Source organism: Staphylococcus sp. LCT-H4 (assembly GCF_001866145.1).
GTDB classification, from domain to species: domain Bacteria; phylum Bacillota; class Bacilli; order Staphylococcales; family Staphylococcaceae; genus Staphylococcus; species Staphylococcus succinus.
Genome location: NZ_MODY01000004.1, coordinates 1 through 115,343, shown reverse-complemented (window position 1 = coordinate 115,343; position 115,343 = coordinate 1). Strand labels below are relative to the sequence as shown.

General features: G+C 32.6%; 113 protein-coding genes and 1 pseudogene. 73 read left to right on the top strand and 41 right to left on the bottom strand.

Annotated elements, in window-relative coordinates:
- Positions 1–38: 38 nt before the first annotated feature.
- The 9 genes from ilvA to ilvD form a co-directional block, all read right to left on the bottom strand.
- A complete protein-coding gene (gene ilvA, locus BK821_RS11535; RefSeq protein ID WP_046838153.1) occupies positions 39–1,307 on the bottom strand; it encodes a threonine ammonia-lyase IlvA in 1,269 nt (422 codons plus the stop codon).
- Between the two features lie 29 nt (positions 1,308–1,336).
- Positions 1,337–1,912 carry a 3-isopropylmalate dehydratase small subunit gene (leuD, locus tag BK821_RS11530; RefSeq protein ID WP_046838152.1) on the bottom strand — a complete coding sequence of 192 codons (576 nt, stop codon included), beginning with the start codon at positions 1,910–1,912 and terminating at the stop codon, positions 1,337–1,339.
- A 1-nt stretch (position 1,913) separates the two neighbouring features.
- Positions 1,914–3,284: a 3-isopropylmalate dehydratase large subunit gene (gene leuC / locus BK821_RS11525; protein ID WP_046838151.1), complete on the bottom strand. Its 1,371-nt coding sequence runs from the start codon at positions 3,282–3,284 to the stop codon at positions 1,914–1,916.
- A gap of 17 nt (positions 3,285–3,301) precedes the next feature.
- Positions 3,302–4,342, bottom strand: a complete 1,041-nt coding sequence (gene leuB, locus BK821_RS11520; RefSeq protein WP_046838150.1) for a 3-isopropylmalate dehydrogenase — start codon at positions 4,340–4,342, stop codon at positions 3,302–3,304.
- Complete coding sequence (locus BK821_RS11515; RefSeq protein ID WP_046838149.1) at positions 4,342–5,874, bottom strand: 2-isopropylmalate synthase; 1,533 nt, start codon at positions 5,872–5,874, stop codon at positions 4,342–4,344. Before BK821_RS11515 ends, leuB begins: the two co-directional genes overlap by 1 nt.
- A gap of 168 nt (positions 5,875–6,042) precedes the next feature.
- Positions 6,043–7,047, bottom strand: coding sequence for a ketol-acid reductoisomerase (gene ilvC, locus BK821_RS11510; protein WP_071331698.1), 1,005 nt, complete (start codon positions 7,045–7,047; stop codon positions 6,043–6,045).
- 55 nt (positions 7,048–7,102) lie between these two features.
- The gene (ilvN, locus tag BK821_RS11505) at positions 7,103–7,576 is read right to left on the bottom strand and encodes an acetolactate synthase small subunit (protein ID WP_046838147.1); all 474 of its coding nucleotides are present in this window, start codon (positions 7,574–7,576) and stop codon (positions 7,103–7,105) included.
- Positions 7,577–9,364: a biosynthetic-type acetolactate synthase large subunit gene (gene ilvB / locus BK821_RS11500; protein ID WP_071331697.1), complete on the bottom strand. Its 1,788-nt coding sequence runs from the start codon at positions 9,362–9,364 to the stop codon at positions 7,577–7,579.
- Between the two features lie 12 nt (positions 9,365–9,376).
- Positions 9,377–11,065: a dihydroxy-acid dehydratase gene (gene ilvD, locus BK821_RS11495; protein ID WP_046838145.1), complete on the bottom strand. Its 1,689-nt coding sequence runs from the start codon at positions 11,063–11,065 to the stop codon at positions 9,377–9,379.
- A 678-nt stretch (positions 11,066–11,743) separates the two neighbouring features.
- On the opposite strand from ilvD, the gene tsaE reads away from it, so the two are divergent.
- From tsaE to BK821_RS11470, 5 genes are all read left to right on the top strand, one after another.
- Positions 11,744–12,178, top strand: coding sequence for a tRNA (adenosine(37)-N6)-threonylcarbamoyltransferase complex ATPase subunit type 1 TsaE (tsaE, locus tag BK821_RS11490; RefSeq protein ID WP_046838119.1), 435 nt, complete (start codon positions 11,744–11,746; stop codon positions 12,176–12,178).
- On the top strand, positions 12,159–12,821 hold the full coding sequence (gene tsaB, locus BK821_RS11485; RefSeq protein WP_071331696.1) for a tRNA (adenosine(37)-N6)-threonylcarbamoyltransferase complex dimerization subunit type 1 TsaB: 663 nt from the start codon (positions 12,159–12,161) through the stop codon (positions 12,819–12,821). The genes tsaE and tsaB overlap by 20 nt, the downstream gene beginning before the upstream one ends.
- Positions 12,794–13,258, top strand: a complete 465-nt coding sequence (rimI, locus tag BK821_RS11480; protein ID WP_046838121.1) for a ribosomal protein S18-alanine N-acetyltransferase — start codon at positions 12,794–12,796, stop codon at positions 13,256–13,258. The genes tsaB and rimI overlap by 28 nt, the downstream gene beginning before the upstream one ends.
- On the top strand, positions 13,251–14,273 hold the full coding sequence (tsaD, locus tag BK821_RS11475) for a tRNA (adenosine(37)-N6)-threonylcarbamoyltransferase complex transferase subunit TsaD (protein ID WP_071331695.1): 1,023 nt from the start codon (positions 13,251–13,253) through the stop codon (positions 14,271–14,273). Before rimI ends, tsaD begins: the two co-directional genes overlap by 8 nt.
- A gap of 275 nt (positions 14,274–14,548) precedes the next feature.
- Positions 14,549–14,971, top strand: coding sequence for a VOC family protein (locus tag BK821_RS11470; RefSeq protein ID WP_071331694.1), 423 nt, complete (start codon positions 14,549–14,551; stop codon positions 14,969–14,971).
- Between the two features lie 52 nt (positions 14,972–15,023).
- On the opposite strand, the pseudogene BK821_RS11465 reads toward BK821_RS11470, so the two are convergent.
- Both BK821_RS11465 and BK821_RS11460 read right to left on the bottom strand, forming a co-directional pair.
- A pseudogene (locus BK821_RS11465) lies at positions 15,024–16,615 on the bottom strand (MutS-related protein).
- Positions 16,616–16,985: 370 nt separating this feature from the next.
- Positions 16,986–18,914, bottom strand: coding sequence for an ABC-F family ATP-binding cassette domain-containing protein (locus BK821_RS11460; protein WP_071331693.1), 1,929 nt, complete (start codon positions 18,912–18,914; stop codon positions 16,986–16,988).
- A 150-nt stretch (positions 18,915–19,064) separates the two neighbouring features.
- On the opposite strand from BK821_RS11460, the gene BK821_RS11455 reads away from it, so the two are divergent.
- The 6 genes from BK821_RS11455 to BK821_RS11430 all read left to right on the top strand — a co-directional run bounded on the left by BK821_RS11455 (position 19,065) and on the right by BK821_RS11430 (position 25,012).
- Complete coding sequence (locus tag BK821_RS11455) at positions 19,065–19,706, top strand: redox-sensing transcriptional repressor Rex (RefSeq protein WP_046838126.1); 642 nt, start codon at positions 19,065–19,067, stop codon at positions 19,704–19,706.
- Between the two features lie 307 nt (positions 19,707–20,013).
- Positions 20,014–21,108 carry a YeeE/YedE family protein gene (locus BK821_RS11450; protein ID WP_046838127.1) on the top strand — a complete coding sequence of 365 codons (1,095 nt, stop codon included), beginning with the start codon at positions 20,014–20,016 and terminating at the stop codon, positions 21,106–21,108.
- Positions 21,109–21,129: 21 nt separating this feature from the next.
- On the top strand, positions 21,130–21,357 hold the full coding sequence (locus tag BK821_RS11445; protein WP_046838128.1) for a sulfurtransferase TusA family protein: 228 nt from the start codon (positions 21,130–21,132) through the stop codon (positions 21,355–21,357).
- Positions 21,358–21,503: 146 nt separating this feature from the next.
- Complete coding sequence (locus tag BK821_RS11440; protein ID WP_046838129.1) at positions 21,504–22,466, top strand: LacI family DNA-binding transcriptional regulator; 963 nt, start codon at positions 21,504–21,506, stop codon at positions 22,464–22,466.
- Positions 22,467–22,565: 99 nt separating this feature from the next.
- A complete protein-coding gene (locus tag BK821_RS11435; protein ID WP_071331692.1) occupies positions 22,566–24,050 on the top strand; it encodes a sucrose-6-phosphate hydrolase in 1,485 nt (494 codons plus the stop codon).
- Complete coding sequence (locus BK821_RS11430) at positions 24,047–25,012, top strand: carbohydrate kinase family protein (RefSeq protein ID WP_071331691.1); 966 nt, start codon at positions 24,047–24,049, stop codon at positions 25,010–25,012. The genes BK821_RS11435 and BK821_RS11430 overlap by 4 nt, the downstream gene beginning before the upstream one ends.
- Before the next feature lie 58 nt (positions 25,013–25,070).
- Here BK821_RS11430 and agrA read toward each other — a convergent pair whose 3' ends face one another.
- From agrA to BK821_RS11400, 6 genes are all read right to left on the bottom strand, one after another.
- Entirely contained in the window at positions 25,071–25,787 is a 717-nt protein-coding gene (gene agrA / locus BK821_RS11425; RefSeq protein WP_069824785.1) for a quorum-sensing response regulator AgrA, read from the bottom strand.
- 12 nt (positions 25,788–25,799) lie between these two features.
- Positions 25,800–27,095 carry a quorum-sensing sensor histidine kinase AgrC gene (gene agrC / locus BK821_RS11420; RefSeq protein ID WP_046838133.1) on the bottom strand — a complete coding sequence of 432 codons (1,296 nt, stop codon included), beginning with the start codon at positions 27,093–27,095 and terminating at the stop codon, positions 25,800–25,802.
- A 25-nt stretch (positions 27,096–27,120) separates the two neighbouring features.
- The gene (agrD, locus tag BK821_RS11415; RefSeq protein ID WP_046838134.1) at positions 27,121–27,258 is read right to left on the bottom strand and encodes a cyclic lactone autoinducer peptide AgrD; all 138 of its coding nucleotides are present in this window, start codon (positions 27,256–27,258) and stop codon (positions 27,121–27,123) included.
- Complete coding sequence (locus tag BK821_RS11410; protein ID WP_046838135.1) at positions 27,255–27,830, bottom strand: accessory gene regulator AgrB; 576 nt, start codon at positions 27,828–27,830, stop codon at positions 27,255–27,257. Before BK821_RS11410 ends, agrD begins: the two co-directional genes overlap by 4 nt.
- 978 nt (positions 27,831–28,808) lie before the next feature.
- Positions 28,809–29,594 carry a carbon-nitrogen family hydrolase gene (locus BK821_RS11405; RefSeq protein WP_046838136.1) on the bottom strand — a complete coding sequence of 262 codons (786 nt, stop codon included), beginning with the start codon at positions 29,592–29,594 and terminating at the stop codon, positions 28,809–28,811.
- A 187-nt stretch (positions 29,595–29,781) separates the two neighbouring features.
- Positions 29,782–30,411: a nitroreductase family protein gene (locus tag BK821_RS11400; protein WP_071331690.1), complete on the bottom strand. Its 630-nt coding sequence runs from the start codon at positions 30,409–30,411 to the stop codon at positions 29,782–29,784.
- A gap of 190 nt (positions 30,412–30,601) precedes the next feature.
- Between BK821_RS11400 and BK821_RS11395 the strand changes: the two genes are divergently transcribed.
- The gene (locus tag BK821_RS11395) at positions 30,602–32,773 is read left to right on the top strand and encodes an SdrH family protein (RefSeq protein WP_071331689.1); all 2,172 of its coding nucleotides are present in this window, start codon (positions 30,602–30,604) and stop codon (positions 32,771–32,773) included.
- A gap of 97 nt (positions 32,774–32,870) precedes the next feature.
- Here the strand turns inward: BK821_RS11395 and mroQ are convergent, their stop codons facing one another.
- Positions 32,871–33,614, bottom strand: coding sequence for an intramembrane glutamic endopeptidase MroQ (mroQ, locus tag BK821_RS11390; protein ID WP_046837553.1), 744 nt, complete (start codon positions 33,612–33,614; stop codon positions 32,871–32,873).
- Positions 33,615–33,791: 177 nt separating this feature from the next.
- On the opposite strand from mroQ, the gene groES reads away from it, so the two are divergent.
- The 3 genes from groES (at position 33,792) to BK821_RS11375 (ending at position 36,491) form a co-directional block, all read left to right on the top strand.
- The gene (groES, locus tag BK821_RS11385) at positions 33,792–34,079 is read left to right on the top strand and encodes a co-chaperone GroES (RefSeq protein ID WP_046837554.1); all 288 of its coding nucleotides are present in this window, start codon (positions 33,792–33,794) and stop codon (positions 34,077–34,079) included.
- 53 nt (positions 34,080–34,132) lie between these two features.
- Positions 34,133–35,758 (top strand): chaperonin GroEL, encoded by a 1,626-nt coding sequence (gene groL / locus BK821_RS11380; RefSeq protein WP_046837555.1) that lies wholly within the window; start codon positions 34,133–34,135, stop codon positions 35,756–35,758.
- Between the two features lie 265 nt (positions 35,759–36,023).
- A complete protein-coding gene (locus tag BK821_RS11375; RefSeq protein ID WP_046837556.1) occupies positions 36,024–36,491 on the top strand; it encodes a DinB family protein in 468 nt (155 codons plus the stop codon).
- A gap of 76 nt (positions 36,492–36,567) precedes the next feature.
- Here BK821_RS11375 and BK821_RS11370 read toward each other — a convergent pair whose 3' ends face one another.
- Positions 36,568–37,857, bottom strand: coding sequence for an aminotransferase class I/II-fold pyridoxal phosphate-dependent enzyme (locus BK821_RS11370; RefSeq protein ID WP_046837557.1), 1,290 nt, complete (start codon positions 37,855–37,857; stop codon positions 36,568–36,570).
- A gap of 193 nt (positions 37,858–38,050) precedes the next feature.
- On the opposite strand from BK821_RS11370, the gene BK821_RS13735 reads away from it, so the two are divergent.
- The 7 genes from BK821_RS13735 to pmtD all read left to right on the top strand — a co-directional run bounded on the left by BK821_RS13735 (position 38,051) and on the right by pmtD (position 42,316).
- Positions 38,051–38,149 (top strand): Trp-rich small protein, encoded by a 99-nt coding sequence (locus tag BK821_RS13735; protein ID WP_226956541.1) that lies wholly within the window; start codon positions 38,051–38,053, stop codon positions 38,147–38,149.
- A 216-nt stretch (positions 38,150–38,365) separates the two neighbouring features.
- On the top strand, positions 38,366–38,554 hold the full coding sequence (locus tag BK821_RS11365; RefSeq protein ID WP_046837558.1) for an SE1626 family protein: 189 nt from the start codon (positions 38,366–38,368) through the stop codon (positions 38,552–38,554).
- A 199-nt stretch (positions 38,555–38,753) separates the two neighbouring features.
- Positions 38,754–39,134, top strand: coding sequence for a PSM export ABC transporter transcriptional regulator PmtR (gene pmtR, locus BK821_RS11360; protein WP_071331688.1), 381 nt, complete (start codon positions 38,754–38,756; stop codon positions 39,132–39,134).
- Positions 39,131–40,015, top strand: a complete 885-nt coding sequence (gene pmtA / locus BK821_RS11355) for a phenol-soluble modulin export ABC transporter ATP-binding protein PmtA (protein ID WP_046837560.1) — start codon at positions 39,131–39,133, stop codon at positions 40,013–40,015. Before pmtR ends, pmtA begins: the two co-directional genes overlap by 4 nt.
- 17 nt (positions 40,016–40,032) lie before the next feature.
- Positions 40,033–40,701 (top strand): phenol-soluble modulin export ABC transporter permease subunit PmtB, encoded by a 669-nt coding sequence (gene pmtB / locus BK821_RS11350; protein WP_046837561.1) that lies wholly within the window; start codon positions 40,033–40,035, stop codon positions 40,699–40,701.
- A gap of 14 nt (positions 40,702–40,715) precedes the next feature.
- Positions 40,716–41,588, top strand: coding sequence for a phenol-soluble modulin export ABC transporter ATP-binding protein PmtC (gene pmtC, locus BK821_RS11345; protein WP_046837562.1), 873 nt, complete (start codon positions 40,716–40,718; stop codon positions 41,586–41,588).
- Positions 41,588–42,316: a phenol-soluble modulin export ABC transporter permease subunit PmtD gene (gene pmtD / locus BK821_RS11340; RefSeq protein ID WP_071331687.1), complete on the top strand. Its 729-nt coding sequence runs from the start codon at positions 41,588–41,590 to the stop codon at positions 42,314–42,316. Before pmtC ends, pmtD begins: the two co-directional genes overlap by 1 nt.
- 50 nt (positions 42,317–42,366) lie before the next feature.
- On the opposite strand, the gene BK821_RS11335 is transcribed toward pmtD, so the two are convergent.
- Positions 42,367–42,927, bottom strand: a complete 561-nt coding sequence (locus BK821_RS11335; protein ID WP_046837564.1) for a thioredoxin family protein — start codon at positions 42,925–42,927, stop codon at positions 42,367–42,369.
- A gap of 207 nt (positions 42,928–43,134) precedes the next feature.
- On the opposite strand from BK821_RS11335, the gene BK821_RS11330 reads away from it, so the two are divergent.
- The 3 genes from BK821_RS11330 to BK821_RS11320 all read left to right on the top strand — a co-directional run bounded on the left by BK821_RS11330 (position 43,135) and on the right by BK821_RS11320 (position 45,088).
- Positions 43,135–43,587 carry a hypothetical protein gene (locus BK821_RS11330; RefSeq protein ID WP_141768369.1) on the top strand — a complete coding sequence of 151 codons (453 nt, stop codon included), beginning with the start codon at positions 43,135–43,137 and terminating at the stop codon, positions 43,585–43,587.
- A gap of 92 nt (positions 43,588–43,679) precedes the next feature.
- On the top strand, positions 43,680–44,240 hold the full coding sequence (locus tag BK821_RS11325) for an HAAS signaling domain-containing protein (RefSeq protein WP_046837566.1): 561 nt from the start codon (positions 43,680–43,682) through the stop codon (positions 44,238–44,240).
- On the top strand, positions 44,237–45,088 hold the full coding sequence (locus tag BK821_RS11320) for a DUF4097 family beta strand repeat-containing protein (RefSeq protein WP_046837567.1): 852 nt from the start codon (positions 44,237–44,239) through the stop codon (positions 45,086–45,088). Before BK821_RS11325 ends, BK821_RS11320 begins: the two co-directional genes overlap by 4 nt.
- A gap of 79 nt (positions 45,089–45,167) precedes the next feature.
- Here BK821_RS11320 and BK821_RS11315 read toward each other — a convergent pair whose 3' ends face one another.
- Entirely contained in the window at positions 45,168–46,208 is a 1,041-nt protein-coding gene (locus BK821_RS11315; protein ID WP_071331686.1) for a C45 family autoproteolytic acyltransferase/hydrolase, read from the bottom strand.
- Positions 46,209–46,720: 512 nt separating this feature from the next.
- On the opposite strand from BK821_RS11315, the gene BK821_RS13380 reads away from it, so the two are divergent.
- Positions 46,721–46,891 (top strand): hypothetical protein, encoded by a 171-nt coding sequence (locus tag BK821_RS13380; RefSeq protein ID WP_101118286.1) that lies wholly within the window; start codon positions 46,721–46,723, stop codon positions 46,889–46,891.
- Positions 46,892–47,114: 223 nt separating this feature from the next.
- On the opposite strand, the gene BK821_RS11310 is transcribed toward BK821_RS13380, so the two are convergent.
- Entirely contained in the window at positions 47,115–47,543 is a 429-nt protein-coding gene (locus BK821_RS11310) for a YolD-like family protein (protein ID WP_046837569.1), read from the bottom strand.
- A gap of 146 nt (positions 47,544–47,689) precedes the next feature.
- On the opposite strand from BK821_RS11310, the gene BK821_RS13650 reads away from it, so the two are divergent.
- The 3 genes from BK821_RS13650 to BK821_RS11300 all read left to right on the top strand — a co-directional run bounded on the left by BK821_RS13650 (position 47,690) and on the right by BK821_RS11300 (position 50,980).
- The gene (locus BK821_RS13650; protein ID WP_256201633.1) at positions 47,690–47,821 is read left to right on the top strand and encodes a hypothetical protein; all 132 of its coding nucleotides are present in this window, start codon (positions 47,690–47,692) and stop codon (positions 47,819–47,821) included.
- 306 nt (positions 47,822–48,127) lie between these two features.
- Complete coding sequence (locus BK821_RS11305; RefSeq protein ID WP_071331685.1) at positions 48,128–48,442, top strand: ArsR/SmtB family transcription factor; 315 nt, start codon at positions 48,128–48,130, stop codon at positions 48,440–48,442.
- Positions 48,443–48,460: 18 nt separating this feature from the next.
- Positions 48,461–50,980, top strand: coding sequence for a heavy metal translocating P-type ATPase (locus tag BK821_RS11300; protein WP_071331684.1), 2,520 nt, complete (start codon positions 48,461–48,463; stop codon positions 50,978–50,980).
- A gap of 313 nt (positions 50,981–51,293) precedes the next feature.
- Here BK821_RS11300 and arsC read toward each other — a convergent pair whose 3' ends face one another.
- From arsC to BK821_RS11285, 3 genes are read right to left on the bottom strand one after another with little or no spacing between them, the layout of a single operon-like run.
- Entirely contained in the window at positions 51,294–51,689 is a 396-nt protein-coding gene (gene arsC / locus BK821_RS11295; protein ID WP_046837572.1) for an arsenate reductase (thioredoxin), read from the bottom strand.
- Between the two features lie 17 nt (positions 51,690–51,706).
- Positions 51,707–52,996, bottom strand: coding sequence for an arsenite efflux transporter membrane subunit ArsB (gene arsB / locus BK821_RS11290; protein ID WP_071331683.1), 1,290 nt, complete (start codon positions 52,994–52,996; stop codon positions 51,707–51,709).
- Entirely contained in the window at positions 52,996–53,313 is a 318-nt protein-coding gene (locus BK821_RS11285; RefSeq protein ID WP_046837574.1) for an ArsR/SmtB family transcription factor, read from the bottom strand. The genes arsB and BK821_RS11285 overlap by 1 nt, the downstream gene beginning before the upstream one ends.
- Positions 53,314–53,512: 199 nt before the next feature.
- On the opposite strand from BK821_RS11285, the gene pglS reads away from it, so the two are divergent.
- On the top strand, positions 53,513–54,550 hold the full coding sequence (gene pglS, locus BK821_RS11280; protein ID WP_046837575.1) for a 6-phosphogluconolactonase: 1,038 nt from the start codon (positions 53,513–53,515) through the stop codon (positions 54,548–54,550).
- Between the two features lie 60 nt (positions 54,551–54,610).
- Here pglS and BK821_RS11275 read toward each other — a convergent pair whose 3' ends face one another.
- From BK821_RS11275 to BK821_RS11265, 3 genes are all read right to left on the bottom strand, one after another.
- On the bottom strand, positions 54,611–55,990 hold the full coding sequence (locus BK821_RS11275) for an aldehyde dehydrogenase (RefSeq protein WP_071331682.1): 1,380 nt from the start codon (positions 55,988–55,990) through the stop codon (positions 54,611–54,613).
- A gap of 129 nt (positions 55,991–56,119) precedes the next feature.
- Positions 56,120–57,046: a manganese-dependent inorganic pyrophosphatase gene (locus BK821_RS11270; RefSeq protein WP_046837577.1), complete on the bottom strand. Its 927-nt coding sequence runs from the start codon at positions 57,044–57,046 to the stop codon at positions 56,120–56,122.
- A 55-nt stretch (positions 57,047–57,101) separates the two neighbouring features.
- Positions 57,102–57,653: a cysteine hydrolase family protein gene (locus tag BK821_RS11265; protein ID WP_046837578.1), complete on the bottom strand. Its 552-nt coding sequence runs from the start codon at positions 57,651–57,653 to the stop codon at positions 57,102–57,104.
- A 140-nt stretch (positions 57,654–57,793) separates the two neighbouring features.
- On the opposite strand from BK821_RS11265, the gene BK821_RS11260 reads away from it, so the two are divergent.
- A complete protein-coding gene (locus BK821_RS11260; protein ID WP_046837579.1) occupies positions 57,794–58,876 on the top strand; it encodes a glycosyl hydrolase family 28-related protein in 1,083 nt (360 codons plus the stop codon).
- A gap of 135 nt (positions 58,877–59,011) precedes the next feature.
- On the top strand, positions 59,012–60,571 hold the full coding sequence (locus BK821_RS11255; RefSeq protein WP_071331681.1) for an SLC13 family permease: 1,560 nt from the start codon (positions 59,012–59,014) through the stop codon (positions 60,569–60,571).
- A 66-nt stretch (positions 60,572–60,637) separates the two neighbouring features.
- Here the strand turns inward: BK821_RS11255 and BK821_RS11250 are convergent, their stop codons facing one another.
- Entirely contained in the window at positions 60,638–61,441 is an 804-nt protein-coding gene (locus tag BK821_RS11250) for a prephenate dehydratase (protein ID WP_046837910.1), read from the bottom strand.
- A gap of 40 nt (positions 61,442–61,481) precedes the next feature.
- Complete coding sequence (locus tag BK821_RS11245; RefSeq protein WP_046837909.1) at positions 61,482–62,546, bottom strand: nitric oxide synthase oxygenase; 1,065 nt, start codon at positions 62,544–62,546, stop codon at positions 61,482–61,484.
- 233 nt (positions 62,547–62,779) lie between these two features.
- Here BK821_RS11245 and BK821_RS11240 point away from each other — a divergent pair, with 233 nt between their 5' ends.
- The 11 genes from BK821_RS11240 to BK821_RS11190 all read left to right on the top strand — a co-directional run bounded on the left by BK821_RS11240 (position 62,780) and on the right by BK821_RS11190 (position 75,003).
- Complete coding sequence (locus tag BK821_RS11240; protein WP_046837908.1) at positions 62,780–64,249, top strand: nicotinate phosphoribosyltransferase; 1,470 nt, start codon at positions 62,780–62,782, stop codon at positions 64,247–64,249.
- The gene (nadE, locus tag BK821_RS11235) at positions 64,242–65,063 is read left to right on the top strand and encodes an ammonia-dependent NAD(+) synthetase (RefSeq protein ID WP_046837907.1); all 822 of its coding nucleotides are present in this window, start codon (positions 64,242–64,244) and stop codon (positions 65,061–65,063) included. Before BK821_RS11240 ends, nadE begins: the two co-directional genes overlap by 8 nt.
- Positions 65,064–65,149: 86 nt before the next feature.
- On the top strand, positions 65,150–65,728 hold the full coding sequence (locus BK821_RS11230; RefSeq protein ID WP_046837913.1) for a DUF2179 domain-containing protein: 579 nt from the start codon (positions 65,150–65,152) through the stop codon (positions 65,726–65,728).
- The gene (locus tag BK821_RS11225; RefSeq protein ID WP_063410329.1) at positions 65,725–65,913 is read left to right on the top strand and encodes an NETI motif-containing protein; all 189 of its coding nucleotides are present in this window, start codon (positions 65,725–65,727) and stop codon (positions 65,911–65,913) included. The genes BK821_RS11230 and BK821_RS11225 overlap by 4 nt, the downstream gene beginning before the upstream one ends.
- Positions 65,914–66,127: 214 nt before the next feature.
- Complete coding sequence (purB, locus tag BK821_RS11220; RefSeq protein WP_071331680.1) at positions 66,128–67,423, top strand: adenylosuccinate lyase; 1,296 nt, start codon at positions 66,128–66,130, stop codon at positions 67,421–67,423.
- A gap of 96 nt (positions 67,424–67,519) precedes the next feature.
- Positions 67,520–67,822: a YerC/YecD family TrpR-related protein gene (locus BK821_RS11215; protein WP_046837904.1), complete on the top strand. Its 303-nt coding sequence runs from the start codon at positions 67,520–67,522 to the stop codon at positions 67,820–67,822.
- Positions 67,823–68,053: 231 nt separating this feature from the next.
- Positions 68,054–68,749 carry a M15 family metallopeptidase gene (locus tag BK821_RS11210; RefSeq protein ID WP_046837903.1) on the top strand — a complete coding sequence of 232 codons (696 nt, stop codon included), beginning with the start codon at positions 68,054–68,056 and terminating at the stop codon, positions 68,747–68,749.
- 129 nt (positions 68,750–68,878) lie between these two features.
- Positions 68,879–69,571: a heptaprenylglyceryl phosphate synthase gene (gene pcrB / locus BK821_RS11205; RefSeq protein WP_046837902.1), complete on the top strand. Its 693-nt coding sequence runs from the start codon at positions 68,879–68,881 to the stop codon at positions 69,569–69,571.
- Positions 69,571–71,775, top strand: a complete 2,205-nt coding sequence (gene pcrA, locus BK821_RS11200; RefSeq protein WP_046837901.1) for a DNA helicase PcrA — start codon at positions 69,571–69,573, stop codon at positions 71,773–71,775. The genes pcrB and pcrA overlap by 1 nt, the downstream gene beginning before the upstream one ends.
- Before the next feature lie 3 nt (positions 71,776–71,778).
- Positions 71,779–73,782: an NAD-dependent DNA ligase LigA gene (gene ligA / locus BK821_RS11195; protein ID WP_071331679.1), complete on the top strand. Its 2,004-nt coding sequence runs from the start codon at positions 71,779–71,781 to the stop codon at positions 73,780–73,782.
- A 12-nt stretch (positions 73,783–73,794) separates the two neighbouring features.
- Positions 73,795–75,003 (top strand): CamS family sex pheromone protein, encoded by a 1,209-nt coding sequence (locus BK821_RS11190; RefSeq protein ID WP_071331678.1) that lies wholly within the window; start codon positions 73,795–73,797, stop codon positions 75,001–75,003.
- Between the two features lie 105 nt (positions 75,004–75,108).
- Here the strand turns inward: BK821_RS11190 and putP are convergent, their stop codons facing one another.
- Positions 75,109–76,644, bottom strand: coding sequence for a sodium/proline symporter PutP (gene putP / locus BK821_RS11185; protein ID WP_046837898.1), 1,536 nt, complete (start codon positions 76,642–76,644; stop codon positions 75,109–75,111).
- Between the two features lie 370 nt (positions 76,645–77,014).
- On the opposite strand from putP, the gene gatC reads away from it, so the two are divergent.
- From gatC to dinB, 7 genes are all read left to right on the top strand, one after another.
- Entirely contained in the window at positions 77,015–77,317 is a 303-nt protein-coding gene (gatC, locus tag BK821_RS11180) for an Asp-tRNA(Asn)/Glu-tRNA(Gln) amidotransferase subunit GatC (protein ID WP_046837897.1), read from the top strand.
- Position 77,318: 1 nt separating this feature from the next.
- Positions 77,319–78,776, top strand: a complete 1,458-nt coding sequence (gene gatA, locus BK821_RS11175) for an Asp-tRNA(Asn)/Glu-tRNA(Gln) amidotransferase subunit GatA (protein ID WP_046837896.1) — start codon at positions 77,319–77,321, stop codon at positions 78,774–78,776.
- 12 nt (positions 78,777–78,788) lie between these two features.
- Complete coding sequence (gene gatB / locus BK821_RS11170; RefSeq protein ID WP_046837895.1) at positions 78,789–80,216, top strand: Asp-tRNA(Asn)/Glu-tRNA(Gln) amidotransferase subunit GatB; 1,428 nt, start codon at positions 78,789–78,791, stop codon at positions 80,214–80,216.
- Positions 80,217–80,410: 194 nt separating this feature from the next.
- Positions 80,411–81,328 (top strand): diacylglycerol kinase, encoded by a 918-nt coding sequence (locus BK821_RS11165; protein WP_046837894.1) that lies wholly within the window; start codon positions 80,411–80,413, stop codon positions 81,326–81,328.
- A 130-nt stretch (positions 81,329–81,458) separates the two neighbouring features.
- Positions 81,459–82,820, top strand: a complete 1,362-nt coding sequence (rlmD, locus tag BK821_RS11160) for a 23S rRNA (uracil(1939)-C(5))-methyltransferase RlmD (RefSeq protein WP_071331677.1) — start codon at positions 81,459–81,461, stop codon at positions 82,818–82,820.
- 194 nt (positions 82,821–83,014) lie between these two features.
- Positions 83,015–83,563, top strand: a complete 549-nt coding sequence (locus tag BK821_RS11155) for a DUF3267 domain-containing protein (RefSeq protein WP_046837892.1) — start codon at positions 83,015–83,017, stop codon at positions 83,561–83,563.
- Between the two features lie 215 nt (positions 83,564–83,778).
- Positions 83,779–84,849: a DNA polymerase IV gene (dinB, locus tag BK821_RS11150; RefSeq protein ID WP_046837891.1), complete on the top strand. Its 1,071-nt coding sequence runs from the start codon at positions 83,779–83,781 to the stop codon at positions 84,847–84,849.
- 62 nt (positions 84,850–84,911) lie between these two features.
- On the opposite strand, the gene BK821_RS11145 is transcribed toward dinB, so the two are convergent.
- Both BK821_RS11145 and ftnA read right to left on the bottom strand, forming a co-directional pair.
- Positions 84,912–85,469 carry a 3'-5' exonuclease gene (locus BK821_RS11145; protein ID WP_046837890.1) on the bottom strand — a complete coding sequence of 186 codons (558 nt, stop codon included), beginning with the start codon at positions 85,467–85,469 and terminating at the stop codon, positions 84,912–84,914.
- A gap of 292 nt (positions 85,470–85,761) precedes the next feature.
- On the bottom strand, positions 85,762–86,262 hold the full coding sequence (gene ftnA / locus BK821_RS11140; protein WP_046837889.1) for an H-type ferritin FtnA: 501 nt from the start codon (positions 86,260–86,262) through the stop codon (positions 85,762–85,764).
- 169 nt (positions 86,263–86,431) lie between these two features.
- Here ftnA and murT point away from each other — a divergent pair, with 169 nt between their 5' ends.
- Positions 86,432–87,751 carry a lipid II isoglutaminyl synthase subunit MurT gene (murT, locus tag BK821_RS11135; RefSeq protein ID WP_071331676.1) on the top strand — a complete coding sequence of 440 codons (1,320 nt, stop codon included), beginning with the start codon at positions 86,432–86,434 and terminating at the stop codon, positions 87,749–87,751.
- Positions 87,748–88,467, top strand: a complete 720-nt coding sequence (gene gatD / locus BK821_RS11130) for a lipid II isoglutaminyl synthase subunit GatD (RefSeq protein ID WP_046837887.1) — start codon at positions 87,748–87,750, stop codon at positions 88,465–88,467. Before murT ends, gatD begins: the two co-directional genes overlap by 4 nt.
- A gap of 93 nt (positions 88,468–88,560) precedes the next feature.
- Here gatD and BK821_RS11125 read toward each other — a convergent pair whose 3' ends face one another.
- Complete coding sequence (locus BK821_RS11125) at positions 88,561–89,547, bottom strand: FUSC family protein (protein ID WP_046837886.1); 987 nt, start codon at positions 89,545–89,547, stop codon at positions 88,561–88,563.
- Positions 89,548–89,721: 174 nt separating this feature from the next.
- Here BK821_RS11125 and map point away from each other — a divergent pair, with 174 nt between their 5' ends.
- The 5 genes from map to vraR all read left to right on the top strand — a co-directional run bounded on the left by map (position 89,722) and on the right by vraR (position 93,342).
- Complete coding sequence (map, locus tag BK821_RS11120) at positions 89,722–90,474, top strand: type I methionyl aminopeptidase (protein ID WP_046837885.1); 753 nt, start codon at positions 89,722–89,724, stop codon at positions 90,472–90,474.
- 104 nt (positions 90,475–90,578) lie between these two features.
- Positions 90,579–90,965, top strand: a complete 387-nt coding sequence (locus tag BK821_RS11115; protein WP_046837884.1) for a hypothetical protein — start codon at positions 90,579–90,581, stop codon at positions 90,963–90,965.
- A gap of 16 nt (positions 90,966–90,981) precedes the next feature.
- The gene (gene vraT, locus BK821_RS11110; RefSeq protein ID WP_046837883.1) at positions 90,982–91,683 is read left to right on the top strand and encodes a cell wall-active antibiotics response protein VraT; all 702 of its coding nucleotides are present in this window, start codon (positions 90,982–90,984) and stop codon (positions 91,681–91,683) included.
- Positions 91,680–92,723 (top strand): sensor histidine kinase VraS, encoded by a 1,044-nt coding sequence (gene vraS / locus BK821_RS11105; protein ID WP_046837882.1) that lies wholly within the window; start codon positions 91,680–91,682, stop codon positions 92,721–92,723. Before vraT ends, vraS begins: the two co-directional genes overlap by 4 nt.
- Positions 92,713–93,342: a response regulator transcription factor VraR gene (gene vraR, locus BK821_RS11100; protein ID WP_046837881.1), complete on the top strand. Its 630-nt coding sequence runs from the start codon at positions 92,713–92,715 to the stop codon at positions 93,340–93,342. Before vraS ends, vraR begins: the two co-directional genes overlap by 11 nt.
- A 195-nt stretch (positions 93,343–93,537) precedes the next feature.
- Here the strand turns inward: vraR and BK821_RS11095 are convergent, their stop codons facing one another.
- The 3 genes from BK821_RS11095 to BK821_RS11085 all read right to left on the bottom strand — a co-directional run bounded on the left by BK821_RS11095 (position 93,538) and on the right by BK821_RS11085 (position 95,653).
- The gene (locus tag BK821_RS11095) at positions 93,538–94,683 is read right to left on the bottom strand and encodes a YihY/virulence factor BrkB family protein (protein ID WP_046837880.1); all 1,146 of its coding nucleotides are present in this window, start codon (positions 94,681–94,683) and stop codon (positions 93,538–93,540) included.
- A 215-nt stretch (positions 94,684–94,898) separates the two neighbouring features.
- On the bottom strand, positions 94,899–95,183 hold the full coding sequence (locus BK821_RS11090; protein ID WP_046837879.1) for a hypothetical protein: 285 nt from the start codon (positions 95,181–95,183) through the stop codon (positions 94,899–94,901).
- Entirely contained in the window at positions 95,183–95,653 is a 471-nt protein-coding gene (locus tag BK821_RS11085; RefSeq protein ID WP_071331675.1) for a low molecular weight protein-tyrosine-phosphatase, read from the bottom strand. Before BK821_RS11085 ends, BK821_RS11090 begins: the two co-directional genes overlap by 1 nt.
- A 133-nt stretch (positions 95,654–95,786) precedes the next feature.
- On the opposite strand from BK821_RS11085, the gene BK821_RS11080 reads away from it, so the two are divergent.
- From BK821_RS11080 to BK821_RS11070, 3 genes are all read left to right on the top strand, one after another.
- Positions 95,787–95,993, top strand: coding sequence for a DUF1128 family protein (locus BK821_RS11080; RefSeq protein ID WP_082104728.1), 207 nt, complete (start codon positions 95,787–95,789; stop codon positions 95,991–95,993).
- A 15-nt stretch (positions 95,994–96,008) separates the two neighbouring features.
- A complete protein-coding gene (locus BK821_RS11075; RefSeq protein ID WP_046837877.1) occupies positions 96,009–97,250 on the top strand; it encodes an aminopeptidase in 1,242 nt (413 codons plus the stop codon).
- 173 nt (positions 97,251–97,423) lie between these two features.
- On the top strand, positions 97,424–97,945 hold the full coding sequence (locus BK821_RS11070) for an acyl-CoA thioesterase (protein WP_046837876.1): 522 nt from the start codon (positions 97,424–97,426) through the stop codon (positions 97,943–97,945).
- Between the two features lie 43 nt (positions 97,946–97,988).
- Here the strand turns inward: BK821_RS11070 and yfkAB are convergent, their stop codons facing one another.
- Entirely contained in the window at positions 97,989–99,143 is a 1,155-nt protein-coding gene (gene yfkAB, locus BK821_RS11065) for a radical SAM/CxCxxxxC motif protein YfkAB (protein ID WP_046837875.1), read from the bottom strand.
- A 274-nt stretch (positions 99,144–99,417) separates the two neighbouring features.
- On the opposite strand from yfkAB, the gene BK821_RS13375 reads away from it, so the two are divergent.
- From BK821_RS13375 to BK821_RS11035, 7 genes are all read left to right on the top strand, one after another.
- Complete coding sequence (locus BK821_RS13375) at positions 99,418–99,588, top strand: SE1561 family protein (RefSeq protein ID WP_101118258.1); 171 nt, start codon at positions 99,418–99,420, stop codon at positions 99,586–99,588.
- A 100-nt stretch (positions 99,589–99,688) separates the two neighbouring features.
- Positions 99,689–100,207, top strand: coding sequence for a type 1 glutamine amidotransferase domain-containing protein (locus BK821_RS11060; protein ID WP_046837874.1), 519 nt, complete (start codon positions 99,689–99,691; stop codon positions 100,205–100,207).
- Between the two features lie 350 nt (positions 100,208–100,557).
- Entirely contained in the window at positions 100,558–101,370 is an 813-nt protein-coding gene (gene sgtB, locus BK821_RS11055; protein WP_046837873.1) for a monofunctional peptidoglycan glycosyltransferase SgtB, read from the top strand.
- Between the two features lie 303 nt (positions 101,371–101,673).
- Positions 101,674–102,492: a recombination regulator RecX gene (gene recX / locus BK821_RS11050; protein WP_046837872.1), complete on the top strand. Its 819-nt coding sequence runs from the start codon at positions 101,674–101,676 to the stop codon at positions 102,490–102,492.
- On the top strand, positions 102,470–102,784 hold the full coding sequence (locus tag BK821_RS11045; protein ID WP_046837871.1) for a YfhH family protein: 315 nt from the start codon (positions 102,470–102,472) through the stop codon (positions 102,782–102,784). Before recX ends, BK821_RS11045 begins: the two co-directional genes overlap by 23 nt.
- 15 nt (positions 102,785–102,799) lie before the next feature.
- Positions 102,800–104,332 (top strand): ATP-binding cassette domain-containing protein, encoded by a 1,533-nt coding sequence (locus tag BK821_RS11040; RefSeq protein WP_046837870.1) that lies wholly within the window; start codon positions 102,800–102,802, stop codon positions 104,330–104,332.
- A 9-nt stretch (positions 104,333–104,341) separates the two neighbouring features.
- Positions 104,342–105,202, top strand: coding sequence for a sugar ABC transporter permease (locus BK821_RS11035; protein WP_071331674.1), 861 nt, complete (start codon positions 104,342–104,344; stop codon positions 105,200–105,202).
- 126 nt (positions 105,203–105,328) lie between these two features.
- Here BK821_RS11035 and BK821_RS11030 read toward each other — a convergent pair whose 3' ends face one another.
- Positions 105,329–106,306, bottom strand: a complete 978-nt coding sequence (locus BK821_RS11030; protein WP_046837868.1) for a metal-dependent hydrolase — start codon at positions 106,304–106,306, stop codon at positions 105,329–105,331.
- A gap of 128 nt (positions 106,307–106,434) precedes the next feature.
- On the opposite strand from BK821_RS11030, the gene mutY reads away from it, so the two are divergent.
- From mutY to BK821_RS11015, 3 genes are all read left to right on the top strand, one after another.
- Entirely contained in the window at positions 106,435–107,481 is a 1,047-nt protein-coding gene (mutY, locus tag BK821_RS11025) for an A/G-specific adenine glycosylase (protein ID WP_046837867.1), read from the top strand.
- 67 nt (positions 107,482–107,548) lie between these two features.
- Positions 107,549–108,091 carry a nucleoside tri-diphosphate phosphatase gene (ntdP, locus tag BK821_RS11020; protein ID WP_046837866.1) on the top strand — a complete coding sequence of 181 codons (543 nt, stop codon included), beginning with the start codon at positions 107,549–107,551 and terminating at the stop codon, positions 108,089–108,091.
- Between the two features lie 210 nt (positions 108,092–108,301).
- Positions 108,302–110,038, top strand: a complete 1,737-nt coding sequence (locus BK821_RS11015; protein WP_071331673.1) for an ABC transporter ATP-binding protein — start codon at positions 108,302–108,304, stop codon at positions 110,036–110,038.
- Positions 110,039–110,195: 157 nt separating this feature from the next.
- On the opposite strand, the gene BK821_RS11010 is transcribed toward BK821_RS11015, so the two are convergent.
- Positions 110,196–111,290 carry an FUSC family protein gene (locus tag BK821_RS11010; RefSeq protein WP_046837864.1) on the bottom strand — a complete coding sequence of 365 codons (1,095 nt, stop codon included), beginning with the start codon at positions 111,288–111,290 and terminating at the stop codon, positions 110,196–110,198.
- A 71-nt stretch (positions 111,291–111,361) separates the two neighbouring features.
- A complete protein-coding gene (locus BK821_RS11005; RefSeq protein ID WP_046837863.1) occupies positions 111,362–112,651 on the bottom strand; it encodes a glutamate-1-semialdehyde 2,1-aminomutase in 1,290 nt (429 codons plus the stop codon).
- Between the two features lie 82 nt (positions 112,652–112,733).
- On the opposite strand from BK821_RS11005, the gene BK821_RS11000 reads away from it, so the two are divergent.
- The 3 genes from BK821_RS11000 to perR all read left to right on the top strand — a co-directional run bounded on the left by BK821_RS11000 (position 112,734) and on the right by perR (position 114,697).
- Positions 112,734–113,189 carry a peroxiredoxin gene (locus tag BK821_RS11000; RefSeq protein ID WP_046837862.1) on the top strand — a complete coding sequence of 152 codons (456 nt, stop codon included), beginning with the start codon at positions 112,734–112,736 and terminating at the stop codon, positions 113,187–113,189.
- Between the two features lie 6 nt (positions 113,190–113,195).
- Positions 113,196–114,146, top strand: coding sequence for a phosphoglycerate dehydrogenase (locus BK821_RS10995; protein WP_046837861.1), 951 nt, complete (start codon positions 113,196–113,198; stop codon positions 114,144–114,146).
- A gap of 95 nt (positions 114,147–114,241) precedes the next feature.
- Positions 114,242–114,697, top strand: coding sequence for a peroxide-responsive transcriptional repressor PerR (perR, locus tag BK821_RS10990; protein WP_046837860.1), 456 nt, complete (start codon positions 114,242–114,244; stop codon positions 114,695–114,697).
- Positions 114,698–115,343: the final 646 nt, after the last annotated feature.

The following is a 115,343-nucleotide window of genomic DNA, read 5'->3' as shown; positions in this document are numbered from 1 at the left end:
GTTCTATAAAAAAAAGGCTTAGCATGATTGCTAAGCTTTTAAATAAGAAGTGAGTAAAGCATTTTATTTTCATTGATATAAATATTTGAGGAATCAAATTCATCAACATTGGCTTTTAAATTATCTAAACCTGCATGGTTATATAATTGTATGCCTATGATTACTGTACCTGTATTTTGTGATGATTTTTTCAAATATTCAAATTTAGTAATGTCGTCTTTTGGACCAAGTACATCGTTAACAAACTCTCTTAAAGCACCAGGACGTTGAGGGAAGTTTAATATAAAATAGTGTTTCATTTCTTCAAATAACAATGAACGTTCTTCTATTTCCTTCATGCGGTTAATATCATTATTACCACCACTAACTACGCATACAACTGTTTTACCTTTAATTTGTGATTTATATTGATCAAGCGCAGCTACGCTTAAAGCGCCAGCAGGTTCTGCTATAATTGCTTGTTTTGAATACATATCCAAGATTGTTGTGCATACTGCTCCTTCATGGACTTGAACATAATCATCAACTACATCTTTAGCAATATCATAAGTGATTTGACCTACTCTAGCTACTGAAGCGCCATCTACAAACTTATCAATATTAGGTAATGTTACGATTTGATTTTCAACAACTACGGATTGATACATACTACTGGCTCCAGCAGGTTCTACGCCTACTATTGAGGTTTGAGGTGAATGATTTTTAAAGTAAGTACCAACACCGGAAATGAGTCCACCGCCACCAATAGCAGCAAATAAATAATCAAATTGTACATTGTCTTCTTTAGATTGTTCAATAATTTCTTTAGCAAGTGTACCTTGTCCTGCAATTGTATAAATATTATTAAAGGGATCAATAAAATTCATTTTATTATCTTCTGTATACAGGAGTGCTTCTTTTAAGCAATCATCAAAAGTATCACCTGTAAGAATGACTTCAGTGTTTTCACCACCAAAGAATTTAACTTGATTTATCTTTTGAAGTGGAGTAGTTACAGGCATAAAGATAACTGCATTCAAATTTAATTTACTCGCAGTATATGCTACACCTTGCGCATGGTTGCCTGCACTTGCACACGTAATACCACTTTGTCTTTCACTTTCAGTTAGGGTTACAATCGCATTGTAAGCACCTCTAAGTTTGAAAGATCTTACCCATTGTAAATCTTCTCTTTTTAGGTATACATTACATTCATATTTATGAGATAAATAATGATCTTTTTGTAATGGTGTCTCTTTAACAATATCTTTTAATTGTAAGAAAGCTTCATCGATATCTTTTGAAGAAACAGTTGTTTTTACAGTCATAAATTTCACACCTTTATATATTTATATTACTAGAACGTTTTAGCAGTTTCATAGGCTTTTATTTCATTTTCGTATTCCAAAGTTAATGCGACATCGTCTAGGCCATTAACAAGTTTGTTTTTCCACGTTTCATCTATATCGAAGCTAAAAGTTTTATCAGAAGTTGATACAGTTTGATTTGGTAAATTTACTGTAATTTCCTTAGCCTCAGCTAGATATCTTCTTATATCTTCATTTAAAATAATTGGTAGCATTGCGTTTTTAGTACAGTTCATATAAAAGATATCACTGTAACTACCGGCAATGATAATATCAAAGCCATAGTCTTTTAGGGCCCAAGCAGCATGCTCACGACTTGAGCCACAGCCGAAGTTATCTCCAGTAATTAAAATCGTGGCATCTCGATATTCAGGCTTGTTTGGGTTAAAATCAGGATTATCTGTTCCATCATCTAAATAACGCCATTCATCGAAAGCAAAAGGGCCGAACCCGGTTTTGGAAATTCTTTTCAAATGGGCTTTAGGTATAATTTGGTCTGTATCAATATTGTCATGAAAAAGTGGAACTACTTTTCCAGTATAGGTTGTGATTGGTTTAATCTCCATTTTATACAACCACCTTTCTAACATCTACGAATTTACCTTTGATTGCTGCAGCTGCTGCCATTGCTGGGGATACAAGGTGTGTTCTTGCACCTTTACCTTGTCGGCCTTCAAAATTACGATTACTTGTTGAGGCACAATGTACACCATTTGGCACTTGGTCAGGGTTCATACCTAAACACATTGAACATCCAGGTTCTCTCCATTCAAAACCTGCCTCTTTAAAAATTTTGTCTAAACCGAGCTTTTCTGCTTCAATCTTAACAGTACGTGAACCAGGTACAACTATTGCAGTGATATTAGGATGTACGGTATGACCATTAACGATATGACTTGCTTCTACTAAATCAGATAGGCGAGCATTCGTACAGGAACCTAAAAATACATAACCCAAATCAATATCTTCAGCTTTTTGGCCAGGTTCTAGCCCCATATATTTATAAGCACGTTCATCATTTACATTTTGTATTTCAGGGAAGGGTGTGCTAAAGCTTACGCCCATTTCTGGGCTTGTTCCCCAAGTGACTTGAGGCTCTAAGTCTGTTACATCCATTTCGATGACTTTATCAAATACGGCATCATCATCACTATACAGCTCACGCCATTCATCTACTGAATATTCAAAATTAGTTGCATAAGGACGACCTTTTACATATTCAAAAGTAGTTTCGTCTGGTTGCATCATGCCGTATTTTGCACCGGCTTCAATAGCCATATTACAAATGGTCATTCTTGCGTCCATAGATAAATTTCGAATTGTTTCACCAGAGAATTCTAAAGCATAGCCTGTGCCGAAATCTACACCATATTGACTAATTAAGTGCAGAATAATATCCTTCGCGTAAACGCCATTTGGTAATTTGCCGTTAACATCAATTTTGAGATTTTTTGGCTTAGTTTGCCAAAGTGATTGTGTGGCAAATACATGTTCAACTTCACTTGTACCAATACCAAAAGCAATAGCTCCAAAAGCACCATGTGTTGCTGTATGTGAATCGCCACATACAATTGTTTTACCTGGTTGTGTTAAGCCAGTTTCTGGTCCAACCATATGCACAATACCTTGTTCATCGGATCCCATATCAAAAATATGAACGCCAAATGCTTTAGCATTGTCTTGCAATGTAGTGATTTGTTTATTTGCTATTTCGTCTTTAATGTTATAAATATCTACTGTTGGTACATTGTGGTCTAGTGTTGCAAAAGTTAAATCTGGGCGACGTAATTGTCTGTTTTGAATTCTAAGTCCTTCAAATGCTTGAGGAGATGTAACTTCATGTATAAGGTGCAAATCTATATATAATAACTGTGGGTCACCTTCTTTACCAGTTAAGACATGCTTATTCCAAACTTTATCAAATAGTGTTTTACCCATATGACATCTCCTCCTTTTTATATTTTACCTTTAACAAAATTAAAAATTTCTGACGTTTTATATTTACCGTTCAAATCACTAGTAGTTTTACCATCTTTTATTAATTCATATATAATCGTTTCTAATTTTTCAGCAGCTTCTAATTCATTTAGACTCTCTCTCAGACACATTACCACTGACAGTAACATACCAAATGGATTAGCTTTATCTTGATTAGCAATATCAGGTGCTGAACCATGAATTGGTTCATAAAGTCTTGGACCGCGTTCACTAAAGCTTGCTGATGGTGACAAACCTAAGGAACCAGGAATCACTGAAGCTTCATCACTTAAAATATCACCAAATAAATTTTCAGTAACAATAACATCAAATTGAGATGGGTTTGTAATTAAATGCATGGCACAAGCGTCAACAAGTAAATGATTAACTTCCACTTCTGGATAATCTTGTGCAACATCATTAATTACTTTACGCCATAATTTACTGGATGAAAGGACGTTTTCTTTGTCGACTGAAGTTAGTTTTTTATCACGTTTTTGAGCTAAATCAAAAGCTACTCTAGCAATTCTATCTATCTCAGTACGTGAATAAGTGAGTGAATCAAGCGCATTGTTGTCATCCCATTTTTTAGGTTCTCCGAAATAAATACCACCTGTGAGTTCTCTTACGAGAATGAAATCTGTACCTGCAACGCGTTCTTCTTTAATAGGGGATAAATGACTCGTGCCATTCGTTACTGTAGTGGGGCGTATATTTGCAAATAGACCTAAGGCTTTGCGTATGCCTAATAAACCTTGTTCCGGTCTATTATTTGGGTCTGTCCAATTAGGTCCCCCCACAGCACCTAAAAGGATTGCATTTGCATTTTTACATGCGGTTAATGTTGAATCTGGAAGTGGTATGCCATGGTTATCTATAGCGATACCGCCGAAATCATGTTTCTCTAATTCATAATTAAAATTGAATGATTGACTTAGAAGTTCTAAAATTTCTAACGACCCATTTAAAATTTCTGGGCCAATGCCATCACCTGGAAGTGCTACAATCTTATAACTCATTAATGTATACCTTCTTTCTTTGCAGCGTTGGTTACATATTTAGCATGAGCTTCGACATATGCCTTACAAGAAGCAAGTAGTATATCGTGATCAATACCTACACCTGTAACAATTTGCTCGTCAATTTTAAGCTGTACATGTACTTCACCTTGAGCATCAGTACCCTCAGTTACCGAATCAATGCGATAATCTAAAAGTTCAGTTTCACGATTAAAGATGCGATCCACTGCGTTATAAATAGATACGATAGAACCTGTACCAATACTTGAATCTTGATAGGTATGTCCATCTTTATCTTTAATCACCACGACAGCACTTTGTAAACCGTTTGATACAAATTGTAATTGTAGATTTTCAACTTGATAGATTGCATTTTGCTCGTGCTCAGTACCTTGTATTAAAGCGTGTATGTCACGGTCTGTAACAGCTTTCTTCTTATCAGCAATTGTTTTAAATTGTTTGAAGAGAGATTTTTGTTCTTCAGTTCCAATTTCATAACCTAGAGCTGTTAGCTTTTCAGCAAAAGCATGTTTACCTGAAAGTTTACCAAGCGGCAACGCTGTTGTATTTACTCCAACAAGTTGAGGTGTCATAATCTCATAAGTTTCAGGATTCTTAAGTACACCGTCTTGATGGATGCCTGATTCGTGGCTAAATGCATTTTGGCCAACAATCGCCTTATTTCTAGGGACTCGAATACCTGCAAATCTAGCAATTAAATCAGATGTTTGTTTCGTTTCTTCTAAATTAATTTGAGTTTGATTGTTGTAATGATCTTGTCGAACGTAAAGGCCAAGAGCAACTTCTTCAAGCGCTGTATTACCTGCACGTTCCCCAATACCATTTAGAGTGCCTTCAATACGTTTTGCGCCATTTTCAATTGCTGCCATACTATTTGCTACTGCTAGTCCAAGGTCATCATGACAATGTGCGCTATAAATCACATCATGATTTGCAGTTATTGATTCTTGAAGTGTTTTGAAAATTTGACCATATTCTGATGGATAACTAAATCCAACAGTATCAGGTATATTGATAACACTAGCACCGGCATTAACAGCTGTTTGAACACATTCTATTAAGAAGGGCAATTCCGTTCTTGTAGCATCTTCTGGTGAAAATTGAACAATATCGAAATATTGCTTAGCATATGATACGTGTTCAGTGATAGATGCTAATACTTCTTCTTTAGACATCATAAGTTTAGAGTCTCGATGTATAGGACTTGTCGCAATAAATACATGAATTCTTGGTTTTGCTGCTTCTTTAGTTGATTCATAAACTGCATCTATATCTTTTTTTACACAACGTGCTAATCCACAAACAGCTGTTGTAGTTAATGCTTTAGAAATGGCTTCTATAGATTTAAAACTACCTGTGCTTGATGCAGGGAATCCTGCTTCAATAATATCGACGCCCCATTTTTCAAGTTGCTTTGCAATTTTCAACCGTTCATCGAATGAAAAGTTAACACCTGGTGTTTGTTCGCCGTCTCTTAGTGTTGTATCAAATATTTGAATATGGCTACTCATTTTCAACATCTCCTCACAATAATTAGTAACTAGTAACTTAATAAAAGCATGAAATTGTAATAAGTGAAGAGTTATAAGTGGAAAAGTGATATCACGCTATCATTGATAGGGAATTCACTTCATCCAATTAATAACTCTTTAGTTATCATAACTTTTTAGTGCTAAATTTTATTTTTCAATACTTTTAGATTTAATGAATGGCATCATTTCACGTAGGTCTTTACCAACTGCTTCGATTTGATGACCATGTTGTTCTTCACGTAATCTATGGAATTCTTCAAAGTTATTTTCGTTATCTTTGATGAAACGATCACTGAAGTTACCTTTTTGGATATCTTCTAATACTGCTTTCATATTATCTTTAACGTCTGGTGTAATAACACGAGGACCAGAAACGTAGTCACCAAATTCAGCTGTATTTGAAATTGAATAACGCATGTTTTCCATACCGCCTTCATACATTAAATCAACGATAAGTTTCATTTCGTGTAATACTTCGAAATATGCAATTTCAGGTTGGTAACCAGCTTCTACTAATGTTTCAAAACCAGATTGGATTAATTTAGTTACGCCGCCACAAAGTACAGCCTGTTCACCAAATAAATCTGTTTCAGTTTCTTCTTTGAATGAAGTTTCAAGTACACCAGCACGTGTTGCGCCAATGCCTTTAGCATAACTTAATGCTAAGTCTCTAGCATGACCACTAGCATCTTGTTCTACTGCGAATAGGGCAGGTACTGCACTACCTTCAGCGAATGTACGACGAACTAAATGTCCAGGCCCTTTAGGTGCTACTAAGAATACGTCTACATTTTCAGGTTCTTGGATAACATCGAAATGGACATTAAATCCATGAGCAAAAACTAATGCATTATTGGCTTCTAAATTAGGTTCGATTTCTTCTTTATATACTTGCCCTTGAATTTCATCTGGTAAAAGAACCATGATGACATCAGCTTGTTTTGCTGCTTCATTTACAGGATATACTTCGAAACCATCGTCTTTAGCTTTATCAAAAGAACGTCCAGGTCTGATACCGATAATTACATCATAACCATTGTCTTTTAAATTTTGAGCATGGGCATGTCCTTGAGAACCATACCCTACGATAGCTACTTTTTTACCTTGTAAAGCGTCATTTGTTACTGATTGGTCATAATAAACTGTTGTCATAATTAAATCCTCCATGTTTTTTATTTAAGTATTTGCAATTTTCTAAAAAATTTAGCTAGATAATACCAGCTGAACCTGTTCTAGAAACTTGTTCAATTTGATATGATGATAGGTCATCTAATAGATTATCCATCGTATATTGTGGACCTGATGCCTGAAGATACGTAAAAGGCTCTTCATTTTTCAGAATAGATACTAGCGCATCATACGGTTTAATAACTTTTTGTAATTCATTTTGATCTTTTGGTGTTTTCAATTTAACAAGTACGAGTTCTCTGTTATAAGTATTTGTATCTGTAATGTCTTCTACATGTATAATATTAATTTGTTTCTCTAATTGTTGTATTAGATTACGTAATACATCTGTATCAGGCACTTCAGCTACAAAAGTGATATCAGAGGTTCCTTCTTCTAGTGTAGGCGTGGCAGATAACGTAACAATATTAAACTGTCTACGAACAAAGATACTTGTTAATCTGTTTAAAGTACCTGCCTTGTCTCTTACTTTAGTTCTAAAAGTTCTTCTCATTTATAGTCCCTCCATCTCATGGTTAGCTTTACCACTTGGTACCATAGGAGATACTGTTTCAACTGGTGAAATGCGAACCTCAATTAAAGCTGGACCGTCGTACTGGAAAGCTTCGTCAATTTGTTGTTCTAATTGTGTTGGATCATCTATTAGATAACCTTTTACATTATAAGCCTCAGATAATTTTATAAAATCTGGTTGATCATTAAATACTGAGTGAGAAAAACGTTTATTAAAGAATTTATCTTGCCATTGCTTAACCATGCCTAGCGTACCATTATTGATTAATACGATTTTAATATTAATACCGTATTCGTCTAAAATAGCCATTTCCTGATTGGTCATTTGGAAGCCACCATCACCAACAAAGGCAATAACTGTTTTGTCAGGTTGAGCTAACTTAGCACCAATCGCTGATGGTATACCGAATCCCATAGTACCTAAACCACCACTTGTAACAAGTTGACCGTGATTTTTAAATGGGTAGAATTGTGCAACCCACATTTGATGCTGTCCTACGTCAGTGGTTACAATTGCATCACCATTTGTGATATCTCCAATATATTCAATCGTACGTTGTGGTTTAGAGAAAGTACCATCTTCATCATCTTTATAAGTAAAAGGATGTTGTGCCTTATTCGAATTACACGTTTCTAACCAATTTTCATGTTTAATAGAATAACTTTCAAAATCTAATAAAGCTTCCAAAGTTGCTTTACAATCGGCAACAATACCTAAATCTACTTTAATCACTTTATTTATTTCAGAAGGATCAATGTCAACGTGGACTATTTTGGCATTTGGTGCAAATTCGTCAGGGTTACTTGCTAATCTATCATCAAACCTACTGCCAAAGTTAATGAGTAAGTCACATTCTGTTAATGCCATGTTACTAGCATATGATCCATGCATACCTCCCATTCCTAAGAATAGGGGGTGTTCATAAGGAATTGCTCCTAAGCCAAGAAGGGTGCTTACTACAGGTAATTGATGTCTATTTACAAATTCTGTGAATACTTTATTTGCTTTTGCATGATTAATACCAGCGCCAGAAAGTACAATTGGTTTTTTTGCACTTTTCAAGTAGTCACGTAATTTTTGAATATCATCTTTCTTAGGTTTATCAGGAATAGAATAACCCGGAAGTTCTAATTCATCAGTTACCGGTGTATTCGTTGAGAGCACACCCATATCTTTAGGGAAATCTATAACTACTGGTCCTTTTCTACCTGTATTAGCGATATGGAAAGCTTCATGAATAATTTTAGGAATATCACTTACATTTTTTACTTGATAATTATGTTTTGTGATAGGCGTCGTCATTGACAATAAATCTGCTTCTTGGAAGGCGTCTTTACCGATACCTGGTGTTGCAACTTGTCCTGTTATAACTACCAAGGGTAATGAGTCACTGTAAGCATCAGCAATACCAGTAATCGCATTTGTAGCTCCTGGGCCACTCGTCACGACTACAACACCGGTATTTCCAGATACACGTGCGTATCCTTCAGCAGCATGTGTAGCACCTTGCTCATGTCTTGCTAAGATATGTTTGATCTTAGCATCATAAAATGTATCGTATAATGGGAGCACAGCGCCTCCTGGATAACCAAAGATAAAGTCAACATCTTCATTTACTAGTGATTCGACTAATAACTCTGAACCAGATCTCATTTTATCTACTGTCTCTTGTTCTAATTCAACTTCTGGTTCTATGGATTCAGCAGCTTCTAAATAATCGAAATTTTCTGACATTTCATAATCAAGCGTTTTTGTTTGTTTAGACATTGTTCTCACTCCTTAAATAAGGTTTTCGGGTACTTGCATAACGCCGCCTGTATTTGCACTTGTAACTAACGCCGTGTAACGCGCAAGGTAACCAGTTTTTACTTTGGCTTTAAAAGGTTTCAAGTCTTGCTTTCTAGAATCTAAAGTTTCTGTCGAAACATCTACATCTAAAGTACGGTTTGTTAAATCAATGATAATTTCATCGTCATCTCTAATTAACCCAATTGGACCACCAAATGCTGCTTCAGGAGATACATGTCCTACTGCAATACCTCTAGTTGCTCCTGAAAAACGACCATCTGTAATTAATGCTACATCTTTTCCTAAGCCTCTACCGACAATTGAAGAAGTAGGTGCTAACATTTCAGGCATTCCTGGACCACCTTTAGGCCCTTCGTATCGAATAACAACGACGTGTCCTTCTCGAACAACATGGTTATCAATTGCTTCTACAGCTTCATCATGTGAATCGAAACAAATTGCTTTACCTTTAAATACTTTAATTGAAGGATCAACACCACCGACTTTAATAACTGCACCGTTTGGAGCTAAATTACCATAGAGTATTGAAAGACCACCTTGTTTATCATAGGGATTGTCTAAGTGTCTGATAACATCACTGTTTAAAATTTCTTTGTTTTCGTTATTTTCTCTAAGCGTTTTGCCTGTTGCTGTAACACGGTCAGGGTGTAATGTACCTTCTTTTTTAAATAATTCATTTATAATTGCTGGTACGCCGCCTGCTTCATGAACATCGTGCATTGAGTATGAAGAACTTGGAGCAATTTTTGAAAGATACGGTGTCTTCTTAGCAATTTCATTGATTTTAGATAAATCATAATCAATGCCCGCTTCATTTGCGATAGCTAATGTGTGTAATACAGTGTTTGTAGAACCACCCATTGCCATGTCTAATGCGAAAGCATCGTCAATTGCGTCTTCAGTAATGATATCTCTAGGTTTTAAATCATTTTTAATATTATCTACTAATTTGAATGCAGCTTCTCTTATCATTTCTCTACGTTGGTCGCTGACTGCTAATGCTGTACCATTGTATGGTAATGCTAAGCCTAAGACCTCCATCAAACAGTTCATCGAGTTAGCTGTAAACATTCCTGAGCAAGAACCACAGGTAGGGCAAGCATTTTGTTCCATGTCTAAAAATTCATCTTTTGAAATAGAACCATCTTTAAATGCACCAACTGCTTCAAACATTGAAGATAATGTTAATGCTTTACCTTCAGAAGATAAGCCAGCTTTCATTGGACCACCTGAACAAAATATAGCTGGTACATTTGTTCTTACTGATGCAAGTAACATACCTGGAGTAATCTTGTCACAGTTAGGGATGTAAAATACACCGTCGAACCAATGTGCATTAATTACTGTTTCAGCAGCATCTGCAATGATTTCTCTCGAAGGTAGAGAGTACCTCATTCCAATATGTCCCATTGCGATACCATCATCTACGCCAATAGTATTGAATTCAAAAGGAATAGCACCAGCTTCACGAATTGCTTCTTTAGCTATATCTCCTAATTCTCTTAAGTGAACATGTCCTGGAACAATATCGATGTATGAATTACAAACAGCTACGAAAGGTTTATTCATATCAGTTGGTTTCTCTAATGCACCTGTAGCGTGTAAAAGACTTCTTGCTGGAGCTTGTTGATCTCCTTTTTTGATCATATCGCTTCTCATGTATAATTCCCCCATAAAATTGAAAATAAAAAAGCGTCCCAATAAATAATTGGGACGCTTTTAAGTCCCATTCAACTAGAAATAGGACTTAAACGTTTAGTAGTTGCTTTACTAAAGTTCCAGTCCTACGAGCATAATAAAATGACTAAAATATTTGAAGTTGTTGGTTTGTAGTGCATTGAATTTTGGGTCATTTTATTATACTCCTCTCGATAGAATGGTTTATTATTTTTGATTTGTTTGAAATATCTAAAAATTTGATAAATTAAATTTACTACAATGTAGGGGGTGTGTCAACAATTATTTGCAATTTTCTTTCAATTCTAACTATTTTAAGTTTAACTAAGAAGTTGTATCGCTGTGACGTAAAATGCTTAAAAATTTGTTAAACTATAAGAGTTAATTTAATAGAAGCATCAATAATTTCTTTCAATTCACTTATAATCTTTTACATTGTAGATAGAAACTATTGGTATATTCATTACAGAAATTCATGTTAGCGAAGATATTACTTATATTGAGCAAACTCATGCATAACCACCAGTAATCTCAATAAATTGAGAACTGTTTAAGAAGTATACATGAGCAAACTCATGCATAACCGCCAGTAATCTCAATAAATTGAGAACTGGCGATAAAAAGGAGAGGGACGTCATTAATATCAAGGGTTTAGATGATATGGCTATGTTTGGTGAAACGTTAGCGAAGCACTTATCTCAAGGTGATTTGATTTTACTCAATGGTGACTTAGGTGCAGGGAAAACTACACTGAGTCAAATGATTGGTAAAGCTTTGGGTGTGAAGCGTAATATTAATTCGCCAACATTTAATATTATTAAGTCATATCAAGGTACAAATTTGAAATTACATCATATGGATTGTTATAGATTAGAAAATTCGGAAGAAGATTTAGGATTTGATGAGTATTTTGAAGATGAGGCGGTCATTTTGATTGAGTGGAGCCAATTTATAGAAGAATTTTTACCTTCAACTCATTTAACAATAAATATTACAACAATAGGTAACACAGAACGGAGTATTGAAATGATAGCTGAAGGCAATCATTATTCAACAATAAAGGAGGCAGTTGAAAGTGAATTATCTAATGATTGATACATCGAATCAACCGATGTCAGTTGCAGTGATGCAAGATGATAATGTGCTAAGTGAAATTAATTCGAATTTAAAAAAGAATCATTCTGTACAGTTAATGCCTGCGATAGAGCAAGTTATTGCTGAAAGTCAATTAGATAAAACAGATATTAATGCAATTGTTGTGGCAGAGGGACCTGGCTCATATACTGGCTTGAGAATAGGGGTTACAGTTTCCAAAACATTGGCTTATGCTTTAAATACAGAATTATATGGCGTATCATCACTTAAAGCTTTAGCAGCTACTGCTGAAGAAGATGGACGCTTGATTGTTCCAATCTTTGATGCTAGACGTGAAGCAGTATATACCGGGATATATCAATATCAAGCTGGACAAATAGTAGAAGTTGAAGCAGATCAATACTTACCTATAAAGGAATTACTATCATTGTTACACGAAAAAGGGCAAGCATATAAATTTATAGGCATAGATACCGAACATTTAAATCATTTACTTGATAGTTCTTGTGAACCTAACATACCACAAGCCAAACTAATGAAAACACTTATAAATACGCCTGCAAATGTCCATCAATTTAAACCAAACTATATTAAATTATCTGAGGCTGAACGTAATTGGTTAAACCAGAAGAACAAGAACTAAATATTCGCTTAATGGCTAAAAGTGATGTGCCGCAAGTATTTGATATTGAACGAAATAGTTTTAATGATAGTAGTTGGACGATTGATGCGTTTTATCATGAAATAGAACAAAATGAATTTGCGCATTATTTCATTGTAGAGTTTAAGGACAAAATAATAGGATATATTGGCGTATGGATAGTAATTGATCAAGCACAAGTAACGACGGTTGCCATTGATGAAGCATATAGAGGCTATGGTCTAGGGCAATTGTTATTAAAATATGCAATGAATTATGTACAAACAAAATGTGACGTAATGAGTTTAGAAGTACGTGTAGATAATGATGTTGCACAACATGTCTATACAAACTTAGGTTTTCAATTTGGAGGAAAACGAAAAAATTATTATGGTCAAGGTGAGGATGCGTTAGTAATGTGGGTGAATTTAAATGAGTAAAGAAACATTAATATTAGCAATAGAGTCGAGTTGTGATGAAACAAGTGTAAGTATTATTAAAAATGGTACTGAAATATTAACAAATATCGTATTAAGTCAAATAGAGAGCCATAAGCGTTTTGGTGGTGTAGTTCCAGAAGTTGCAAGTCGCCATCATGTTGAAGGAATTACAACAACTGTTGATGAGGCGCTTATTGAGGCTGAGATTACAATGAACGATGTTGATGCAATTGCAGTGACACAAGGTCCAGGATTAATTGGTGCGTTACTCGTAGGTATTAATGCAGCCAAAGCTTTAGCTTTTGCCTATGATAAGCCTTTAGTACCTGTACATCATATTGCTGGGCATATTTATGCAAATAATTTAGAGGAGCCCTTACAGTTCCCATTAATGGCATTGATTGTTTCAGGTGGTCATACAGAACTCGTATATATGAAAGACCATTTGAGTTTTGAAGTGATTGGTGAAACGAGAGATGATGCTGTAGGTGAAGCATATGATAAAGTGGCAAGAACGATTGGTCTTAATTATCCAGGTGGGCCTCAAGTTGATCGTCTAGCAAGTGAAGGGCAGGATAGTTATCATTTTCCGAGAGTTTGGCTCGATAAAGATAGCTATGATTTTAGCTTTAGTGGATTGAAAAGCGCAGTAATCAATAAACTGCATAATTTACGTCAAAAAGGTGAAAAGATTAATCATGCGGACGTGGCTACAAGTTTTCAAAACAGTGTGGTAGAAGTATTAGTAGGGAAATCAATTTCGGCTTGTAAACATTATAATGTGAAACAACTTCTTGTTGCTGGAGGCGTAGCTAGTAATAAAGGATTACGTTCAAATCTAGTAGAAGCGTGTGCTTCACAAAATATTGCATTGTCTATACCAAGCCCAGCATTGTGTACAGATAACGCTGCAATGATTGGAGCAGCAGGGTATTATTTATATCAAGCAGGCTTAACAGCTGATATGACATTAAATGGATTTAACAGCATGGATATTGAATCCTTTTCAATATAGTTATGATTAACCTCGTGTTGTAACGATTAAATAGACACTAACGAACAGTGTAAATAAACCCAAGTGTTTGAGGTTTAAAATGAAAGGCCATGTTACGTAAATAGTAACGTGGCCTTTTACTTTGGATATTTTTTAAAGGACAATGGGATAATTTATTGAAACGTTTTTATACGAACTGTAAAAGGGTATAGCTATAAGTAGAATTAAAAAATGTAATTTGTAATTATAGATAGTAAAACTGCGCAAATAAATGAAATTTAAAGGAGGAATTATAGATGAAATCAATTCAATATTTTAACTTTCAAAATAGCTTGTCAGCTTTGAACTTTTATGAAAAACACTTAGGTGCAACGAATATTCAACGGCTCGGTGGAGATGATGAGATGTTTGACGATATGCCTAAGGAATACCAAGTTGATGATGATTTTACGATGCATGCATCTTTTGAAATATTAGGTGAAACGTTTTATTGTAGTGATACAATGGACAATAAAAAGATAGATAATAGTGGTGCAATTGCAGTTTTTACATTTGATTATACGAATGAAGCGGATAAGGATAAAGCGGTGGCATTTTTTAATAAAGCCATCGAAGGTGGATGTAAAGCGACAATGCCATTAGGTAAAACGGAATGGTCTAAACTATATGGTATGTTTAATGATCCATTTGGTGTAACTTGGATGATTAATGCTGAATAAATCAATATAAAGAAGGCCCTTTTATCAAAATAAAAGGGCCTTCTTTATATAATCAGTCTACTTTTGACTTGGCGCGATTATAGATTTGATGTGGGAAGTCCATGATTCTTAGCAGTTCAATCGCATTACGTGTGTTTGCTTTACCCGCTTTGATTTTATAGTCAAAGACAATGTTATCATCAGCTATGGATTCATTAAAATGAAAATTCTCATAGGTTTTTTCTAATAATGAGGATAGTTCAATATCATGTGTAGCTGCGATAACGTGATAGCCAGAAAGTTGGTCTAAATAACTCAATACCGATTCTGAAGCGGCAATACGTTCGGTTGTATTAGTACCTTTAAAAATTTCATCAATAAAACAATATACTTTACTTTGGGAATGAAGCTCAAATAAACGTCTTATCGATTTGATTTCTGTCATAAAATAGCTATCACCTGATAATATATCATCTTGATTGACCATTGAAGTATAGACTAAACCTGGCTTATAAGTGAAGCGAGATGCTGTAACAGTGTCTACAGTTTGTGCTAAGACAAGGTTTAACGCAACTGCTTTCATAAAAGTAGATTTACCCGATGCATTTGATCCTGTGAGTAAGATAGGATGTTTTATTTTTAAATCATTTGAGATAGCTTCAGAAATAAGGGGATGAGTTAGCTCATCAAAATCAAGAACATCAGCTTGTGTGCGCTCAGGAACAGTGTGATTATTTAACGTTTCTCTCCATAATGCGACGGAATAATGATTATCGATACTAGAGATGTACTCATAACAAGCCATAACTTCTTCATCATAAGTTTTGAAACTCTTTTGAATTAAATGGAATATTTGATAATCCAACATAAACATTAATTTAAATAGCATAGCAATAACAAAAGCTTCATCATTAGAATTAATGCGACCTAACAATCCACTAAATTTGCGTGCCGTTTTAAAATGATTGAAGTTAACATTTAATTTAGGTGCTTGTTCTAAATTATGTATATCATAAGCCTTTTTAATAACGGTTGACGTATAAAACATGGAATTTAAATCTTGATCAAATGTTTTTTTAACGAACCACTTAAAATCATGTTAAAAATTAACGAAAAAATGGTTAATATTATCCCGACACTTGGGGCAAAAAATGTCGCGATTAAAAAAATCAAAGGTAAGTATGTACATAGCATGAAAAAATTATTGCGTTTTACATACAATAATTGGTTAGGAAACATAGGGTAAATCGCTTTGCCTATTTGTGCTAAATGGAAAGAAACCTGCTGTCTAAAAGAAACATCTGTTTTGAAATGTCTAATCAGTTTACTATCTTTAACTTCGAACATACGTCTTAATGCAGCATATAATCTCATTTCACCAATTGCAGTGAAATTAAAATTCATCTTATCAAATACAGCATCCATATTTAAATCAGACCATGTTTTATCATCTAAAAGAATGTGCGCATCATATTGATGCTTGAAAGAATCATATTGATAACTATATCTGTGATAAGGGCGTATAAAATTTTCTAAAGGTTTTCGTCTATCCCATAAAGATTGAATATTGTGTTTTAGTTTTTTATTACCTATGATTTTTGATGCTAATGTGATTAAAATAGCAGCTATAACAAAGGCGATAAAAAACCATAATAGTGTGGGCATAAATAAGGTCATTCCTTTCTTAATATTGCGAAACAATACACTTTAATTATGACATGGTTGTTTGATTTGAACAAATGACAGTTTGTACAAAGACATGTTGCGTTTGTTTAAAAGTCAATAGGGAACATGCGTACTTATCAACAAAAAGTGTATAACGTGTGGATAAGTGGTGGTTATCTATGTGGATATGCTCCGATTTCTGAAAATTAAAAACAAGAAAAGTTTCGAATTCTCCTGTGGATAACTAGGATAACTCTGTGGATAGCCATAACAAAGGGAAATTCATTGTGAATAGAATGAAGGTAGAATTATATAATAAAAAAAGTGAAAGTAGAATAGTCTACTTTCACTTTGATACACTTAATGTGTGTTATAACAACATTTCTTGTAATTCTGCCCATTCAGCCATAACTTCTTCTAAATGCTGTTCGGCTGTTGCTTTTTTAATTGCTATGTCATTTGCTTTGTCTGGGTTTGAATAAATATCAGGTAAGGTGAGTTGTTCGTTGAGGTCACTAATTTCTTGTTCATAACTTTCAATTTGTACTTCACATTGCTCTATTTTTCGCTCAATTTGTCTTTGCTCACGTTTTTGCTGTTTCTGATCAATATAAGTATTACTTTGTTGAGCTACAATATCCGACTGTGAAGGATTATCTAATTCTTTTTTCGCCTGAATAGCTGCTTTTTCTTCTAATTTCTCAATATAATATTGATAGTCACCTAAATAAATTGTGCCGCCATCATGGTCTAAATCTAAAATTTTATTTGCTAATTGATTTATAAAGTAACGATCATGCGAGACGAATAATATTGTACCTTCAAAATGGTCTAAAGCTTGCTCTAACATTTCTTTTGAATCAATGTCTAAGTGGTTGGTAGGTTCATCTAAGATGAGTACATTATTGCGTTCTAACATAAGTAATGCTAATTGTAATCTAGCTTTTTCGCCACCAGATAAGTCATTAATTATTTTTTTTACATCTTCTTGAACGAATAAAAATCGTCCTAAAACAGCACGAATATCCTTTTCGTTCATTGTAGGATATTGATCCCAAAGGTAATCGAGAATTGTTTTATTTGATTTAAATTCAGCTTGCTTTTGATCGTAATAGCCTATTTTTAAATTAGCACCTTTGGTAATTTCACCATTTAACTTCTCTTGTATACCGGCGATAGTTTTGATTAAGGTTGATTTACCTATACCATTGGGTCCAATAATAGCTACGTGATCGCCCTTAGTGATTTCCATATTAATGCCTTTAGTTATTGGAGTTTCATAACCGATTTCTAAATTTTTTATATGGAAGACATCGTTACCTGTGTTTCGATCGAAATCGAATTGAATGTTCGCACTTTTAGCATCAATCATAGGTTTGCTCACACGTTCAATTTTTTCTAGCATTTTACGTCGACTTTTGGCCATACCAGTAGTCGAAGCACGAGCAATATTTTTTTCGACAAACGTTTCAAGACGTTTAATCTCAGCTTGCTGATTTTCATATTCTTGCATACGTTTCTCATAGTATTTATCTCTTTGCTCTATAAATTGACCATAATTACCTACATAATGTTGCACATCTCCAAGCGCTACATCATATACTTGATTGACAATTTTATCTAAGAAGTATCTGTCATGACTTATAATGACGATAGCACCTTTAAAGTAATTAAGGTAACCTTCAAGCCATTGCGTTGTTTCCATATCTAAATGGTTAGTAGGCTCATCCAATAGTAATAAATCAGGTTCACTTAGTAGCATTTGTGCTAGTGATAAACGTGTTTTTTGTCCTCCGCTAAAATCATTAATAGGACGATTAAAATCCGCTTCTGTAAAGTTTAAACCATGTAGTACAGTTTTAATTTTACTTTCATATTGGTAACCTTCTTGTTGCTCAAATTGATTAGATAATGATTCATAACGATCGATATGATATTTATAATCTTCGGTATCATATTCATTTGCATGCTGTGCTAACCAATCTGTTTCTTTCTTCATTTCCATTTCCATTTGCTTCATATGTTCAAATGGCTTTGACATTTCTTCAAAAACAGTTTGTTTCGTATCTAAAGTCATTTGTTGGGTCAAATAACCTAATTTAAGATTTTTAATTTTAGAAATTTGTCCAGTATCATAATCTTCGACGCCAGCAATAATTTTCATTAAAGTAGATTTTCCGGCACCGTTTCGACCTACAATGCCTATACGTTCGCCAGTTTTAACTTCGAAATTTACATTATTAAAAATGTCTTCTCCATCGAATGATTTTGATATGTCGTTAAGTTGTAATAGTATCATCTGATTTGCACCTCTCTATTCATTATCATTCTACAGTATTCAAGGCTTGGATAAAACTATCAGTGTTTATTTTTATTAGTCATTAATGTATAATGTTGTAGTGATTATAAGATTATTCAGTATTAGATAATGAAATAGGGGGACAACATCTTGGCTAATCAAAGCGAAAAGATTCCTCGTGCCACATTGAAACGTTTACCGTTGTATTATAGATTCGTCAATACATTGAAATCTAAAGGCATTGATAGAGTTAATTCAAAAGCTATTAGTGAAGGATTAAATATTGATTCTGCAACTATCCGTCGTGATTTTTCATACTTTGGTGAGCTTGGCAAAAAAGGCTATGGCTATAACATAGATAGTTTATTACATTTTTTTAAAAATGAAATAAGTGAAAATGACGAAATTAAGATTGCAATCGTAGGTGTAGGGAATTTAGGGAAAGCATTATTAACTTATAATTTCTCTATACATGATGAGATGACGATAACGGAAGCTTTTGATATACGAGATGAAGTAATAGGGACAGAAATAGGTAATGTCAGTGTAAGTGCATATAATGAAATTACTGACATACTTACACGAGAAGATATAGATATTGTCATATTGACCACACCTGAAGATGTAGCACAACAAGTGGCAGACACTTTAGTAGCAGCAGGTGTGAAAGGTATATTAAACTTTACTCCGAGTCGTGTAATAACGCCATCTGATGTTCAAGTACATCATATTGATTTAGGGATTGAATTACAGTCGTTATTATTCTTTATGAAAAATTATAGCAATAAATAATATAGGTAAAGTAAAGCTAGCTTATGATCAATACTAGACGTGATACAATGCGTTGTGTATTGAGTAAGCTAGCTTTTTTATAAGTGTTTTGCATTGGATTACAAGATGAGGGTTAAGTTAAATTGACAATTGAATGCATTATCTCGTATTACAAAGCTTCATTAATTGTAATTAATTTTCGCGCTTGATTTGTAATAATATTTAGAAACAACTTTTTCTGATGAAGTATATGAGTATAGAGGTTGAAATTTTATACAATTTCTAATATCATTAATCTTATTGATTTTATCGGGAAAGAGGTTATGGAATGACTTGGTTAATAATTAGTGGTCTTGTTGTGGGAGCACTTTTGGGCTTTGTTATGCAAAGGACAAGGTTTTGTTTAGCAGGTGGATTTAGAGATATGTATGTGCAAAAAAACAATAAAATGTTTTATGCCTTATTGATTGCAATAACTGTTCAAAGTATTGGGTTACTGATACTGACATCTACTGGAATGGTTCAAATTCCAGAATCAACGTATCCAATTATTGGTACGGTTATCGGTTCATTTATTTTTGGTATAGGTATTATTTTATCAGGTGGCTGTGCAACAGGTACTTGGTATAGAGCAGGAGAGGGATTAATCGGAAGTTGGTTAGCACTGATAGCTTACGCATTTACTTCAGCTGCAACTAAATTTGGTATTCTGTTACCATTAATGAATGGTTTGAATAAACCGACAACAGTAAATACAAGTATGTCACAAACGACAGGTATTCCTACTTGGGTATGGGTAGCGTTATTAACAATCATTACAGTGATTTTTGTAACTAAAACGTTACGTAAACCAAAACCTAAATTTGCAGTACCAAAATTAAAACAAAAATTTACAGGTGTACGCCATTATTTATTTGAAAAAAAATACCACCCATTTGTTGCAGCCATTGCGGTAGGATTAATTGCGTTACTTGCATGGCCTGTAAGTGAAACGACAGGTAGAATGTATGGATTAGGTATAACGACGCCATCAGCGAATATAATTCAATTTTTAGTGACAGGTGATACAAAACTAATAGACTGGGGCGTATTCCTTGTGCTTGGGATATTCTTAGGATCTTATATTGCAGCTAGAGGCTCAAGAGAATTTAAATGGAGATTGCCAGATAAGAAAACGATACGTAATAGTGTCATTGGTGGTATTTGCATGGGATTTGGTGCTTCAGTAGCAGGCGGATGTTCAATTGGCAACGGCTTAGTTGAAACAGCAACGATGTCTTGGAAAGGTTGGATTGCACTCGTATCTATGATATTAGGCGCATGGTTCATGAGTTATTTTATTTTTATTAGACCAATGAAGAAAGCGCAAAGTGCATCACAAACAGAAAAAAATACAGTATCTTCTCATACGCAAACAACTTAATTTTGAAGGAGGAAATGCATAATGGTATATGAATTAGGAACAGTCGGTATGGTTTGTCCATTCCCTTTAATTGAAGCTCAGAAGAAAATGAACACGTTAGATAACGGTGATGAATTAAAAATAGATTTTGACTGCACGCAAGCTACAGAGGCATTACCAAACTGGGCAGCAGAACAAGGTTATCCTATAACGAACTACGAACAACTAGACGATGCTTCATGGACGATTACGATTCAAAAATCTGAATAAAACAAAGCATAAACCAACTTGCAATAATTAGGAGTTATATACTTAATTATCTAAGTTGGTTTTTGTTTTAAATAGTATTTAAAGCGGTTGCAATATGATAGAATGAATACTGTTTACAATAGCTAATTAATGAGAGTGAGAAGACTATGAAAAATATTGCTGATATTGCAAAAATTGCTGGCGTATCAAAGAGTACTGTTTCTAGATATCTAAATAACGGGTCGGTAAGTGTAAAAACAAAGCAAAAATTGGATAAAATCATTCAAGAAAATGACTATCAACCTAATCAATTTGCCCAAAGTTTAAGAGCGCATAGAACAAATATGATTGGTGCAATTATACCTAGAATGAATTCTTATGCAGTAGATGAAACGATAAAAGGCGTAAAATCAGTGTGTAATGATTTAAACTATAGGTTATTGCTAAATTATACCAATTTAGATGTTGAATTGGAGATAGATGCCTTAGAAACTTTTTACAGAAGTAAAGTCGACGGTATTATATTGATGGCTACAGAAATTACACAAAGACATTTAGAAGTCATTAATAAAATTAATGTACCGGTTATTATCGTGGGTCAAGAACATAAAGACTTACATTGTATTATTCATGATGATTTTCATGCTGGATACCTTGTGGGTGACACTATAGGAACAAAAGGATATAAAGATGTCCAATTCTTTGGTGTAACAGAAAGTGATATTGCAGTTGGTATACATAGAAAAGAAGGCTTGATTGCGGGTTTGAGAACACACGGTATTACACCTCATATTTCGCATACTTCCTTTAATTATAAAGAAGCGATGATAGATGTTGCCAGTGAATTGGAAACCCATACGCATTATGACGCAGTTGTAGGTGCTACAGATTCGATTGCATTAGCAGTTCATAAATTCACCTCGGAGCATAAAAATCAATTAAAAAATCAACTTATTGTTGGATTTGGCGGAGATCCCGTTACCGAAATTGTATCTCCATCTATTAGTACAGTAATTTATCATTTTGAACAAGCAGGAGAAGTATCGATGAATAAATTAAATCAAATGATTCAACAACAACATATTGAAACGCGAATAACGATAGATGTGACGCTATCATTTAAAAGGTAGACGAAACATAATATATATAATAGAATTATATGGAACCGGTACCAAAAACAGAAAATAAACATACTAAAGTTAAAATGTTGATAGTAGGAGGAAATTGTAATGACTGAATGGACGAGAGAAAAACGCTATCAAAGATATGAGGAGGTCGATCAACAAACGATTGATATATTAACTGATCAAGTTGAAAAATCTAAATATAGACAAACATTTCATATTCAACCTAAGACTGGATTACTGAATGATCCCAATGGATTGATATATTTTAATGGGGTTTATTATGTATCGCATCAATGGTTTCCTTTAGGTCCAGTGCATGGTTTAAAATATTGGTATACATATACAAGTAAAGATTTGATACATTTTAATGCGGAAGGGCCATCGTTGAAGCCAGATACGAGAGATGATAGTCATGGGGTATATAGCGGTAGCGCCTTTGAATATAATGGCAATTTATATTACATGTATACAGCAAATCACCGTGATGATGACTGGAATAGAATTTCCACACAACACATAGCAAAAGTAAATCATGATGGGAGTGTAGAAAAGTTTCCCAAAGCAGTCATTAGTGCACCACCAGAAGGATATACCCAACACTTCAGAGATCCTAAAGTATTTACTAAAGATGGTGTTTTCTATGCAATAATAGCTGCTCAAAATGATTTAGAGCAAGGTAGAATTCTACAATATTATTCTACAGATATTGTGAATTGGGAATTACAAGGTGAGATTCAAACCAATTTAGAAGCGTTTGGTTATATGTGGGAATGTCCAGATTATTTTGATTTAGATGGTCATGATTTAATGCTATTCTGTCCACAAGGTATTGAACCATCTGGTGAGCAATTTCGAAATATTTATCAATCTGGTTATATTATGGGACAATATGATCTCAATCAGTTGAAAATGAATCACGCAGATTTTCATGAATTAGATTATGGGTTTGATTTTTATGCGCCTCAAACATTTTTAGACGAAAATGGTCAACGTATCTTAATAGGTTGGATGGGGTTGCCAGAAATAAATTATCCTTCTGATAAAGATGGATGGGCGCATTGTTTAACCATACCTCGTGTGCTCTCGGTTGAAGAAGGCAACTTAAAGCAACGACCTATTAAAGCCCTCGAACAATTAAGAACAAATAAAGAAACGGCTTTAGGTTATGCCAATAAATTCACCAGACAATTACATCCTTATGATGGTAAACAGTATGAACTAATTATTGATATATTGGAAAATGAAGCTACAGAAATATATTTCGAAGTACGAACGTCTAAATCTCAAACAACTTTGATTACTTATAATACTAGAGCAAAGAAAGTAACATTAGACCGAAGTGAAAGTGGCAAACTACCAGAACACGTTGATGGTACTACACGTAGTACCTATTTAGATACGCCATTATCAAATTTACAAATATTTATTGATACTTCAAGTATTGAAATCTTTTGTAATAACGGTGAACGTGTAATGACCTCAAGAATATTTACAGATGATGATGCTACTGGTATAAAAGCTTCCACAGAATCAGGACAAGTATACCTTAGATTTACAAAATATGATTTGAAGGATGATGAAGGATGAAACGACTATTAGCGATTGGCGAAGCTTTAATTGATTTTATACCTAATACGACAGACTCTAAATTAAAAGATGTCGAAGGATTTTCGAGACAAGTAGGAGGCGCACCTTGCAATGTAGCGAGTGCTACTACTAAATTAGGTGGTAAAGCTGAAATGATTACCCAATTAGGTAATGATGCATTTGGTGATTTAATTGTAGAAACAATAGAGGATATAGGTGTCAATACCAACTATATTAAACGTACAAACGAAGCCAATACTGCATTAGCTTTTGTCAGTTTGACAAAAGAAGGAGAACGAGATTTTTCTTTTTATCGGAAGCCTTCCGCTGATATGCTCTATCAACCAGAGTATATTCAGGATATTGATGTAACACAAGATGATGTATTGCATTTTTGTTCTGTTGATTTAGTGGAGAGTCCAATGAAGCAAGCACATAAAGCTTTAATTAAAAAAGTGAGCATTGCAGGAGGCACAATAGTTTTTGATCCTAATGTACGATTGCCACTATGGGAAAACGAAGCGGATTGTAAACATGCAATTCAAGAATTCATACCACTTGCCAATATAGTTAAAATTTCGGATGAAGAGTTAACTTTTGTCACTGGTCAGAATGAAGAACTACAAGCTATTCAATGGTTATTTCAAGGTGAAGTTGAAGCGGTAGTTTATACGAAAGGTCCAGACGGGGCTGTGATTTATTTGAAAGATGGCACGGTAATTGAACAACCAGGATTTAAAGTGACGGCCGTTGATACTACTGGAGCAGGTGATGCCTTTATTGGTGCGTTAATAAGTAAATTATTGACTTCCGAATGTAATGAGCCAATTCAATTATTAAAAAATAATGGTCATGCCATACTTGAATTCAGTAATTATGTAGCAGCCATGGTTACAACTCAATATGGAGCAATTGGAAGTATTCCTACTATAGACGAAGTAAACAAAGCTTTGATTAAATAACAATAAAAAGAAGACTTAACATGGTGGATAATCACATGTTAAGTCTTCTTTTTATGTATTATATTTTCTTGACATTTCTCACTGAAGCATAGCAATGTTCGTTGTTTTTAAAGTAAACAATACGTGATTTAGAATCTATAGACTCTATGTTATGTCGATTTATAACAAAACTATTATGACATCGGAAGAATCTATCATCAAGTTGATCCAGCTCTTTAAGATTGCCGTAAAATTCGATTTGACGATTATCTAAATGAGCAATTAATCTATGTGATTTAGTAGAGGATTCGAAAAACATAACATCATCATATTGAACATAGACTGAATTACTGCCACGTTTTAATTCTATCGTTTCCACATTAGATTCTTTGGAAAGTAGTTTCAATCTAGATTCAGAGGTATTAAGACAATCAATAATTCTTGATTTTAATTCATCAGGGTCATCTTTGAAGATGAAGTCCATAGCAGCAACTTTATACACGAAAGTAAGATAGGTAAGTTCACTATGACTTGTAACAAAAATAATATTACCGACAGGATCATATTTACGAATTTCACTTGCGAGTTTAATACCATTAATATCAGAGTTTAATTGAATATCTAAGAAGTAACATCCAATGTCGCTCGTGTTTTTTGAACGTTCTAGTATTTCATAAGGATCATCAGTTGCAACTTCAATTTGCATGGGTTTCTCTTCAATCATGATGTAGTTGTTGATGATTGATATCATATTTTCACGTTGTCTTGCATCATCTTCACATATGAATATTTTCATGTTTTCACATCCTTATGAGTCAGAATTTAAAATTTCTACTTTTTGAATAAAGTAGTCATTATCAATGGTTGTATCTAATAAAACATTAGATGTGGCATCAGTCAACTCTTTTAAAGTAGATAACCCTAGACCACGATTTTTACCTTTTGTAGAGAAATTCTCTTGAAAGAGTGTGTGGATACGTGGCATATTCGGTTCACATTTATTCATCACAATAAACATTACTGAATCATCATTGTCTTTAATGAAAGCAATACGAATAAGTGGATCGTCTTCTATTTTTTCTGAAGCTTCTATTGCATTATCAAGTACGATGCCAATGACTCTGCTTAAATTAATAATAGGCATATCAATTCTCTCTATAGGTTCTGGCACTTCTATACTAATTCTAATACTTTTTTCTTGCGCTTGTAATATCTTTGTTGTTAATAGACCCTTGATTTCACGGACTTTTAGGTTTTCAATACCGTTAATTTTTATAGTGTTCATTTGCATACTATCTTGCATAGGTAAAATTTCTTCGTTGAAATATTTTTTTAAACCGTCCATATCACTTTCCCTAATGAATTCAGACATAGTAGATAGTATGTTCACATAATCATGACGGAATTTACGCATCTCATTATTAATATTTTCTATTTGTAGAGTATATTTATAATAATTTTCAATTTCCTGCATATTACGCTTGTACTGAATTTGTCGAATAATACTAAAAGAGATAGTAATAATGAGTATAGCAATCGTAATTATGAAAACAGCATACATTACAACTACAAATTTAATATCAGCAAAGGACATTATTTTATTAGGAACATAAGAATAAAGTAATAACAAGGCTATCAAAAGTAAAGTACCAACAATACTTAAATAAATTTTATTTAATGATAAATCAGATCTTAATAGCTGATTCATGAAAAATCTGGCTATAAATGAAAAAAATAAAGTTATTATAGCAAAAATAATTAAATATAATATATTAAAAATCAAACTAGTTTCTATATAATCATAAATCATTGCAGCTAACCAGATTGATAAAAAATTTGCTATATATAAAATGAAGAAAATAATTAAAATAGAAACAAGACCAATAACTTTGTTCTTAAAATATATAAATATTGCTGAACCTATCAATAAAACGATCATAGCTTTAGTATTGAAAAAGTAAAAAACAATAGTAGAAGGGATTATAATCCCTAAAATAGAAATATAATCCCTGAAATTGTAGTTAATATTATTTAATATTTTTATGATGACAAATAAAATTATTGCTTGAAATAACGTTAAAATTATTGAGTTTAAGATTGCCATTTTCCACACACTTTCTAAAGAAACATTATTCGTACAATTTAGTTATTTCTGATGGTACTTCAGGCTCATCAAAAAAACCACCGCAAGGTTTTGCTCCTGCAATCACACCTAGTACTGAGAAAAATTTAGCAAATAAGTTTAAAATAGATTCAAAAATATTCATGATTTAACATCCTCCTTAGGGAAAAATATAGGTAGTTGAGTTCCTGCAATTAATACAATACCCAAAAGTATTAATTGTTGGTAAGAATCTTTGAAAAAAACTGAAATAATTAATAATAATAAAGTTACGACAATTGTTTTGGATTTTTTTCTTTTTTTCAATCTTATTGGAATTGGTTGTTTTTTTGTTTCTGCTGGTGCATAAATTACTAAAACAACAAAGCCAATGATTGCTAATGAATACATAAACAGACTAGACACGTTCATATACCCTAAAAGCCAAGGTAATAAAACAAAAAATAATAAATTTTGCATATGACATAGTAATGAAGATTTTGCATGAGCTCCATGTGCATATAGTCTAATGAAAAAATATGATAAATGTACAGTCAGTGTATAAAGAAAGAGATGGCATAGGATTGAAACGCCATATGTTACTAATGCTTTAAAAAAGTTACTGACAACTACTTGCATTCCCAAACGCATCTTTAAATATTCAATGTGTTCTAAGTTATTGCGCTGTTGTAAGTATTTTGAAAACTTATCAATTTTATTATCAATTAACTTTGACATTGCGTTTCTCTCCTTATGCGTATTATACAATTTTAATTAAGTTTTAGGCGTCTTATTGCGTAACTGTATATTTTGTGTTCCTAACTGTTGAAAATCTATATCTGTTCAATTTTAACATATATTTTTGTACAGTTAAGAATAAAATATTACAAGTTAAGGAATTTTTAACGAAGTACGTAAAATACATGGTTTAATGTACTTGTATCACAAAGAAGTGATAAACATTTTACAAATCATCTAATAACTTTTGTTTGAATGATGATGTTAATTAGGCTTAAGAGCAGGGGCCTAATTAATTAACTAATATTGTAGCTCTACTTTTTTCGTATAGTTGTTATAGTTACAAATTAGTTCTCGTTTTTCAATTCTTTGAATACAAACAGAGGAGGCTGATGTAGTGACAAATGACATTCCAGCAGCAATTAGTGGTTTTGTAAAATAGTACTAACAAGTACATAAGTGCTTAATTTATTAAGCAAACTTGTTTGATTTGTAGAATATTCCCAATTCTCCTATCGACTTGTATTTATTTCAGATTTGTAGACCTTCCCAGTCTCTAATCGAGAATCATTTTAATTATTCAGATTTGCAGACCTTTCCCAGTCTCTAATCGAGTTTCATTTAATTACTTGGATTTGTAGACCTTTCCCAGTCTCGAATCAAGAATCATTTTAATTATTCGCATTTGAAGAACATCCCCAATCTCAAAGCGGATTCTATTTAGATTTGTAGACCCTTCCCAGTCTCAAGTCAAATAACATTTTAACATTGTCTATAACAGAGACAATTTAAAGGATTAACATGTAAGCTATCGTAAACATCATTCAATTTATCATTATAATCGGTAAATTCACTAAATTTTTTTCATAATTAATAACATCCCCAAAAATAGATAGAGAAATAACTGTAAAACATTCCCTTAATAATAAGTTACAAAAACCGTGAGCCCCTCCCAAGCTCACGGTTTTTATTATGCTATTATTTATATAAATGTGGTCTTAAGTTTTTAAAGACAGGTATTGCTTCACGTTGTGCTGTGACTTCATCTAAATCTAATGAACATGATAAATGGTCAGGTTTATCTTTTAATTGTGCAATAATTTCACCATTTGGATTAATTACAAGAGAATGTCCTGCATATTGAGTCTTTCCATCATCGCCACAACCATTACAAGCTACAACATATATATCATTTTCAATTGCACGTGCTTTTAAAAGGGCGATCCAATGATCTACTCTTACTTCAGGCCATTGAGCAACGTAAAACACAATTTGTGCTTCCTTTCTAGCGGGATAGCGTAGTAATTCGGGAAAGCGGAGATCGTAACATATAATTTGTGTTACTTTTGCTCCATTAGATAAGGTGAATGCTTCGGGCACAGCATTTCCAGCAGATAAATAACTAGGTTCATTGAGCATTGGTACAAGGTGGACTTTATTATAGCTATTGATCAAATAACCATTTCTTGATACTGCAAAAGCAGTGTTATAAATATCGCCTTTTAAATTATTTGATACAGATCCTGCAATGACATCGACTTTATATTGGATAGCGAGTTTGGAAATAAATTCAAAACTTCTTGATAATTGATTATCTGATAATTCTTTTAATTGGGGTAGGGCATAACCATTGTTCCACATTTCTGGTAAGACTACGATATCTGTTTCTGACGTGACATATTCTGCAAACCAATTTGTAATTGTTTCTTCATTTAAAGAAACATTGGCTGGTTCAACTTTAAATTGAAATATTTCTATATTCATCTCTATCGCCCCTTAGCTTAGTGTTAGGACAAATATACTAGATATAAATGTATAATTCAAAATTAATATAAGATTTTTTAAATAGTTCAATTCAATCATAAGTAACAAATAATAAAACTGTCGATAATGAAAGGGTCATTATCGACAGTTTTATTTTGATTTATAAATGATTATTTAGCTATATTAATTATTTTCTAACTAAAAAGCGTTTGCTTACATCATGAAATTCTTTATCGCCAGCTTCTTCACGAATATTCCCGAAAGGCATTTGTGCTACTAATTTCCATGTGTTAGGAATTTCGAAAGTTTCAGTTACAGCTGCGTCAACTAATGGATTATAGTGTTGTAATGATGCCCCTACGCCTTCAGTACTCAAAGCAGTCCAAATTGCAAATTGGTGCATTGCATTTGTTTGGCTTGACCAAATAGCAAAATTCTCAGCATAATTAGGCATTTGATTCTGTAAACCTTCAATTACTTCTTGATCTTCAAAGTAGAGGACTGTGCCGTGTGAATGTTTGAAGTTATCAATTTTATCAGAAGTAGGTTGGAAATCACGGTCATCGCCCATAACTTTTTTCAGTTCATCTTTAGCAATGTTCCAAAATTTATTATGGTTATCATTTAATAACAATACAATTCTTGTTGATTGAGAGTTAAATGAAGACGGTACGTGTTTGATTGCATGCTCTATAATGCTTTCTACCTCATTGTCAGAAATTGAAATATCTTGATCTAAGCTATAGATTGTACGTCTTGATTCTATTGCATTTTGAAAAGTAGTTAAGCTACTTGTATTTTTACTAAAAAGTCCCATTGTGAAAACTCCTTCTTAATCTAATTTATATATTAAGTATAATAATTATATTCGAGTTTGTAAATAGGGTTTTACATAAAATTTCAAAAAGGTTAATATTATCTTTCAAAACCTTACTTTTAATGAAAAAAACTACGATTTCTAATATACTAAGTTATGATAGTGAAAAATTCTTTTAGGAGGTGAGTGTATGAAAAATTATATTTCACATAAATTGATAGTTTCCAGCTTTGCATTTGCTTTAAGTGCAACCTTAGTATCCAAACCAACACATGCTGCAGGTGAGCAATTGGATAATCAGCTGCAAAATAATTCAAGGACTAATAGCGAAATAAATGATAATCAAGAGACTTCAAATATATTGAATGATGATACTAACCAAGATATGCAACAAAAAGTGAATAGCTCAGGGATGAATCATCCAAGATTGGTTGAAGATCCAGCTCAAGTGGTATCTGCAGTGAGTGGTAGTGATAAAACGAAAAATATAACAGATACCTCACAATCTAATGATACGGATCAAGATAACAGCGATGGAACCGAGGAACCAACGCAACCAGATAATCGAAGCGATGATGGAGCAGGAGACACTTCACAACCCGATGACACGGATCAAGATAATAGCGATGGAACCGAGGAACCAACGCAACCAGATAATCGAAGCGATGATGGAGCAGGAGACACTTCACAACCCGATGATACGGATCAAGACAATAGCGATGGAACCGAGGAGCCAACGCAACCAGATAATCGAAGCGATGATGGAGCAGGAGACACTTCACAACCCGATGATACGGATCAAGACAACAGTGATGGAACCGAGAAACCAACAGAACCAGATAAACCAAGTGATGGCGGAACCGAGGAGCCAACAGAACCAGATAATCCGAGTGATGATGGAACAGGAGACACTTCAAAGCCCGACGATACGGATCAAGACAATAGCGACGGAACTGAGAAACCAACAGAACCAGATAATCCGAGTGATGGCGGAACAGGAGACACTTCAAAGCCCGATGACACGAATCAAGATAATAGCGATGGAGCCGAGGAACCAACGGAGCCAGATAACCCGAGTGATGATGGAGCAGGAGACACTTCAAAGCCCGATGATACGGATCAAGATAACAGTGATGGAACCGAGGAACCAACACAACCAGATAAACCGAGCGATGATGGAGCAGGAGACACTTCAAAGCCCGATGATACGGATCAAAACAACAGTGATGGAACCGAGGAACCAACGGAGCCAGATAAACCGAGCGATGATGGAACAGGAGACACTTCACAACCCGATGATACGGGTCAAGACAACAGTGATGGAACCGAGAAACCAACAGAACCAGATAAACCAAGTGATGGCGGAACAGGAGAGCCAACGCAACCAGATAACCCGAGCGATGATGGGGTAGGAGACACTTCACAACCCGATGATTCAAATAAAACTACATCATCAGGTAGTACAAATCAAAACAATAGCGCCCCAAATAATCCGACAGAGCTAAATCAATCAGATGATAGTAAAAGTAATACAGGAGGGCATGCTACCGAACCTACCAACACAAGCAGTAGTATACTAGCCAATCCAATAGAATCATCCAAGTCTAATAAGTCAATGGGGTCTTCAAATTCATTAACAACTATTAAACCAAGTGAAAGTGCTACTCATGAGTCAAACACTACAGAAAAGACAAAATCGTCTCAAACTATTGATAACAATGAGAATGACCAAAATCTTAGTAGCAATGAACATAGTAATGCATCCACGCAATATGTTTCAGGGAATAATGAGGATAATATCACTTATAGTGATTTAGCTGTAAATGATGAAGAAAAGAACGAGGACTCAGATGATGGACAATTGATTAGTAGATTTAATCAAATGTCAGTAGGGTCTTTTAAATATAATCCATTTGTATTAAATCAAGTAAGGCAGTTAAATAATAATGTAGACAAAGTATCAGATAAAGATATTTCAGCGATTTTAAGAAAACAAGATTTTGCTGATAATTCTTATTTAAATAAGTTACAAAAAGATACGAATTATTTTAAGTTCCAATATTTTAATCCTTTAAAGTCTAGTGACTATTATAAGAACTTAGATAAACAAGTTTTAGCATTAATTACAGGAGATATTGGAACGATGCCGGATTTGAAAAAACCAGAAGGTAAAGCTTTAACTGGTAAATACGAATATCATTCTAGTAGCGATGAAGAGATGACCCATACAAAAGAAAAAGAAGCCTCAGATACCATTGATATAAAATTTGAGAGAACCTTATTTGCGCTAATGACAGCAATGATTATGATATTTATAGGTATGGTTGTTGGTTATTTTGTACATCGTAAAAATAAAAAGTAGTAATACTAAATTTGGATTGAAGAATCATCTAAAATAATAAAAAGGCAGTGCTCATTTACTAATGAGCACTGCCTTTTATAGTCTATCCATATCCATATTAATAAAGGAAATGAAGAATAAAAGAAGCTGATTCTTGTAGCTCTTTTATTTTTTCAGGTCCAAGGAAGACTTGTATAATAACTACAAACCCATTTTGCATTATATGTACAAGGATTGGAACCCAGATTCGCTTAGTATAGGTATATAAAGCAGCAAAGATGAAGCCCATACCAAAGTAAATCATGAAGAATGAAGGATCACCATGAGCAGCGCTAAAGATAATTGAACTTACAATTGCAGCTACAAGGAAACGTAAAGTTTTATTCCCCTTCATAATATTATATAATTCTCCGAAGATTACCTTCCTAAAGACAAATTCCTCTAAAATAGGTCCAACAATTGAAATTAAAATAATAAATATAGGTATTTCATTTGCTACCTTCATTAATCTTTCAGTGTTAGGACTTTTATTAGGCGCACCAAATACGTACATGTTGATTACGCCAGCAACAACTTGGTAAATCATTACGATAACATAACCTATAATTGCCCAAAGAATAACATACCGTTTTTTCTCTTTGGGTTGTTGTTCTAAACGTGTAGGATTAGCTATGAAATTATTTATAATAATAATGATAACTGCTGCAATAATAAATAATGCTACTTGCGCGTAAATATTAGCAAAGAGAAGCTCTTTGCCAGTAAAATTGTTAAATAAACCTGCCATTTGTATGAAAGCAACACCAAATTGTGCAAGTCCGTAAATAATTAATGTCAAAATGGACACCCATATACGAGACATAATGAACCTCCAAAAATTAGATTATAATTTATTTTATCGTAAAACTGCTCGGTACACAAAATTTAGTTCAATAGTTTTAACTTGAAATATTGACCAAATTTGATTATTATAGAAAGTAGATTAGCACTCACAATCTTTAAGTGCTAAAAGATTTACTATTTTAAGGAGGAACATTCAATGTTAAAGCCATTAGGTAGTCGAGTAGTTATTCAGAAAACAGAACAAGAGCAAACAACAAAAAGTGGTATCGTTTTAACGGATAGCGCTAAAGAAAAATCTAACGAAGGTACTATAATTGCAGTAGGTGCAGGTCGTACTCTAGAAGATGGTTCTCGAATTGCTCCTGAAGTAAAAGAAGGCGACAAAGTAGTATTCCAACAGTTTGCTGGTACAGAAGTTAAACGTGGAGACGAAACATACTTAATCGTTAATGATGACGATATATTAGCAGTTATTGAAGCATAATAAAATTTAAAATAAACATATAATAATACGAACATGATGGAGGTAAAAATAATATGGCAAAAGATTTAAAATTTTCCGAAGACGCACGTCAATCCATGTTAAGAGGTGTTGATAAATTAGCTAACGCCGTGAAGGTAACAATTGGACCAAAAGGACGTAATGTTGTATTAGATAAAGAGTATACGTCACCACTTATTACAAACGATGGTGTTACTATTGCAAAAGAAATCGAATTAGAAGACCCTTATGAAAATATGGGTGCCAAACTAGTTCAAGAAGTTGCAAATAAAACAAATGAAATTGCTGGCGATGGTACTACAACAGCTACCGTTCTTGCTCAAGCTATGATTCAAGAAGGCTTGAAAAACGTAACGAGTGGCGCAAACCCAGTAGGATTACGTCAAGGTATTGATAAAGCTGTAGACGTAGCAATCGATGCATTACATGAAATTTCTCAAAAAGTTGATAATAAAAATGAAATCGCACAAGTTGGCGCAATTTCTGCAGCGGATGAAGAAATTGGTAAATACATTTCAGAAGCGATGGAAAAAGTTGGCAACGATGGTGTCATTACAATTGAAGAATCTAGTGGATTTAATACTGAATTAGAAGTCGTTGAAGGTATGCAATTTGATCGTGGTTATCAGTCACCATACATGGTCACAGATTCAGATAAAATGGTAGCTGAACTTGAAAGACCATATATTTTAATTACTGATAAGAAAATTTCTTCTTTCCAAGACATTCTTCCATTATTAGAACAAGTTGTTCAAGCAAGTAGACCGATCTTAATTGTTGCAGATGATGTAGAAGGAGATGCACTTACTAACATCGTGCTTAACCGTATGCGTGGTACATTTACAGCAGTTGCTGTTAAGGCACCTGGATTTGGAGATCGTCGTAAGGCAATGTTAGAAGATTTAGCCATCTTAACTGGTGCACAAGTTATTACTGATGACTTAGGATTAGAGTTAAAAGATGCAACAATTGATATGTTAGGTACTTCAAATAAAGCTGAAATTACTAAAGATAATACAACAATTGTAGATGGTAATGGTGACCAAAATAGTATTGATGCACGTGTGAGTCAAATCAAATCACAAATTGAAGAGACTGATTCTGAATTCGATAAAGAAAAATTACAAGAACGTTTAGCGAAACTCGCTGGTGGTGTTGCAGTAATTAAAGTTGGTGCAGCGAGCGAAACAGAATTGAAAGAACGTAAATTACGTATTGAAGATGCTTTGAATTCTACTAGAGCAGCAGTTGAAGAAGGTATTGTTGCCGGCGGTGGTACAGCACTTATGAATATTTACGACAAGGTTGCACAAATCGATGCTGAAGGCGATGTTGCTACAGGTATTAATATCGTATTAAAAGCATTAGAAGCACCTGTTCGCCAAATTGCTGAAAATGCTGGTCTGGAAGGATCTATCATTGTTGAAAGACTTAAAAATGCAGAAGTTAACGTTGGTTTCAATGCCGCTACAAATGAGTGGGGCAATATGTTAGAAGCAGGAATTGTTGATCCTACTAAAGTTACGCGTTCTTCATTACAACATGCAGCAAGCGTTGCCGCAATGTTCTTAACAACTGAAGCAGTTGTAGCTCGCATTCCAGAAGAAACTAACAACGAGGCACAAGCAGGTGGCATGGGCGGTATGCCAGGGATGATGTAATTTTACGTCACAAACCAAACATAGAACAATTATTAATATTTCATTATGGTAAGCTCCTCGCTATATTAAATATAGTGAGGAGCTTACTTGATGGTTTTATAACGTTTTCATATTCAAAAGAAATTTATATCTAATTTATTAAAAAATAAGTATATCAATAAGTGAATAATAAATATTAATATAGGGTAGAGATGGAATAGTCTTTGCTACATAGATGCTGTGATGTGAATCGTTTTAAACTTTGAAAACGAAAGGGAGCTAAATTATGACAAATAAATCAGTTTATGAGGTTATCGATTCAGGTATAAATTATATTATTACGGGATACGACAACTGGAATAATGAACAAGTACTTGATGATAAAATAGACGCTTTTCCAAATACGATCCATTGGCAATATGGTCACGTTTTAACAATATTTGAAACAGTTCTATCATTATGCGAACAAAATGAAGTGGATGTAGCAAAATATACAAAACTATTTGGTTATGGTTCGTCTCCAGATAAGTGGGGAGATGCAGATATTCCGAGTGTTGACGAAATATTTACTCACCTTAAAACATTAGGTGAACGTGCAAGAAAATTAACTGATCAGCAGTTAGAAGCAGAACTTACAGAAACTATAGCTGGTTGTAGTACATTAGATGAACTATTGGTTTTAAATGCCATTCATATTCCTATACATGCTGGTAAAATAGAAGAAATGTCACGTTTGTTAAGACAACAACAATAATAAAAATAAAAGAGATGGGTCACCTGAATTTAGGCGATCCATCTCTTTTATTTGTGCATAAAGTAAAATATAGTAATTAATTTTGTAAATCTGCAATAGCTTTGGCAATAGTATCAAAGACATGTGGAATATCGTCTTTTTCTACACAACTAAAGGCAATACGTATATCTGTAGCATTGAGTGCGATAATCCCAATAGAGTATTGATCAATGAGGTGTTTACGTAATTGTTCTGGATCTACATCTTTAACTTGTAAAGCCATGAAATAACCTGAATTGAAGTCATAGGGCTGCCAAAACTGTGCATATTTATCATCATAAACGACAGCTTTTGTTACTTCATATCTTGCTTGTAATGTGTCTATATTTTGTTGGATTTCTTTATTAAATGTTTCACTATGTTCTAATACATATTTTACTGCGCTTTGAGAAGGCATAGGCCCGCTTGAAATATTACTACGAATCATACCTTTGACTTTGGCTTCTAGCACTTGTTTTGTTATTTCATTGTTTACGCCGAAAGTGATGAAACCTACGCGTAATCCCCAAGCAAAAAATTCTTTAGTTGCACCATCTAAACGGATAGGCAAGATATTGTCTAAGTGTAAGTTTGTTAAAGCCGTAAATAAAGATTGTGTATATACATCTTCATAGAATAAGCCATAATAAGCATCATCGACTAATGCAATTACGTTTGTACCACGTTCTGCAAGTGATTTAATAGCATTAACAATTGTTGTAACTTCATCTTGAGTAGGTGTATAACCCGTAGGATTATTTGGATAGTTTAATATTAAGATAACTTTATCTTTTTTATAATTTTCTAAAGTATTGACTAATGCTTCAGTCGTAAAGTGACCTTCTTCATCAAAAATATCGTATGTTTCGATTTCAGCATTATGTCTAGTACTATAAACAAGTTTGTAATTACCCCAGTTATGAGTAGGTAATAATAATGTATCACCACTATCAACGAACATATCGCCAACTAATGATAAACCATGAGTTAAAGCATTTGTAAGAATAGGTCTAGTCATATCTTTTTTATCTAAATCTGGATTTTCTTTTAGCATTTTTTGTTGCCATAAATCGCGCAGGGGTTCAATACCTTGTGGTGGTGCATAAGGGAAGATATCGTCAGGCTCTAAATGGTTAAACATATCATTTAAAGTATTGGCATACATCTTACTATCACTGTAAGTTGCCATACCAATTGTTGCATTATATTGTGTAGATTTTGCTTCTGCAGATTGAGATAATATACCTTTTGGATAGTACATTAATTTGCCAAGATCTGATAGCATATCTGCAACCTCTGGATTTGATTTAGATAACTGTTCATTTAAATCTAAAGCTAATGGATTCATAGTTGGTCAGCCTCTCTTTACTTATTGATATACTTATATTATCTCTAAATTGATTAAATTTAAAGTCTTGGCTGTATTTTAAAGTGAATTTGTAAAAATTAATATTTTTACCGAACATACGTTCTGTTTTATGTTAGAATATAAACAGGCCATCCAATCCCTACATGGTACTTTTTTCTGTGGGAGGTGTAGTATGAATACGTGGTGGCAAGAAATGATTACAACTTTGGTGACAGGTAGCTTACTTGTGGTATTCCGTGTTTGGTTAGAAATAAAATGGAAAGACAAATAGGTGGCCTTACACAAAAAAACCCCAAGTCTGATGACGCAGACTTGGGGTTGTGTAGTATAATCCGTGGATACATAAATAATTTTATCATCAAAAATAAAAGTCTGCAAACATAATATTTTATTGTATTAAATAGAAATTGAGAGGAGATAGTCATACCATCACTTTTAGAAATTGAAGTCGAAGTTTGATACAATGATATTGTTCGAGGTGAAGGAAATGAAACATTTAACAAAAATATTTGTGATCATAGCATTGATATCGTTTGTCGTTGGTTATTATTTACAGGCTACTGGTCATGAAAGTTCTGGCATAAAATTGTTGATTGCAGCAATTATGTTTATGATTTGTGCGTTTATAAATAGAAATAATAATAGACGTCAAAGAAATAATCAGCAAAAAAAATAAAATTTTAAAACAATGCTCTAAGTGAGGTAGCTAAATATTATACCTTAATTAGAGCATTGTTTTTTATTATGAATCATAATTATAGTAGTGAAATGCATTAAAAAATGATTTTTAACTGTGGACTATAATGTTACATGGGGTTTACAAGACTGTATATATTGTATATATTGTATATATACAGATGTGAAGGAGGACGTCCATGAAAATACTTCTGAAAAATAGTAGCGAAAGCCCTATTTATGAACAGATAAAACAACAAATTAAAGAGAATATTTTAAAAGGTTATGTGACGCCAGGTGAAGATTTACCATCAATGAGAGAACTCGCTCAAGACCTAAGTGTAAGTGTGATTACTACTAAACGGGCGTATGAAGATTTAGAAAAAGACGGATTTGTTTATACAATTAGAGGTAAAGGTACTTATGTAAAAGAACAAGATAGTGCAATATTGAAAGAAAAACAATTTATAGTGATTGAATCATTAGCTAAGTCAATGAGTAACGAAGCTAAGTCAATAGATATGCCACTATGTGAGTTGCAAGAAATTTTAGCAATAATCTATGAGGAGGACACTGAATGAATGCAATAGAATTAAATGCTATAACATATCGGCGTAAAGCATTCGAACTGAATGATATCAGTTTTCGTGTTCCTCAAGGATTTGTAACAGGGTTTATTGGTTCCAATGGAGTTGGTAAAACAACGATAATTAGAATGATAATGGATTTAATTGAACCAGAAAATGGTGAAATTCTAATTTTTAATGAAACAATGAAAGATAATGCAGTTGATATAAAAAATAAGATAGGATTTATCTATTCTGATTTATATTTGAATGATAAATGGACAATTAAAAAGGCTGAGTCATATATTGCTCCTTTTTATAGTCATTGGAATCATGCGCTGTTTTTAGATTATCTTGAAAAGTTTAATTTACCTTATAAAAGAAAGATAAAAACATTTTCTACAGGTATGAAAATGAAGTTATCTATTGCTATTGCTTTTAGTCATAACGCTAAATTATTCATATTAGATGAGCCAACATCAGGTTTAGACCCAATTGTCAGAAATGAAGTATTAGATATAATCCAAAAAGAGCTTATCGATGAAAATAAATCCGTATTCATTTCAACACATATTATTTCTGATTTAGAAAAGATTGCAGATTACTTAGTTTATATTAAAAATGGTGAAATTGTATTAAATGAATTTTTAGATGATATCCTTAATAAATTTAAAGTCGTTAAAGGTGATCCACAGCATTTGGATGATGAATTAAAGCAATTAACGTATTATTTAGAAGAACATAAAACAGGATATATTGCTCTAACAGAACATGCGAATGTATTTAGTGAGATTTTTGGTGGCAGCGTTACAATAACTAAACCAACCATTGAGGATTTAATGGTTTATCTTGAAAAAGGTACGCACAAGTACAATCACCAAATCGATGAATCTTAACAACAGGAGGATATTAGATGAAAAATTTACTTATTAGAAATTTTAAATTACGTAAGTGGACCATTATTTTATATGCAATTTTGTTAATTATTTCTCCATTACAATTAGTGATAGACAATAATAATACTTTCACACAAACACTGTATGCTTCTGTTGCTATGATTTTACTTTTTGTATCGTTATTAGATTCTGGTCATGTATTTCGCTTTTACAGCAAATTAGGGCATAAGCATACGTATGATTTTTTTGGAAGTCTTCCGGTCTCTAAAAAAGCATTGTTAAATGCAAACTATTTAACGATACTCATTTTTACTATAGTAGGTGCAAGTATTTTATCTTTATATAATATGCCAAATTCTGATATAGCAAAGAACACGATTAATATTAGTTTTACTTTACCTTTTTCTTATATAACTTTAAATTTTCTAGCAGTGCCTATTGCATTTAAACGGTACACGGAACAAAAATCTGAGTATATCTCTTTTTTAACTTATTTACTTGTTATGCTTATACTTATACCCTTTGCTATAGTGCTGATATTGATTGGTATATCGGAACTATATGATTATCATTTTGTAAATTCAAATTACTTTGAGAACAGTCTTAATTACGGATTTTTAGCAGTGAGTATTATCTTTTTTGTATCTAATTATTTTATTCAATATAACAAACTCAATAAATACTAAAAGGAGGCGCATTTATGCAATTACAAGATATTACGAAAACGTTTGGTAATAATAATGTTTTAAATCATATCGATTTTGATTTTGGAAAAAGCCGTATCGTAGGATTAATTGGAAAAAATGGTGTCGGAAAAACAACTTTAATGAAAGTAATGAATGGAAATATCGTCAATTATAAAGGTGAAGTGAAATTAGGAAACAAAGAAAATGTAGGTTATCTCATTGAACATCCTAAACTTTACGATAATAAATCCGGTTTATATAATTTAAAATTGTTTTCTCATGTTTTAGGTAAAGGGTTTGATAAAAAGTATACAGATTATATTATTGATGCTTTTGGTATGAGACCTTATATTAAAAAGAAAGTTAAGAAATACTCAATGGGGATGAAACAGAAATTGGCAATTGCTGTTTCTTTAATGAATAAACCTAAATACTTAATACTAGATGAGCCTACAAATGGAATGGATCCGGATGGTTCAATAGATGTATTGAAAACAATTGAGACTTTAGTAAAAGATTTGGATATGAAAATTTTAATTTCTAGTCACAAACTTGAGGATATTGAATTAATTTGTGATAGAGCAGTGTTTTTAAGTGATGGTAATTTTGTTCAAGATGTTGATATGCGTGAAGGGACGCCAACGGATTCTACAATTTTAATTGTCGCAAAGAAAGACTTTGAAAAGTCATTAGAGTATTTAAGTCAAGCGTTTGAGGTTATTCAATCTGAACAAGCGAGTGGAGAAATTATTTTGACAGCACAAAAGAATTATCAAAAGATACTAAAAGGTTTAGCAAATATAGAAGTATTTCCTGAATTTATTGAGACGCGTAAAAGTTCATTACGTGATACGTATTTCAATATTAATAAGAAAGGTGGCCAATAATGAATAGTTTACAGCTTGTTAAATATGATATGTATAGCATTATAAAAAGTCCGTTAACTTATTTAGCGTTACTTTTAACGATTGCGCCGTTAATTGGTTTTACAGTATTATTTGTTCAACAATCAGATGAAATGAATGGTAATATTTTGCTTTCTGCAGGAAGTTGGTTCTTTTCACTTATGGGCTTACTTTTTGTAATTAAAACTATTACACGTGACATTTCACAAGGTACGCTTCAACTATATATGAATAAAAAATCTAATCGTGTAGGTTATATTATCGCAAAAGTTATCTCAATCATATTAATCGCCCTAATAGTCACTGCTATACTTACAGCTTTTGTACTTATCGTACAAGGCATCGTTGATGGTGAAAATGTAAAAACTGAAAAGTTCTTTGATTTACTATGGTTCTTCATACTTTTCCATCTGTTTTATGGGCTATTATTGTATTTATTTGCATTAATTGTTCCTAAAACAGCGCTTATATTTACATTGGGAATTTTCTTAGTATTAATCGTGCCTTTTGCTGAACCATTCTTGCCGATGATTCCTAAAATTGGTGACAACATTCAAGATTCATTGAAGTATGTGCCATTTAGCTATTTAACATCGAAAACGACATCCAGTGATTATACATTTACACATTGGCAATGGTTCATAACTGTAGCTTCGATTGTAGTATTATTCATCATTAATTTATTCTATGTTACGAAGAAAGATATATAAATTAAAAACGTATGAATTGTCGGTTAATCACCGAAATTCATACGTTTTTCTTATTTTACAATTAGTTTATCTAAAATTGAATCATATACATATTTCCACATTTGAGAATCTGTTTGGTAACGATTGCTGATAATTGTATGAGCCTCGGCAGCTTTATCTTCATAAGCAGGATCATCTTTTTGAGGCAAATCAGAGCGCGTTTCTTCTACAAAATGTTGCACTTGTCTTGCACGTGGACCCCAAACCGTTTCTTGTTCAAAATCATCATTTAGAAAAACAAAAATCGGTATTGATCTAGCAGTGCCATTTGTTAAATATTGATCTATTAAATCAGTGTTCTCATCACGATGGAAGACACGAACTTCTAAATTTAAACTCTCTGAAATATGCTTTAAAATAGGGACGTTCATCATGGCATCCCCACACCAATCTTCTGTGATAACAAGCACTTTACTGTAATTTAATGATTTTATTTTTTCAAGACGGTCATCATCTTGTGGTAAAGAGAAAGAATGATATATCGCTTCTAAATTCTCTTTATTTTCAGTCATAGCTGCAATATATTGATCAAGCGGTTGACTGTTTTTGAAATAAGTTTCTAGACTTGTCATAGTGTTTCCCCCTTTAATGTATTAGATATTATTATATCAATAAATTAATATGAAAGAAAATTATTAATACTTATAAAAGTAATATGTTTTTAAGTTCATAGTTTAGAGATGAAAGTGGATTTACCCTATGCTATATTTAGTTATGAATAATGGAGAGTGATGACAACATTGAAAATACATAAGATAATTTTAATCATAGGATTGAGTATGGTGGTGTTGATAGGTCTAGGCGCATGGGTTAGTATCCATTATGCTATATCTGATCGTTCGACTAACTTATCTTCATTGACAGTCAATCGCCAAAAAATTGGGGATAAACTAGATAAAGATGAATATATAGTGGATGAAGCTATGATTACAAAAAAGTACAGAGCGTATTATAGAAAAGAATATCCTGATTTAATTTTTATTGTTAAGAAGAAAAATTCGGAAATTGTGGGTATTACATTAATTCATGACAGAGGTATTCGTACTAATTTTAATGCTACGATAGAAGGACCTATCGAAAATGTAATCGATAAATTAGGTCGTGATTATAAGGAAAAACAACTGCATAATGGTTTTAAATCTATAAATTTTCTGGATAAAGATAATAAAATAAAGTTATCTATCATTTGCAAACATGATAAAATAAAGAGAATTGAATTATATAAGAAATAAAAATTTAAAAATGACATTCCCATGAGGCGTGTCATTTTTAAATTTACATAAATGTTCAAAAACGAATTAAATTGTGAATGGCGGTAGATATTTTGGATAAAATCACTTTTTTAAATGAACTAGAACAGGAACTAGACAATTTACCAAGAAGTGAACGAGATAAAGTGATGTATGAATATGAAGAATATTTTTTTGATCAAGAAAGTGAAGGGAAAAATGAGTATCAAATCATAGGCGCACTTGAATCTCCTAAAAAAATTGGAAAAGAAATTACGGCCAAAAATGCTATTGCTTCTGCAGAATATCGACCTAATGTTAGAACAATTGTTAGAGCTATAATGGCTTCTTTAGGCATGGGGATATTGTCATTACTTATCATTTTAATACCTATGATATTTGTGGGAATATTTATGTTTATTTTATTATTATTTTCTTTGTTTTTAACACTTAGCCCTGTTTTATTGATTATTAATGGCTTTTTTAATAATAATTTTAGTTTTGCTATTAGTAACTACTTATTCGCAATTTCTTATACTGGTTTAGGTATTGTCCTGTTTGTTTTCATTGCCAAGCTAGCGAAATTCGTCTACAGATTGATATTAAAATATTTACGTTGGAATATCAAAACGATTAGAGGGAGTGCAGTCGAATGAAGAAATTATTCATAGGTGGTTTAGTATTATTTATCACATGCTTTCTTTTAGGATGCCTGACTTGGTTTAGTTTTGAAAAACAAAATAATCAACTTAACTACGTAAATAAAACATTTGATAATGACAATATTAGTAATTTGAAAATAGATAGTCAAAATAGTGTTATTGAAGTTAAAAAAGGCGATAAATTTTCAGTTCACTATACTGGAAAAAAGAATGTAGATGTTACTAAGGAAAAAAAGAGTTTAATAATCCAGCAAAATAGTAATACTAAAGATCACTATGGTTTGAATTTTAATCCATTTAGAAGAGCTAATAGTAAAATGATAGTGACGGTGCCTGAAAAGAAAATTAATGAATTAGTTTTATCTAGTCAAATCAATTCTATCTCTGTAGATGATGTAGATATGAAATCAGCTAAATTTTTAATGACTGATTCGGGTGGAGCGAGCGTTAAAATCGACAATAGTAACATAGATCAATTCTATTATAGAGGCGTAAATTCTCCAGTTCATTTGACGAATGATAAAATACAAAATGCTAATATTAAAATAAAAAATGAAGACATAACTGTAAATGATTCACTTATTGAAAAATCTGTGTTATTAGCAAATAAAGGTGACATTAATTTGAGTAAGATGAATATCGAGTCTGATTTCAAAGCTTCTACGCAAGATGGTGATATACAAATGACGTACAACAAAGCCCCTCAAAATACGTTGTTGAAATTAAATCCTGAAAAAGGGAAAGCCGTGATTAATAATAAGCATTTTGAAGATGACAAAGTAGGTAATGGTGATAATGATTTGGAGTTTTATACAAGTCATGGTGATATTCATATTGATTAAAGTGAAATTTCTACTGATATTTAGAACCTAAGATGACAGCTACAATGTTATCTTAGGTTCTTTTGGTATGTGTGTAGTATTAATGAGTAGCAAATGTTAAGTCTGTATCAATTTGACCTTCTAGAGATGTGATATTTAAAGGTTGGCCTTCTAACCATTTGCCAAAATTAATTTGAGTCGGTGTTTTATTTTCACCTAATGCGATATGTGTAGTTAATGATTGCGGTTCGTACATACTAGTATGAATTGTTCCAGACCAACTTTTAAATAATTTACTGTATATTTCAAATTCTGGATTATTGAATAATTCAAAGGCACTCATTTTGTCTATTGAAGTAGGTGTTTTTTTTAATAGTCTTCTCAAACGCTCTTTAGATTCTTTAGTATAATTTCTATTTTCATGTGTTAATAATTTAAAGTGATTTGTACATGTACGATCGTAACGCACATCAATCGTACGGGGAGACACCTCAATGATTGCATGGTTCAAATGTTTATCCATGACAATATAGCTAAAAGAACTTCTATGAGGGATTTCTTTTAGTAGTTGAATGACTTCTGGCACGTCTTTACAATATTGTAAAATAAGCCTGCCAATCATATAACATACAAATCCATCACCAGGATGCTTTCTATGCATAAAATTATATCCCATTGATAGACCCGCTTCATTCATTCCATCCATTCTACCAGTAACTCGAGAAGTAGGGCCAATTTGTGCTAATCCACCATCATTGGGCTGAAATAATAAATAGCGGCCATCATATGTTGCAGGATGATAGTCATAATTACGTATCATATAATCTTGTCCTAAAAAAACGGTGCAACCACTATTTTTTAATGGTGTGAAACGATAGTGAGCAAAGTTAAGAATCATTTGACTGGTTGGTAAATTAAGAACTTCTTGCATACCTTGAAGTTCTTCCCAAATTTGTGGGGCGTATGCTTGAAAAATATCGTAAGTCTCTTTGATATGAATATCAAAACGTGGCATACGCTTCTTCCATTCTTTTTCTCTATTTTTGAGTAAAGGTGTTTGTTGTAACCATTCGCCTGTTTTTACTCCCAAATCAAAATGAGAACCTCGATGTGTTAAGATATCTGAATTAACTGTTTGCATATTTAAAATCTCCTGTTTTTCTGAATCTTACATAAATGTAACTTTATTGTAACTCTATGTTAATTGTAATGTACATGGTAAGTCGTTATTATAAGGATAACATCAGCGAGTAACTAATAAAATTACTTTATTGAGGTGATTATTATGTCAAATTATTATAGTTCTTTTAAAGACGCAGTATCTTCTTGGTGGGGTAAATGATATATAATATGTGAAGCGGCTAATACTTAATTATATTAGTCGCTTTTTTATATGACTATATATAACTACAACTGGAGATTTTTAATAGTTTTGTGATATCAATAAATATGTATATTTGTCTATTGATTAGTATTAAGCTGATACTTATAGAGTGAATTTCAAAATTATATGTATTTGTACAATTATGACATAAAATTACTTTTGTATTATTTAAGAATAAAATGATGAAAAGTGGGTATATATTTATTGATGCTTTTAAATATGCTATCATTAATATAGATATTGTTAATAATTTATTGAGGTGAAACAGAATGTGGAATTTTATTAAAGGTTTAGTTAAATTTGTATTCGGTACAATCCTTACTGTGTCATTAGTAGCAGGAATTGGTGCAGTAGCATTTGCTTATATTTTCAAAAAAGATTTTGAAGATATTGAAAGCAAAACAAAAGAGATTGTCTCAGATATCGAAACAAATAATTAATTGATTGATAGAACACTTAAAAGTGTTCTATTTTTTTTAGTCGCCGTTCAACGAAGTTGTTACGGCGACTTATGCAGTCGAAGAGACTGCGACCCGAAAAGGGTGCAACGAAGTTGTTACGGCGACTTATGCAGTCGAAGAGACAGCGACCCGAAAAAAGTGCAACGAAGTTGTTACGGCGACTAAAAATTAAATCGTTAATAAATAACCCAAGCTAATATTTTTACTGAATATTGTCTTGAGTTATTTTAGTGATATCTAACAAAGACAATTGAATAGATGAGTTATCACTAATATTGCGGCCCTTTAGAATCATATGAGTCATATCGATGTGTTTGACTTGAACCAACATGGTTTCTAACCAACCAGATTGATAATATTCAATATGAACATATTGCTCAGTATGTAAAGCTTGGTGAAGTTGGAAGTTGAGCTCGTTTAATTGATCATCAGACAAAGTTGGACGGCCAATTTTATTTTGATCTATTATAAATTGTTGAATCGTCTCAAATTGTTCTGGTAACGTCGCAAAGGGAGCCCATTTGATTTTTCCACGTCCTTTAGGAATTCTAGGATTTAAATACTCGCTAGGAATCTTTCTATAATCTGTTTCATACTTATATTCATCTGGAGCATTAGGATTTGGCATCATAAAAATCACCTCACTCTCAATATAGAACATACGTTCCCATTTTTCAAGTGATAATAAAAAAAGACTATCTAGTTGAATAATACACCCCTCTAAAATTAGACACTTTAAATATAAAAAGTGAACTATAATCAGAGGAGTGTATTTTTATGACTAGAAATAAAATGCCTGTAGAAAAATGCATGAAAATAGTTGAAGATATTATTAATGAAAATATATCTATATATATAATGCAGCAAAAAATAATGAAGTTTCTAGTGTTACATGACAAGAGTGGGTAAGAATAGATAAAGTTTATAGTGTAGAAGGATTAAAACTGTTTAGCAAAAGAACTAAATATTCTTCTGAGCTTAAAGCAATTGCAATAGAAAATGTTTTAGAGCGAATATTCCACCGTATAAACTTGTGAAAAAGTATAAAATTAGCTCTATATCAGTTTTGAAGTTGTGTTAAAGAATTATAATAAAATAAAATCTAAAAAGCGCACTGAAAAAGGACTTTCTACTGTGAAAAAAGTGATTGAATAACATATTAATAAATGTTAATATGTTATTCATATTAGATATAGATAATATGAGGTGGATTAAATGCATAACATTGAGTTAAAAGCACATTTTATACATGGTCTTTCTAATAAAGCACGTTTGACCATATTAGAGTTGCTTAAATCGAATGAAATGACTGTCAATGAGATTGTTAAACAATCTCAAATAAGTCAATCTAGTATTTCTCAACATTTAGCTTGTCTCAAAGGGTGCGGTTTGGTTAATTCTAGACAAGAAGGTAAATACGTTTATTACCAAATAAAAAACAATCAAATTTTAGAACTGCTTAAACTTATTGATTCTGTAGTTGAAAATACTGAAGATGATATTCAAAGTTGCCAGCATCATACTATATAACGAAAGAAGATGACTTAAATGAGTACTAATTGCTGTAATAATAAAGCTGAATCCAATACTTGTTGCACAAGTAACTCAGTTAACGAAAACAAGTGTTGTGGTAATGAGCCTAAGGTAGCAAATCAAAATGACAAATGCTGTACAAATAACGGTGAAAGCATCGATTCAACTCATAACATTTCATGTAATGCTATGAGTAATAGTTCTGAAGAAGACGATGAAGTAGCCACCCCATTTTCAAATTATAATTTTAAAGTAACAGGTATGGATTGTAGTTCATGTGCAATAACCATTGAAAAAGCATTAAGACCTTTAGACGATGTAACTAACCCTAAAGTTAATTTTTCTACAAGTAAATTAAGTGTTGGACTAAAATCTCAAAGTAGTATTAATCAAGTGACTCAAATACTAAAAAAATTGGGTTATGGTATCGAAGAAAATGATAGCAATCAAAACTATACAACATTTTCAATAGAAGGTATGGATTGTGGTAGTTGTGCTAAAAGTATTGAAAAACATTTGAACAATTTACCCTATGTAAATGACACACAAGTTAGTTTTTCAACTGGAAAAATGCAGATTGATTTTGAAGGCAATCAAACTAAAAATATTGAAAAAGAAGTTTCTAAAATCGGTTATTCTGCTACATTACAATCCAGTAATAAAAATAATAATACGAAGTGGCATTTGTTTAGTAAGCCTATTATATCAACACTATTTCTTATTCTCGGTATTGTTTCATCTATGGTATCATTACCCATCTGGCTAACTAATTTGATGTATATCATTGCTATTGTAGTCAGTGGTATAAAACCCTTAAAAAGTGCCTATTATGCTATTAAATCTAAGAGTTTAGATATGAATGTTTTAATGTCTGTAGCTGTTATTGGTGCCATATTAATTGGTGAGTTTTTTGAAGGCGCAATCGTCGTTTTACTATTTACTATTGGCACTTTATTACAAACTATTTCTATAGATAAAACAAGAAATTCTATTCAATCGTTAATGGATATTACACCAACAGAAGCAAACGTTGTAACAGAAAGAGGAATCATTTCAAAAAACTTAAAAAACATTAGTGTTGGAGAAATTTTACTTGTAAAACCAGGCGATCGAATACCATTAGACGGTACGATTATAGAAGGATATTCAAGTTTAAATCAGGCACCTATAACTGGTGAATCTATTCCTGTAGACAAAACGATAAATGAAGAAACTTATGCAGGTTCTATTAATGAAAACGGCACTTTAAAAATACGTGTTTCAAGATTAGTTAAAGATACCACGCTATCTAAAATCATTCATATGGTTGAAGAAGCACAAGAAAATAAAGCACCTACACAAGCTTTTATTGACCGATTTTCTGAAATTTATACACCTATTGTATTCATTTTAGCATTATTAGTAATGGTAGTCCCTCCTATTTTTTCTTTAGGAACATGGGGAGAATGGTTTTATAAAGGTCTTGAACTGCTTGTTATAGCATGTCCATGTGCACTAGTTATTTCTACTCCTGTAGCTATTGTTACGGGTATTGGCAGCGCAGCAAAAAAAGGTGTACTTATCAAAGGTGGCAATCATTTGGAAACTTTAGGTACACTATCAGCTTTAGCATTTGATAAAACTGGAACGCTGACTGAAGGACGCCCAAAAGTTTCAGACATTAAAACAATCGAATCTGACAAAGAAATGTTTTTGGATATTGCGCTAAGTTTAGAAGCATACTCAACGCATCCAATTAGCAATGCAATTGTCGACTATGTCTCTCAATTTAAATCCATAACATACGATGTTACTGATTTTGAAAATATTGTTGGACGAGGTGTTAAAGGTAAAATAGACCATAATAATATTTATGCTGGAAACATAAAGTTAATCGAATCTATTAATGAAAATATTGAGAATTATAAAGATGAAATATATTCATACGAGCAACAAGGATACACAATTATTATTATTATTGCATCATCAGATAAAATCTATGGTTTTATTACTGTTGAAGATCCATTACGATCGGATATCAATCAAACAATACAACAATTAAATGGAGCTAATATTAAAAACACTATAATGCTTACAGGTGATAATAAAGGAACTGCTCATAAAATAGCACAACTTTCAGGTATCAAAGAGGTTTATGCTGAGTTAATGCCTGAAGATAAATTATCAGCTATCAGAGACTTACAAAACAAAGGCTATCGTGTAGGTATGATTGGAGATGGTATCAATGATGCTCCTGCTTTAGCACAAAGCGAAGTAGGTATTGCAATGGGTGGTATTGGATCAGATACTGCAATGGAAACAGCAGATGTAGTATTAATGTCAGATAATATAAATCAGCTAACAGATACTATCTCTATTAGTAAGAAAGTTAAGAATATAATTAAACAAAATATATATTTTTCAATTATTATTAAAATAATTGCCTTTATCTTAGTATTTCCTGGATTATTAACACTTTGGTTAGCCGTATTAAGCGATACAGGTGCAGCAATATTAGTTATATTAAATTCATTGCGCTTATTAAAAACTAAGTAAAAAACTTATAATGAAAAAGTTTTGTATATATAGTTATAAAGTAGTTTGAATATAGTAAAATTAACTATAACAAAAGCTAGAACAGTGAGGATTGTTCTAGCTTTTATATTTTCTTATGTATTAAGTGAAATTATTTTCAATATAGCAATTTAATGACAGTTAATAGTAAATACATGGATTATTATATAAAGAAAAGATACGTTCTGTAGTTTAACAGATTATTGCCAAACTCTAGAACGTATCTAAATAATTAATTTTATATTTAAGGTGTCTACCTTGACGATAGTGGTTTAAAAGATAGTCTTTTTTGTTACTATGCTTGATTAAATTGTTTTATTCTTTGTCCGATTTCATCTCTAACACGTTGGAATTCTGACCACTCTTTACCTGCTGGGTCATCAAAACCCCAGTGCTCTTTTTTGACGTTTGGTGGTAAGATAGGGCAATTATCGTCTGCATCACTACATAACGTTACGACCAAATCTGATTGTTTTAAGATATCACTATTAATCAAGTCTGATGTATGGTTTGATATGTCAATATCTACTTCTTTCATAGCTTCTATTGCTTTAGGATTAACGCCATGTGTTTCAATACCAGCAGAATAGACATTCCAATCTTCACCTAATATTTTCTTCCCCCAACCCTCAGCCATCTGGCTACGACAAGAGTTTCCAGTACATATAAAATAAATTGTTTTTTTATCCATAATTAATTCCTCTTTTCTTAAAATATAATGAGTGTAAGATATAAACCTAACAGTGTTACCAATAGCACAGGAATGGTAATAATGATTCCTGTTTTAAAGTAAACACCCCAAGAAATTTTTACGCCTTTTTGTGTTAACACATGCAACCAAAGTAATGTTGCTAAAGAACCGATAGGTGTTATTTTAGGACCTAAATCTGAGCCGATAACATTCGCATAAATCATACCTTCTTTTAATATACCTGTGGCATTAGATTGTCCAATTGCAATAGCATCAATCAAAACAGTAGGCATATTATTCATAATTGAAGAAAGAAAGGCAGCTATCAGGCCTGTGCCCATAATACTGCTGAATAAACCATAGTTTGAAATATTAGTTAAAATGTCAGCTAGAATAGTAGTGATTCCTACATTTTTCAAACCAAATACTACGAGATACATGCCAATTGAAAATATTACAATATTCCAAGGCGCGCCTTTAACGACTTGTCGCGTATTCACAGCAGGTGATTTGCGTGCTAATAAAAGGAATATAATCGCAATCGTTCCCGCGATGAAGGACACCGGAATATGGATAAATTCACTTATAAGGTAGCCTATAAGTAAGATAGCTAAGACAAACCAAGATAAATGAAAAAGTTTCTTATCTTTAATTGCTTCCTGTGGAATTTTAAGATTGTTATCATCAAATGTCTTGGGTATTGACTTGTTGAAGTATACCCATAGTATTAAAATACTAGCAATGAGTGAAAAAATATTTGGGATAATCATTCGACTAAAATATTCAATGAACCCAATGTCAAAGTAATCTGCAGAAACGATATTAACCAAGTTACTAACAATTAAAGGTAGCGAGGTTGTATCTGCGATAAAACCACTAGCTATAATAAAAGGGAAAATAATTTTTTGATTAAATCCTAAATTACGGACCATAGCTAAAACAATAGGTGTTAAAATCAATGCAGCTCCGTCATTAGCAAAGAAAGCTGCTACAACTGATCCGAGTAAAGAAATATAGATAAACATCGTTAATCCATTGCCTTTTGAAGCTTTGACCATATGACGGGCAGACCATTCGAAGAAACCAATTTCATCCAATATTAACGATATAATAATAACGGCTATGAAGGTTAAGGTAGCATTCCAAACAATTCCTGTAACTTCTACGACATCATTTAATGATACAACGCCTGTAATGATAGCTAATATGGATCCAATGGCGGCTGTGATTCCTATATCTAGGCCTTTAGGCTGCCATATTACAAAAAGGAGCGTTAAGACAAAAATAAAAATAGCTAATGCTACCATTAGTTACACTCACCTTTCGTTATAACGTCACATATACATGGCATATTATTGGTATTCAATAGAGTGAGACGTTTTGTAATGTCAGCTAATACATCATGATTCAACTTGTATAAATTTTTGTTACCTTCTTTTCTATAGGTAACAAGGTTATTATCTTTAAGTACTTTCATATGGTGACTCAAAGTAGGTTGGGAAAAAGAAAAATGTTCTAATAAGTCACAAGCACATTGTTCACCACAAGACAGTAAATCTAAAATTTCGAGGCGATTACTATCAGCAATCACTTTTAAATATTGAGAAGTTTCTTTATAATTCATTTTTCTTCCTTTCATTGTGGAGAGTTTAAAATAAATGTAATTCACCTACATAGATTAACATCTATATAGTTTTAAGTCTATGTAGTTTATAAAAAAATAAAATAACTATCAAAATAGCTATATGCATAAAACAACCAATTGATTGTTAATTGATTGAATATTTATTAAAATGGAACTATATCAAAATGGAGGGGTTTATATGACGACGATAGGTTATATAGGTACATACACGAAAAAAGAGGGGAAAGGAATTTATCGCTTTCAATTAGATGAACAAACTGGGAAAGTGACAGAAGTTGAAACAGGATATGAACTTGAAGCATCAACCTACGTCAATCAGCACAAATCATTTTTATATGCTATTACACGTGAAGGTGATTATTGCGGCATTGCTAGCCTTAAAATTGGTGAAGAGGGTAAGCTCACTTTAATCAATAAATGTCTAGCATCTACAGCTGGTACTGGTTGTTACATTGATGTATCACCAGATGGAAAATATGTCTTTGAATCAGTTTATGGTGCGGGTTTAGCACGCTTATATGAAGCTAATCCATCAACAGGCGAAGTTGTTCGCTTAATTCAGGAATTAGAACATACGTATCCAACAGGACCAAACGAAAGACAAGACAATCCACATGTACATTATCTTAGTACAACACCAGATGACAAATACGTTGTCGCAATGGATTTAGGTACGGATAAAGTGGTTACTTATGAATTCAGTGATAATGGATTAAAGCCATACGCGGAGACTGATGTTGAACCAGGAGATGGCCCAAGACATATCGCTTTCCATGAAAATGGAGAATACGGATATATTGTGCATGAAATATCAAACAACGTAAGTGTTGTGAAATATGAAGATGGTCGGTTTACTGAAATTGAGCGTTATTCAACAATTCCAGAAAATTTTGAAGACGAAACAAAACTCGCAGGTGTAAGACTATCTCATGATCAAAAATTCTTGTATATAAGTAATAGAGGACACGATAGCATAGCTATTTTCAAAGTAGGAGAAGATGGCGCATCAATTTCATTTGTAGATATAGTACCTAGTGGTGGAGCATTCCCACGTGATTTTAATATCACTCAATCAGATGATTATTTAGTTTGTGCACACCAAGAAGGAGATTATGCGTTAACCGTTTTTAAACGTGATAAAGTAACAGGTGAATTAGAAAAAGTAGATCATCAACAAGCTGCTCCAGAAGGCGTGTGTGTACAGTTTTTACAATAAGTAGAATGAGAAGCTAAAAAATATACCTGGTATGCGTAACGAACGCATACCAGGTATATTTTATTTATTAAAAAAAGTTTTAATATATTTAAATTTGCCTTTGTAAGGAGGGAAGAAAAGACTAGATTCAAGGCGAGTAGATTTGAAAATATAAGATTTGGCGTGACTAAACGTGTCAAAGCTATATTTTCCATGATATTGACCAATTCCAGAAGCGCCGACGCCCCCGAAAGGTAAATTTGAATTTGCTAAGTGCATAATCGTATCGTTGATTGCACCACCACCAAATGAAATTTCATTAAGCACACGTTCTGTAGCATTTTCATCTTCACTAAATAAATATAAGCTAAGTGGTTTAGGTTTGGTACGAATTAAGTCAATAGCTTCATCAAAGTCGTCATAAGTAATGATTGGTAATATTGGACCAAAAATTTCATCTTCCATAATTTTTGAATCAAAGGTAATATTGTCTAAAATTGTTGGTGCAATATATTTATCATTTTCAGATGTTTGGCCACCAAATACAATATTTGAGTAATGTGTTTTTAATAAATTATCCAAACGATGGAAGTGTTGTTGATTAACAATTCTTCCAAAATCAGGACTATCTTGAATAGACTTGCCATAAAACTCAGTTATGGTTTGTTTCAATGAGGTAATCAACGCGTCTTTAACTTTACTATTGACTAAAATATAATCTGGAGCAACACAAGTTTGCCCAGCATTTATAAATTTACCAAAGCTGATACGTTCACTAGCCACTTTGATATTTGCAGTTTCATCTACAATCACTGGTGATTTACCGCCTAATTCAAGCGTAACAGGAGTTAAATGTTCACTTGCTGCTTGATAAACAATTCTGCCTACTTGTTCACTACCAGTAAAGAAGACGTAATCGAACGGCAAATGAATTAGTGATTGCGTTGTTTCCGCAACTCCTGGACATACGCTAATGTATTCAGGAGCAAAGACATCTTCGATAAGCTGCTGTATAACAGCTGAAACATGAGGTGTGAATTCTGACGGTTTAAGTATAACTGTATTACCTGCCGCTATGGCACCAATTAATGGTTCAATCAGTAATTGGAAAGGATAGTTGAAAGGACCGATAATTAAAACAGTCCCATAAGGTTCTTTCATAATATAACTTTTAGTAGGGAACATAAAAATAGGTGTGTTAACCTGTTTTTGCTTCGACCAGTTTTTCAACTCTTTACGTGCTGTTTTAAGGCTTTTTAAAGTGAAACCAATCTCTGTTGCATAACTTTCTACTTTATTTTTACCTAAATCTTTTTGGAAAGCATCAAGTAAATCATTTTCATGGTTTTTGATACTTTTAGTTAAGAGTTTAAGTTGTTTTTTTCTAAACTTAATATCTTTTGTTTCATGAGTGCTAAAGTATTGTTTACTATTATGGAAAGTTTGTTCTATCGAATTCAAATCATATCCTCCTATTCTGACCGGTGTTAGAGTTACATAATTTTGATAAAAAACTGGAACATATTAACTATGCTCCAGTATAATTTAAATTCTATATAAAATCATTGTTTACAACTCACGATAAACAACTTAGTTTAATGCTTCAGTAATTTGAGGAACGACTTGTTTTTTACGTGATACAACACCAGGTAAGAATGCAGTGCCATTATTAAGTTCTACATTAAAGGCAGTACCTACTTTGTCTTTTTCAGGTCCTACAACTAAAATTTTAGAATTACTATTAATAATATCAGTAACGACTAATACAAATAAGTCATATTTTTCATTTGCACTTGTTTCTAACATTTCTTTTTCTAATTCTTCTTGGCGCTCAAATACTTCATCGATATCAACTGCATTTACTTGACCGATACGTGTTGTGTAATCCCCCATGTTAAATGATTTCGCATCCATAGTTAATAAATCTGTAGCTGATTTATTAGAAGTAGAAGCACCTGCTTTTAACATCTCTAAACCATAAGATTCTAAATCTACATCGGCAATTGCTTTTAATGCTTCAGCAGCTTGTACGTCTTCTTCAGTACAAGTTGGAGATTTGAATAATAAGCTATCTGAGATGATTGCAGAAATCATTAATCCAGCAATCTTAGGACTAATTTCAAACCCACGTTCTTTATACATTTTGTATAAGATGGTAGCTGTACAACCTACAGGTTCAGCACGATAATATAATGGAGCTGCAGTTTCAAAATTAGAAATACGATGGTGATCTACAACGTGTTGGATTGTAGCATCGGCGATTGAATCAGCACTTTGTTGGAATTCATTATGGTCAACTAAAATAACGTTTTGATCTGCTAAATTATCGTTGAGTAGTTCTGGAGCATCTACTTTGAATTGATCTAAAGCAAATTGTGTTTCAGGACCTACTTCACCTAAACGATAGGGTGTAGCCTCTGTATTACCAGTTTGTTGTTCAAAGTCTGCCATGATGATTGCAGATGAAATTGCGTCTGTATCTGGGTTTTTATGCCCGAAAATATAAGTTTTTGCCATGTTTAAATTCTCCTTATTTTTATATTTAATATTATATTATCATGATTTTACATTGTTATTCTACTTCTGCACCTAATGAATTTTTAAAATGTCCTAAAGCCCACTCGTGACCAGATGGATTAAATGAGGCAACACCCTTTGGAGATATTGTTATAGCATAGCCTAAATTGTAAGCCGAAATAGCTGTATGTAAGACACAAATATCAGTACACACACCAACAATTTCTAAGTGCTTAATATTTCTCTCTCTTAACATACTATCTAATGGCGTACCATAAAATGAGTCATAACGTGTTTTATCTAAAAAGTGTACGAAATCATTAAATAAAATATTTTGATAAATATCATATACTTTTCCGTAAAGTTCTCTGCCCAGTGTCCCAATAATATTATGAGGAGGGAACAGTTTGTTTTCAGGATGATAGCTATTTTCTTCAAAATGTAAATCCATCATAAAAAAGATTTCTTGCTTTTCTCGATTATAAGCTTCTATTCTTTCAACAATATATTTTTCGATTTGTTGTCCTGCTTTGCCACAAGTTAATTGACCGTTGTCAGCAACAAAGTCATTTGAATAATCTACAACAATCAGTGCACTTTTTTTCATAATTATAGAAACACTCCCAACTTTTAAAGATTATAGCTATTATATACTAAGTAGGGAAATGGATAAAGGTATAGTAAAAGCGTTTAAATATACGTGTTTATGTTTAATATATAATTAAGATGGAAGAAAGGAATTCAATTATGATTATAAATGCAAACGAATTTGGCTTGAAAGGTAACAATAAAAGAGCAGATACACGTGCAATGCAGCGCGCATTAAATTATGCAAGAAAGCATGCGCCGATAACAATATATGTACCAAAAGGTGAATATCATATAAAAAAAGCGCTTGTGATTTATGATTCGACTACTTTGTTATTGCATGATGAAGCGGTACTTAAAAGATGTGGAAAAGATGCACTGCTCAAAAATGGAAGGAAGTTAAAGCCTTATTATGGTTATAAAGGGAATAGTCATATTCATATTGCAGGTGGCACATTTGATATGAATGGTTATGAGTATCCATATAACAATACTGTGATGAGTATAGGTCATGCCCAAGATATCCAAATTATAAACGTAACCTTTAAAGATGTTGTTGGAGGCCATGCACTAGATGCTTGTGGTTTGAATGGGTTATATATGAAGGAATGTCAGTTTTTAGGATTTAATGATAGTGAAGGTAAACGTAGTTTTTCAGAGGCTATCCAAATAGATATTCAAGTAAAAGGTGCCTTTCCTAAATTTGGGAAGGCTGATGGTACAATTACGAAAAATGTCATTATTGAGCACTGTTATTTTGGTAGTTCTGATACACCGAATATGAATGCTTGGAATCGTGCAATTGGTTCACACGCTAGCCGTTATAACCAATTTTATAATAATATCCATATTCGCTTTAATACGTTCGAAGGTATGAATCAATATGCATTAACACCTCTGAAGTCGAAACACACTTATATTCATAACAACCATTTTATTAACTGTGCAGGAGGCATTCGTTTCTTAGCAGTTAAAGAAGGAAAGAATGCTAAAGATTTAAACGGAAAAGAAAGAACTACTCAAGCTGGAAGTGACTTGAATATTTATCAAAATTATTTTACTGGAGTAATGAAAAATGATGCTATACGTATACAAAGTTATAATAATGTAAAGCATGAAAAAATACTAATAGCACAAAATGAATTTGACCACGCGTCACAACGTTTGTATTTGGATGGTATTAAAGAATTGGTATTGTCGCATAACTCAAAGGTTAAAATCAAAAAAAATAATATAGAGTGATTATTAATTATAATAATTAATCATAAGTATAAGTGATGAAAGCGTTTTAAAATCAAGGTACGTTCTCCCTTTTTTGTATGTTATACTTTAATGAATTATTGTGAATATTCAGATAATGATTGAAGGGGGAACATTATGAATGACTTGAAACCGGGAAATATGAGAGGATCACACTACTTAACGTTTTTTTCAAAAAAGAAAGAAAAGAAGTCTTATAACATGGGACAACTGATAGGTTTGATATTGGGACCGTTACTTTTTGCGTTAACATTATTATTCTTTCACCCTGAAGATTTAACGACAAAAGGCATATTCGTTTTAGCCATAACATTATGGGTAGCGGTATGGTGGATTACAGAAGCAATTCCTATTGCTGCTACGAGTTTATTACCTTTAATTTTATTACCGATAGGACATGTACTGAACCCTGAAGAAGTTTCAGCACAATATGGTAATGATATTATCTTCTTATTTTTAGGTGGTTTTATTTTAGCTATTGCAATGGAAAGATGGAATTTACATACACGCGTTGCACTAACAATTATAAATTATCTTGGGACGAGTACTAGTAAGATTCTACTTGGTTTTATGATTGCAACTGCTTTTTTATCGATGTTTGTATCAAATACAGCTGCAGTAATGATTATGATTCCAATTGGTTTGGCGATCATTAAAGAAGCGAATGAATTGAAAAATGATCATACAAATTCTGCAAGTATTAACAAATTCGAACAATCATTGGTCTTAGCTATTGGTTATGCTGGGACTATAGGAGGATTAGGAACGCTAATTGGAACGCCTCCATTAATTATATTAAAAGGGCAATACCAGTCCGCGTTTGGTGAAGAGATTAGTTTTGCAAAGTGGATGATTATAGGTGTACCGACTGTCATTGTTTTGCTCTTCTTGGTGTGGACTTACATTCGTTTTATTGCATTTAAGCATGACATGAAAGAATTACCAGGTGGACAATACTTGATTAAGCAAAAATTAGATGAACTAGGTGAAATGAAATACGAAGAGAAAGTTGTACAATTTATTTTCCTACTTGCAAGTTTTTTATGGATAAGTCGGGAATTCTTGTTGAAAAATTGGGCTTTCACTTCAGAAGTCGCCGATGGAACAATAGCAATATTTATATCTGTTTTATTATTTTTAATTCCTGCTAAAAATAAAGCAAAACATAAGCGTATTATAGATTGGGAAGTAGCAAAAGACTTGCCGTGGGGGGTACTCATCTTATTCGGTGGGGGGCTAGCATTAGCCAAAGGTATATCTTCTAGTGGATTGGCAAAATGGCTTGGTGATCAATTAAGGTTAATAGAAGGTGTTAGTCCACTACTTATAGTAATAGTTATTACATTATTTGTATTATTTTTAACTGAAATAACGTCGAATACTGCAACAGCAACTATGATTTTACCGATACTTGCAACATTGTCAGTAGCTGTAAATGTACATCCTTTATTACTTATGGTACCAGCCGCTATGGCAGCAAACTGTGCTTATATGTTGCCAGTTGGAACTCCGCCAAATGCTATTGTTTTCGGTACAGGGATTATATCGATTAAAAGGATGGCTTCTGTCGGATTTTGGGTTAACATAGTAAGTGTAATTATTATTGTACTTGTTGTGTACTACCTTGTACCTCCAGTGTTAGGGATAGATGTAACGAAGCCACTACCATTGAAATAAAAAATTGAAGTAAAAAAAGCATCATTTCAGATATTTGAAATGATGCTCTTTTTTATTTATTTTAGGTTAAGTGATTTTATTGAATGAGCCGATAATTGTAACTTGGAAATCCAATGTATTTAATATTTTTATCACTTTAGTTAAATCTTCATTGATTGACGTGTCAGCTTGTACAAAGAAATGGTACATGCCTAGTTGTGTTTTTAAAGGACGCGATTCAATCCATGAAAGGTTAATATTAAATAAGACAAACGTATTTAATATGCTAGCTAATAAACCTGCTTTATCGAATTTAGGTGTGATTAATAACATAGTGTCACTTGCTTGCTCGATGTGTTGTGGTTGATTGCTTACGACTAAGAAACGTGTTGTGTTATGTGGATAGTCTTGGATGTTCTGGTCGATAGGGTAGTAACCATAAGCTTCACCACTTCCTAATGGTGCAATTGCACCCACACCATCTGAAATTTTTTCAAGGCTACTAATTGTACTATCTACGTAATCATATTTAAAATCATGTTTCTGAATGTATTCGCTTGTCTGACTTATTGCAGGTGCGATGGAATATACCTTTGAAATATCTTTTACATCTGCATTTTGTGTACCATATAAAGCGAATTGAATATTTAAATGCAGTTCACCCAATGCGTATATATTTTGTTGAGTCAGCGCATCGGCTACTATATTAATTGTACCTTCGATAGAATTTTCAATAGGAACAACTGCAATGCTATTATCGTCATTAGATACAGCGTTCACTACTTCGTAAAGGTTGGATTTTGATTCAAAATCCATTTCTGTTTCAGATTTATATTGTTTTGCTGCTAAATAAGAAAATGTCCCTTTTGGACCTAAATAGTATAATTTCATGCATCGATACCCCTTGTCTATGTATGGCGAGTTAGTAGTTCTAATGGAATGGACAACCTGTTGATTCGGTATTTTTATAATGAAAGTTAGGGTCTTTAATCTCATTGTGATAACCATGATGATAATTGGATACTAACGTTGGAGACAACGAAGGTACTAACCATGACCATTTACCTGTAACTTCTCTACCATTTTTATATTCGTTCTTTTCGAACATTTCAAATTGCTTTGATGCAGTTAAATGATCGACAATAGAGACGCCCTCATTTTTAAAGGAATGATATACCGCATCATTTAATTCAACAAGGGCACGATCTTTATTAAAAGAATTATTCTTAAGTGTATCAAATTCAAAAGCTTCTGCAACACTTTCTAGTAAATTGTAGCGATATGAATCAGTGAAATTACGAACTGCAATTTCATTTACCATATACCAACCATTAAAAGGTGCGGTGGGATAAGTAATACCACCAATTTTTAAATCCATATTAGAGATAATTGGTACTGCATACCACTTTAAACCGAGTTGTTGTAATTTAGGATAGCGGTCGTGTGTAATAGGAACCTCTTTAATAATTTCTGGATTATAATTATGATACTTTAAATCACCATCTGACATTTTATAAATTAAAGGTAAGATATCAAAGTCAGTATGTGCTCCTTGCCAACCTAAATGTTCAGCAAGTTGAGTAATTGTTTTTTCTGCAGGATCACCTTTATCTGCATATCCAGCATATCTAATTAATTGATTATTATAGATTTGCGGTGGGTGATGAGGAGAGAAAATAGTGATATAAGGTTTAATCTTGCCATTGTTAGTTGCTGTTTCGATATGATTTTCAATAGTATTGATAAATTCATGTTCAGTTTGTATGTGCCTTGCATCTTTTATGGTTAGAGAGTCCCAAAAAAAACGACCGATACAACGATTCGAGTTTCTCCAAGCCATTTTTGCCCCATAGACTAATTCTTCTTGTGTATGAGTATAGCTTCCCATTGTAAGAATTTCTTGTTCAATTTCGTTTAATCTATTTAAAATTGTTTGTTCATCATAATCCAATTCTTTATACATGGATTCAACAAATAATTTAGCTTCATTTAGCATATATAACACCTCGTATAACATTATAGGGCATTTTAGACCTTTTACAGTAAAAAACAAGAGAAATGTCATGATATTGTCCAACTGTCTGACACAGATTTATCATAATTAAATAGTTAAGTTAGAGAATAGCTACAAAATAATACAGTACAGAGCTTAAATAGGGATTGTATTTCAGGTGCTAAGACGCTTTCTTTTATGCTAAACTAATGGAAAAGCTGATTGGAGAGATAGTTGTGTACCAATACGAAGATGATACATTTGTACTACATAATGATTTATATCAAATAAATATGGCTGAAAGTTATTGGAATGATGGGATTCATGAACGTTGGTCAGTGTTTGATTTATACTTTAGGAATATGCCGTTCGATAGCGGTTATGCAGTTTTTAATGGATTAAAACGTGTTATAGACTTTATAAATAATTTTCATTTTTCTGAATCAGACATAGAATACTTGAAATCAATTGGCTATCAAGAAGACTTCTTAAGCTACTTAAAAGATTTGAAATTTACTGGGAATATCCGTTCGATGCATGAGGGTGAACTTTGTTTTGGAAATGAACCATTAATCAGAGTAGAAGCACCGCTTATCCAAGCACAATTAATAGAAACAATGTTACTAAATATAGTGAATTTCCATACACTTATTACTACAAAAGCGAGCAGAATTAGACAAGTTGCAAGTGACGATATACTCATGGAATTTGGTACAAGACGTGCTCAAGAAGCGGATGCAGCATTGTGGGGAGCTAGAGCTGCCTTTATAGGAGGATTTAATGCAACGAGCAATGTTCGCGCTGGAAAGTTATTTGATATTCCAGTTTCTGGTACACATGCACATGCAATGGTTCAAGCTTATGGAGATGAATATATAGCTTTTAAAAAATATGCAGAGCGACATAAAGATTGTGTGTTTTTAGTAGATACTTTCCATACATTAAAATCAGGCGTCCCTACTGCAATTAAAGTAGCAAAAGAATTAGGAGATAAAATTAACTTTATCGGTATTCGATTAGATTCTGGGGATATTGCCTATCTCTCAAAAGAGGCGCGTAGAATGTTAGATGAAGCCGGATTTACAGATGCCAAAATTATCGCTTCTAATGATTTAGATGAACAAACAATTACAAGCTTAAAATCCCAAGGTGCGAAAGTTGATTCATGGGGTGTGGGTACTAAGTTAGTGACAGGTTATGATCAACCGGCGTTAGGTGCGGTGTACAAATTGGTTGCTGTGGAAGATAGTTCGGGACAATACGTGGATCGTATCAAATTATCCAACAATGCTGAGAAAGTGACCACACCAGGTAAGAAAAACGTGTACCGTATCATTAACAAGAAAACAAATAAAGCGGAAGGAGATTACATCACATTAGATCAAGAGAATCCATACGATGAATCACCGCTTAAATTATTCCATCCAGTACACACTTATAAAATGAAATTTATAAAGTCGTTTATAGCCAAAGATTTACATCATGATATTTTCAAGGATGGTAAACTGGTATATAATTTACCTACTGAAAAAGAAGCTCAGACATATTTAAATGAAAGTCTTGAGTATCTATGGGATGAAAATAAACGTCACCTCAACCCCCAAGAGTATCCAGTTGATTTAAGTACTGCATGCTGGGAAAATAAACATAAACGTATATTTGAAGTAGCAGAACATGTGAAGGAGATGGAAGAAGACAATGAGTAATTTACAAGATATTATCGTCAAAGAAATGAAAGTAAAGCCAGTAATTGATAGTAAAGAAGAAACGCGTAATATCATTCAATTTATTAAAAGTTATATCCAGTCTCATTCTTTTATTAAATCTTTAGTATTGGGTATATCGGGTGGACAAGATTCGACATTAACTGGAAAATTATGCCAAATAGCTGTCAATGAACTGAAACAAGAAGGCATTGACTGCCAATTTATTGCTGTGAAACTACCTTATGGTATACAAAGTGACGCAGCTGAAGTAGAAGATGCATTAAACTTTATTCAACCTGATAAAGTAGTTACAGTGAATATCAAAGCAGCTGTAGATCAAAGCGTACATTCACTCGAAGAAGCAGGTATACAATTGACAGATTTTCAAAAAGGAAATGAAAAAGCACGTGAACGTATGAAGGTACAATTCTCTATAGCATCTAATATGCAAGGCATTGTTGTAGGTACGGACCATTCTGCTGAAAATATTACCGGTTTTTATACAAAATATGGTGATGGTGCTGCTGATATTGCGCCAATATTTGGACTGAATAAGCGACAAGGACAGCAATTATTAACGTATCTTGATGCTCCAAAACATTTATATGAAAAAGTACCAACAGCTGATTTAGAAGAAGATAAGCCACAACTTCCAGATGAAGAAGCACTGGGTGTAAGTTATAACGATATTGATGATTACTTAGAAGGTAAAACTGTTTCAAGTGAAGCTAAAGATGTGATTGAAAAACATTATATTAAAACTGCACACAAAAGAGAACTTGCTTATACAAGATATTCATGGCCTAAAAATTAAATGTGAGTTATTTTATTTTTTAGTGACAAAATAAATAGTTGCTGTTAAAATTACTTGAATTTATTGTACGAGAAAGGAAAATGGATATGTCAGTGATAACATCTAATCCATGGTTAATGGTATTAGCAATTTTTATTATCAATGTTACTTATGTAACATGTTTAACGATGAGAACAATATTAACACTTAAAGGTTATCGCTATGTAGCAGCTATTGTCAGCTTTTTAGAAGTTCTTGTTTATGTAGTTGGTTTAGGCATGGTCATGTCTAGTTTAGACCAAATTCAGAATGTATTAGCGTATGCGTTTGGATTTTCAATTGGTATTATTGTTGGTATGAAGATTGAAGAAAAGTTAGCATTAGGGTATACAGTTGTTAATGTTACTTCATCAGAATATGAATTAGATTTGCCGAGACAATTAAGAGATTTAGGCTATGGTGTTACACATAGTACAGCATATGGTAGAGACGGAAAACGTTTGATTTTACAAATACTTACGCCAAGACGCTTTGAATTTAAACTAATTGATACAATTAAACAAATGGATGAAAAGGCATTTATTGTCGCATATGAACCACGTACTATACATGGTGGTTTCTGGGCTAAAGGATTGAAGAGTAAGAAACTTAAACAATACGATACGGATGAAGTTGAAAGTATATGAAGAAACAACAAAAATTTAAAGTTGAAGAAAATGAATCCATACAAGACTGTTTACAACGTATGCGTGAAGCGGGTTACACACCAGTTAAACGTTACGAAAAACCAGTTTACAAAGAGAATAAAGACGGTAGTGTAGAAGTGCTTAGACAAGAAATTGAGTTTGTCGGCAAGTTACAAGAGCTATAAGTCATGAACCGCATGGTTTACCCATAGCGGTTCATTTTCTTTGTAAATGTAAATATTTTATAAAGAAGACCGAAAAGACTTATACATTTTAAGGCAATTCTGTTAAACTAGTATTGAAGGTATTAAACACGAACTTTAAACTCATTTAATCTTTAAAAGTACATGTTTTGAGGGTTTGTGAACTAAAACTTACGTAAGATAGGAGCTTATTTCAATGATTGAACGCTATTCTAGAGAAGAAATGACAAATATTTGGACAGATCAAAATCGCTATGAAGCTTGGTTAGAGGTAGAGATACTTGCATGTGAGGCTTGGAGTAAATTAGGTGATATCCCTGAAGAAGATGTAAAGAAAATACGTCAAAATGCTAAAGTTGATGTCGAACGCGCGCAAGAAATTGAACAAGAAACTCGTCATGATGTTGTGGCTTTTACAAGACAAGTTTCTGAAACATTAGGTGAAGAACGTAAGTGGGTACATTATGGTTTAACTTCGACAGACGTTGTTGATACTGCATTAAGCTATGTTATTAAACAAGCCAATGATATTATTGAAAAAGATTTAGAAAGATTTATCGAAGTATTAGCGCAAAAAGCAAAGGATTACAAATATACATTGATGATGGGGCGTACACATGGTGTACATGCTGAACCAACTACTTTTGGTGTTAAAATGGCACTATGGTATACAGAGATGCAACGTAATTTAGAACGTTTTAAACGCGTTAGAGAAGAGATTGAAGTAGGTAAAATGAGCGGAGCTGTAGGTACATTTGCTAATATCCCACCAGAAATAGAAGCGTATGTATGTGAAAATTTAGGTATCGATATTGCTCCAGTTTCAACACAAACATTACAACGTGATCGTCATGCTTATTACATTGCGACGCTCGCATTAATTGGAACATCAATGGAAAAATTTGCTGTTGAAATTCGTAATTTACAAAAAACTGAAACACGTGAAGTAGAAGAAGCATTCGCTAAAGGACAAAAAGGTTCATCAGCAATGCCTCATAAACGTAACCCAATTGGTTCTGAAAATATCACAGGCATTGCACGCGTGATTAGAGGCTATGTAACGACAGCTTATGAAAATGTACCGTTATGGCATGAGAGAGACATCTCACACTCATCTGCAGAACGTATTATGTTACCAGATGTTACCATTGCATTAGATTACGCTTTAAATCGTTTTACAAATATTGTAGATAGACTTACAGTATTTGAAGACAATATGCTTGAAAACATCGATAAAACTTATGGTTTAATCTTCTCACAACGTGTATTGTTAGCGTTGATCAATAAAGGTTTAGCACGTGAAGAGGCTTATGATAAAGTTCAACCTAAAGCGATGGAATCTTGGGAAACTAAAACACCATTTAGAGCATTAATTGAGCAAGATAGTTCGATAACTGATTTATTAACTACAGAAGACTTAGATGAATGTTTCAATCCAAAACATCATTTAAACCAAGTTGACACTATTTTTGAAAGAGCTGGACTGGTTTAAAACAACATTGCTTGAATTTTTCAATGGAAATCGTTACACTTTAATGTGTTAGTACGTTAAAACGAGATAAAATTGAAAGATACAGGGGTTGTTTTTATGCAAATTGAAAAGTTAAGAGGCCATGCATTAGATGAATTATTTGATGCTATTCTAACGCTTGAAAATAGAGAAGAATGTTATCAATTTTTTGATGATTTGTGTACGGTGAATGAGTTACAGTCATTGTCACAACGTTTGCAAGTCGCTAAGATGATTAAACAAGGATATACTTATGCGACGATAGAGCAAGAGTCAGGTGCATCAACTGCAACAATTTCTCGAGTGAAAAGATCATTGCAATGGGGTAATGATGCATACACGATAATTCTAGACCGCATGAATATTGAAACAGCCGATTAAATTTAATATATACACAAGATTAATGCGATAGTTAATCTTAAACTGTCGACAAGGTAATTACTTTGTCGGCTTTTTTGATAAATTAAAAAGACTATAAAATTTAATTTTATACCAAAAAATTATTGAATGTTTATAAAACTGAATGAGATTAATGTGAGAATTCACTATTAAAATGGTAATATAATTGTGTTGTGATATCTTGTAGTATAAGAGCATGAAAGGAAGTTGATTATGCTAAAGAAATGGATTGTTGGGATATTTACTTTAATTGTTGGCACAATCATCTTAATTGTCACATTCATTCTATTGATTCTAAGCATGAAACAAAATCCTCAATCTACAACTCCAGAAATTGTTAAACCACGGAATGCGTTACCAATCATTACGGAAAAACGTGGAATTACGCGTATCAATGGCCATGTTATAGTCAATAAACAATACGGCTTACCACAAACATATAAACCAGGAGAAAATAAAGCGGCAAGATATAAACTCAATCAATTACTGCACAAAGCAGAAAAAGAACATATAAGTTTAAAATATATTAGTGGTTATCGTAGTTATGATGACCAAAAACAAGTGGTTGAGACATATACACAAAAAGATGGAAAACAGACAGCTCAGAGTTATACGGCTCCACCAGGACATTCAGAGCATCAAACGGGTTTGGCTTTTGATGTAGGTACAGATCTTCCAATGAAAGATTTTCATAAGGATTTTGAAAAATCTGAAGAAAGTAAATGGTTGACTCAACATGCTGCTGATTATGGTTTTATTATTCGCTATCCCAAAGGGCAATCTCAACAAACCGGCTACGCCTATGAACCATGGCATTTACGTTATGTAGGTCATCAATTAGCTAATATTATAACTGAAGAAGATACAAATTTAGAAAGTTATTATCATTTAAATCATGAGTTAAAATAGCAACAAAGTAGCACGCAATACTAATGAATCACTTCAAATAAATGAGGTGATTTTTTTCTACTTCCTTTTAGAACTCACAGACTAAAAATGCTATAATCATATGTATGCTAAAAAAAGGAGTAACATATCATGTATGACATTAAAAAATGGAAACATATTTTTAAATTAGATCCTGCAAAGTCAATTACCGATGCACATTTAGAGATGATTTGTATGTCGGATACCGATGCAATTATCATTGGCGGGACAGATGATGTTACTGAAGATAATGTTGTTCATTTAATGAGTCGAGTTAGAAGGTATTCGCTACCTTTAGCATTGGAGATTTCTAATGTAGAAAGTGTAGTGGCTGGTTTTGATTGTTATTTTGTACCAAGTGTATTAAATAGTAGTAATGTTAAGTATCATAATGGCATTTTATTAGAGGCACTTAAATCATATGGACAGATGATTGATTTTGAAGAAGTTGTGTTTGAAGGTTATGTTGTTCTAAATCCAGATTGTAAAGTAGCACAATTAACACAAGCTCAGACAAAGTTAGATCAAGAAGATATTGAAGCTTATGCACAAATGATTAATGATATGTACAAGCTACCAGTTATGTATATTGAATACAGTGGTACATACGGTGAAATTGAAATGATAAAATCAGCATCAGCAATGTTAACCCATACACAATTATTCTATGGTGGTGGCATAAATAGCTTTGACGAAGCACAAGACATGGCTGCTTATGCAGACACAATAATAGTTGGCGATATTATATATACAGATATAGATAAAGCATTAAATACAGTTAAGATAAAGGAGTCACATAAATAATGAATGCATTAGTTAATAAGATGAATGACGAGCAAAGCCAAGCAGTAAGAACTACAGAAGGGCCTTTACTTATAATGGCAGGTGCAGGATCGGGCAAAACACGTGTGTTAACACATCGCATTGCTTATTTGTTAGATGAAAAAGATGTGTCTCCATATAATGTTTTGGCGATAACCTTTACAAATAAAGCAGCTAAAGAAATGAAAGAACGTGTTGAAGCATTGGTTGGTGAACAAGCTCAAGTTCTTTGGATGTCCACATTCCACTCTATGTGTGTGAGAATTCTTCGTAGAGATGCAGACAGAATTGGAATTGAACGTAATTTTACAATTATTGATCCAACCGATCAAAAATCTGTTATTAAAGATGTATTGAAGAATGAGAACATAGATAGCAAAAAATTTGAGCCTAGAATGTTTATTGGGGCTATTAGTAATTTAAAAAATGAATTAAAAACACCTGAAGATGCACAAAAAGAAGCTAATGATTACCATACTCAAATGGTAGCTACAGTGTATAAAGGTTATCAACGACAACTTACAAGAAATGAAGCATTAGACTTCGATGATTTAATCATGGTAACTATCCGCTTGTTTGAACGAGTACCAGAAGTATTGGACTACTATCAAAATAAATTCCAATACATACACGTGGATGAATACCAAGATACCAATAAAGCCCAATACACATTAGTTAAATTATTAGCTAGTAAATTCAAAAATTTATGTGTTGTTGGTGACTCCGACCAATCTATCTATGGTTGGCGTGGTGCGGATATTCAAAATATTCTATCATTTGAAGAAGATTATCCAGAAGCAAAAACAATCTTCTTAGAACAAAACTATCGTTCAACAAAAAATATTTTAAATGCAGCCAATGAAGTGATAAAAAATAATTCAGAACGTAAACCTAAAGGGTTGTGGACTGGTAATACAGATGGAGATAAAATTCATTATTATGAAGCGACGACAGAGAGAGACGAGGCGGAATATGTTGTTCGTGAAATTATGAAACAGCAACGCAACGGCAAGAAATTTAAAGATATGGCAATTTTATATCGTACAAATGCGCAATCACGTGTACTTGAAGAAACATTTATGAAATCGAATATTCCATATACTATGGTTGGCGGTCAAAAGTTCTATGATAGAAAAGAGATTAAAGATCTATTAAGTTACTTACGTATTATTGCAAACAGTAATGATGATATTAGTTTGCAACGTATTATCAATGTTCCTAAACGAGGTATCGGACCATCCTCAGTAGAGAAAATCCAAGCTTATGCTGTACAAAATGACTTGAGTATGTTTGATGCATTAGCAGAAGTAGATTTTATAGGTTTATCAAAAAAAGTAACGCAAGAATGTATTAACTTTTATGATGTTATGCAAAATATTATAAAACAACAAGAGTTTTTAGAAATTAGTGAAATTGTAGAAGAAGCTTTAACAAAATCAGGTTACCGTGAAATGTTGGAACGTGAACAAAGTTTAGAGTCGAGAAGTAGATTAGAAAATATAGATGAGTTCATGTCTGTTCCAAAAGATTATGAAAAGAATACACCATTAGAAGAACAGTCATTAATTAATTTCTTAACAGATCTATCACTAGTTGCAGATATTGATGAAGCACAAATCGATGACGGTATAACACTAATGACGATGCACTCTGCCAAAGGTTTGGAGTTTCCTATCGTATTTATTATGGGCATGGAAGAATCACTATTTCCACATATAAGAGCAATTAAAAGTGAAGATGAACATGAGATGCAAGAAGAAAGACGTATCTGCTACGTAGCTATTACACGTGCTGAAGAAACTTTATATATCACACATGCTACTTCACGAATGTTATTTGGACGTCCACAATCGAATATGGCTTCAAGGTTTTTGAGAGAAATACCAGAAGAGTTAGTGGAAAATGATAATAAATCTAAAGCTAAATCAGCGAATAATGGATTTAAATCAGCAACGAAACAACCGGCCAAAAGAGGTTATAGTCAACGGGCGGCTACTTCGAAGAAAACTCAAGTATCTACAGATTGGAAAATCGGTGATAAAGTGGTTCATAAATCTTGGGGTGAGGGTATGGTAAGTAATGTCAACGAGAAAAATGGTTCAGTAGAATTAGACATTATTTTTAAATCCGAAGGTCCTAAACGTCTGCTTGCACAATTTGCACCGATTGAAAAGAAGGGGGAATAGTTCGTGGCTGATTTACAATCACGTGTGAATGACTTACATCAACTTTTAAATCAATATAGTTATGAATATTATGTTCAAGACAGCCCATCCGTGCCTGATAGTGAATATGATAAGTTATTACATGAACTCATTGATATTGAAACAGCTCATCCAGAATATCGTACAGAAGATTCACCTACTGTTCGTGTAGGTGGAGCTGCACAATCAACCTTTGAAAAAGTAGCACATGATACCCCGATGTTGAGCTTAGGAAATGCCTTTAACGAAGAAGACTTGAGAAAATTCGATCAACGAATACGCGATCGAATCGGTGATATAGAGTATATGTGTGAATTGAAAATTGACGGGTTAGCGGTATCTCTTAAATATGAAAACGGCAGATTTATACAAGGTTTAACGCGTGGTGATGGTACGACAGGTGAAGATATCACTGAAAATTTAAAAACGATACATGCCATTCCATTAAAAATTAAAGACTCTAGAACTTTTGAAGTTCGTGGTGAAGCATATATGCCAAGACAATCCTTTATTGATTTAAACCAAGCGAAAGATACCAACGGTGAACAACCATTTGCAAATCCGAGAAATGCAGCGGCAGGCTCATTAAGACAATTAGATTCTAAATTGGCAGCAAAACGAAAATTAAGTGTGTTTTTGTATAGTGTAAATGATTTTACTCAGTTTAATGCAGATACTCAAAGTGAAGCGTTAGATGAATTGGACCAATTAGGATTTAAAACAAATCAAGAGCGTCAACGTGTACAAACTATAGATGAGGTCATGGCGTATATTGAAAAATGGACTGAACAGCGTGAAAAGTTACCTTATGATATTGACGGTATTGTGATAAAAGTAAATGCATTGGAGCATCAAGAAGAATTAGGCTTTACTCAGAAATCACCAAGGTGGGCGATAGCATATAAATTTCCAGCTGAAGAGGTTATTACTGAATTGCGTGATATCGAGTTAAGTATCGGTAGAACTGGTGTGGTGACACCTACAGCGGTTTTGAATCCAGTTAAAGTAGCAGGAACTACGGTTTCTCGAGCATCATTACATAATGAAGACTTGATTCATGATAGAGATATTAGAATTGGTGATAGTGTCGTGATTAAAAAAGCAGGTGATATCATACCTGAAGTTATTAAAAGCGTGTTAGATAGACGTCCTAATGATGCACAAGTTTATCACATGCCGACACATTGTCCGAGTTGTCAACACGAGCTAGTGAGAATTGAAGGAGAAGTTGCACTTCGTTGTATTAACCCTAAATGCCAAGCTCAATTGATTGAAGGCTTGATTCATTTTGTATCAAGACAAGCAATGAATATCGATGGCCTTGGCACAAAAATTATTCAACAACTTTATGAAAATGAGAAAATTAAAGATGTTGCCGATATTTTTTATCTAACTAAGGAAGATTTATTACCGCTTGATCGTATGGGTGAAAAAAAGGTAGACAACTTATTAAATGCGATTGAAATTTCTAAAGAAAATTCATTAGAACAACTGCTATTTGGTTTAGGCATTAGACATTTAGGCGTAAAAGCAAGCCAAGTACTCGCTGAGAAGTATGGATCAATAGACCAATTATTTAATGTATCAGAAGAAGATTTAATCAATATTCATGATATTGGACGTAAGTTAGCACAATCAGTAGTAACTTACTTAGAAAATGAAGATATCCGTGCTCTAATAAATAAATTAAAAGAAAAAAATGTTAATATGACATATAAAGGCGTGAAAACAACAGAGATTGAAGGTCATCCAGAGTTTAAAGATAAAACGATTGTACTCACAGGTAAGTTACATCAAATGACAAGAAATGAAGCTTCAAAATGGTTAGAACTTCAAGGTGCAAAGGTAACAAGTAGTGTTACAAAAAGTACAGATTTAGTAATTGCAGGTGAAGATGCAGGTTCTAAATTAGCGAAAGCTGAAAAGTTTGGTACAGAAATTTGGTCAGAAGAAGACTTTGTTAAAAAACAAAATGATATCGAGGGATAGAGGAGATAATGCATGAAACGAACGATTATACTATTCATCTCAGCAATTTTTGTATTATCAGCATGTGGCAATGATGATGAAAATAAAAAGCAAGAATCCAATGACAATGAACAACAGCAAGAATCCGGTTCTGTGAAAAAAATAGCAACTGACAAAAATGTACAAGGTAATAATTATAGAACGATTTTACCTTTCAAAGAAAGCCAAGCACGTGGTTTATTGCAAGATAATATGGCGAATAGCTATAACGGTGAAGATTTTGAAGACGGCCTATTAGAACTAAGTAAAGAAGTATTCCCAACAGATGAATACTTATATCAAGATGGTCAGTATCTAGATAAAGATATGATTAATGCGTATTTGCAACCTAAATATACAAAATCTGAAATTGATAAAATGGATGAAGATGAAATCAAAGAAAAAAAAGCTAATGAAAATCTAGGCTTGAATCCTTCACATAGGGGAGAAACTGATCCTGAAAAAATCGCAGATAAGTCACCAGCATATTTGTCTAATATTTTAGAACAAGATTTCTATAGTGATGGTGATACAAAAGGGAAGCATATTAAAGGAATGACTATTGGTTTAGCCATGAATGGTACATATTATTATCAAAAAGAAAAAAATGGTGAATCTTACAGTAAAGATTTGAAAAATAAAGAAATTAAAAAACAAGGACAGCAGATGGCGAGCGAAATTCTGTCTAGAATACGTGAGAATAAAGAATTAAAAGATGTACCTATTCATTTCGCAATTTATAAACAATCTGGTGAAAATTCAATTGCCCCAGGTGAATTTATGAGTGGCACGACAGTTGAAGAAGGTAAAACACGTATCAACGAATGGAATGATATCAATCAAAAAACTGCTTTATTACCTTCTGAAGAAGCAGCAGAAATAGATGATAATTTAAATTCAGACTTCAAACAATTTAATGATAACTTGCAAAATTATTTTAATAACTTTACACAATCAGTAGGTACTGCGAAGTTTGAAAATAAAAAAGCAAAACAACTATCTGTAGATGTACCAATTGATTATTATGGCAAAGCAGAAACAATTGGTATTACGCAATATGTTACAGAGCAAGCAGAAAAATACTTTGATGGCATTGATGAATATGAAATTCATATTAAAGATGGTAATAACCCTAAAGCATTAATCAGTAAAACCAAAGAGGATAAAGAACCACAAGTACACATTTACAAAAACAATAATTAATACTAATACAGTGTTTGAGCAAACATAAAGCATCAACAGTTATAGTTAAGAAAACACCCTATAAGGTATGCACTAATAAGTGTCTACCTTATAGGGTGTTTTATATTATTCTTTGATTATTTTTTTTACATTATCTAGGTCACGAGCTACAAAATCACCAGGAGTTTTAGTGAATTTACTTACAAAGACAGTTACTAAAACACTAGCTATAAAACCAGGAATAATCTCATACATTCCAAAGATTTCATTGATTGAAGCGAGAGGCTTAATCCAAGCAATCCAAATAATTACGATTAAAGCACCGGTAATCATTCCACTCAATGCACCTGTGCGCGTCAATCCTTTCCAATATAAAGAAAAGATTACAAGTGGACTGAATGCAGCACCGAAGCCAGCCCATGCATTTCCGACTAAGTTTAAAATAGTGTCATTAGGTGACCAAGCAATCCAAATGGCTACAATGGCAACTAATAATACCGATAAACGACCAACCATCACAAATTCTTTTTCATGCGTTTTAGCTTTGTCTTCACCACGTATAAGCTTATAAAAATCTTCAGTTAGCGAACTAGAAGTTACTAATAACTGTGAAGAAATGGTGCTCATGATTGCGGCTAAAATAGCTGCTAATAAGAAACCACCCACTAATGGATGAAATAATATTTGACTCATAATAATAAATAATGTTTCTGGATCTTCCATCTTGATATTACGCTCAGAAATGAAAGCAATTCCAGTTAATCCTACGGCTACAGCGCCTATTAGGCCAATAACCATCCAGCTGATACCTAAACGTCTGGCTTTTGGTAATAGTTTATGTGTCTTAATAGACATAAAGCGGACAATAATATGAGGTTGCCCGAAATAACCCAATCCCCAAGCAAGTAAAGAGATAATACCTAATACAGTCGTCCCTTTAAAAAAATCTAAGTTTGTAGGTTTCATCTCAGCAACTTGTCTAAATGTATCAATACCGTCAAGTTGAATCAATGCCACGATAGGTACCATTACCATTGCAATAAGCATGATTACCCCTTGGAAGAAATCAGTAATTGAAACAGCAAGATAACCTCCGAAGAACGTATAAAATATTACAATGGCTGCTACTAATATGAGTCCTAAGTGATAATTTAAACCAAAAGCACTTTCGAATAGTTTTCCACCTGAGACAAAACCAGAATGTGTATATAATGTAAAAAACACAACAATTATTAATCCTGAAATAATTTTTAAATAGTTATTTCTATCATCTAATCTATTTTTGAAAAAATCTGGTAACGTTATGGCATCACCAGCAAGTTCAGTATATACGCGAAGTCTTGGCGCTACAACAAAGTAGTTTATGTAAGCACCTAAGGATAACCCTATAGTAATCCACATTGCAGATAACCCTGTACTATAAACTGAACCAGGAAGCCCCATAATCATCCAACCACTCATATCAGAAGCACCTGCAGAAAGTGCAGTGACATAAGGGCCAATGCTTCTCCCCCCAAGCATAAACTCACTTAAATTGCCCGTAGATTGTTTATATCCGTAATATCCAATGAATAATAAGACAACAAAATACACTGCAATCATGATATAAGTTTGCCAACTTGCATGAACTTGATTGGCTAAAGAAGTACCCAATATCATCATGATTCATCATCTCCCTTTGTTTAACATATTAAATTGTATTACATGAATTATTATACAGTTAAATTAATGTAGAGAGTAGCTTTTTATAAAATAATAATAAAATCACACTATAACAGCAGAATCGCAACCACGTATAGACCGAAGTAAAATTACTCTATTTATAAATAAAGACGAATGATTATACATTACTAGTATTTTCACTAACTGATATTAATAAATATTTGCTAATAGTTAACAATAAATCATAATATTATGTAGTAAAATAAATATAAATAGCTTTAATTTAGGCTTATTGTTGAAAAACTTAGATTTTTAGACGAAATTTTGGTACAATTTTGTAATGAATGAGTAAAAAGGAGGCTTTTATTTAATGGCTAAAGTTACACGTGAAGAAGTTGAGCATATAGCTAATTTAGCTAGACTTCAAATTACTGAAGATGAAACTACTGAAATGCAAGGTACATTAGAAAGTATTTTGAATTTCGCCAACCATATTGATACAGCAGATACAAACGATATTGAACCAACATATCATGTTTTAGATTTACAAAATGTATTACGTGAAGATAAAGCAATCGAGGGCATTCCTCAAGAGCTTGCATTAAAAAATGCTAAAGAAACGGAAGATGGACAATTCAAAGTCCCATCTATCATGAATGAGGAGGACGCTTAAGATGACCATCCGTTATGAGTCTGTTGAAAATTTGATCAACTTAATTAAAAACAAAGAAATAAAACCTTCACAAATTGTGAATGATATTTATGATGCTATTGAAGAAACTGATCCTACAATAAAATCATTTCTTGCCTTAGATAAAGAAAATGCTTTGAAAAAAGCTCAAGAATTAGATGAATTACAAGCAAAAGACCAAATGGAAGGTAAATTGTTCGGTATTCCAATGGGCATTAAAGATAACATTATTACTGAAGGTGTAGAAACAACTTGCGCAAGTAAAATGTTAGAAGGGTTTGTACCTATCTATGAATCTACTGTAATGAAAAAATTACATAATGAGCAAGCGGTACTTATCGGTAAAGTTAACATGGATGAATTTGCAATGGGTGGTTCTACGGAAACATCTTACTTCAAAAAAACAATAAACCCATTTGATCACAGTGCAGTACCTGGTGGTTCTTCTGGTGGTTCAGCAGCAGCAGTTGCCGCAGGACTTGTTCCATTTACTTTAGGTTCTGATACAGGTGGTTCAATTCGTCAACCAGCAGCATATTGTGGAATTGTAGGCTTAAAACCTACCTATGGCCGCGTATCTCGTTTTGGTTTAGTTGCGTTTGCATCTTCATTAGATCAAATCGGACCATTAACACGTACCGTTAAAGATAATGCTTTAGTGTTAGAAGCCATAACAGGTTTGGATGAAAATGATTCAACAAGTGCACCTGTCGAGGATTCGGACTTCACTTCAGACATCGGTAAAGATATTCAAGGACTAAAAATTGCATTACCTAAAGAGTACCTTGGTGAAGGTGTTTCAGAAGAAGTGAAAGCTTCAGTTGAACAAGCAGTAGAAACATTAAAAGATTTAGGCGCAACAGTTGAAGAAGTTTCATTACCAAATACTGAATACGGTATTCCATCTTATTATGTTATCGCATCATCTGAAGCTTCATCAAATCTATCCCGTTTTGATGGTATTAGATATGGTTATCATTCACCAGAAGCTAATTCATTAGAAGAATTATATAAAATGTCTAGAAGTGAAGGCTTTGGTGAAGAAGTTAAACGTCGTATCTTCTTAGGTACGTTTGCCTTAAGTTCAGGTTATTATGACGCTTTTTATAAGAAATCTCAAAAAGTAAGAACGCTAATTAAAAACGACTTTGACCGTATTTTTGAAAACTATGACGTAGTAGTAGGGCCAACAACACCAACAACTGCATTTAATTTAGGTGAAGAAATTGATGATCCACTTACAATGTATGCGAATGATTTATTAACGACACCTGTAAACTTAGCTGGTTTACCAGGTATTTCCGTTCCTTGTGGTCAATCAAATGGTCGACCAATTGGTTTACAATTTATTGGAAAACCTTTCGATGAGAAGACGTTATATCGTGTCGCTTACCAATATGAAACAAAATTTAATTTTCATAATGAATACGAAAAATTATAAGGAGTGGAAATCATGCATTTTGAAACAGTTATTGGACTAGAAGTCCATGTTGAGTTAAAAACAGAATCTAAAATGTTCTCTCCAGCACCAGCACATTTTGGAGCAAAAGCTAACTCAAACACAAACGTAATTGACCTTGCATATCCTGGAGTATTACCAGTCGTAAATAGACGTGCTGTTGATTGGGCAATGAGAGCTTCAATGGCACTCAACATGGATATTGCAACAGAATCTAAATTTGATCGTAAAAACTATTTCTATCCAGATAATCCAAAGGCGTATCAAATTTCACAATTTGACCAACCTATTGGTGAAAATGGTTATATTGATATTGAAGTAGATGGTAAAACGAAACGTATAGGCATTACACGTTTACACATGGAAGAAGATGCTGGTAAATCAACACATAAAGATGGCTATTCTTTAGTTGACTTAAACAGACAAGGGACACCTTTAATTGAAATAGTTTCTGAGCCAGATATTCGTTCACCACAAGAAGCATATGCATATTTAGAAAAACTACGTGCAATTATTCAATACACTGGTGTTTCTGATTGTAAGATGGAAGAAGGTTCACTACGTTGTGATGCTAATATTTCATTACGTCCATATGGTCAAGAAGAGTTTGGTACAAAAGCAGAGCTGAAAAACCTGAACTCATTCACATATGTTCGTAAAGGTCTGGAATATGAAGAAAAACGCCAAGAAGAAGAATTATTAAACGGTGGAGAAATTTTACAAGAAACACGCCGCTTTGACGAGTCTAATGGTAAAACACTATTAATGCGTATTAAAGAAGGATCTGACGATTACCGTTACTTCCCAGAGCCAGATATCGTACCTTTATATGTAGATGAAGCTTGGAAAGAACGTGTTCGTCAAACTATTCCTGAGTTACCAGACGAAAGAAAAGAAAAATACGTGAACGAATTCGGCTTACCTGCTTATGATGCTCACGTATTAACTTTAACAAAAGAAATGTCTGATTTCTTTGAAGGCGCAGTTGCTGCAGGTGCCGATGTTAAATTAACTTCAAACTGGTTAATGGGTGGCGTTAATGAATATCTAAATAAAAATCAAGTAGATTTATTAGACACGAAATTAACTCCAGAGAACTTAGCTGGAATGATTAAATTAATTGAAGATGGTACTATGAGTAGTAAAATTGCTAAAAAAGTGTTCCCAGAACTTGCTGAAAATGGTGGGGACGCAAAACAAATTATGGAAGATAAAGGTTTAGTTCAAATTTCGGATGAAGCTACACTTCTAAAATTTGTGAATGATGCATTAGATAATAATGAACAATCAATTGAAGACTATAAAAATGGTAAAGGTAAGGCGATGGGCTTCTTAGTTGGACAAATTATGAAAGCTTCAAAAGGCCAAGCTAATCCTCAATTAGTGAATCAATTATTAAAACAAGAATTAGACAAGCGATAAAATGATAGATAGGGTTGCTTAATTTTAGAAGTAAATCCTATAAAATGTTCGGGCCTGTAGACAAAGACTGTTTACGGGCCCTTTCATTTATTTATAACTTCGTACTTATTCAATAAAATTCAACCTAAATGCTTTTATCATGTAACTAAATCATTTAATATAGATAATGAGTAAACGAAGTTGAGGGATAAAATATGAGAAAACGAGCTAGAATCATTTATAATCCAACATCAGGTAAAGAATTATTTAAACGAACATTACCAGATGTTTTAATTAAATTAGAAAAAGCAGGTTTCGAAACGAGTGCATACGCAACGGAAAAAGTTGGAGATGCAACGACCGAAGCTACACGTAGTTTAGAGCAAAATTATGATGTATTAATAGCTGCAGGTGGTGATGGCACACTTAATGAAGTAATCAATGGAATTGCGGAACAACCCAATAGACCCAATATAGGGATTATACCTATGGGGACTGTCAATGACTTTGGACGTGCGTTACATTTGCCAAGTGATATTATGAGTGCCATAGATGTTATTATAGAAGGACACACGACATGCGTAGATATTGGTAAGATGAACAGTCGTTATTTTATAAACTTAGCTGCTGGAGGACAACTAACACAAGTTTCATATGAGACACCAAGCAAGTTGAAATCCATTGTTGGACCCTTTGCTTATTATATAAAAGGCTTCGAAATGTTGCCGCAAATGAAAGCTGTTGATATTCGCATTGAATATGACGACGAAGTTTTCCAAGGTGAGGCATTATTATTCTTATTAGGCTTGACGAATTCTATGGCGGGCTTTGAAAAGCTAGTACCTGACGCTAAATTAGATGATGGTTATTTTACGTTAATCATTGTGGAAAAAGCCAATCTTGCTGAACTAGGACATATTATGTCATTAGCTTCAAGGGGAGAGCATACTAAGCATCCTAAAGTCCATTATAAAAAAGCGAAAGCAATAAGCGTTTCATCATTCGTTGATATGCAATTAAATGTGGATGGAGAATATGGTGGTAAACTTCCGGGTAATTTCTTGAATTTAAAACAACATATAGAAGTATATACACCGAGTGACATTAATAATCAAGAGTTAATAGAGCAATAATAAATTAAATGAGCTTGAATCCTTTGTGACTTTTAAGGTAAAATAAATAGTCGAAAAAATTAAAAATACAACGACGAGGTTAGGTACAGACATTAGATGCTCCTAACCTCTTTTAATGTGGGGTGAAATAATGAATGTAATAGAAAAGAATGAAGTAAGAGAAGGGCAAGTCATTGATTTAACACACGAAGGGCATGGTGTCGTTAAGTTAGATAGGTATCCAATTTTTATCCCAAACGCATTGATTAATGAAACGATAGAATACAAAGTCATAAAAGTTAAGAAAAATTTTGCTATTGGAAAACTCCTTGATATTAAAGCGAAAAGTGAAGAAAGAGTTGAGCCTCCGTGTGTATATTACTATAAATGTGGAGGATGTCAGTTACAGCATATGACTTATCAAGCTCAATTAAATATGAAAAAAGAACAAGTTATTAATTTGTTTCAACGCAAAGCTGGATTTAAAGATACTGTAATTCACGATACAGTTGGTATGGATAACCCTTGGTATTATCGTAACAAATCACAAATTCCAGTAGGAAAAAATGATGAACAAAATGTTATTATGGGTTACTATCGACAAAGAAGTCATCAAATTATAGATATGGATGAGTGTTTGATACAAGATAATATTCATCAAGATGTGATGAATAAAATTAAATTATGGTTCAATGAGCTTAACGTGAGTACTTATAATGAGCATAAAAAGCAAGGACTTATGCGTCATGTTGTCATTAGAACGGGCCACCATTCAGGAGAACTCATGGTCGTTTTTGTGACGAATGGTAAAAAGTTCAAGCAAAGTGCAATTATGGTTGAAAAATTATTGACTGCTTTTCCTAACATAGTAAGCATTAAACATAATATTAATGATACACATTCAAATGTTATTATGGGTCAAACTTCTTATACTTTATACGGTAAAGATGAAATTCAAGATACGTTATCAGATGTTACATTTAAAATAAATGATCAATCTTTTTATCAAATTAATTCAGTACAGACTGAGAAATTATACCAAAAAGCCATAGACTACGCCGAACTTCAAGGTGAAGAAACAGTGCTAGATACGTATTGTGGTATAGGAACAATTGGTCTCTATATGGCACCTAAGGCTAAGCATGTTTATGGTGTGGAAATTGTGGCTGAAGCGATTGCAGATGCGCAACAAAATGCGACCTTAAACCAGTTTGAAAATACTACTTTTGTCTGTGGTAAGGCAGAAGAAGTTATTTTAAAATGGAAAGCAGATGGTATTAAACCAGATGTAGTAATGGTTGATCCACCACGAAAAGGGTGTGACGAAAGTTTCTTAGATACATTATTAGAATTAAATCCTAGAAAAATCGTCTATATTTCTTGTAATCCATCAACACAGCAACGTGACGCTCAACAATTAGCAACACAATATAAATTAACTCAAATTACGCCAGTTGATATGTTCCCGCATACAACACATGTTGAAACAGTGGCCCAATTTGAAAGACGTTAGACGACAGTAGTATAGACAAATATTGTGTGGAATTTATTTTTAAAAATTGTTAGCTCAACATTGCAGATTATTGCAAATCAAGTAAGTTTATTAAAATTCAGTTACAAGCAACTAACTTTCTTGAAATGCCCTTTATTAGTGGTTACAATCGTTGTATACTCTAGGTAATAGAGAGCGAGATGGAGGGCTTACTAATGTTTAAAATTGAATTACTTTCCAGCAAAAAAGCATTGGAAGGTTTCATGCTATTTCAATTTACTATAGTGATGATTAGCATTTTATTATTTTATAAATTAGCATATACGTTTACACATATAATCGAACAGAATATTTTATTTAACGTTTTGTACGGTGTTGCAGGCTTCGCGATAGTTTATGTCTTACATGAGTTTATCCATAATATTATGTTCCGCTTGTTATCAAAAGGCAATAAACCTACGTATCGTATTCGATCAGGTATGTTTACAACACATATGCCCAATGTTTACTTTAAAAAATGGCAATACATCACTATCATGTTGGCTCCATTAGTTATCGTTACAACAATATTATTAATTCTATTTTCCTTATTTACACTCTCATCCATTATTTTTATTGCAAGTTTCCATATTGGATATTGTTTGTTGGATATGTATTTTTTATCGGGCATATTTAATGGTAAAGTAAAATATATAGAAGATACTGAAGAAGGTATTATATTTTACTTGCAAAGCCCAGCGCAGTTTCCGGCAGAAGTAGAATAAATATATGGAATAAAATATTTAATTTATTTTTATCACTTGTTAGTTGTTAGCTTGCAAAAGTGCGTTGATTTTTCAACATAAAGTACTTTTAGAGCAAGTATCAGCTAACTTTTTTTATGTTTATAATGATGTGAGCAAATATAAAGTTCAAATAGATGTAACAAGTTAAGATAATAAAAAAGGAAGGAATTTCATAAGTATAGGAGGTGAGCGCATTGACAGAAAGACGTATCATTCATATAGATATGGATTATTTTTTCGCACAAGTTGAAATGAGAGACAACCCTAAACTAAAAGGAAAGCCCGTCATTGTAGGTGGTAAAGCGAGTAACAGAGGCGTAGTTTCAACGGCATCGTATGAAGCAAGAAAATACGGTGTACATTCTGCAATGCCTACCGCTCAAGCACATAAATTATGTCCCAATGGTTATTATCTTTCTCCGCGATTTGAGGCCTATAGAACGGCTTCTGATCAAATTATGAAAATATTTAAAAGTTATACAGACATTGTTGAACCGTTGTCATTGGATGAGGCTTATTTAGATATCACACATTTAGTAAGGGCGGATTTAGCAGCATCCCAAATAGCGCAATATATACGTAGAGATATATTTGAGCAAACAGGATTAACTTCCTCGGCAGGCGTTTCTTATAATAAGTTTTTAGCGAAATTAGCCAGTGGTATGAATAAACCTAATGGGCTTACTGTGATTGATTATGATAACGTGCATAAAATATTGATGGGGTTAGATATTGGTGACTTTCCTGGAGTAGGAAAAGCTTCAAAAGAAAAAATGCATGAACATGACATATATAATGGACAAGATTTGTTTAACCAAAGCGAACGAGAACTCATAAGATTGTTTGGTAAACGTGGACATGGTTTGTATAATAAAGCGAGAGGTATAGATTATAATCCAGTAAAGTCTACTAGAATTAGAAAGTCAGTAGGTACTGAACGTACATTTGCTATGGATATGAATGATGATGACCAAATCCTGCAAAAGCTTTGGGAATTGAGTAATAAAACTGCAGAACGCTTGGCGAAATTACAAAAGTCAGGGAAGACAGTTACAGTGAAAATAAAAACATTTAAATTTGAGTCACTATCTAAACAGCGAAGTTTAAGAGATCCTATAAGAAATGAAACAGATATTTATAATATTGCATATAGTTTATACACTGAGTTAAAAGATGCTGATATACCTATTCGTTTAGTTGGGGTAACAGTAGGGAGTTTAGAAAAAGCTACATTTGAAAATATGACAATCTATGATTATATATAATGTGTGATCAAAATATGAAAAAAAGACGAGTGAAAATGACCACCCTTAAAGGCGATTCATTTTTACGCGTCTTTTTCTTTTAAATCTTTCCCATAGACATTGAGCATGCTATTTAAGTCATCATAGTGCTTTAATAATCGGAACGTAATCATTGCGCAAGCTTTAGCATCATTAAGCGCATCATGATGGCCATGGAAGTCTAAATTATAATATTCCATCATATAATTTAAACCGTAACGATGGTGTTTAATCGTTCTACGTGCCAATTGTAACGAACAAAAGTATGTCATGTTCGGTGTAACTGTACCAATAGCTTTGATACTCTCATGTAAAACATTCATATCAAATGCTGCGTTATGTGCTACGACAGGTAAGCCATCGATAAATTGCATCATATAAGGAAATACTGCATCAAACGTTGGTGCATCAGTCACTTCGTCTGCTTGTATACCATGGACAGCAATATTTTGTTGTGAAAAATAATCGTTTGGATTCACTAAAGTGTGAAAAGTTTCTGTGATTTGATGATTAACGACTTTCACCATACCGACAGAACAAATACTTGTACGTTTACCATTTGCAGTTTCAAAGTCTAAAGCAATGAATGCGTCAGATTGCATTAAGCAAGATTCCTTTCTATATATCAATATGTAATGACTTTATATAATTCTATTCTGTTAGTCAAGTTAACTAGATTAGATAAGTTTTAATTTTAATAGGGAGTAGAAAAATTAAATAGAAGTTATTATCAAGGGTTTACAATGAATGATTTGGGATATAAATGAAGTATATAGCTGAGACGAACGTTTTAACGGAATTAAAAAATTCTCCACTTCAAATTATTTGTTGAAGGGAGAGTCAATCTGAGACCTATGAACTTAAGTTGTACAAGTCAATGATATATTGACGAATTTATTCTTCGTTAAACGTGCGGGCAGCAAGTTCTTTTTCGTATAAGTAAAGCGTATTACTATCGTCCCCAATGCGTTTTAAATAATCAATATGTGTTTCAAACATAGATTCTTCTTCAACTTGTTCATCTAAGAACCAATTTAAGAATGAAATAGTTGCATAATCTTTATCTTCATTCGCTAAGTCAGATAAATTATAGAACCTACGTGTAACATCTTTTTCTTGAGCTAGACCATCTTCAAAAGTTTCAAGGATGCTATTGAAATCTGATTTTGGCGCAGGGATAGCTGTAAATTTAGCGTGTTCGCCACGATCGTTAATATAGTCATATATTTTTTGTCCGTGGAATCTTTCTTCCTTCGCTTGTTGAATATAAAAGTTTGCGAAACCTTCATAAGATCCATTGTCACAATATGCAGCCATAGCCATGTATGCATGGGCAGCGAAAAATTCATGATTCATTTGGTCATTCAAAGCATCTAATAAGTCTTTTTTCAACATAAGTGATAGCCTCCATTTATCGTTTTTTAAAGTATATCAAATCTATTCTCATTAGTAAATAATAATAATTATAATCTGGGAATGAAAATGGCAATTAGCGTTGAGAATTGTTTGGAATACAACTTAATCGTGTTATAATATTTTGAGTGGAGAGAAGAGGAGGAAGTAGATGAGACGTTGGACTGCAACTCGATTAGCAATAATGGCGAGAAAGGCCAGCAAAGCCGTTGGAAAAAAGGGAACGGACTTACCTGGTCAAATTGCTAGAAAAGTAGATAAAAATATATTAAGAAAATTAGCATCTCAAGTAGACGAGATTGTTTTTATAAGTGGCACAAATGGGAAAACAACAACTTCAAATTTAATTGGGCATACACTAAAAGCAAACAATATCGAGATCATACATAATAATGAAGGTGCGAATATGGCTGCAGGTATAACTTCAGCGTTTATTTTGCAAATTAAGCAAAATACTAAAATTGCGGTTATTGAGATAGACGAAGGCTCAATACCGAGGGTACTTAACGAAGTCACGCCAACAATGATGGTTGTCACTAACTTCTTCCGTGACCAAATGGATCGTTTTGGGGAAATAGATATTATGGTAAATAATATTGCTAATGCGATTAGTAACAAGGGAATAAAACTGTTGCTAAATGCAGATGATCCATTTGTAAGTAGGTTGAAGATCGCAAGTGATACAGTTGTTTATTATGGTATGAAGGCACATGCCCATGAATTTGAGCAGAGTACAATGAATGAGAGTCGCTATTGTCCTAACTGTGGTCGCTTATTACATTATGATTATATTCAATATAATCAAATCGGTCATTACCATTGTGAATGTGGTTTTAAACGAGAAGATACGAAATATGAAGTATCGCATTTTGATTTAACACCATTTATTGATTTAAGTGTGGACAATACAACATTTAATATGAAAATTGCTGGAGATTTTAATGCTTATAATGCAATTGCTGCCTATACTGTATTGAAAGAATTAGGTCTAAATGATGCAGCGATTAAAAATGGTTTTGAAACGTATACTTCAAATAATGGTCGTATGCAGTACTTTAAGAAAGATGAGAAAGAAGCAATGATAAACCTTGCTAAAAATCCAGCGGGAATGAATGCAAGTTTATCAGTTGGTGAGCAACTCCAAGGTAGTAAAGTTTATGTTTTGAGCTTAAATGATAATGCAGCAGATGGCAGAGATACATCATGGATATATGATGCAGACTTTGAAAAGCTAAGAAGACAACAAATTGAGGCGATTATAGTAACAGGAACGCGTGCAGAAGAATTACAGCTCAGACTAAAATTAGCAGGTGTGGAAACACCAATTATTTTAGAAAAAGATATATATAAAGCCACTGCTAAATCTATGGATTATAAGGAAAGCTTTACGGTTGCGATTCCTAACTATACTTCTTTAGCGCCAATGTTAGAACAATTAAACCACTCTTTTGAGGAGGGGCAAATTAAATGAATGAATTGACAGTTTATCATTTCATGCCTGATAAATTAAATCTATATAGTGATATAGGTAATATCATCGCTTTAAGACAACGAGCAAAATTACGCAATATAGATTTGAAGGTTAGAAATATTAACGAAACAGAAGGTGTGACACTCGATCAATGTGATATCTTCTTTATTGGTGGTGGCAGTGATCGGGAACAAGCACTTGCTACTAAAGAATTAAGTAAAATCAAAGATAAATTAAAAGAAGCGATTGAAGCCGGTATGCCTGGCTTAACAATATGTGGTGGTTATCAGTTTTTAGGCAGTAAATATATTACACCCGATGGTACAGAACTTGAGGGATTGAATGTATTGGATTTTTATACTGAATCACAAAAAGACAGACTTACTGGGGATATTGTAATCGAAAGTGATACATTTGGTACGATTGTAGGATTTGAAAATCATGGCGGTCGAACGTATCATTCTTTCGGTACATTAGGTAACGTTACTTACGGTTATGGTAATAATGATGATGATGCTAAAGAAGGTATTCATTATAAAAATTTACTTGGAACGTACTTACATGGGCCTATATTACCTAAAAATCATGAAATTACTGATTATTTATTAGAAAAAGCTTGTGAACGCAAGGGCATTCTTTTTGAACCAAGAAATGTAGATAACACAGAAGAAGAAGCCGCTAAGCAAGTTATCATTAACCGTTCAACACATAAATAAATTTATAAATCGCAATTTGGATATTGAATTTAAAAAGAGGCAGCACACCTATTGCGTGTGTTGCCTCTTTTTAAAATCATTTAAGAAAATGTGTTAAGCGAAACGATGATCTAATATACGATATATTAATAAAATTTCATAGATAACATGACTTTTTAATTGGTTTTCATCAAATTCGTCTAAGCCTTTCACAGAAGTTTTAAGTAATGATGCAGATTGTTGATAACGTTCAAAATGACCAGTTGTATAGATTTGATTAATACTTTGGGCAATGTTTAATATAGCCATGCGTTCTTCGCAACTAAATATAATTTGAGTATCTTTAGGCAAATAAACTAAGTTGGATAAATGTGTTATAAACAACCTATTTGTGTGTGAACGTGTGGTTAACTCCCGAAGACGAATCCATTCAGAATCTCGATGTTTATGATAGCTCAGTTCATCTCGTTGATAGGAGAGTAGGGTTTCTATTTTTTGATTTAAATCTAACAACTCATTGAGCTGGCGATATGGGACGCCATTTGTGAATTTTCCTAATAGTAACTGGCGCATTCTTTCGTAGAATAAGGCGTACATTTTAGATTCAGTATCACTGATAGATGTTTCGAGTTGGTCATAGTATTTTGGCGGTAATATAATAAAGTTAACTAGCCCAGCAGTAACCAAACCGATAATAGCAGTTAATAATCTTGAAAAGAAATTAAAGAAATAAGCTTCATGAATACCTGGAATCATGGCCATAGCTGTTAATGTTGCAACAGTAGTACCAACATGAAGGTTTAACTTTGTACATAAGATGATTGTGAATGTGGCGCTTAATGCGTAAGTGAATGGAGAATGGTCTCCTAATATAAATGTGAAAACTACAGAGAACAAAGCACCTATAACCGTTGCAGGTAAACGTTTATAGCCCTTTTTTAAAGAGGCTTTTGCTGTTGGTTCTATGGTAACTATAGCTGTTAAAATAGCAAATATTGGATTTAGATTTAATGCTAAACAGATAAAAGCAGTTAAAAAGGTAGCTAACCCTGTTTTGAGGGTACGCGCACCAATGATTCTTTTATACCAATTATCATTCATTGAAAAACTCCCAGTAGTCTATGTAGCTAAGCATTTTTACTTATTGTAAAAGTGTTGATGTCATTATACAAGCAAAATGTTAAACTATACATGTTCAAATTTTCTCATTTATTATATCAAAAAAAGTCTGCTATAATAAGGAAGAATATAATTTATTAAAAGGAACGGGATAATATGATTGTAAAAACAGAAGAAGAATTAATCGCACTAAAAGATATTGGTTACATTTGTGCTTTAGTAAGAGATAAAATGCAAGCAGCTACAAAACCAGGTATTACAACAAAAGAGTTAGATGATATTGCAAAAGCGTTATTTGAAGAACATGGCGCAATCTCAGCACCGATTCATGATGAAAACTTCCCAGGACAAACATGTATTAGTGTAAATGAAGAAGTGGCACATGGTATACCTGGAAAACGTACGATACGTGACGGGGACTTAGTAAACATCGATGTTTCAGCTTTGAAAAACGGCTATTACGCAGATACTGGTATTTCATTTGTGGTAGGTGAATCAGCACATCCATTAAAACAAAAAGTCTGTGATGTTGCTTTAGAAGCCTTTGAAGCAGCAATGACAAGAGTTAAACCTGGTGCAAAATTAAGCCAAATTGGTAAAGCGGTTCATGCAACAGCACGTAAAAACGATTTAACAGTAATTAAAAATTTAACTGGTCATGGTGTAGGCCAATCATTACATGAAGCGCCTAGTCATGTTATGAACTATTATGATCCTAAAGATAAAACTTTATTAAAAGAAGGAACAGTTATTGCTGTTGAACCGTTTATTTCTACAAAAGCAACTTATGTTACTGAAGGTAAAAATGAATGGGCATTTGAGACAAAAGATAAAAGTTTTGTAGCACAAATTGAACATACAGTCATTGTGACAAAAGAAGGGCCAGTATTAACTACAAAAATAGATTAGCTTGTGTTTCGGTCTAAAGTCGTAATATAAGATGGTTCCGGAGCCTATATCAATGGCTCCGGAAATTTTTTATAATAGAGTTTAATCGATGATGAGGTGATTCTATGAATTATATTACGACATACTTAGAAAAGATGACGAAACACACATTTCATAACAGTTTGGTAGAATATCAAAAGTTTCTTGATAAAAAATTAAGAAGCATTGAAATGTACATCAAATACTTATTAGAACGAAAAGCTTATGTGGAAGAATTAATAGATAATTTAACATTAGTCTTAGAAAATAAATATATTGATATGTTAGAAGAGCATCATATTTATTATGCGCAAGAAATTGAAAATTCAGAGATAGAAAATATAAAAAAAGAACTAAATGAAATCGAAGCGGAATACGCGCGAATGGAATCCAGTTTATCACAGCAAGTAACAGAAAGAGCACATATTGAAACAGAATGTGATATAATCGCGCAAATGAGTTTAGTCGCTTGAAGAAAGGTGGCGAAATATGACACATAAATATATATCAACTGAGATGTTAATTATCTTTACAGCATTAATGATTATAGCCAATTTTTATTACATATTTTTTGAAAAAATTGGCTTTTTACTTGTGTTATTACTTGGTTGTATTTTGGTTTATGTAGGTTACCTATATTTTCATAAAGTACGTGGATTATTATCATTTTGGATTGGGGTCTTATTGATAGCATTCACACTTTTATCAAATAAATACACAATTATCATCTTGCTTGTATTTTTACTCGTATTAATAATAAGATATATTATTTATAAATTTAAACCATTAAAAGTCATAGCTACAGAAGAAGATATAGAGTCACCTGAATTTATTAAGCAAAAGTGGTTCGGCGAACAAAGAACACCGGTCTATGTTTATAAATGGGAAGATTTGCAAGTACAACATGGTGTAGGCGATATTCATATAGATATGTCTAAAGCAGCCAATATTAAAGAAAATAATACAATTGTAGTTCGTCATATTTTAGGTAAAGTTCAGATTATCGTACCATTGAATTACAACATCAATTTACATTTTACAACGCTGTATGGGAATGCATATATTAATGAAAACGCATATAGAGTGGAAAATAATAATATTAAAGTTGTTGAAGAGACTAAAGTTGAAAATTACGCAGTAAATATTTATGTTTCAACTTTCTTAGGTGATGTTGAGGTGATTTATAAATGAATCACTACTTAAGAGCAATAGGATCCATGTTAATTTTAGTCTATAGTACATTTTTCGCGATATTCTTTATTGATAAAGTCTTTGTAAACATCATGTACTTTCAAGGTATGTTTTATACACAAATATTTGGAATACCAGTTTTACTATTTTTAAATTTATTGGTTATATTGCTCTGTATTATAGTAGGATCAGTATTAGCTTATAAAATTAATCAACAGAACCATTGGTTACAAGAACAAATTGAACGTTCTATAGAAGGTCAAACTGTAGGGATTAATGATCAAAATATAGAGTTGTATAATGAAACGATAGAATTATATCAAACGCTTGTACCATTAAACCAAGAAGTGCACAAATTAAGAATGAAAACACAAAATTTGACGAATGAATCTTACAATATCAACGATGTAAAGGTTAAAAAGATTATAGAAGATGAACGACAAAGACTAGCACGTGAATTACACGATTCTGTAAGTCAACAATTATTTGCTGCAAGTATGATGCTTTCTGCTATCAAAGAATCTCAATTAGAAGCACCTTTGGATCAACAAATCCCAGTACTTGAAAAGATGATACAAGACTCTCAATTAGAGATGAGAGCACTATTATTACACTTAAGACCACTCGGCTTAAAAGATAAATCCTTAGGTGAAGGGATTAAAGATTTAGTTGTAGATTTACAGAAAAAGGTACCAATGAAAGTTGTCCATGATATCGAAGAGTTTAAAGTACCAAAGGGTATTGAAGATCATTTGTTTAGAATTACACAAGAAGCAATTTCTAATACTTTGAGACATTCTAAGGGTACTAAGGTTACGATTGAATTGTTTAATAGAACAGATTATTTGCTATTGCGTATACAAGATAATGGTAAAGGGTTTAATGTAGATGAAAAGGCTGAACAAAGTTATGGGTTGAAAAATATGAGAGAACGCGCATTGGAAATTGGCGCTACATATCATATTGTATCTTTACCAGACTCGGGAACAAGGATAGAAGTTAAGGCACCATTAAATAAGGAGGATTCATATGCCGATTAAAGTTTTATTTGTTGATGATCATGAAATGGTACGAATAGGTATTTCTAGTTATTTATCAACACAACCAGATATTGATGTTGTAGGAGAAGGTAAGTCAGGGAATGAAGCGATAGAAAAAGCACATCAACTTAATCCAGATTTAATCCTCATGGACTTACTTATGGATGATATGGATGGTGTTGAAGCTACAGAACTTATTAAAAAAGATTTACCTCATATTAAAGTTGTCATGTTAACAAGTTACATTGAGGATAATGAAGTATACCGCGCCTTAGATTCAGGTGTGGACAGTTATATTTTAAAAACTACAAGTGCAAGTGATATTGCTGAAGCAATACGTAAGACATATAATGATGAGTCTGTATTTGAAGCAGAAGTATTAGTGAAAATGAGAAATAGAATGAAACAACGTGCCGAGTTATATGAAATGCTTACAGAACGTGAAATGGAAATTTTATTACTTATTGCTAAAGGATACTCGAATCAAGAAATAGCTAGTGCTTCACATATTACAATCAAAACCGTTAAGACGCATGTAAGTAATATATTAAGTAAATTGGAAGTACAAGATAGAACACAAGCAGTTATTTATGCGTTCCAACATAATTTAATACAATAGAAGTGTACTTATTTAAAAAATATCAGAAGTTGAGGTATAAATGCAAAAAGTGTTATTGCATTCGCACCTCAACTTTTTTAATTTATACATAGCTATAGAAATCCTCATAGTTTTAAAATCAAATATATGATTCAAAATTGTGTTGAAAAACAAACAACCAAACGTAATAAACTACGTTTGGTTGTATTATAATAACTATTTATGTTGATTATTTGATTCAATCGTGTCATCTGAGACATTGTCTGAATCAGTTTCAATTGAATTTGATTGTTGATTTGAATTGTTCTCTTCTATATTAGCAAGCTTTTTTTCTTCAGGTGTTTGGCCTGAAACTATTTTTCTTTGATGTATAATCGCATTGATTTCTGCACCAATAATGATGATGAAACCAGTGATATATAGCCATAACATTAAAATAATGATACCTGCGATACTACCATATGTTTTAGAGTAGTTAGCAAAATTTGAAATATATATACCAAATAAGTATGAACCTACTAAGAATACTATAGTAGCAAAAATAGACCCTGGGATAACAGACATCATTTTAATTTTGACATTCGGTGCAAGTGTATATAAGAGCATAAAGGCAACAAAGACTACAATCAATGGCAAGATCACACGAATGATATTAAAAACCCATTTGACTTGGTCGCCTAATCCAATAGGTCCAAATAATAATGAACTAATTTGTTCACCGAAAGTTGGTAAAATAAGCGCTAAAGGTAACACAACAATTAAAGCAAGTGTAAATAATACGCTTAATAATTTGGAAACAATAAAGTTTCTGCTATCTTCTACGTCATAAGCAACATTGAATGAATTCATTAAGGCAGTCATACCATTAGAAGCTGACCATAGTGCTACAATCAAACCAATAGATAGCAAGCCACCACTTGCATTACCCATAATATCGCCAATAATACTTGATACTTGAGGTGCGTAGTCAGGCGGTACATGTTCTTTAATCATATCTCTTATTGTAGATTGCTTTACACCTACAACTGGGACGATAGATAATAAAAATAATAGCATCGGGAATAAAGACAACATAAAATAATAAGAGAGTTGTGCTGATAAGCCAGATGCATCATCTTTTCCTATTCTATAAACGAGATAAGAGAAAAAGTTTGAATTCTTTGTATACTTTGCTGGTTTATTAATTCTTGATACGAAGAAAGCCTGATTGCTTTTCTTCGGTGATTTTGACTTAAATTCATCAGGTGTAATGTATGTACGATCTCGTTCAATTTGTTCTTTTTTTGCTTGATTAGCCTTTTTTTCTTCCTCTTCTTTGACGTCATTTAGAAATTCAGAGGTTGTACGCTTCTTTTTAGACATATCAAATCTCCTTATGTATCGTTATTTTCAATATACACTTTAATATACTTTAAAAAATGAAGAAGGTAAATATGTGTTGCTATATTATTTGCAAAAAAGCAAGTTCAAGCATTGAAAAATATTGTGTGTTATATAAATAGACAATACCTAGTAACAAATGATTAGGTATTGTCTATAAAAATTATTAAATTAACGTCAATATTTAATGTGCAATTTTATCCGTTAAGACGATTATTTTTGCGTTCAACAAATGTGTCTTTGGCATCTTTTAAAGAACGTTCTAACTCTGGATTATTGCGTCTAATTTCTTCGACTGCATCCTTCCAATATAACACTTCATCCTTAATGTTTTTAATCGCTGAAGGTTTTTGAGAACGATTGCCTTCTTTTTTATCTTTAATTGATTGTTTTAATGATTGGCGCGTTGATTTATCAGCTAATGTGATAGAACCTCCAATCACAGCACCTAATAAAATACCTGGAATTAATTTGTTTTGCATTATGCTTTACCCCTCTCTAAATTTGAATCTTTAACTATAAAATCAATTAAATTATCACAAGATGATTGTACCATTTTATATACGCCTTCGAAATTATTTGTATAGTATGGATCAGGTACATCAGTTTCTTCCATATCACTAAAGTCCAATAGTTTATATAATTGTCCTCTAATGTTAGGATTAATCTGTTTAATATTCTCTACATTACTTTGATCCATAGCAATGATATAATCAAAATCATCATCAGAAGTAAATAATTCACTAATCATGCCATCGAATGTTATGTCATGTCTATTGAGAATATCTTGTGTACCCTCGTGAGGTGGTTGGTTTAAGTTCCATTTACCAGTACCTCGAGAGGCAACCTGTACATTTGTAATGTTTTTGTCAAGTAATCTTTGTCGCATAATAGCTTCGGCCATTGGAGAACGACATATATTACCTAAACAAACGAATCCGATTGTAATCATTTGTGTACCTCCAAATTATATAATCCTAGTTCCCATTTTAAAGCTTTTTTAATCATTTCTAAAGCATTATTATCGGAAAAGTTTTACAAGGTACACATATTTGATAAAATAAATTGAAAAAGAGGTGAATATAGTGACAGCTAATAATAATGAAAAAATGATTGAAGAGATTAGACAACGATTGAATCTTGTGAATCAAAGTTTAATTAATCCAGAAAATTATAAAAGTGCTGATGAACAGGAAGTACAAGAGATTTATGAATACGTAACATCTAAAGCATCATTTACACCAAGTGAAGCATCTGCAATTGCGGATGCACTAGGACAAATTCGTAAATAAAAGGAGTGTATGGTTATGACTCAATTAGAAAATAAATTACAACAATATGCCGAACTATTAGTCGGTGTAGGAATGAATGTACAAAAAGGTCAACCTGTTTTTATTCGCTCAAGTGTCGAAGCTATTGAACTGACACATTACATAGTAGAAGCAGCTTATAAACGAGGGGCTTCTGACGTGAAAGTAGAATATAGTGATGACCGTCTGTCACGTTTGAAATTTGAATATGAATCAGTAGAGCATTTTGAAAATAACGAAGTGAAATCATATGAAGTAGATAAACGCATGGACTATGTCAAGAGAGGGGCAGCGAATTTAGCATTGATTACGCAAGACCCAGACTTATTAAATGGCATTGATCGTGATAAATTAGCAACTTTCCAAAGACAATATTCTACCGCATATAAAAGTTACATGGAAGCAAGTCAAAAGAATCAATTTCCTTGGTGTGTAGCAGCATTCCCATCTAAAGCATGGGCTGCGCGTGTGTACCCAGATTTGCCTGCTGATGAGGCATATAGCAAATTCATAACTGAAGTATTAGACATTGTACGTGTAGACGGCAACAACCCTGTAGAAAATTGGCAAGCACATGTAGCTGATTTAAGTAAACATGCACATAGATTACAAGAAAAGAATTACAAAGCATTGCACTATATTTCAGAAGGTACAGATTTAGTAATTGGTCTCCCAGAAGGTCATATATGGGAAGACGCTACAAGTTATACTAGTGAAGGTCAAAGTTTTGTAGCAAATATTCCGACTGAAGAAGTATTTACAGCGCCACATCGTTTGGATGTAAATGGTTATGTTACGAATAAACTACCTTTAAGTCATAATGGTAATATAATAGATGGCTTTACACTAACGTTTAAAGATGGTGAGGTCGTAGATTATAAAGCGGAAAAAGGTGAAGAAGTACTACGTGATTTATTAAATACAGATGAAGGTGCTAAACGATTAGGCGAAGTTGCGCTTGTACCAGATGATTCCCCAATATCTAATCGTAATACGATCTTTTATAATACACTGTTTGATGAAAATGCGTCGTGTCATATTGCATTGGGATCAGCATATGGGTTTAACATAAAAGGTGGAACAGAAATGACAACTGAAGAAAAGATTGCTCATGGCTTAAATGACTCCCTTATACATGTTGACTTTATGATTGGAAGTGCTGATTTAACGATTTATGGTATTACACAAGAGGATGCCAAAGAACTCGTTTTTGAACAAGGTAACTGGGCGAAAAAATAGCAGTAGTTTTATTAAATAGAGTTATGTAATCTGCATAACGAATAAATATAAGTGAAAATTAAATTGGGAATTGAAACTAGGATTGAAAGGCTATTTTTGTTTGTAAATAAATGACTATTTTTCAAAATACACTTTGGAAAATGACAGAGATGTGAAAGGGAAATGATTAAACTATGGGAAGTTCAAAAAGCAAGTCTATGTCTGAAGCTAGAAGTATTAAAACAAGACAAGTTTTTCCTCAGGATACCAATCACCATCATACGATGTTCGGTGGTATGTTGATGGCAAATATAGATGAAATTTCAGCGATTACAGCGATGAAACATAGCAATGCACAAGTCGTGACAGCTTCGACTGATTCAGTAGATTTTTTAAAGCCAATCAAGACAGGAGATATTGTTTCGTACGAAGCAATGGTTTCATATGCAGGTAGATCTTCAATGGAGGTTTGTGTTCAAATTATTATTGAAGATGTATTTGAAGATGAACGACACTTAGCAGCGTTGAGTTTTTTAACTTTTGTAGCTTTAGACCAAGAGGGTAAACCTAAAGAAGTGCCACAGGTTTATCCAGAAACAAAAACGGAAAAATGGTTTCATGAGACAGCACCTACCAGAGTAAAAAGAAGAAAAGAACGTAGAGATGAAAGCAAAGAAACAATCGCATTTTTATCTGAATTTCAGCATATAGAATAAAAAAAGGTAAGCAAGGGGAAATAGCCTTGCTTACCTTTTTTATTTACGACATCTGATATATATTATGCATACGTTGTTCATTTGATTTGAAATCTGTATTTTGATAATACATATTTTTAACTAACACATTAGGGCCTAAGCAGCTAAATTCTGAACAGTGACAATTTAAAGACTGAGCTAATGGAGAACTTAACCATTGACTGAATACATCTGGCAATTTGTCATTTTTTATATTTGAAATTGTACCATTTTCATCTCCAAAGTCAGTGACAATAACATTTCCAGTAAAGACATTTACATTAAGCCTATTTCGACCATCTGGATCATTTCGCATCGAAACATTATTTGTACTTCTTAATCGTTGTAATAAGGCTTGATCATTTTCATCATTGATACAAGGATATATAGGAAGGGTACCGAAGAGCATCCACGTGTTCGGGTCTCGGAAGTCTAGTAAATGATGAATTGCTTCTTTCATTTCTTTAAGTGACAATACTTCTAATTGACTTGCAAAATCTGCAGGATACATTGGATGGATTTCATGTCTTTGACAATTCATATCATTGACGATTTCTTGATGTATTTTCTTAAGATATGGGACTGTACTTTGATTAAGCATAGTTTCTGCTGAGACAAACATTCCTTGTTCTGAAAGCGTTCTAGAATTTGTAATCATTTGATCATATAATTTTAATTTTGCTTTTAAAGGTGGCTGTTTTTCCATAGCACCAAAGCCAACATCGGTAAATGATTCGATTGTTCCCCAATTATGAGATATATGCATGACATCAATATATTCAGCGATATCTAAATATCTATCTAATGGTAACGTTAGATTAGAATTCATTTGCACATAAATACCACGATCATAGGCATATTTTAGAAGTGGTTTCACTACATTTTTAATAGATTTTTTAGAAAACATAGGTTCTCCACCAGTAATAGACATCGTAGTAAGGTGAGGAATTTCATCCAAACGTCGATAAATGAGATCCATTGGTAGTGGATCGGGATCGGCAGTTTGAAGCGTATAACCTACTGCACAATGACTACAACGCATATTACATAAGTTTGTAGTAGTGAATTCAATATTGCTTAATGTCAAACCATTATGTGATTGCATATCATTGTAAGCTTCCCACGGGTCATTAGTCATAGAGATAGGTTTTTTTATATTTGAAGTGTACGTTTTTAACATTATTTAAAACTTCCTTTTTATTAGCTTTTACCATTCTAATATTTTTTTCAATAATTTAATATAGTAAATGATGCATTCACATAAAAATTTTAACGAGATTTATTTGAAATAACAGTTGTTTTATAGTTTTCAAAATAAAATAATGACAGTATGTGTGTTATTCTAAAAGGCACAACATATTCTTTTCGACTATAAATATTATTAAGACTTTACCAAATTTTGTCAAATCCATGTTAGGATAATGTTATCTTATAAAAAGGAGTTTCTTTTAAAAATGAATGAAAACCAAACGATTGATCAAATCAAAGAAAGATTAGAAAAATTTATCGATGATATCGACCATGTGAATCCAAACGAAGTGAAAGTTGAAGACATTGATGAGTGGATAGGATTATTAGATCAATTAGAAGAAAAAGTTAAAACAGTATCTAAAACTTCGGAGTAATTTCAGCACTTGATTGTAGAAAATTTTAAGTGAAATGTTTAAATTGCTGTATTTTCGTTTATATATCATATAGAACTTAAATAGAGAAAGGTGATTATACATGGCTAAAAAAGTAGCAATCATAGTAACTGATGAATTTGAAGATAGTGAGTTAACAAGCCCTAAAGAAGCAATTGAAGAAGCGGGACATGAAACAGTTATTATCGGTGACGAAGCTAATAGTGAAGTGGTTGGTAAACATGGTGCAAAAGCGACTGTTGATATAAGTATTGCTGACGCACAACCTGAAGATTATGACGGATTATTAATCCCTGGTGGATTCTCTCCAGACCATTTACGTGGTGATTCAGAAGGTAGATATGGTACATTTGCTAAATATTTCACTAAAAATGATGTTCCAACATTTGCCATATGCCATGGACCACAAATTTTAATAGATACAGATGATTTAAATGGACGTACTTTAACTGCAGTGTTAAACGTACGCAAAGATTTATCTAATGCAGGCGCACAAGTTGTAGATGAATCAGTAGTAGTAGATAATAATATCGTGACTAGCCGTACACCTGACGATTTAGATGATTTCAATAGAGAAATTGTTAATCAATTAAATGATTAATTTGTGTGTCAAACTGTATCATATATAGCGCTAAGTTTTGATTGTTATATGTTAATATACAGCATAATTAGTACCCTCTTAAGCTTAATTTTAAAAATTAAACTTAAGAGGGTAAATTTATGTGTTAAAAAGTTAGTGATTCTAAATTACTAACAAGTTTAAAAAATAAGATATATTAAATTTATACATAAACTACGTTGCATGAAATTATTTAAATCTTCAGTATAAAACTTCGTGTTGATACTATCATACACCCTTGGACTGATTTTTACATTTTGCTATAGATAAACATTTAAACTATTGTTAAACTCACTTATAATGATATGAGAGCAATATAAAGGAGCTATGGCATGAAAAGAAGCGATCGTTATAAGCAACATACAAAACAAACAAGAGAAAAAAAGCCAAATATGCCACAACATAATACTTACTTTCAACCAGTGGGTAAACCACCAAAAAGAAAAAAAGGTAAAGGTATATTTTTAAAATTATTAATACCTATTGTTATTGTATTGGCTATTTTTATAGGTGCAATGTATGCTTTGTCTTTAAGAGCTAATGTAGATGATTTGAAATCAATTGAAGATAAAGACACATTTGTTTCTGTATCAAACATGCCTGACTATACCAAAGGCGCATTTATTGCTATGGAAGATGAAAGATACTATAAGCACCATGGTTTTGATATTAAAGGTACTTCAAGAGCACTATTTTCAACTTTAAGCGATAAAAGTGTTCAAGGCGGAAGTACATTAACACAACAAGTTGTTAAAAATTATTATTATGATAATGAGCAATCATTTACAAGGAAAGTCAAAGAGTTGTTCGTTGCACATCGAGTAGAAAAAGCATATGACAAAAATGAAATACTTAGTTTTTATGTCAATAACATTTACTTTGGAAGTAACCAATACACTGTTGAAGGGGCAGCCAATCATTATTTTGGAGCAACTACAGATAAAAACAATACAAATTTACCACAGATTACAGTACTTCAAAGTGCGATGCTAGCAAGTAAGGTGAATGCGCCAAGCGTTTACGATATCAATGATATGTCTGATAATTATATTAATCGTGTCAAAATAGATTTGGAAAAAATGAAACAACAAAATTACATTACAGATGTAGAATATGAAAATGCAATTCAAGAGCTAGGTGTTTAATTCAAAAAAAGCTTAATATCATGAAGATGATATTAAGCTTTTTTTGATGTTATAATTTATTTAGTTAGTAATAAATTATAGTTATGATTTTTAATTATTAGAAAATAAAGTCAACTATTAAAAAGTTGTGTGGCATAAAAGTAGTAGTATATATAAGAAAATTAGAGTTTACTTTTACTAAGCTATAAAATGGTGTGGGATATTGGTGGCTCATATTTATAATAAATCTGTTGCATATAAGCTAACCACTATAATTCCATTCATTCTTAATATAAGTTATTCTAAATAAGTGGAGTGAATAAAATGCCTAAAATAACTAAAATAGAAGTGCAAAAAAAGAATAAAGAGCGTTTTAACCTGTTTTTAGATGATGAATTTGAAATGGGAATAGATATTGACACTTTTGTTTATTTTAATTTGAAAAAAGATCAAATTGTCGAAGCAAAAGATATGGAAGCCATTCAAAGTTATGAACAGTATAGACAAGCTATTAATACAGCAATTCAATACCTTTCTTATCGGAAGCGTACAGATCACGAGGTTGTTCAACATCTTACGAAAAAAGAGTTTTCAGAGTCAGTTATATCTAAAGTTTTAGATTATTGTCATGCACAAAAACTTATAGATCACAATGATTATGCAAATAGTTTAAAAAATACAATGATATTAACTACAGACAAAGGGCCAGGCATATATAAACAAAAATTACGTGAAGCTGGTATTGAACAAGTCATCATTGATGAATATACCGAGCTTTATGAAAAGGAGCAATCTATGGAAGATATCCTAAAAGTTGCCAATAAGATTTTAAAACAAAAAAAGGGTCCATTAGTAAAAAGGAAAGAAAAATTAACGCAGTCATTAATGCAAAAAGGTTATAGTTTTGAAAAGATTAAAGAAGTTATGGAAGACCTTGATTTCTCTCAACCTGATGAAGAATTAGACAATTTATTGCAACAAGAATTAGAGAAAGTCTATAATAAGTATTCTAGAAAGTATTCTGGAAGAAAATTAATTAATAAAACTATAGAAGGCCTTATGAGAAAAGGGTATAAATATGATAAAATTAAAGCTAAATTAGAAGAGAGTGGAATTGTTGATGGAACAGAAGAAATTGAGTGAAATGAGTGAAGTAGAACTACGCCACGAAATTCAAGGTTACAAAGAAAAAATGCGTAAAGCAGAAATGAATGGTATCTTTAACGAATATGATGTATACCAAAGCAAAGTTATAGTTGCTGAAAGTTATTTGGTGGATAGAAACAAGATTGAAATTGGTAAAATATATAAATTAAATGATGGTACAGACAGCTATTTTAAAGTTGAGCGACTGAAAGGTATCTTTGCATGGGGTTTTAGAATTAAAAGTGCCGAACCTGAAGAGGGTTTACCAGTTGCATTATTAAAATTGTAGAAGGATGAAGATAGGATGGGTAGTTCAATTATATTAAAGTTACTTAATGTAACTCATTATTATAGAAATAAAAAATCAAAAAAATGGTATCTACCATTTGGTTATGATGCAGAAGATATAGAATTGAATAATATCAACCTACATATCTATCAAGGCGAGGCTTTAGGGATTATTGGGGAACCAGAGTCATCTAAAGAACTCATCGGTCGTTTATTAAGTGGTGAAATAAAACCTGATAAAGGTAGAATCGTTAGAAAGAAAGATTTGTTTTTTGCAGATATAGAAGATAAGTTATTGCAAGTAGACACTGTGGAGGACTATATAGCAAATGTTGTTACTTTGTTTCCATATAAAACTTCAGATCATAAAAATGAACAAATTTTAAAATATGCGCATCTTCAAGAAAAATCCCAAGTGCAGATTCGCCATTTATCTGACGCTGAGTATGCTCAGTTGCTATTTACATTAGCGCGTACCTCTAAAGCGACAGTAGTTATACTGAATCAAGTATTACAACACTTAGAAGATTATTATTTTGAAAAAGCGATAGCACTCTCAGATGAATACATAAATAATCAACTGACCATTGTCATGATAGATGACAATGTGCAACGAATAGCTCAGGCCAGTAACTATTTAGCGTGGATTTCACATGGACAACTTAGAATGGAAGGTTCATTGAAACAGATCTTACCGATATTTAATGATCATGAAAAGGACAGGTTATCTTTAACAAGTGATGAGGAAAAGGCAAATTTTGATGTTGATTGGAAAAAAACAAGAACGAGAGTACCAGAGTTAACCTATAATTTCAAACGTACGGAACGATATAACCATGTTAAGCCACCGGTTGCGCTTGTGCGATTTTGGACATTCTTCATAGCATGTTTTGTCGGCTTAGTGCTGATGGCTTTATTGATTTTTAATGATATAGGTAAGTTGGAAATTGGCCAGAATATTGATCAAGCAACGATTCAAAATCAGCATAAAAATCCTTACCAAGAAAAACTCGGATATGGCATTGTTTTAGAAGATTCAATTAATCTTGAAAACATGGATGATCATAAGAAAATCAATATAGGTAAATATGCGTTTATGACTATTGTTGGTGAAAACAATAAAAACTATAAAATCACAATTGATAACAAGAATTACAAAGTAGCTAAAAATAAAATACGCTATTTTAATCCAGCTGGATTATATGAAGCACATAGTGTGAAATCTTTAGCGCCATATATGCATAATAACTACAGTAATTATAATGAATTTTTTAATAGTCATTTGCATAAAAAACATAATAAAGTGACAGAATCTTTAGTCCCTGAAAATGATAAGGATAATCGTTTTGTAGTTCCTATTGTTCAACAGCCTATTTCAATGCTCTTTAATGATAAGAATAAACTTGCTGGGTTTACCATCCCAATCAAAGATAAAGATAAACTAAAAGATGAATTTAACATTGATAGTAAGTTTTGGATTACTAAATCAGGAGATGGCTATTTCATGGCCGATTTAAAAAATAATCAGTGGATATATATCGAATTGTAGGTGTAAAGAATGATAGATAGTGTTATTAATTTTTATAAAAATATTCCATATCTTTTTAAACATGCATACCGCCGTTTGAAAACTCAATGGATGTGGTTGGCTATACCTTTTATTGCGAGTCTGTTATTAATGTTTTTGATGATGCTCATCTTTAAATTAAACGATACAGAAGAAATCAAGCAAGCACGTGGTTACTTTAGATTAGCAGGTATCACAAGTTTTGCGTATATTTGGATAGCTGTATATCAGAGCTATATTATTTATAAGAAAGACTACCTTATTGGGAAATTGTATAATATCAATCCAATCTTCCAAAATATTGTCATAGCAACAATTACGAGTATCACAATGTTTATATCATTAGTAATTATCATCTTTGCTACGCCTGTGAATATTGAAAGCTCTATACCATCAACTTTATATTATGTAGTCATGACATTGATATTTATTGTAGTGGTTTCAACAATTTTAGGTTTACTAACAATAAAGTATACAAAAATTAATGCGATGTATTTTGTCGGTTCATTTATTACTTTTTTCATCGTTCCAATTTTATTTATACCAAAAACGAATGAAACCATTGTGTCACATATTTTAATGTTAAATCCTGTGTTTTACCTTATACAAGGTATTACACAGTCGGTAGTATTAGGTGCACTAAGTTTGAATAATATTCCGTACCATTCGTACTATTATTTATTTATAGCAATGTTATGTGTAGTCATTTTTGCGATGTATAGAACAATCGCGAATAAAAAGTATTTTTATGTAGATATGTCAGATGACACTATTGTTGATAACAATCATAGTTCAGAGCATGTAGAAGCGCAAAAAGAAATACCAACTAAAGAAAAAACTAACCTAGATTAAAAAATAAGATAACATCTTTATAAGTGATAAATGAGATTAAGCTAATAAAAAACTGGAAAGTGTGTTATTAATAAACACAACTTTCCAGTTTTTATTTTGAATTCATTTATTTAGTTATTCAAATCATTATTTAGCGAATAATTTTCTTTGTAATTTATCTTCGCTAAATACCCAACCAATATAGGAATGATCTATCTCTTTATGCTCATCTAAATGTGCAATTGCCACAAATGAATAATGTCCATTTTTTAAATAGCGCAAATCGATTAATCTTATTTCTGTAGTATCATCATCTAATTTAGTTGCTTGCCAACGATAGATAGAGGAAAAATTAAGAAACGTTTTAATATTTTTGTCATTCTTGACGTATTGCATAAGGTCATCACTAGGAAATGGGTGGCGCTCTGATTTATCACTAAAGACGATATTTCTGCCAAAGCTTCTGCCTACGTAATCATAAGTTTCAGTTTGTATAGCTACGCGCCACTCCATAAAACGAATGGTGGGTGCCACAAATATTTTTACTGGATTATGCTCTTGCTTAATTTGTTTTAGAGCCTGCTGTTTAATAATAGCTTGCATTCTAAAGCGAATAATATAATATACTACAAGCAGAGCAATAATAGGGAAGAATGCAAGATATGGGTGTACGCCAAATAACCAAAGTACGATACCCACACACCACATTATAAATATTATAGGATCAAAGGTGTTTATCACACTGAGTTGTATCCATTTATTTGTAATGGGTCTTAATGCTTGTGTACCATATGAGTTAAATATATCAACGAACACATGAAGGAATACTGCAAGTTGTGCCCATAACCATACATGTGTTACATCTATATTTTTAAAAAATGTAAAAATAAAGAGTGAAATCAATAAAGGCCATAATAATGTGAATGGTATAGAGTGTGTTATTCCTCTATGATTTGAAATATAAGTTGCATTGTCTTTTAATTTTAAAGCTGTGTCACCGTCTGGGATCAATGAGCCTACTACTAATGTGGTAGCTGTAGCTACAAATGATCCTGCCATTGCTGGATCTTGGGTAGCTAATGCTGTTAAACCAATACCCATAACAATATGTGTGCCTGTGTCCATAAGTGTTCACTCATTTCATCTCAATATTATATTAAGTACATTATAAGCTAAGATGTTACATAATAAAAATATCATACTATGTTTTAATAAAAAAAATAAAGATTTGCTAAAAGAAAGAGATGTGTAAAATGTTAAAAGAATCAAAGTTCAAAAATAATCTAGTCACATGGTTTAATGAGAATCAGCGTGAAATGCCATGGAGAGAAACATCAAATCCATATTATATATGGCTAAGTGAAGTTATGTTACAACAAACACAAGTCAAAACCGTCATAGACTATTATCATCGATTTATTAGCCGTTTTCCAACAATTGCAGATCTAAGTCAAGCTCATGAAGACGAAGTATTAAAATATTGGGAAGGCTTAGGTTATTATAGTAGAGCGAGAAATTTTCACACTGCAGTAAAGGAAGTACACGACAATTATAATGATCAAGTGCCAAATGAACCACAGACATTTGGTAAATTAAAAGGTGTCGGTCCTTATACACAAGCTGCAGTTATGAGTATTGCGTTTAATGAACCATTAGCAACTGTGGATGGGAATGTATTTAGAGTATGGGCTCGGTTGAACAATGATACACGTGATACAAAATTACAATCAACACGTAAAGCTTTTGAACAAGAATTACAACCGTATGTTGAAGAAGATGCGGGTACGTTTAATCAAGCAATGATGGAATTAGGTGCCTTGGTATGTACTCCAAAAACCCCGCTGTGTTTATTTTGCCCAGTACAAGCACATTGTGAAGCGTTCGAAAATGGAACAGTCCATAACTTACCTGTAAAAACAACGAAAGTTAAGAAAAAGCATATTAAACAAAAGGTATATATCGTGAGAAACCAAAACAATGAAATTTTAATTGAAAAGCGTACACAAAAATTACTTAATAATATGTGGCAATTTCCAATGTATGAAGCGGATGGAAAAGAGGGCATAGTTGCCGATTTATCACAGGAAATAAAGTTTGATAACACACCGGTTTTTAAATTAAAGCATCAATTCACACATATTACATGGGATATAGAAGTCTTTATGGCACAAGAAAAATTAAACCAAGAGACAGTTGAATTACCACAAAATATGGTGTGGATGGCTTTAGAAGATAAAGAGGCATTTAATTTTCCAGTAAGTATGACTAAAATATACAAATTTATTTCAGATCATTGTTAGACTCTGTGTTGCAACCTGACTTATGTTATAATTCATAATGTGAAATTAAGAAAAGGTGGTGTGGAGCATGGTAAAAGAATCCATACCTAAAGAAGGTCAGACGATAAAGATACAAAGTTATAAACACGATGGTAATATACATCGTGTTTGGTCTGAGACTACTATACTAAAGGGTACGGATCATGTAGTCATTGGTGGTAATGATCATACACTCGTCACAGAAAGTGATAGTCGTACATGGATTACTAGAGAACCAGCAATCGTTTATTTCCATTCTGAATATTGGTTTAATGTTATTTGTATGTTTAGAGAAGATGGAGTTTATTATTATTGCAATTTATCTTCGCCATTTGTGTGCGATGAAGAAGCTTTAAAATATATCGATTACGATTTAGATATAAAAGTATATCCTAACGGTAAATATCATTTATTAGACGAAGATGAATATGAACAACATATGAAACAGATGAATTATTCACCAGATATCGACGTGATTTTGAGAAGAAATGTAGATATTTTACAACAATGGATTGAACAGAAAAAAGGTCCATTTGCTCCTGACTTCATAAAAGTTTGGCGTGAAAGATATAAAAAAATTAGAAACTATTAAGCACATTTAATGTTTTTCTTTTTGATATCATTTATAGTGTTATGGGTATGAGCAGAGCAAACATGAAAATCTATGTTTGACGCAAATAAAATATCCGTAATCGCAGATGAATTGATAAACAAACTAAAATAGCGCGTTTACAGCAGCCTAGTTGGATGGTCAACATAGGCTGTTTCATTTGTAAATATATGTTGGGGAGGAATAGTTTTTATGATTCGCAGATATTTACAATTCGTATATCCATATAAATGGAGAATCATCGCCACTATTTTTGTGGGTATATTAAAATTTGGTATACCAATGTTGATACCATTATTGATAAAATTTGTTATTGATGATGTCATAAATAATGGTGCTATATCAACAGAAGAGAAATTTACGAGATTAAGTATTGCATTGGGCATTGCAGCATTTATTTTTGTAATTGTACGACCACCAATAGAATTTTTAAGACAGTACTTAGCACAGTGGACAAGTAATAAAATTTTATATGACATAAGAAAAAAACTTTATGGCCATTTACAAGCACTGAGCGCAAGATTTTATGCGAATAACCAAGTGGGACAGGTTATATCAAGAGTGATTAATGATGTTGAACAAACGAAAGATTTTATATTAACAGGTTTGATGAATATTTGGCTTGATTGTATAACGATAATCATTGCATTATCAATTATGTTTTTCTTAGATGCTAAGCTGACATTAGCTGCAATCATTATATTTCCATTCTATATCTTAACTGTTTATTTCTTCTTTGGGCGTTTAAGAAAATTAACAAGAAAGAGATCTCAAGCATTAGCTGAAGTTCAAGGTTTTTTACATGAACGAGTGCAAGGGATGTCAATTATTAAAAGTTTTGCAATTGAGGATAATGAAGCAGAAAATTTCGATAGACGTAACAAACATTTCTTAAATAGAGCATTTAAACATACACGCTGGAATGCTTATTCATTTTCTGCAATTAATACGGTAACAGATATAGGACCTTTGATAGTTATTGGTTCTGGAGCGTATCTAGCCATAAATGGTTCGATTACAGTAGGGACTTTGGCTGCTTTTGTTGGATATTTAGAACAACTTTTTGGACCTTTACGTAGATTAGTTTCTTCTTTTACCACATTAACTCAAAGTTTTGCATCTATGGATCGTGTATTTCAACTTATGGATGAAGATTATGACATTAAAAATAAAAAAGGTGCACAACCTTTAGAAATTAAACAAGGTCATATTGAATTGAATAATGTGAGTTTCAAGTACAATAATAATGAGTCAACAATTTTAAAAAATATAAATTTAGAGGTTAATCAAGGTGAAACAGTAGCGTTTGTTGGAATGAGTGGTGGAGGTAAATCCACATTAATTAATCTTATTCCGAGGTTTTACGATGTCAGTGAAGGTGAGATTAAAATTGATGACATTAATATTAAATCATATTTAACTGGTAGTTTAAGAAATCAAATTGGATTAGTTCAGCAAGATAATATTTTATTCTCAGATACAATTAAAGAAAATATATTATTAGGTAGACCCAATGCGACAGATGAAGAAATTATTGAAGCAGCTAAAATGGCAAATGCACATGATTTTATAATGGATTTACCAGAAGGATATGATACTGAAGTAGGAGAAAGAGGTGTCAAATTATCTGGTGGACAAAAACAACGTGTGTCCATTGCTCGTATATTCTTGAATAATCCACCTATTATTATATTGGACGAAGCTACAAGCGCACTAGATTTAGAAAGTGAATCTATTATCCAAGAGGCGCTTAATGTGTTGAGTGAAAATCGTACCACACTTATCGTTGCGCATAGGTTATCTACAATTACACACGCAGATAAAATAGTAGTCATAGAAAATGGTGAAGTCGTAGAGGCAGGTACACATCAAGCACTTTTAGCTAAAAAAGGCGCTTATGAACATCTCTATAGTATACAAAATTTATAAATTAGGGTAATGAAAAATACAGTTAATGTTAGTTCAACATTAACTGTATTTTTCTATTTATATAGTTATTAAGACATGAGATTATTTGAGAAATGAAGAATATAATTAAAAAAATCCTTTGATAGTACAAAAGGTATGTACTACCAAAGGATAAGTTTTATAAATCAAAATCTTCTTCTAGTATATCAATTTCATTATCATTTGTATGATATGAAAAGAAACTAATACGTAATCTATCTAAATGTTCTAGCGTATAACGGTATTCTTCGATTGCAGCAACAATTTGCATTAAGTTAGCATAAGAATACATAGTTTGATAAGGATTTTTAATTATCTCTTTTTGGAAAGCATCCATCAAGTCTTTTTTTTGTGGATTTTCAATCTGACTATCTAATTGACTAACATCATATCGCGCTTTTTTTGAAAGACTAACAAAAATTTGTTCGTGATAGGCGATTAAGGTATCGATTTCTAATTTAATCTGTAATAGTAATTCATGATTAATATTATGAAGGTCGTTTTGATAACGATTCATTCTTTTTAAAACTTCATATGCTTGTCTTGTACTACGAACGACTTCTTTAAAAAGTATTTTCTTTCTATTTTGTGAGAAAATTTGCTTCTTCGTCCAGGGTTTCTCTTCCTCATAATAACCAAAAGTTTGTTCAAGTTTGCTTATGCGCTTACTAATTAATCCTCTGTCTTCTTTAATATGATGATATTCAGAAGTATCATTTAGCACTAATTTGAACCACACAAAAATATCTGAACAAATATTTAAGGAATTATAATAAATTTTAGATTCGAATTTAGGTGGTAAGAATAGAAGGTTAACTAGAGATGAACTTATAACGCCAATCATAACAAGTACAAATCTATAAAAAGCAGATACGTAAAAGTCTCCTGAGTGTTGTCCCATAATAATTAATGCAGTAACACTTGCTAATGTAGCAACGTGTGCTAAATTAAAACGAAATAGAATTGCAATTAATAATATTACAGTTACACCCATGATTACCACGTTATCTCCAAATATCGTAACCATAGCTACTGATAATAATGCTCCAACTACGTTACCAAGTGCCTGTTCTGAAACAATTTTAAGTGACCGATAGACACTTGGCTGCATAGCAACAACTGCACTGACACCAGCTATAGCTTTTAAACCAGCTTCATTGGGTAGTAGAGAAGCGATAAACAAAGCAAGTATAATAGCTATACCTGTCTTGAGAATACGGGCTCCTAATTTCAAATGTACCGCTCCTTAATATTTAATAATAGTATTTATACTTGTTATACAACGATTGTTCATAAAATTCAAGTTTATTTCATTTGGCTAAAAGCATAATCTACCGCTTTCAATGTATCATCAATATCTTGTTCTGTATGCTCTGTAGTTAAAAACCATGCTTCAAATTTGGAAGGTGCAAGGTTAATGCCTTGGTTTAACATTAATTTAAAGAACTTAGCAAATGCATCGCCATCTGAATTATCAGCTTGATCGTAGTGCGTTACTACTTCATTAGTGAAATATAAAGTGAGGGCACCGTATACTCTGTTAACAGTTGCAGTGATGTTATGTTTTTCAATAAGTGAATTCAAACCATTTTCTAATCGTTGACCTAATTCATTTAATCTATTATAAACGCCATCTTCTTCTAATACTTCTAATAATGCGATACCAGCTTTCATTGAAAGAGGGTTACCAGCCATTGTTCCAGCTTGATATGCTGGGCCTAATGGTGCAACTTGTTCCATAATTTCTTGTTTACCACCATAACCACCAATAGGTAGGCCGCCGCCGACGATTTTACCGAATGCAGTTAAATCTGGGTAAACGTTGTATAAGTCTTGCGCACCACCGTAATGGAAACGGAAAGCAGTAATGACTTCATCGTAGATTACTAAACTACCATTTTGGTGAGTTATTTCATTCACTTTTTCTAAGAATCCGGGTTTTGGTTCAACCATTCCAAAATTACCTACAATAGGCTCAACTAATACACCCGCAATATCATCTCCCCAATAATCGATTGCTTCTTGATATGCTTCTATATCATTATATGGAACGGTAATGACTTCTTTTGCAACACTTTCAGGCACACCAGCAGAATCAGGAGAGCCTAACTGAGAAGGACCACTACCAGCTGAAACCAATACAAGATCAAAATGACCATGATATTGTCCAGCAAATTTTATTATTTTATTTCTATTAGTATAGGCACGAGCAACACGTATGGTCGTCATAACTGCTTCAGTACCAGAGTTCACAAATCTAATCTTTTCTAATGAAGGAATTGCACCACGTAATTTTTTGGCGAACTCAATTTCCAATTCGGTAGGGGTACCATATAATACGCCTTGAGCAGCTTGCTCTTGAATAGCTTGAGTGATATGTGGGTGTGCATGACCTGTAATTATTGGCCCGTATGCTTGTAAGTAATCAATATATTTATTACCATCTACATCAAATAAGTAAGCGCCTTGCCCAGAACGCATCATTACAGGTGCGCCGCCACCTACAGCTTTATATGAACGGGAAGGTGAGTTAACACCACCAAGAATATACTCATTAGATAATTGTTGAAGTTTTTCGCTCTCGCTAAATTTCATTGTTATCAACCTCTTTTTATTTAATATTTTCGTTTATTATCGTATCATAAAATAAAGAATAAAAAGAAATAGGGTGGGTTAAATGTTAAAAAAAGGAGATAAATTTCCACAATTTAAATTAGAAAACCAAGATGGTAAGATTATTTCTAATGAAACTTTAAAAGGAAGTAAGGCAGTATTGTATTTTTATCCTAGAGATAATACACCTACATGTACTACAGAAGCTTGTGATTTTAGAGATAATTTGTCAGTATTTAATGATTTGAATGTAAAAGTATTTGGCGTTAGTGGTGATACTAAAAGAAAACATCAAAACTTCATTAAGAAATTAGATTTAAATTTTGACTTATTAGTAGATGAAGGATTTGAATTATCAAATGAAGTTGGTGTATATCAAATGAAGCAATCATTTGGCAAAAGTTCGATGGGTATTATACGTACTACATTTATCATCGATGAAGCAGGATTTATTATTGACGTTATTGAAAAAGTGAAAGTTAAGACACAGATGGATGAATTAAAAAGAATTCTGGGGTGAACACTTATGAAAATCGTGGGTTTAAGAAAATTAGATGGATTAGAAGAGGACCTCATAAATGCATTTCCGGATATAAAGTTTGTTTTTACTAATGGTATAGATGATATAACAGATGAGGACAAACAGAGCGTAGATATATTAGTGGGGTATGATGGATCTTTAGATCAAGCTTTTTTAGAAGCGTGTCCAAAGTTGAAATGGTTAGCATGGTATTCCACAGGAGTGAATAAATTACCATTAGACTATATAGCAAAGCGCAATATTATCCTAACAAATGGTAAAGGTGTACATGCAAAACAAATGTCAGAGTTTATTATAGCTTACATTTTAGATGACTATAAGCTTATGAGAACATCCTATATCAATCAACAAAATAAGTTATATGATTCTAAGATGGTAGGGCATAGAGTAAGTAATGAAAGTATTTTATTTCTAGGTACCGGTAGTATAGCAACAAGCACTGCGCACATTGCAAAAGCATTAGGCATGGAAATTATAGGTGTAAATACTTCAGGACGTAATGTAAAAGGCTTTGATAAAACGTATTCGGTAAAAGAACTTACTAATATACTACCTGAAGCGGATATTATCGTTAATACTCTACCTGAAACAAAATCAACTATACATTTACTTAGTAGAAAACATTTTGAAGTTATGAAAGCTACATCATTATTTATTAATGTAGGAAGAGGAACGTTAATAGAAGAAAGTGTATTAATTGATGTATTAAAAAACAAGATAATTAGACATGCATATTTAGATGTATTTGAAAAAGAACCATTAACACCAGATAACGAATTGTACTTATTGGATAATGTAACTATTACAGCACACATTACTGGCAACGGTATAGAAAATAATGGAGAAGCAACTGAGATATTTATTGAAAACTTAAATCACTTTCTCAATAACGGAGATGTAATTGAGAATAAAGTTGATTTGGAAAAAGGCTATTAATGTGTTTTAAGTAATGAATATTGACATTCCCCTCCCACAACCGTTATATTAATATTAAGTAATAATAATTCTTAAATAGAAAGATGGTGAGGGAAATGAGTGCAGAGATGGAAACAGTTGAACATCAGCTAGAAGATTCAATTGCATCTTTAAGAAACGCCGGTATTAGAATTACGCCGCAACGACAAGCGATTTTGAAATTTTTAATTGCTTCTGAGACACACCCTACTGCCGATGAGATTTATCAAGCACTTTCACCTGATTTTCCAAATATAAGTGTTGCTACTATATATAATAATTTACGTGTATTCAAAGATATTGGCATTGTTAAAGAGTTACCATATGGTGATTCCTCTAGCCGTTTCGATTTTAACACACACAATCACTACCATGTTATTTGTGAAAACTGTGGGAAGATAGTGGATTTCCATTATCCACAGTTAGATGAAGTTGAACAATTGGCACAACACGTAACAGATTTTAATGTATCGCATCACCGTATGGAAATTTATGGAGTTTGCAAAGAGTGCCAAGATAAAGATAATAACTAATAATTAAAAGAATCATTTAGACATAATGAATATTAAAGAACAGAACAACAGCTGAGCACACTTATTTTTAAACGTTGCTTAGCTGTTGTTTTTTAATACAAAGAATTAAATGAATGGTTTAATATAGAAGAAAGTAAAAATTAAGAACAAGAATAATGGTAATAAAAAAACACATACTGATTTTTAATAGCTATATGAAGAAAATAAGTAATACTATATTAGTAATTGACTAATTATGTGTAAGTAAATTTAGAAATCAGAGTGAAATATGGTCGAAAAAGGCACATATATTTACACTAAATAAACATCTAATACATATAATAAATAAATAGACAATACAAAGGTAAAATTAACCCAAAAACATTGTTGAATTTTATTGACGATAACAAATAATCTTGATATTATGAATAAGTCGTCAAAACAAGGCGCCAAACAAACAAAATAACTACTTTAACAAAAAACATAAAGTGTAAATTTGACACTTGTTAAACTTGTTGAAAGGTTATACAATAGTAAATGTTGAGTTGAGAAAACGCAACAAACTTAATAAATAAAAAAAGAAATTTATTGTTGACTTAACAAAAACTTAATGTTAAAATAAATTCTTGTAACACATTAATGAACATTGAAAACTGAATCGCAATAT

Excerpts from the sequence above, each read along its gene's own strand:
- ilvA (WP_046838153.1), bottom strand. The coding sequence starts at position 1,307 with ATGACTGTAAAAACAACTGTTTCTTCAAAAGATATCGATGAAGCTTTC.
- leuD (WP_046838152.1), bottom strand. The coding sequence starts at position 1,912 with ATGGAGATTAAACCAATCACAACCTATACTGGAAAAGTAGTTCCACTT.
- leuC (WP_046838151.1), bottom strand. The coding sequence starts at position 3,284 with ATGGGTAAAACACTATTTGATAAAGTTTGGAATAAGCATGTCTTAACT.
- leuB (WP_046838150.1), bottom strand. The coding sequence starts at position 4,342 with ATGAGTTATAAGATTGTAGCACTTCCAGGTGATGGCATTGGCCCAGAA.
- BK821_RS11515 (WP_046838149.1), bottom strand. The coding sequence starts at position 5,874 with ATGAGTAGCCATATTCAAATATTTGATACAACACTAAGAGACGGCGAA.
- ilvC (WP_071331698.1), bottom strand. The coding sequence starts at position 7,047 with ATGACAACAGTTTATTATGACCAATCAGTAACAAATGACGCTTTACAA.
- ilvN (WP_046838147.1), bottom strand. The coding sequence starts at position 7,576 with ATGAGAAGAACTTTTAGAACTAAAGTAAGAGACAAGGCAGGTACTTTA.
- ilvB (WP_071331697.1), bottom strand. The coding sequence starts at position 9,364 with ATGTCTAAACAAACAAAAACGCTTGATTATGAAATGTCAGAAAATTTC.
- ilvD (WP_046838145.1), bottom strand. The coding sequence starts at position 11,065 with ATGAGAAGCGATATGATCAAAAAAGGAGATCAACAAGCTCCAGCAAGA.
- tsaE (WP_046838119.1), top strand. The coding sequence starts at position 11,744 with ATGGCTATGTTTGGTGAAACGTTAGCGAAGCACTTATCTCAAGGTGAT.
- tsaD (WP_071331695.1), top strand. The coding sequence starts at position 13,251 with ATGAGTAAAGAAACATTAATATTAGCAATAGAGTCGAGTTGTGATGAA.
- BK821_RS11470 (WP_071331694.1), top strand. The coding sequence starts at position 14,549 with ATGAAATCAATTCAATATTTTAACTTTCAAAATAGCTTGTCAGCTTTG.
- BK821_RS11460 (WP_071331693.1), bottom strand. The coding sequence starts at position 18,914 with ATGATACTATTACAACTTAACGACATATCAAAATCATTCGATGGAGAA.
- BK821_RS11450 (WP_046838127.1), top strand. The coding sequence starts at position 20,014 with ATGACTTGGTTAATAATTAGTGGTCTTGTTGTGGGAGCACTTTTGGGC.
- BK821_RS11445 (WP_046838128.1), top strand. The coding sequence starts at position 21,130 with ATGGTATATGAATTAGGAACAGTCGGTATGGTTTGTCCATTCCCTTTA.
- BK821_RS11440 (WP_046838129.1), top strand. The coding sequence starts at position 21,504 with ATGAAAAATATTGCTGATATTGCAAAAATTGCTGGCGTATCAAAGAGT.
- BK821_RS11435 (WP_071331692.1), top strand. The coding sequence starts at position 22,566 with ATGACTGAATGGACGAGAGAAAAACGCTATCAAAGATATGAGGAGGTC.
- BK821_RS11430 (WP_071331691.1), top strand. The coding sequence starts at position 24,047 with ATGAAACGACTATTAGCGATTGGCGAAGCTTTAATTGATTTTATACCT.
- agrA (WP_069824785.1), bottom strand. The coding sequence starts at position 25,787 with ATGAAAATATTCATATGTGAAGATGATGCAAGACAACGTGAAAATATG.
- agrC (WP_046838133.1), bottom strand. The coding sequence starts at position 27,095 with ATGGCAATCTTAAACTCAATAATTTTAACGTTATTTCAAGCAATAATT.
- agrD (WP_046838134.1), bottom strand. The coding sequence starts at position 27,258 with ATGAATATTTTTGAATCTATTTTAAACTTATTTGCTAAATTTTTCTCA.
- BK821_RS11410 (WP_046838135.1), bottom strand. The coding sequence starts at position 27,830 with ATGTCAAAGTTAATTGATAATAAAATTGATAAGTTTTCAAAATACTTA.
- BK821_RS11405 (WP_046838136.1), bottom strand. The coding sequence starts at position 29,594 with ATGAATATAGAAATATTTCAATTTAAAGTTGAACCAGCCAATGTTTCT.
- BK821_RS11400 (WP_071331690.1), bottom strand. The coding sequence starts at position 30,411 with ATGGGACTTTTTAGTAAAAATACAAGTAGCTTAACTACTTTTCAAAAT.
- BK821_RS11395 (WP_071331689.1), top strand. The coding sequence starts at position 30,602 with ATGAAAAATTATATTTCACATAAATTGATAGTTTCCAGCTTTGCATTT.
- mroQ (WP_046837553.1), bottom strand. The coding sequence starts at position 33,614 with ATGTCTCGTATATGGGTGTCCATTTTGACATTAATTATTTACGGACTT.
- groES (WP_046837554.1), top strand. The coding sequence starts at position 33,792 with ATGTTAAAGCCATTAGGTAGTCGAGTAGTTATTCAGAAAACAGAACAA.
- groL (WP_046837555.1), top strand. The coding sequence starts at position 34,133 with ATGGCAAAAGATTTAAAATTTTCCGAAGACGCACGTCAATCCATGTTA.
- BK821_RS11375 (WP_046837556.1), top strand. The coding sequence starts at position 36,024 with ATGACAAATAAATCAGTTTATGAGGTTATCGATTCAGGTATAAATTAT.
- BK821_RS11370 (WP_046837557.1), bottom strand. The coding sequence starts at position 37,857 with ATGAATCCATTAGCTTTAGATTTAAATGAACAGTTATCTAAATCAAAT.
- BK821_RS13735 (WP_226956541.1), top strand. The coding sequence starts at position 38,051 with ATGAATACGTGGTGGCAAGAAATGATTACAACTTTGGTGACAGGTAGC.
- BK821_RS11365 (WP_046837558.1), top strand. The coding sequence starts at position 38,366 with ATGAAACATTTAACAAAAATATTTGTGATCATAGCATTGATATCGTTT.
- pmtR (WP_071331688.1), top strand. The coding sequence starts at position 38,754 with ATGAAAATACTTCTGAAAAATAGTAGCGAAAGCCCTATTTATGAACAG.
- pmtA (WP_046837560.1), top strand. The coding sequence starts at position 39,131 with ATGAATGCAATAGAATTAAATGCTATAACATATCGGCGTAAAGCATTC.
- pmtB (WP_046837561.1), top strand. The coding sequence starts at position 40,033 with ATGAAAAATTTACTTATTAGAAATTTTAAATTACGTAAGTGGACCATT.
- pmtC (WP_046837562.1), top strand. The coding sequence starts at position 40,716 with ATGCAATTACAAGATATTACGAAAACGTTTGGTAATAATAATGTTTTA.
- pmtD (WP_071331687.1), top strand. The coding sequence starts at position 41,588 with ATGAATAGTTTACAGCTTGTTAAATATGATATGTATAGCATTATAAAA.
- BK821_RS11335 (WP_046837564.1), bottom strand. The coding sequence starts at position 42,927 with ATGACAAGTCTAGAAACTTATTTCAAAAACAGTCAACCGCTTGATCAA.
- BK821_RS11330 (WP_141768369.1), top strand. The coding sequence starts at position 43,135 with ATGGTGGTGTTGATAGGTCTAGGCGCATGGGTTAGTATCCATTATGCT.
- BK821_RS11320 (WP_046837567.1), top strand. The coding sequence starts at position 44,237 with ATGAAGAAATTATTCATAGGTGGTTTAGTATTATTTATCACATGCTTT.
- BK821_RS11315 (WP_071331686.1), bottom strand. The coding sequence starts at position 46,208 with ATGCAAACAGTTAATTCAGATATCTTAACACATCGAGGTTCTCATTTT.
- BK821_RS13380 (WP_101118286.1), top strand. The coding sequence starts at position 46,721 with ATGTGGAATTTTATTAAAGGTTTAGTTAAATTTGTATTCGGTACAATC.
- BK821_RS11310 (WP_046837569.1), bottom strand. The coding sequence starts at position 47,543 with ATGATGCCAAATCCTAATGCTCCAGATGAATATAAGTATGAAACAGAT.
- BK821_RS13650 (WP_256201633.1), top strand. The coding sequence starts at position 47,690 with ATGACTAGAAATAAAATGCCTGTAGAAAAATGCATGAAAATAGTTGAA.
- BK821_RS11305 (WP_071331685.1), top strand. The coding sequence starts at position 48,128 with ATGCATAACATTGAGTTAAAAGCACATTTTATACATGGTCTTTCTAAT.
- BK821_RS11300 (WP_071331684.1), top strand. The coding sequence starts at position 48,461 with ATGAGTACTAATTGCTGTAATAATAAAGCTGAATCCAATACTTGTTGC.
- arsC (WP_046837572.1), bottom strand. The coding sequence starts at position 51,689 with ATGGATAAAAAAACAATTTATTTTATATGTACTGGAAACTCTTGTCGT.
- arsB (WP_071331683.1), bottom strand. The coding sequence starts at position 52,996 with ATGGTAGCATTAGCTATTTTTATTTTTGTCTTAACGCTCCTTTTTGTA.
- BK821_RS11285 (WP_046837574.1), bottom strand. The coding sequence starts at position 53,313 with ATGAATTATAAAGAAACTTCTCAATATTTAAAAGTGATTGCTGATAGT.
- pglS (WP_046837575.1), top strand. The coding sequence starts at position 53,513 with ATGACGACGATAGGTTATATAGGTACATACACGAAAAAAGAGGGGAAA.
- BK821_RS11270 (WP_046837577.1), bottom strand. The coding sequence starts at position 57,046 with ATGGCAAAAACTTATATTTTCGGGCATAAAAACCCAGATACAGACGCA.
- BK821_RS11265 (WP_046837578.1), bottom strand. The coding sequence starts at position 57,653 with ATGAAAAAAAGTGCACTGATTGTTGTAGATTATTCAAATGACTTTGTT.
- BK821_RS11260 (WP_046837579.1), top strand. The coding sequence starts at position 57,794 with ATGATTATAAATGCAAACGAATTTGGCTTGAAAGGTAACAATAAAAGA.
- BK821_RS11255 (WP_071331681.1), top strand. The coding sequence starts at position 59,012 with ATGAATGACTTGAAACCGGGAAATATGAGAGGATCACACTACTTAACG.
- BK821_RS11250 (WP_046837910.1), bottom strand. The coding sequence starts at position 61,441 with ATGAAATTATACTATTTAGGTCCAAAAGGGACATTTTCTTATTTAGCA.
- BK821_RS11245 (WP_046837909.1), bottom strand. The coding sequence starts at position 62,546 with ATGCTAAATGAAGCTAAATTATTTGTTGAATCCATGTATAAAGAATTG.
- nadE (WP_046837907.1), top strand. The coding sequence starts at position 64,242 with ATGAGTAATTTACAAGATATTATCGTCAAAGAAATGAAAGTAAAGCCA.
- BK821_RS11230 (WP_046837913.1), top strand. The coding sequence starts at position 65,150 with ATGTCAGTGATAACATCTAATCCATGGTTAATGGTATTAGCAATTTTT.
- BK821_RS11225 (WP_063410329.1), top strand. The coding sequence starts at position 65,725 with ATGAAGAAACAACAAAAATTTAAAGTTGAAGAAAATGAATCCATACAA.
- purB (WP_071331680.1), top strand. The coding sequence starts at position 66,128 with ATGATTGAACGCTATTCTAGAGAAGAAATGACAAATATTTGGACAGAT.
- BK821_RS11215 (WP_046837904.1), top strand. The coding sequence starts at position 67,520 with ATGCAAATTGAAAAGTTAAGAGGCCATGCATTAGATGAATTATTTGAT.
- BK821_RS11210 (WP_046837903.1), top strand. The coding sequence starts at position 68,054 with ATGCTAAAGAAATGGATTGTTGGGATATTTACTTTAATTGTTGGCACA.
- pcrB (WP_046837902.1), top strand. The coding sequence starts at position 68,879 with ATGTATGACATTAAAAAATGGAAACATATTTTTAAATTAGATCCTGCA.
- pcrA (WP_046837901.1), top strand. The coding sequence starts at position 69,571 with ATGAATGCATTAGTTAATAAGATGAATGACGAGCAAAGCCAAGCAGTA.
- BK821_RS11190 (WP_071331678.1), top strand. The coding sequence starts at position 73,795 with ATGAAACGAACGATTATACTATTCATCTCAGCAATTTTTGTATTATCA.
- putP (WP_046837898.1), bottom strand. The coding sequence starts at position 76,644 with ATGATGATATTGGGTACTTCTTTAGCCAATCAAGTTCATGCAAGTTGG.
- gatC (WP_046837897.1), top strand. The coding sequence starts at position 77,015 with ATGGCTAAAGTTACACGTGAAGAAGTTGAGCATATAGCTAATTTAGCT.
- gatA (WP_046837896.1), top strand. The coding sequence starts at position 77,319 with ATGACCATCCGTTATGAGTCTGTTGAAAATTTGATCAACTTAATTAAA.
- gatB (WP_046837895.1), top strand. The coding sequence starts at position 78,789 with ATGCATTTTGAAACAGTTATTGGACTAGAAGTCCATGTTGAGTTAAAA.
- BK821_RS11165 (WP_046837894.1), top strand. The coding sequence starts at position 80,411 with ATGAGAAAACGAGCTAGAATCATTTATAATCCAACATCAGGTAAAGAA.
- rlmD (WP_071331677.1), top strand. The coding sequence starts at position 81,459 with ATGAATGTAATAGAAAAGAATGAAGTAAGAGAAGGGCAAGTCATTGAT.
- BK821_RS11155 (WP_046837892.1), top strand. The coding sequence starts at position 83,015 with ATGTTTAAAATTGAATTACTTTCCAGCAAAAAAGCATTGGAAGGTTTC.
- BK821_RS11145 (WP_046837890.1), bottom strand. The coding sequence starts at position 85,469 with ATGCAATCTGACGCATTCATTGCTTTAGACTTTGAAACTGCAAATGGT.
- ftnA (WP_046837889.1), bottom strand. The coding sequence starts at position 86,262 with ATGTTGAAAAAAGACTTATTAGATGCTTTGAATGACCAAATGAATCAT.
- murT (WP_071331676.1), top strand. The coding sequence starts at position 86,432 with ATGAGACGTTGGACTGCAACTCGATTAGCAATAATGGCGAGAAAGGCC.
- gatD (WP_046837887.1), top strand. The coding sequence starts at position 87,748 with ATGAATGAATTGACAGTTTATCATTTCATGCCTGATAAATTAAATCTA.
- BK821_RS11125 (WP_046837886.1), bottom strand. The coding sequence starts at position 89,547 with ATGAATGATAATTGGTATAAAAGAATCATTGGTGCGCGTACCCTCAAA.
- map (WP_046837885.1), top strand. The coding sequence starts at position 89,722 with ATGATTGTAAAAACAGAAGAAGAATTAATCGCACTAAAAGATATTGGT.
- BK821_RS11115 (WP_046837884.1), top strand. The coding sequence starts at position 90,579 with ATGAATTATATTACGACATACTTAGAAAAGATGACGAAACACACATTT.
- vraT (WP_046837883.1), top strand. The coding sequence starts at position 90,982 with ATGACACATAAATATATATCAACTGAGATGTTAATTATCTTTACAGCA.
- vraS (WP_046837882.1), top strand. The coding sequence starts at position 91,680 with ATGAATCACTACTTAAGAGCAATAGGATCCATGTTAATTTTAGTCTAT.
- vraR (WP_046837881.1), top strand. The coding sequence starts at position 92,713 with ATGCCGATTAAAGTTTTATTTGTTGATGATCATGAAATGGTACGAATA.
- BK821_RS11095 (WP_046837880.1), bottom strand. The coding sequence starts at position 94,683 with ATGTCTAAAAAGAAGCGTACAACCTCTGAATTTCTAAATGACGTCAAA.
- BK821_RS11090 (WP_046837879.1), bottom strand. The coding sequence starts at position 95,183 with ATGCAAAACAAATTAATTCCAGGTATTTTATTAGGTGCTGTGATTGGA.
- BK821_RS11085 (WP_071331675.1), bottom strand. The coding sequence starts at position 95,653 with ATGATTACAATCGGATTCGTTTGTTTAGGTAATATATGTCGTTCTCCA.
- BK821_RS11075 (WP_046837877.1), top strand. The coding sequence starts at position 96,009 with ATGACTCAATTAGAAAATAAATTACAACAATATGCCGAACTATTAGTC.
- BK821_RS11070 (WP_046837876.1), top strand. The coding sequence starts at position 97,424 with ATGGGAAGTTCAAAAAGCAAGTCTATGTCTGAAGCTAGAAGTATTAAA.
- yfkAB (WP_046837875.1), bottom strand. The coding sequence starts at position 99,143 with ATGTTAAAAACGTACACTTCAAATATAAAAAAACCTATCTCTATGACT.
- BK821_RS13375 (WP_101118258.1), top strand. The coding sequence starts at position 99,418 with ATGAATGAAAACCAAACGATTGATCAAATCAAAGAAAGATTAGAAAAA.
- BK821_RS11060 (WP_046837874.1), top strand. The coding sequence starts at position 99,689 with ATGGCTAAAAAAGTAGCAATCATAGTAACTGATGAATTTGAAGATAGT.
- sgtB (WP_046837873.1), top strand. The coding sequence starts at position 100,558 with ATGAAAAGAAGCGATCGTTATAAGCAACATACAAAACAAACAAGAGAA.
- recX (WP_046837872.1), top strand. The coding sequence starts at position 101,674 with ATGCCTAAAATAACTAAAATAGAAGTGCAAAAAAAGAATAAAGAGCGT.
- BK821_RS11045 (WP_046837871.1), top strand. The coding sequence starts at position 102,470 with ATGGAACAGAAGAAATTGAGTGAAATGAGTGAAGTAGAACTACGCCAC.
- BK821_RS11040 (WP_046837870.1), top strand. The coding sequence starts at position 102,800 with ATGGGTAGTTCAATTATATTAAAGTTACTTAATGTAACTCATTATTAT.
- BK821_RS11035 (WP_071331674.1), top strand. The coding sequence starts at position 104,342 with ATGATAGATAGTGTTATTAATTTTTATAAAAATATTCCATATCTTTTT.
- BK821_RS11030 (WP_046837868.1), bottom strand. The coding sequence starts at position 106,306 with ATGGACACAGGCACACATATTGTTATGGGTATTGGTTTAACAGCATTA.
- mutY (WP_046837867.1), top strand. The coding sequence starts at position 106,435 with ATGTTAAAAGAATCAAAGTTCAAAAATAATCTAGTCACATGGTTTAAT.
- ntdP (WP_046837866.1), top strand. The coding sequence starts at position 107,549 with ATGGTAAAAGAATCCATACCTAAAGAAGGTCAGACGATAAAGATACAA.
- BK821_RS11015 (WP_071331673.1), top strand. The coding sequence starts at position 108,302 with ATGATTCGCAGATATTTACAATTCGTATATCCATATAAATGGAGAATC.
- BK821_RS11005 (WP_046837863.1), bottom strand. The coding sequence starts at position 112,651 with ATGAAATTTAGCGAGAGCGAAAAACTTCAACAATTATCTAATGAGTAT.
- BK821_RS11000 (WP_046837862.1), top strand. The coding sequence starts at position 112,734 with ATGTTAAAAAAAGGAGATAAATTTCCACAATTTAAATTAGAAAACCAA.
- BK821_RS10995 (WP_046837861.1), top strand. The coding sequence starts at position 113,196 with ATGAAAATCGTGGGTTTAAGAAAATTAGATGGATTAGAAGAGGACCTC.
- perR (WP_046837860.1), top strand. The coding sequence starts at position 114,242 with ATGAGTGCAGAGATGGAAACAGTTGAACATCAGCTAGAAGATTCAATT.